This is a genomic window from Paenibacillus sp. MAEPY2 (assembly GCF_000499205.1).
Taxonomy (GTDB): domain Bacteria; phylum Bacillota; class Bacilli; order Paenibacillales; family Paenibacillaceae; genus Paenibacillus; species Paenibacillus vandeheii.
On the sequence record NZ_AWUK01000030.1, the window covers coordinates 115,344 to 230,686 of the forward strand.

107 protein-coding genes and 3 riboswitches (2 of these 110 cut by a window edge) are annotated in these 115,343 nt (G+C 47.9%); of the genes, 28 read left to right on the forward strand and 79 right to left on the reverse strand.

The window, feature by feature from the left end; genetic code table 11:
• Positions 1 to 725, forward strand: partial view of an L-lactate dehydrogenase gene (locus tag P364_RS0121950; protein WP_024632219.1) — the 3' portion only. The gene continues 229 nt to the left of window position 1, outside the view; 725 of the gene's 954 nt are visible here — the last part of the coding sequence; its start codon lies off the left edge, out of view; it ends in the stop codon at positions 723 to 725.
• Between the two features lie 130 nt (positions 726 to 855).
• On the opposite strand, the gene P364_RS0121955 is transcribed toward P364_RS0121950, so the two are convergent.
• From P364_RS0121955 to P364_RS0121980, 6 genes are all read right to left on the reverse strand, one after another.
• Complete coding sequence (locus P364_RS0121955; RefSeq protein ID WP_024632220.1) at positions 856 to 3,570, reverse strand: PAS domain S-box protein; 2,715 nt, start codon at positions 3,568 to 3,570, stop codon at positions 856 to 858.
• A gap of 281 nt (positions 3,571 to 3,851) precedes the next feature.
• A complete protein-coding gene (locus P364_RS0121960; RefSeq protein WP_024632221.1) occupies positions 3,852 to 4,586 on the reverse strand; it encodes an ABC transporter permease in 735 nt (244 codons plus the stop codon).
• Position 4,587: 1 nt separating this feature from the next.
• Positions 4,588 to 5,304 (reverse strand): ABC transporter permease, encoded by a 717-nt coding sequence (locus P364_RS0121965; protein ID WP_024632222.1) that lies wholly within the window; start codon positions 5,302 to 5,304, stop codon positions 4,588 to 4,590.
• Positions 5,301 to 6,215 (reverse strand): ABC transporter ATP-binding protein, encoded by a 915-nt coding sequence (locus tag P364_RS0121970; RefSeq protein WP_024632223.1) that lies wholly within the window; start codon positions 6,213 to 6,215, stop codon positions 5,301 to 5,303. The genes P364_RS0121965 and P364_RS0121970 overlap by 4 nt, the downstream gene beginning before the upstream one ends.
• Positions 6,216 to 6,297: 82 nt before the next feature.
• The gene (locus P364_RS0121975; RefSeq protein ID WP_024632224.1) at positions 6,298 to 7,827 is read right to left on the reverse strand and encodes a HAMP domain-containing sensor histidine kinase; all 1,530 of its coding nucleotides are present in this window, start codon (positions 7,825 to 7,827) and stop codon (positions 6,298 to 6,300) included.
• 14 nt (positions 7,828 to 7,841) lie between these two features.
• Entirely contained in the window at positions 7,842 to 8,525 is a 684-nt protein-coding gene (locus tag P364_RS0121980; protein WP_024632225.1) for a response regulator transcription factor, read from the reverse strand.
• A 276-nt stretch (positions 8,526 to 8,801) separates the two neighbouring features.
• Here P364_RS0121980 and P364_RS0121985 point away from each other — a divergent pair, with 276 nt between their 5' ends.
• Complete coding sequence (locus P364_RS0121985) at positions 8,802 to 10,556, forward strand: alpha-glycosidase (protein ID WP_024632226.1); 1,755 nt, start codon at positions 8,802 to 8,804, stop codon at positions 10,554 to 10,556.
• A 147-nt stretch (positions 10,557 to 10,703) separates the two neighbouring features.
• Here the strand turns inward: P364_RS0121985 and P364_RS0121990 are convergent, their stop codons facing one another.
• The 31 genes from P364_RS0121990 to serS all read right to left on the reverse strand — a co-directional run bounded on the left by P364_RS0121990 (position 10,704) and on the right by serS (position 44,657).
• Positions 10,704 to 11,216, reverse strand: coding sequence for a PadR family transcriptional regulator (locus P364_RS0121990; RefSeq protein ID WP_024632227.1), 513 nt, complete (start codon positions 11,214 to 11,216; stop codon positions 10,704 to 10,706).
• Positions 11,217 to 11,323: 107 nt separating this feature from the next.
• A complete protein-coding gene (locus P364_RS0121995; RefSeq protein WP_024632228.1) occupies positions 11,324 to 12,541 on the reverse strand; it encodes a YhgE/Pip domain-containing protein in 1,218 nt (405 codons plus the stop codon).
• Positions 12,542 to 12,798: 257 nt separating this feature from the next.
• On the reverse strand, positions 12,799 to 13,749 hold the full coding sequence (sdaAA, locus tag P364_RS0122000) for an L-serine ammonia-lyase, iron-sulfur-dependent, subunit alpha (RefSeq protein ID WP_024632229.1): 951 nt from the start codon (positions 13,747 to 13,749) through the stop codon (positions 12,799 to 12,801).
• Positions 13,739 to 14,428 (reverse strand): L-serine ammonia-lyase, iron-sulfur-dependent subunit beta, encoded by a 690-nt coding sequence (sdaAB, locus tag P364_RS0122005; protein ID WP_024632230.1) that lies wholly within the window; start codon positions 14,426 to 14,428, stop codon positions 13,739 to 13,741. Before sdaAB ends, sdaAA begins: the two co-directional genes overlap by 11 nt.
• A 112-nt stretch (positions 14,429 to 14,540) precedes the next feature.
• A riboswitch (glycine riboswitch) is annotated at positions 14,541 to 14,682 on the reverse strand.
• 4 nt (positions 14,683 to 14,686) lie between these two features.
• Positions 14,687 to 14,810: riboswitch (glycine riboswitch) on the reverse strand.
• Between the two features lie 338 nt (positions 14,811 to 15,148).
• A complete protein-coding gene (locus tag P364_RS0122010) occupies positions 15,149 to 16,426 on the reverse strand; it encodes an MFS transporter (protein ID WP_024632231.1) in 1,278 nt (425 codons plus the stop codon).
• Positions 16,427 to 16,455: 29 nt separating this feature from the next.
• Positions 16,456 to 17,586, reverse strand: a complete 1,131-nt coding sequence (locus P364_RS35545; RefSeq protein ID WP_024632232.1) for a phosphotransferase enzyme family protein — start codon at positions 17,584 to 17,586, stop codon at positions 16,456 to 16,458.
• A gap of 189 nt (positions 17,587 to 17,775) precedes the next feature.
• Positions 17,776 to 18,531, reverse strand: coding sequence for a phosphate ABC transporter ATP-binding protein PstB (gene pstB, locus P364_RS0122025; protein ID WP_024632233.1), 756 nt, complete (start codon positions 18,529 to 18,531; stop codon positions 17,776 to 17,778).
• Between the two features lie 12 nt (positions 18,532 to 18,543).
• Positions 18,544 to 19,431 carry a phosphate ABC transporter permease PstA gene (gene pstA / locus P364_RS0122030; RefSeq protein ID WP_024632234.1) on the reverse strand — a complete coding sequence of 296 codons (888 nt, stop codon included), beginning with the start codon at positions 19,429 to 19,431 and terminating at the stop codon, positions 18,544 to 18,546.
• A 2-nt stretch (positions 19,432 to 19,433) separates the two neighbouring features.
• Positions 19,434 to 20,342, reverse strand: a complete 909-nt coding sequence (gene pstC, locus P364_RS0122035; protein ID WP_143805458.1) for a phosphate ABC transporter permease subunit PstC — start codon at positions 20,340 to 20,342, stop codon at positions 19,434 to 19,436.
• A 142-nt stretch (positions 20,343 to 20,484) separates the two neighbouring features.
• Entirely contained in the window at positions 20,485 to 21,411 is a 927-nt protein-coding gene (locus P364_RS0122040) for a phosphate ABC transporter substrate-binding protein (RefSeq protein ID WP_024632236.1), read from the reverse strand.
• A gap of 656 nt (positions 21,412 to 22,067) precedes the next feature.
• Positions 22,068 to 23,360 (reverse strand): arsenic transporter, encoded by a 1,293-nt coding sequence (locus tag P364_RS0122045; protein WP_024632237.1) that lies wholly within the window; start codon positions 23,358 to 23,360, stop codon positions 22,068 to 22,070.
• 188 nt (positions 23,361 to 23,548) lie between these two features.
• Positions 23,549 to 25,645 (reverse strand): methyl-accepting chemotaxis protein, encoded by a 2,097-nt coding sequence (locus P364_RS0122050; protein WP_024632238.1) that lies wholly within the window; start codon positions 25,643 to 25,645, stop codon positions 23,549 to 23,551.
• Between the two features lie 226 nt (positions 25,646 to 25,871).
• Positions 25,872 to 26,915, reverse strand: coding sequence for an EAL domain-containing protein (locus P364_RS0122055; RefSeq protein ID WP_024632239.1), 1,044 nt, complete (start codon positions 26,913 to 26,915; stop codon positions 25,872 to 25,874).
• Between the two features lie 209 nt (positions 26,916 to 27,124).
• The gene (locus P364_RS0122060; RefSeq protein ID WP_024632240.1) at positions 27,125 to 29,383 is read right to left on the reverse strand and encodes a bifunctional 2',3'-cyclic-nucleotide 2'-phosphodiesterase/3'-nucleotidase; all 2,259 of its coding nucleotides are present in this window, start codon (positions 29,381 to 29,383) and stop codon (positions 27,125 to 27,127) included.
• 476 nt (positions 29,384 to 29,859) lie between these two features.
• Positions 29,860 to 30,276, reverse strand: coding sequence for a pyridoxamine 5'-phosphate oxidase family protein (locus P364_RS0122065; protein WP_024632241.1), 417 nt, complete (start codon positions 30,274 to 30,276; stop codon positions 29,860 to 29,862).
• A gap of 547 nt (positions 30,277 to 30,823) precedes the next feature.
• Complete coding sequence (locus P364_RS0122070) at positions 30,824 to 31,282, reverse strand: NUDIX domain-containing protein (RefSeq protein ID WP_024632242.1); 459 nt, start codon at positions 31,280 to 31,282, stop codon at positions 30,824 to 30,826.
• Positions 31,283 to 31,347: 65 nt separating this feature from the next.
• Complete coding sequence (locus tag P364_RS0122075) at positions 31,348 to 32,118, reverse strand: LamB/YcsF family protein (protein WP_024632243.1); 771 nt, start codon at positions 32,116 to 32,118, stop codon at positions 31,348 to 31,350.
• Entirely contained in the window at positions 32,115 to 33,143 is a 1,029-nt protein-coding gene (locus P364_RS0122080) for a biotin-dependent carboxyltransferase family protein (RefSeq protein ID WP_024632244.1), read from the reverse strand. Before P364_RS0122080 ends, P364_RS0122075 begins: the two co-directional genes overlap by 4 nt.
• A complete protein-coding gene (gene pxpB / locus P364_RS0122085; protein WP_081718080.1) occupies positions 33,140 to 33,850 on the reverse strand; it encodes a 5-oxoprolinase subunit PxpB in 711 nt (236 codons plus the stop codon). The genes P364_RS0122080 and pxpB overlap by 4 nt, the downstream gene beginning before the upstream one ends.
• A 108-nt stretch (positions 33,851 to 33,958) precedes the next feature.
• On the reverse strand, positions 33,959 to 34,549 hold the full coding sequence (locus tag P364_RS0122090) for a histidine phosphatase family protein (RefSeq protein WP_024632246.1): 591 nt from the start codon (positions 34,547 to 34,549) through the stop codon (positions 33,959 to 33,961).
• Positions 34,546 to 35,136, reverse strand: a complete 591-nt coding sequence (locus P364_RS0122095; RefSeq protein ID WP_024632247.1) for a DUF1572 family protein — start codon at positions 35,134 to 35,136, stop codon at positions 34,546 to 34,548. Before P364_RS0122095 ends, P364_RS0122090 begins: the two co-directional genes overlap by 4 nt.
• A 27-nt stretch (positions 35,137 to 35,163) precedes the next feature.
• Positions 35,164 to 35,493 (reverse strand): DUF952 domain-containing protein, encoded by a 330-nt coding sequence (locus tag P364_RS0122100; RefSeq protein WP_024632248.1) that lies wholly within the window; start codon positions 35,491 to 35,493, stop codon positions 35,164 to 35,166.
• Between the two features lie 51 nt (positions 35,494 to 35,544).
• Positions 35,545 to 36,102 carry a GNAT family N-acetyltransferase gene (locus P364_RS0122105; protein WP_024632249.1) on the reverse strand — a complete coding sequence of 186 codons (558 nt, stop codon included), beginning with the start codon at positions 36,100 to 36,102 and terminating at the stop codon, positions 35,545 to 35,547.
• Positions 36,103 to 36,122: 20 nt separating this feature from the next.
• The gene (locus P364_RS0122110) at positions 36,123 to 36,521 is read right to left on the reverse strand and encodes a ribosomal maturation YjgA family protein (RefSeq protein ID WP_024632250.1); all 399 of its coding nucleotides are present in this window, start codon (positions 36,519 to 36,521) and stop codon (positions 36,123 to 36,125) included.
• 6 nt (positions 36,522 to 36,527) lie between these two features.
• The gene (locus tag P364_RS0122115) at positions 36,528 to 37,079 is read right to left on the reverse strand and encodes a GrpB family protein (RefSeq protein ID WP_024632251.1); all 552 of its coding nucleotides are present in this window, start codon (positions 37,077 to 37,079) and stop codon (positions 36,528 to 36,530) included.
• Between the two features lie 352 nt (positions 37,080 to 37,431).
• On the reverse strand, positions 37,432 to 38,538 hold the full coding sequence (locus tag P364_RS0122125; protein ID WP_024632253.1) for an Ig-like domain-containing protein: 1,107 nt from the start codon (positions 38,536 to 38,538) through the stop codon (positions 37,432 to 37,434).
• Between the two features lie 321 nt (positions 38,539 to 38,859).
• Positions 38,860 to 39,966: an undecaprenyldiphospho-muramoylpentapeptide beta-N-acetylglucosaminyltransferase gene (locus P364_RS0122130; protein WP_024632254.1), complete on the reverse strand. Its 1,107-nt coding sequence runs from the start codon at positions 39,964 to 39,966 to the stop codon at positions 38,860 to 38,862.
• A complete protein-coding gene (locus P364_RS0122135; protein ID WP_024632255.1) occupies positions 39,915 to 40,940 on the reverse strand; it encodes a polysaccharide biosynthesis protein in 1,026 nt (341 codons plus the stop codon). The genes P364_RS0122130 and P364_RS0122135 overlap by 52 nt, the downstream gene beginning before the upstream one ends.
• A 174-nt stretch (positions 40,941 to 41,114) precedes the next feature.
• Positions 41,115 to 42,500, reverse strand: a complete 1,386-nt coding sequence (locus P364_RS0122140) for a sensor histidine kinase (protein WP_024632256.1) — start codon at positions 42,498 to 42,500, stop codon at positions 41,115 to 41,117.
• Positions 42,493 to 43,140 carry a response regulator transcription factor gene (locus P364_RS0122145; RefSeq protein ID WP_024632257.1) on the reverse strand — a complete coding sequence of 216 codons (648 nt, stop codon included), beginning with the start codon at positions 43,138 to 43,140 and terminating at the stop codon, positions 42,493 to 42,495. Before P364_RS0122145 ends, P364_RS0122140 begins: the two co-directional genes overlap by 8 nt.
• 218 nt (positions 43,141 to 43,358) lie before the next feature.
• Positions 43,359 to 44,657: a serine--tRNA ligase gene (serS, locus tag P364_RS0122150; protein WP_024632258.1), complete on the reverse strand. Its 1,299-nt coding sequence runs from the start codon at positions 44,655 to 44,657 to the stop codon at positions 43,359 to 43,361.
• Between the two features lie 381 nt (positions 44,658 to 45,038).
• On the opposite strand from serS, the gene P364_RS0122155 reads away from it, so the two are divergent.
• Positions 45,039 to 46,274: an MFS transporter gene (locus tag P364_RS0122155; RefSeq protein ID WP_024632259.1), complete on the forward strand. Its 1,236-nt coding sequence runs from the start codon at positions 45,039 to 45,041 to the stop codon at positions 46,272 to 46,274.
• 177 nt (positions 46,275 to 46,451) lie between these two features.
• On the opposite strand, the gene P364_RS0122160 is transcribed toward P364_RS0122155, so the two are convergent.
• Positions 46,452 to 46,958, reverse strand: coding sequence for a hypothetical protein (locus P364_RS0122160; RefSeq protein ID WP_024632260.1), 507 nt, complete (start codon positions 46,956 to 46,958; stop codon positions 46,452 to 46,454).
• 185 nt (positions 46,959 to 47,143) lie between these two features.
• Between P364_RS0122160 and P364_RS0122165 the strand changes: the two genes are divergently transcribed.
• From P364_RS0122165 to P364_RS0122200, 7 genes are all read left to right on the forward strand, one after another.
• Complete coding sequence (locus P364_RS0122165; protein WP_024632261.1) at positions 47,144 to 47,530, forward strand: VOC family protein; 387 nt, start codon at positions 47,144 to 47,146, stop codon at positions 47,528 to 47,530.
• Between the two features lie 17 nt (positions 47,531 to 47,547).
• Positions 47,548 to 48,324, forward strand: a complete 777-nt coding sequence (locus tag P364_RS0122170; RefSeq protein ID WP_024632262.1) for an NAD-dependent epimerase/dehydratase family protein — start codon at positions 47,548 to 47,550, stop codon at positions 48,322 to 48,324.
• 55 nt (positions 48,325 to 48,379) lie between these two features.
• Positions 48,380 to 48,492, forward strand: a riboswitch (TPP riboswitch).
• A 226-nt stretch (positions 48,493 to 48,718) separates the two neighbouring features.
• Positions 48,719 to 49,759, forward strand: a complete 1,041-nt coding sequence (locus P364_RS0122180) for an ABC transporter substrate-binding protein (protein ID WP_024632264.1) — start codon at positions 48,719 to 48,721, stop codon at positions 49,757 to 49,759.
• A gap of 222 nt (positions 49,760 to 49,981) precedes the next feature.
• Positions 49,982 to 50,272, forward strand: coding sequence for a thiamine-binding protein (locus tag P364_RS0122185; RefSeq protein WP_024632265.1), 291 nt, complete (start codon positions 49,982 to 49,984; stop codon positions 50,270 to 50,272).
• Complete coding sequence (locus P364_RS0122190) at positions 50,272 to 51,030, forward strand: ABC transporter permease (RefSeq protein WP_024632266.1); 759 nt, start codon at positions 50,272 to 50,274, stop codon at positions 51,028 to 51,030. Before P364_RS0122185 ends, P364_RS0122190 begins: the two co-directional genes overlap by 1 nt.
• A 43-nt stretch (positions 51,031 to 51,073) precedes the next feature.
• Positions 51,074 to 51,973: an ABC transporter ATP-binding protein gene (locus P364_RS0122195; RefSeq protein WP_024632267.1), complete on the forward strand. Its 900-nt coding sequence runs from the start codon at positions 51,074 to 51,076 to the stop codon at positions 51,971 to 51,973.
• A gap of 95 nt (positions 51,974 to 52,068) precedes the next feature.
• Entirely contained in the window at positions 52,069 to 52,875 is an 807-nt protein-coding gene (locus P364_RS0122200) for a TatD family hydrolase (protein WP_024632268.1), read from the forward strand.
• 70 nt (positions 52,876 to 52,945) lie between these two features.
• Here the strand turns inward: P364_RS0122200 and nfsA are convergent, their stop codons facing one another.
• From nfsA to P364_RS0122250, 10 genes are all read right to left on the reverse strand, one after another.
• Positions 52,946 to 53,689: an oxygen-insensitive NADPH nitroreductase gene (nfsA, locus tag P364_RS0122205; RefSeq protein WP_024632269.1), complete on the reverse strand. Its 744-nt coding sequence runs from the start codon at positions 53,687 to 53,689 to the stop codon at positions 52,946 to 52,948.
• The gene (locus P364_RS0122210; protein ID WP_024632270.1) at positions 53,673 to 54,281 is read right to left on the reverse strand and encodes a TetR family transcriptional regulator; all 609 of its coding nucleotides are present in this window, start codon (positions 54,279 to 54,281) and stop codon (positions 53,673 to 53,675) included. Before P364_RS0122210 ends, nfsA begins: the two co-directional genes overlap by 17 nt.
• A gap of 222 nt (positions 54,282 to 54,503) precedes the next feature.
• Complete coding sequence (locus P364_RS0122215) at positions 54,504 to 55,664, reverse strand: YhgE/Pip domain-containing protein (RefSeq protein WP_024632271.1); 1,161 nt, start codon at positions 55,662 to 55,664, stop codon at positions 54,504 to 54,506.
• Between the two features lie 332 nt (positions 55,665 to 55,996).
• Positions 55,997 to 58,504 (reverse strand): heavy metal translocating P-type ATPase, encoded by a 2,508-nt coding sequence (locus P364_RS0122220; RefSeq protein WP_024632272.1) that lies wholly within the window; start codon positions 58,502 to 58,504, stop codon positions 55,997 to 55,999.
• A gap of 179 nt (positions 58,505 to 58,683) precedes the next feature.
• Positions 58,684 to 58,884 carry a copper ion binding protein gene (locus P364_RS0122225; RefSeq protein WP_024632273.1) on the reverse strand — a complete coding sequence of 67 codons (201 nt, stop codon included), beginning with the start codon at positions 58,882 to 58,884 and terminating at the stop codon, positions 58,684 to 58,686.
• A gap of 48 nt (positions 58,885 to 58,932) precedes the next feature.
• On the reverse strand, positions 58,933 to 59,334 hold the full coding sequence (locus P364_RS0122230; protein WP_024632274.1) for a metal-sensitive transcriptional regulator: 402 nt from the start codon (positions 59,332 to 59,334) through the stop codon (positions 58,933 to 58,935).
• Positions 59,335 to 59,492: 158 nt separating this feature from the next.
• A complete protein-coding gene (locus tag P364_RS0122235) occupies positions 59,493 to 59,975 on the reverse strand; it encodes a GNAT family N-acetyltransferase (RefSeq protein ID WP_024632275.1) in 483 nt (160 codons plus the stop codon).
• A 96-nt stretch (positions 59,976 to 60,071) separates the two neighbouring features.
• The gene (locus P364_RS0122240) at positions 60,072 to 60,257 is read right to left on the reverse strand and encodes a hypothetical protein (RefSeq protein ID WP_024632276.1); all 186 of its coding nucleotides are present in this window, start codon (positions 60,255 to 60,257) and stop codon (positions 60,072 to 60,074) included.
• A gap of 200 nt (positions 60,258 to 60,457) precedes the next feature.
• Positions 60,458 to 61,069, reverse strand: coding sequence for a hypothetical protein (locus tag P364_RS0122245; RefSeq protein ID WP_024632277.1), 612 nt, complete (start codon positions 61,067 to 61,069; stop codon positions 60,458 to 60,460).
• A 156-nt stretch (positions 61,070 to 61,225) separates the two neighbouring features.
• Positions 61,226 to 62,116, reverse strand: a complete 891-nt coding sequence (locus P364_RS0122250; RefSeq protein ID WP_024632278.1) for a DMT family transporter — start codon at positions 62,114 to 62,116, stop codon at positions 61,226 to 61,228.
• 209 nt (positions 62,117 to 62,325) lie between these two features.
• Between P364_RS0122250 and P364_RS0122255 the strand changes: the two genes are divergently transcribed.
• Positions 62,326 to 63,213, forward strand: a complete 888-nt coding sequence (locus tag P364_RS0122255) for a LysR family transcriptional regulator (RefSeq protein WP_024632279.1) — start codon at positions 62,326 to 62,328, stop codon at positions 63,211 to 63,213.
• 189 nt (positions 63,214 to 63,402) lie between these two features.
• Here the strand turns inward: P364_RS0122255 and P364_RS0122260 are convergent, their stop codons facing one another.
• The 6 genes from P364_RS0122260 to P364_RS0122290 form a co-directional block, all read right to left on the reverse strand.
• Positions 63,403 to 64,161, reverse strand: a complete 759-nt coding sequence (locus tag P364_RS0122260) for a nucleoside phosphorylase (RefSeq protein ID WP_024632280.1) — start codon at positions 64,159 to 64,161, stop codon at positions 63,403 to 63,405.
• A 1-nt stretch (position 64,162) separates the two neighbouring features.
• Positions 64,163 to 64,834, reverse strand: a complete 672-nt coding sequence (locus P364_RS0122265; protein ID WP_024632281.1) for a sulfite oxidase-like oxidoreductase — start codon at positions 64,832 to 64,834, stop codon at positions 64,163 to 64,165.
• Between the two features lie 45 nt (positions 64,835 to 64,879).
• Complete coding sequence (locus P364_RS0122270) at positions 64,880 to 65,803, reverse strand: ABC transporter permease (protein WP_024632282.1); 924 nt, start codon at positions 65,801 to 65,803, stop codon at positions 64,880 to 64,882.
• Complete coding sequence (locus P364_RS0122275) at positions 65,787 to 66,854, reverse strand: ABC transporter permease (protein ID WP_024632283.1); 1,068 nt, start codon at positions 66,852 to 66,854, stop codon at positions 65,787 to 65,789. The genes P364_RS0122270 and P364_RS0122275 overlap by 17 nt, the downstream gene beginning before the upstream one ends.
• A complete protein-coding gene (locus P364_RS0122280; protein ID WP_024632284.1) occupies positions 66,851 to 68,350 on the reverse strand; it encodes an ABC transporter ATP-binding protein in 1,500 nt (499 codons plus the stop codon). Before P364_RS0122280 ends, P364_RS0122275 begins: the two co-directional genes overlap by 4 nt.
• Before the next feature lie 299 nt (positions 68,351 to 68,649).
• A complete protein-coding gene (locus P364_RS0122290) occupies positions 68,650 to 69,681 on the reverse strand; it encodes a BMP family lipoprotein (protein ID WP_024632286.1) in 1,032 nt (343 codons plus the stop codon).
• A gap of 276 nt (positions 69,682 to 69,957) precedes the next feature.
• On the opposite strand from P364_RS0122290, the gene P364_RS0122295 reads away from it, so the two are divergent.
• The 3 genes from P364_RS0122295 (at position 69,958) to P364_RS0122310 (ending at position 74,357) form a co-directional block, all read left to right on the forward strand.
• On the forward strand, positions 69,958 to 71,400 hold the full coding sequence (locus P364_RS0122295) for a hypothetical protein (RefSeq protein WP_024632287.1): 1,443 nt from the start codon (positions 69,958 to 69,960) through the stop codon (positions 71,398 to 71,400).
• 238 nt (positions 71,401 to 71,638) lie between these two features.
• On the forward strand, positions 71,639 to 72,271 hold the full coding sequence (locus P364_RS0122300) for a DUF5317 domain-containing protein (RefSeq protein WP_024632288.1): 633 nt from the start codon (positions 71,639 to 71,641) through the stop codon (positions 72,269 to 72,271).
• Between the two features lie 253 nt (positions 72,272 to 72,524).
• Complete coding sequence (locus tag P364_RS0122310; RefSeq protein ID WP_024632289.1) at positions 72,525 to 74,357, forward strand: bifunctional diguanylate cyclase/phosphohydrolase; 1,833 nt, start codon at positions 72,525 to 72,527, stop codon at positions 74,355 to 74,357.
• A gap of 129 nt (positions 74,358 to 74,486) precedes the next feature.
• Here P364_RS0122310 and P364_RS37870 read toward each other — a convergent pair whose 3' ends face one another.
• Complete coding sequence (locus tag P364_RS37870) at positions 74,487 to 74,654, reverse strand: hypothetical protein (protein ID WP_173405242.1); 168 nt, start codon at positions 74,652 to 74,654, stop codon at positions 74,487 to 74,489.
• 304 nt (positions 74,655 to 74,958) lie between these two features.
• On the opposite strand from P364_RS37870, the gene P364_RS0122320 reads away from it, so the two are divergent.
• From P364_RS0122320 to P364_RS0122335, 4 genes are all read left to right on the forward strand, one after another.
• On the forward strand, positions 74,959 to 75,789 hold the full coding sequence (locus P364_RS0122320) for a sensor histidine kinase (RefSeq protein WP_024632290.1): 831 nt from the start codon (positions 74,959 to 74,961) through the stop codon (positions 75,787 to 75,789).
• 1 nt (position 75,790) lies between these two features.
• The gene (locus tag P364_RS0122325) at positions 75,791 to 76,447 is read left to right on the forward strand and encodes a response regulator (RefSeq protein ID WP_024632291.1); all 657 of its coding nucleotides are present in this window, start codon (positions 75,791 to 75,793) and stop codon (positions 76,445 to 76,447) included.
• Between the two features lie 159 nt (positions 76,448 to 76,606).
• Positions 76,607 to 78,322, forward strand: coding sequence for a copper resistance CopC/CopD family protein (locus tag P364_RS0122330; protein ID WP_236642452.1), 1,716 nt, complete (start codon positions 76,607 to 76,609; stop codon positions 78,320 to 78,322).
• Positions 78,323 to 78,597: 275 nt separating this feature from the next.
• Positions 78,598 to 79,368, forward strand: a complete 771-nt coding sequence (locus P364_RS0122335; protein ID WP_024632293.1) for a YcnI family copper-binding membrane protein — start codon at positions 78,598 to 78,600, stop codon at positions 79,366 to 79,368.
• 192 nt (positions 79,369 to 79,560) lie between these two features.
• Here P364_RS0122335 and P364_RS0122340 read toward each other — a convergent pair whose 3' ends face one another.
• The 4 genes from P364_RS0122340 to P364_RS0122360 all read right to left on the reverse strand — a co-directional run bounded on the left by P364_RS0122340 (position 79,561) and on the right by P364_RS0122360 (position 83,169).
• Positions 79,561 to 79,833, reverse strand: a complete 273-nt coding sequence (locus tag P364_RS0122340; protein WP_024632294.1) for a hypothetical protein — start codon at positions 79,831 to 79,833, stop codon at positions 79,561 to 79,563.
• A gap of 56 nt (positions 79,834 to 79,889) precedes the next feature.
• Complete coding sequence (locus P364_RS0122345; protein WP_052016722.1) at positions 79,890 to 81,140, reverse strand: hypothetical protein; 1,251 nt, start codon at positions 81,138 to 81,140, stop codon at positions 79,890 to 79,892.
• Between the two features lie 75 nt (positions 81,141 to 81,215).
• A complete protein-coding gene (locus P364_RS0122350; protein WP_024632296.1) occupies positions 81,216 to 81,497 on the reverse strand; it encodes a hypothetical protein in 282 nt (93 codons plus the stop codon).
• Positions 81,498 to 81,912: 415 nt separating this feature from the next.
• Entirely contained in the window at positions 81,913 to 83,169 is a 1,257-nt protein-coding gene (locus P364_RS0122360) for a DUF445 domain-containing protein (protein ID WP_024632298.1), read from the reverse strand.
• 336 nt (positions 83,170 to 83,505) lie between these two features.
• Here P364_RS0122360 and P364_RS0122365 point away from each other — a divergent pair, with 336 nt between their 5' ends.
• The gene (locus P364_RS0122365) at positions 83,506 to 84,333 is read left to right on the forward strand and encodes an aldo/keto reductase (RefSeq protein ID WP_024632299.1); all 828 of its coding nucleotides are present in this window, start codon (positions 83,506 to 83,508) and stop codon (positions 84,331 to 84,333) included.
• Between the two features lie 88 nt (positions 84,334 to 84,421).
• Here the strand turns inward: P364_RS0122365 and P364_RS0122370 are convergent, their stop codons facing one another.
• Positions 84,422 to 84,880: a cupin domain-containing protein gene (locus P364_RS0122370; protein ID WP_024632300.1), complete on the reverse strand. Its 459-nt coding sequence runs from the start codon at positions 84,878 to 84,880 to the stop codon at positions 84,422 to 84,424.
• A 269-nt stretch (positions 84,881 to 85,149) separates the two neighbouring features.
• On the opposite strand from P364_RS0122370, the gene P364_RS0122375 reads away from it, so the two are divergent.
• Positions 85,150 to 86,001, forward strand: a complete 852-nt coding sequence (locus P364_RS0122375) for a helix-turn-helix transcriptional regulator (protein WP_029881210.1) — start codon at positions 85,150 to 85,152, stop codon at positions 85,999 to 86,001.
• A gap of 103 nt (positions 86,002 to 86,104) precedes the next feature.
• On the opposite strand, the gene P364_RS0122380 is transcribed toward P364_RS0122375, so the two are convergent.
• Positions 86,105 to 87,718, reverse strand: a complete 1,614-nt coding sequence (locus P364_RS0122380; protein ID WP_024632302.1) for a glycoside hydrolase family 28 protein — start codon at positions 87,716 to 87,718, stop codon at positions 86,105 to 86,107.
• A gap of 462 nt (positions 87,719 to 88,180) precedes the next feature.
• On the opposite strand from P364_RS0122380, the gene P364_RS0122385 reads away from it, so the two are divergent.
• The 4 genes from P364_RS0122385 (at position 88,181) to P364_RS0122400 (ending at position 91,379) form a co-directional block, all read left to right on the forward strand.
• On the forward strand, positions 88,181 to 88,909 hold the full coding sequence (locus P364_RS0122385; protein WP_024632303.1) for an amino acid ABC transporter ATP-binding protein: 729 nt from the start codon (positions 88,181 to 88,183) through the stop codon (positions 88,907 to 88,909).
• Between the two features lie 32 nt (positions 88,910 to 88,941).
• Positions 88,942 to 89,775: a transporter substrate-binding domain-containing protein gene (locus P364_RS0122390; protein WP_024632304.1), complete on the forward strand. Its 834-nt coding sequence runs from the start codon at positions 88,942 to 88,944 to the stop codon at positions 89,773 to 89,775.
• A gap of 103 nt (positions 89,776 to 89,878) precedes the next feature.
• Positions 89,879 to 90,601, forward strand: coding sequence for an amino acid ABC transporter permease (locus tag P364_RS0122395; protein ID WP_029881561.1), 723 nt, complete (start codon positions 89,879 to 89,881; stop codon positions 90,599 to 90,601).
• 127 nt (positions 90,602 to 90,728) lie between these two features.
• Complete coding sequence (locus tag P364_RS0122400; protein ID WP_024632306.1) at positions 90,729 to 91,379, forward strand: amino acid ABC transporter permease; 651 nt, start codon at positions 90,729 to 90,731, stop codon at positions 91,377 to 91,379.
• A gap of 491 nt (positions 91,380 to 91,870) precedes the next feature.
• On the opposite strand, the gene P364_RS0122405 is transcribed toward P364_RS0122400, so the two are convergent.
• The 12 genes from P364_RS0122405 to P364_RS0122460 all read right to left on the reverse strand — a co-directional run bounded on the left by P364_RS0122405 (position 91,871) and on the right by P364_RS0122460 (position 105,075).
• The gene (locus P364_RS0122405; RefSeq protein WP_029881213.1) at positions 91,871 to 93,214 is read right to left on the reverse strand and encodes an FAD-dependent oxidoreductase; all 1,344 of its coding nucleotides are present in this window, start codon (positions 93,212 to 93,214) and stop codon (positions 91,871 to 91,873) included.
• Positions 93,215 to 93,258: 44 nt separating this feature from the next.
• Entirely contained in the window at positions 93,259 to 94,104 is an 846-nt protein-coding gene (locus P364_RS0122410; RefSeq protein ID WP_024632308.1) for a carbohydrate ABC transporter permease, read from the reverse strand.
• Complete coding sequence (locus P364_RS0122415) at positions 94,097 to 95,011, reverse strand: carbohydrate ABC transporter permease (RefSeq protein WP_024632309.1); 915 nt, start codon at positions 95,009 to 95,011, stop codon at positions 94,097 to 94,099. Before P364_RS0122415 ends, P364_RS0122410 begins: the two co-directional genes overlap by 8 nt.
• 244 nt (positions 95,012 to 95,255) lie before the next feature.
• The gene (locus P364_RS0122420) at positions 95,256 to 95,957 is read right to left on the reverse strand and encodes a hypothetical protein (RefSeq protein WP_024632310.1); all 702 of its coding nucleotides are present in this window, start codon (positions 95,955 to 95,957) and stop codon (positions 95,256 to 95,258) included.
• Positions 95,958 to 95,988: 31 nt separating this feature from the next.
• Positions 95,989 to 97,284 carry an ABC transporter substrate-binding protein gene (locus tag P364_RS0122425; protein ID WP_024632311.1) on the reverse strand — a complete coding sequence of 432 codons (1,296 nt, stop codon included), beginning with the start codon at positions 97,282 to 97,284 and terminating at the stop codon, positions 95,989 to 95,991.
• A 134-nt stretch (positions 97,285 to 97,418) separates the two neighbouring features.
• On the reverse strand, positions 97,419 to 98,210 hold the full coding sequence (locus P364_RS0122430; protein ID WP_024632312.1) for a response regulator transcription factor: 792 nt from the start codon (positions 98,208 to 98,210) through the stop codon (positions 97,419 to 97,421).
• A gap of 5 nt (positions 98,211 to 98,215) precedes the next feature.
• On the reverse strand, positions 98,216 to 100,039 hold the full coding sequence (locus P364_RS0122435; protein ID WP_024632313.1) for a cache domain-containing sensor histidine kinase: 1,824 nt from the start codon (positions 100,037 to 100,039) through the stop codon (positions 98,216 to 98,218).
• Positions 100,040 to 100,650: 611 nt separating this feature from the next.
• Positions 100,651 to 100,839, reverse strand: coding sequence for an aspartyl-phosphate phosphatase Spo0E family protein (locus P364_RS0122440; RefSeq protein ID WP_024632314.1), 189 nt, complete (start codon positions 100,837 to 100,839; stop codon positions 100,651 to 100,653).
• Between the two features lie 237 nt (positions 100,840 to 101,076).
• On the reverse strand, positions 101,077 to 101,592 hold the full coding sequence (locus P364_RS0122445) for a hypothetical protein (protein WP_024632315.1): 516 nt from the start codon (positions 101,590 to 101,592) through the stop codon (positions 101,077 to 101,079).
• 144 nt (positions 101,593 to 101,736) lie between these two features.
• Positions 101,737 to 101,916, reverse strand: coding sequence for an aspartyl-phosphate phosphatase Spo0E family protein (locus tag P364_RS38785; protein WP_079348619.1), 180 nt, complete (start codon positions 101,914 to 101,916; stop codon positions 101,737 to 101,739).
• 119 nt (positions 101,917 to 102,035) lie between these two features.
• Positions 102,036 to 103,421 (reverse strand): hypothetical protein, encoded by a 1,386-nt coding sequence (locus P364_RS0122455; protein ID WP_024632316.1) that lies wholly within the window; start codon positions 103,419 to 103,421, stop codon positions 102,036 to 102,038.
• A gap of 262 nt (positions 103,422 to 103,683) precedes the next feature.
• The gene (locus P364_RS0122460) at positions 103,684 to 105,075 is read right to left on the reverse strand and encodes a hypothetical protein (protein WP_024632317.1); all 1,392 of its coding nucleotides are present in this window, start codon (positions 105,073 to 105,075) and stop codon (positions 103,684 to 103,686) included.
• 270 nt (positions 105,076 to 105,345) lie between these two features.
• Between P364_RS0122460 and P364_RS0122465 the strand changes: the two genes are divergently transcribed.
• Entirely contained in the window at positions 105,346 to 106,476 is a 1,131-nt protein-coding gene (locus P364_RS0122465) for an LLM class flavin-dependent oxidoreductase (RefSeq protein WP_024632318.1), read from the forward strand.
• A 102-nt stretch (positions 106,477 to 106,578) separates the two neighbouring features.
• Here the strand turns inward: P364_RS0122465 and P364_RS0122470 are convergent, their stop codons facing one another.
• Positions 106,579 to 107,154, reverse strand: a complete 576-nt coding sequence (locus P364_RS0122470) for a TetR/AcrR family transcriptional regulator (protein WP_024632319.1) — start codon at positions 107,152 to 107,154, stop codon at positions 106,579 to 106,581.
• A 262-nt stretch (positions 107,155 to 107,416) separates the two neighbouring features.
• On the opposite strand from P364_RS0122470, the gene P364_RS0122475 reads away from it, so the two are divergent.
• Positions 107,417 to 108,622, forward strand: coding sequence for an MFS transporter (locus P364_RS0122475; protein WP_029881215.1), 1,206 nt, complete (start codon positions 107,417 to 107,419; stop codon positions 108,620 to 108,622).
• Positions 108,623 to 108,742: 120 nt separating this feature from the next.
• On the opposite strand, the gene P364_RS0122480 is transcribed toward P364_RS0122475, so the two are convergent.
• Positions 108,743 to 109,786 (reverse strand): alkene reductase, encoded by a 1,044-nt coding sequence (locus P364_RS0122480; RefSeq protein WP_036663164.1) that lies wholly within the window; start codon positions 109,784 to 109,786, stop codon positions 108,743 to 108,745.
• A 204-nt stretch (positions 109,787 to 109,990) separates the two neighbouring features.
• On the opposite strand from P364_RS0122480, the gene P364_RS0122485 reads away from it, so the two are divergent.
• Complete coding sequence (locus P364_RS0122485; protein WP_024632322.1) at positions 109,991 to 110,854, forward strand: LysR family transcriptional regulator; 864 nt, start codon at positions 109,991 to 109,993, stop codon at positions 110,852 to 110,854.
• 101 nt (positions 110,855 to 110,955) lie between these two features.
• Here the strand turns inward: P364_RS0122485 and P364_RS37615 are convergent, their stop codons facing one another.
• A complete protein-coding gene (locus P364_RS37615; protein ID WP_161634206.1) occupies positions 110,956 to 111,132 on the reverse strand; it encodes a hypothetical protein in 177 nt (58 codons plus the stop codon).
• Between the two features lie 122 nt (positions 111,133 to 111,254).
• Here P364_RS37615 and P364_RS0122495 point away from each other — a divergent pair, with 122 nt between their 5' ends.
• Positions 111,255 to 111,866 (forward strand): esterase/lipase family protein, encoded by a 612-nt coding sequence (locus P364_RS0122495; protein ID WP_052016714.1) that lies wholly within the window; start codon positions 111,255 to 111,257, stop codon positions 111,864 to 111,866.
• A gap of 251 nt (positions 111,867 to 112,117) precedes the next feature.
• Here P364_RS0122495 and P364_RS0122500 read toward each other — a convergent pair whose 3' ends face one another.
• The 3 genes from P364_RS0122500 to P364_RS0122510 all read right to left on the reverse strand — a co-directional run.
• Positions 112,118 to 113,224 (reverse strand): Glu/Leu/Phe/Val family dehydrogenase, encoded by a 1,107-nt coding sequence (locus P364_RS0122500; RefSeq protein WP_024632323.1) that lies wholly within the window; start codon positions 113,222 to 113,224, stop codon positions 112,118 to 112,120.
• Between the two features lie 203 nt (positions 113,225 to 113,427).
• Complete coding sequence (gene cdaS / locus P364_RS0122505) at positions 113,428 to 114,057, reverse strand: sporulation-specific diadenylate cyclase CdaS (RefSeq protein WP_024632324.1); 630 nt, start codon at positions 114,055 to 114,057, stop codon at positions 113,428 to 113,430.
• A 146-nt stretch (positions 114,058 to 114,203) separates the two neighbouring features.
• Positions 114,204 to 115,343: the 3' portion of a DUF6359 domain-containing protein gene (locus P364_RS0122510; protein WP_052016727.1), read on the reverse strand. Its footprint extends 372 nt past the window's final position; the window shows 1,140 of its 1,512 coding nt (coding positions 373-1,512); its start codon lies beyond the right edge, outside the window; its stop codon occupies positions 114,204 to 114,206.

A 115,343-nucleotide genomic window follows, 5' to 3' on the forward strand; every position in this document is an offset into this window, starting at 1 on the left:
TTGTGCTGACTGCCGGAGCGAATCCGAAGCCAGGACAGACTCGTCTGGACATTCTGGAGGAAGCGGAGTCCATTGCCAAGGATATCGTTGTTCCCATTATGGACAGTGGATTCCGGGGGATTTTTGTCATCGCGGCCAATCCGGTTGACATAGTAACTTATATGGTATGGAAGTTGTCTGGCCTTCCGCGTGAACGAGTGATCGGTACAGGTACATCTATTGATTCATCCCGCCTCAAAACACTGCTGTCAGAGGTCTTCTCCATCGATCCACGCAGCGTGCACGGATATGCTCTCGGAGAGCATGGGGAATCCCAGTTCGTGGCATGGTCGCATGTCACCATTGGAGGCAAACCGATTATGCACATTATGGAACAGCACAAGGAACGCTTTAAACATCTGGATCTGGAGGATATCGCCCGCAAAACGAAAGATGCCGGGTGGGAAATTTTCACTCGCAAAGGGTCCACCCAATTCGGAATCGGTAACGCCCTCGCGCATATTACCCGTTCGATCCTCAATGATGAACACAAAATCATTGCAGTCTCCGCAATCCTTGAGGGAGAGTATGGACAGCGCAACGTCTGTGCAGGTGTCCCGGCCATTATTGGCGGGGATGGGATTCAGGAGATTATTGAATTGAATCTGGATGCATCTGAACGTGAGAAATTCGAGCGTTCCTGCGAGGTTTTGTCAGGCAGCATCAATCGCCTTACCCTGGTCTAACCCTTCCCTTCATTCGAAGAAGTTTATAACTAGGTAACCATACAATATAAATACGCCAATGACGCTCCTTGATAGGATAGGAGGTTATTGGCGTATTTTGTGTTCGTCGTTCATTGGATCAGACGACGGCTCAGCTTGGTGTAAGCTGAGGTTCATCTGCTGGCCCCCATTGCTGCAATACCCGCTTTAGTTCGCTCAGCATGATCGGCTTGCTTATAAAGTCACGCATGCCCAACTCCAGGCAAGCTTCCTTATCTTCCCGTTTGGCATTTCCGGTTACCGCTATAATAGCTGGAATCCGCTCCTGCGGGATTAAGCGGTGTACAAGGTCTGTCGCTTTCAGTCCATCCATGACAGGCATCTGAAGATCCATCAGGACAATATCATAGGCATTTTGCGAAATAGCTTCAATAGCCTCGACTCCATTTGCGCATACATCCGCCTGATAACCGAGCTTCTCCAGATACTCTGTTAAAATCTTTCGATTTACTGGATGATCCTCGGCAACCAGAATACGCATCGCCACTTTATCTCCCTGACGTGTGCGGTCATGACTAAATTGACGTGCAGATTGCTCTGCCTCTGCGGTCGCATCTACACTTGTGGCAGGCACAGCGAAGCGGAAGGTTGATCCCTCTCCATCTTTACTCTCCACACTGATACTGCCTCCCATAATCTCCACAAGCCGCTTCGAAATGACCAATCCAAGGCCTGTACCTCCATATTTGCGGTTAATCACAGGATGCAGTTGAGAGAAGGACTGGAACAGCTGATCCAGCTTATCTTCCGGAATACCGATTCCCGTATCCTTCACCGCAAAATCCAGTACACTCGCTTCCGGTCTATTGCCGCGAATAATATCCACCGTAACATCGATGCTCCCATGATCCGTAAACTTCAAGGCATTACTCACCAGATTAACGAGTATTTGCTGGATACGCATCGCATCCCCGACCATATATTCAGGAATATCGGGATTGAGGCGATATCGGATCTTCAGCTGCTTCTCTTCCGCTCTAGGGGAGAAAAGCTCCGCAACCTGTTCCAACATGATGCGCAGCGAGAACGGCTCGTAGGCCAGAGCCATTTTCCCAGACTCCAATTTACTGAAATCAAGGATGTCATTCAGAATATTTAATAGGGCATCGCCGCTCTCACGGATGATCTCGGCGTATTCCCGCTGTTCGTCCGATAAATCCGTGCCGATCAGCAATTCAGTCATGCCTACAATTCCATTCATCGGTGTACGAATTTCATGACTGACCATGGACAAGAATTCCGACTTCGCCTGAGCCGCAAGTTCAGCCGTTTCCTTGGCGCGCACAATTTCGCGATCACCAGTCACATCATTGAACACGATAACGGCACCACGAATCTGACCCTCATCGATAATCGGTGTAACCTGATATTCCACCAGAAAGCTGGTTCCGTCTTTGCGCCAGAACACATCCTCCTTCACTGTACGACACTTCCCGTCCATCACGGTCATATGAATGGGACATTCTTTTTTTGGAAAATAGCTACCGTCTGCACGTGAATGATGAATAATGGGATGCGAGCTTTTGCCGACAAACTCTTCCGCTTCGTAGCCGAACATGGAAGCAGCAGCTGGATTCATAAACCTGGTGATGCCATCTGCGTCCAATCCATAGATGCCCTCTGTAACCGAGTTGAGGATCAGGGCATGCTGTTTGCTAAGCTCCTGAATCTGTTCCGTATAGTCCTTACGCTCCGTAATATCCGACAGAATCCCGTAAACCCCCACGAGTTCCTGATCCACAATGATGGGAACATTAATGATGGATACATCCACCTTCCTGCCACTGGAATTCACGATTCGAGACTCATAGTGTTGGGGCTTGCCCTGCTTCACCAGTTCAAAATAAGCCTGTCCGCTGTGTACCTCACATGGGTCCAGGTTCGAAAGAAAAGACTGCCCGATCAGCTTGCTTCGGGGAATATTCAGCATTTTGACCAAATTGCGATTTACGGCAGTATACTTACCTTCGAGACTCAGCGAATACACCGCAGCCGGATTATGCTCGAACAGAGATTTGTAACGCTGACGACTCTCCCGCAGCCGTCTCTCCGCATCTTTATGCTGGGTAATATCCCGACTAATGCTCACGATCTGCGTACTCTCGCCCTCATCTCCAGCCACAGGCTTTGCCAGAGTCTCCATCCAGACATAGTGCCCTTTCTTGTGCAACACTCGCATTTTGCAACCATTACCGATCATGGACAGTTCCATAGGGTCAGGATAATCTCCAGGGTAACAATAATCCTTGAAGGATTTGCCTGTGACTTCCTCCGGTCTATACCCCAGTAACGTATACACGGATGGCGATACGTACAACAGCTTGCCATCTATTGAGCAGGTAGTGATCAGGTCTTGGGCATGATCAGCCAGCACCTGATATTTCTCCTGTGTCTCTTGCAGCTTCCGTTCAACTGCCACAACTTCAGTAACATCTTTGGCAATCCCGTATATTCCCACAACTTCTTCTCCCACAGTAATGGGAATATACGTAATCTCGGCATGTTTAACAGAACCATCTTTATGGTAAAAAGCCATTGAATCATTGACGGAACGTCCAGACAACACCTCGCCAATGTATTTATTCCTCAGGCGATCACTTTCCGGAGGACAGATTCGATCACGACTTATTCCGATCAGATCTTCAATTTTATATCCTGATATCCGCTCAAACGAGGGATTGGCGTCAATATGATTTCCATGGATGTCCATCACATATATGGCATCCGGGTGATTAAAAAACAGCGATTGGTAATAACTCCCATCAGAAATTACACGCTTTAGGGTTTCCGTTTTATTAATATCCAAGGCTTACCCCTCTTTTCTCAGCCTATATCTTCATCTAACAACCAAAAAATATAATTTTCGGCGAAATGGGCCTACCCTCGAATAACCATGAAAGCCTCCCTAGAAACAGCTTTTTTTATTTTACCAGATTCCAGTTCACATTTACTTACAATCTCATCATTTAAAAATTTGATATTTTAAAATTAAAATGAATAGATCCCCATTGACGCCATACGGTTTTTTCCGCGTACGGTGTTGATGGGGATCTTTATTTAACGACGATCAGCCTTGAAAAAGGTGGATCAAATTTCTTTTTTTCTAAAATACAAAACTCCGATTAAAATGAAGAGAACTGCACTGCCTCCAACGACCGCCAGCAGCGTCCCAAGCGGAACATTGTATGCTCCGAAGCCTCCGCCTTCTATCGGTGTCATGAGGATCATGGGCTGCGCCCAAGGATAATACGGGCCGAAGGTCTTCGAGTTGATGATCAGAATATTAGGTACGGTCAACGCAAAATTCAATGCCAGCGGAGCGGCAAAGCTGCTCCATACCAAGGAAACGAACATCTGGAGAGCTGCGAGTGGCACACAAGCAAATAACCCCAGCAGCAGCTTGCCTGTAAGGAATCCCCATGGAACAGGGTCCGTCATACCCTGGATCGTACCTGCCAGCAGAATAGAGCCCAGCAACAATAATTGTGTGCCTGCCAGAAGCAAAATCACGATGGTCAGCTTGCCAGCATATACGCCCGTTCGGGTAAGTGGCAGCACCAGCATTTGCTTCCATCCTCCCCCCGCATGCTCAAAACGACAGACGAAAGACGTAAATACACCAGTCAGGATTGGCAGCAATAACAAACCATGCAGAAAGACCATTGTACCCATAAGTACACTCCATTGGCCCGAAGGAGTGGACAGCAGCCCAATAAGCAAAGCAATTAACGGACTCAGCAGAACTAGAAGCCAGACAGGCGATTTACCCATTTTGAGGCGTTCAGAGGACAAGATTCGGAAATAGGTAGTCGCAAAACTCATCTTAGGCCACATCCTTCCGGCTAAAGTGCACCATACCCAGCAACATGATCAGAAGACCCGAACCCACACCCATACCTGCATATAGGAAAGGCTTTGAGCTGCTCCAAGCCATCTGTGCCCAAGCGAGCGGAAAGTTCGGTGAGATACTAAGTGCGAACATGCCCAATACAGCCAGTACAATACCAAGCGTGACAGGAAGAGCCTGATTTTTGTTTACCATGGTAAGCCACAGCTCCAGCGATAACACCGGAAGCGCACCAGCCAGTGGCAGCAAACCCAGCTTGATTGCCTGTGACCAGGGAATCGCTCCGGCGTCGAATCCAAGCAGCAGTCCCAGACCAATAATTCCCGTAGTTAATAACAAACAGGAGATGATCAGAAGCATACAAGCGAGCAGAAATTTAGCCAGGTATACCGCAGGTCTGGTGATCGGTATCGCCAGCAGCTGCTTCCATGAGCCCTGTTCATGTTCAACATTTGCGATCATCGAGCTGAGAATCGTCGCCCCCAGCATCAACGCAAGCGGTACAAACACAACTACATTCTCCAGCAAACTCTCCCACAGATTCCCCGCATACAGTTCTTTCAGGTAGTCCAAACGCAACCCGAAGTTCAGAGCCTGCATGACCGTAAGACCAATAGGCGCCAGAAAAACGAGAAACCAGATGCCTTTGCCACGAATTTTGAGCCAATCGGACGATAACGCACGGCCCGTCATACCGTTGCCCCCTCACCGATCACCCGCATGAACAAGTCCTCCAGGGATTGACGGTGCTCTTCCACACGATAGACTGCATGGTCCTGCTCAACCAATCGACGAACCAGCAGTGCAATCGCGCTATTGTCCATATACGGAAACGTGAGCGCCGCGCCTTCACGTTGACCGAATTGTCCCTGCTCTCTTGCCAGCTTCATCGCCTCTTCCGGCTCGGAGACCGTCAGCCGAATGGAGCTGCCCGTCTGGCTGTGCAGATTGGCGATCGTATCCTGAAGGACCATCTTCCCCTCACGGATAATACCGACCCGGCTGGCCATCTGTTCCACTTCACTCAGCAAATGGCTGGACACCAGTACGGTGATGCCGTGTTCCAGCGGCATGCGTTTGATTAACTCCCGGATCTCCTGAATGCCTGCCGGATCGAGTCCGTTCGTCGGCTCGTCCAAAATCAGCAGATCCGGCTGGCCCAACAGGGCACTCGCAATACCCAGGCGCTGTTTCATACCAAGCGAATAACCTTTTACGGAACGCTTGGCATCCCGGGTCAAGTCCACGATGGAGAGCACTTCGGCAATCCTCGATTTGGGTACATCCAGTATCCGGCGCAAGGTTTCCAGATTCTCCACCGCGTTCAGATGTCCATAATAAGACGGATATTCGACCAATGACCCAACACGTCGCAGAATGTCCATGCGATCCTTGCGGATATCCTTGTCGAATATACGGATGACACCTTTGGTCGGCTTGATTAACCCAAGTAGCATGCGAATGGTTGTTGTTTTACCAGCGCCGTTGGGACCAAGGAAGCCGTAGATGTCTCCCTTTTTAATATGCAGATCAAGTTCACGGACCGCCGCACGGTCCCGGTATGTTTTCCATAAGTTAGCGGTTTGAATAATATTATCACTCACTGTTAATCACCTCGGATATCATCGTAACCTTCCAAGGTTAAAGCTGAAGTCGGCTGAAGTTTAAGTTTAGTTTAAAAAAATGTTATTTCAATTCACTTCCCGTAACCGTTCCATTGTAAATATACACCCGCACACCTGCCTCGGAGCTATCCACCTTCTTGCGCAGTCCCATCTCACGAACGAGCAGATCCACAATCGACAGGCCAAGTCCTGTTCCTTTCGTTTCCGATTCATGCTGCATGCCCGGACCCTGATCCCGGATGACCAGAGCCGTTCGTCCCTGAATCTGCTCAGTGGATATACCAATGTATCTTCCTTCCGTCGCATAGCGGATCACGTTCTGGAACAGATTATCGAGAATCCGACGCATTCCCTGCTCATCTACCTGCCAGATCAGAGGTTCATCCGGCAAATCAATATCGATGTCGAATTGTTCTTTCTCCCAAACGGGATACCACGCTGCTGCCGCTTCCCTGACAATACGGAGTATATCCCTTTCTTCCAGATTCAAGGTGTACTTCCCGCTAGTAAGCAAATTGTACGATAACATGTTGTCGATGAGTCCACCCAGGTCTTCCATCTTTGCCTCCATGCGTCCCAATGAACTAACGCCCTTGTCGCTAAGCGCTTCTTTATGCAGAGCATGCATATGTCCACGAATGACAGTCAGGGGTGTACGCAGATCATGAGAGAGCCCGGCAATGAGACGTTTGCGCAGCTGCTCTTCCTCCTGTTCCCGGTGACGGCTGTCCGTTAGCTGATGCACCATCTGGTTGAATGATTCTTCCAGCTGTCCGATCTCATCAAATCTGCGAATATCAACCGGAAGTGGAATGCCCTCCTTGCCCGGGGTCATCATCGCGGTCTGCAACCGAATGAGCCGCTTGCGAATCCGCGCGAAGAACAGGATCGACATGACGATGAAGAACAAAAAGATGACCATCATCAATGCACCCAAATACAGAAGCTCCATAGGCCAGTTATTCTGCTGTTTCTGCAATAGCGTACGGGGCACCTCAATGACCATGAAACCCTGTCCCTTGTCCTTGCTGTTTCCTCCCACAAAAGCAATTACCGTCAGGGGATCGCGATAGAATGCCTCCTTCATAAATTGCAGCGTCTGGGACACATTCCATTGTGCAGGAATTTGCGTCTTTTCTGTTTTCAGATCGTCCAACGTCCATTTTAACGTCGTTATTGTCGTATTATTAGATGAAGACTCGGATACAACTACCCCTTCGCCAGGCAAAATAAAGACTGTTTTCCCGTTCTGATCCACACGGTACATGGAAGATAGAGGATACTTACGGTGCAGCTGCTCCATGCGTTTATCTATTGCTGCCGGAGTCGCCCCATCCAGCTTCTTCGCAGCCTGTGACCAGAGGTTACTAATATGGGTGGAGTCTCCATAAGGTGCTGCATTGCCTGTATTCGATTGGTTCACCACCACCACATAAATCACGGATACAATCGGAAGGACGACCGGAACAAACAAAACCGCACACAGAATGAGGATAATATAACGGGACATCAGGGACCGACCGAAACGAAGCTTGCGTTTTCCCGCGAAATGCCGTTCCTTTCCTCTTCGTTTCTCCTGTGTTCCTCGCATGCCGGACTTCCTCATCATGGTTTCTTCACGCGGTACCCTACACCACGAACGGTCTGGATGATCGTAGGGTTCGCCGGATCACGCTCCAGCTTCTCGCGCAGATGACGAATATGTACCATTAATGTCTTGTCCCCGTCCAAGTAAGGCTCGTTCCAAACGGCTTCGTAGATCTGCTCTTTGGTCCGAATCATACCCATATGCCTAAGCAGATAAGCGAAGATATGAAACTGTTTCCCCGATAAAATAATTTCTTCTCCCGTCTCCCCATTCACGATTCGGTTATCCTTCTCGTAGATGGACAGGTGATCCAACTTCACCACGGTATCGGCTGAGATCGCAGTCCCTGCCTTCCGAAGCTGGACTTCAATCCGCGCGGCGAGTTCATCCGGATGGAACGGCTTGGTTACATAATCATCAGCAAAATCAAGCCCATGCAGCTTGTCATCAATGGACGTTCTGGCTGAGAGCATCACAACGGGAACGGTAGGATGTTCCTTTTTGAGTCGCTGACCCACCGTAAATCCATCCAATCCCGGCAGCATGACATCCAGAATAATCAACGAGCAGCCTCCGGCTGCTTCAGCCGCGCCTTCGCCACTTGCGAGCCATACCACTTCATAACCTCGCTCCTCCAGGTCATCCCTGACCCATGTGGCAATCTCGGTATCGTCTTCAATATATAACAACTTCGTTTTCATGCGCGTATTCGTTTCCTTTCTGCACCCTTTGGGTTAATAATATTTGAAACATAATCAAGTATATTGTTTGTATAAAATGTACGAGCTGATTAGCATACAACTTTGGATGTCCTTTATTTTAAATTATACCTTAATCAACCGCTTCGCATAATTCATGCAAGGGGCCAAAGGTTGATTCAACAACATAAGCATGTTGCATACATCCCGGGATTGATCTGCATCGAATGCTGCGACTTGCTCACATACTACGTGTGTATACGACGGGAGGAGATTCAAATGCTGCTTGAAGCCATCTATCATCAACCTAAACGGAATTGGGCCTACGCCTACAATAAGGATACCATTCGTCTGCGTCTGCGTGCCAAAAAGAATGATCTCACCGAGGTACATGCCCTGACCGGGGACAAATACGCTTGGGAACGTACCAAAGAGTTGATTCCTTTAACCAAATTCACCTCCGATTCCATGTTCGATTACTATGAGGGGGAAGTAAAGCCTCCGTATCATCGGCTGAAGTATTCTTTTTTGCTGAAAAATGGTTCCGAACAGATTTGGATGACCGAAACGGATTTCCAGACACATGAACCCGACGATCCTGGTCACATGTTCCAGTTTCCGTACCTCCATCCCGGAGCTGTATTCACACCGCCTGCATGGGTAAAGGATGCCATTTTCTATCAGATCTTCCCTGAACGCTTTGCCAATGGCAACCCGGATCTCGATCCTGAACAAGTAGAGCCCTGGGGTGGTGAGCCAACTCCGTTTAACTTCTTCGGCGGTGATCTTCAGGGGGTCATCGACCATCTCGATTACCTTGAAGAGTTGGGCATTAACGCCATTTATTTCACACCCATCTTCGAGGCAACGACCAATCATAAGTACGATACCGAAGATTACCTGCGAGTAGATCGGCATTTTGGCGATGCAGATACGGTCAAAAGGCTGGTTGAACTATGCCATAAACGCGGAATCCGGGTGTTGCTGGACGCGGTGTTCAATCATTCCGGGAAGACGTTTGCGCCGTTTGTCGATGTGCAAAAGTACGGGGAGAAGTCCAAATATAAGGACTGGTTCCATGTGCATGAATTCCCGCTGGATGTGAAGGATGGCATTCCTACCTATGAAACATTTGGCTTCGAGGCTCATATGCCGAAGCTGAATACGGAAAATCCTGAAGTGAAGGCATATCTGCTGGAGGTCGCCGAGTACTGGATCAAGGAAGTAGGCACGGACGGCTGGCGGCTGGATGTCGCGGATGAAGTAGATAATGCATTCTGGCAAGATTTCCGCAAGGTGGTCAAGGCTGCGAATCCGGATGCCTATATCTTGGGTGAGGTATGGAATGAGTCTTCCTCCTGGCTGCAAGGCGACCAGTTCGATGCCTCGATGAACTATCCGTTTACGGAAGCGGTAAATCGTTTTTTCGTAAAAGATGCCATGCACGCTGACGAATTCGCGAACTCCATCGGTCGACAGCTGTCCCGCTATCCGCTGCAAGCCAGCGAAGTGGCTTTCAATCTGCTGGACAGTCATGATACACCACGACTGCTCACCTTATGTGAGGGCGACCAGCGGAAGATGAAACTGGCTGCGCTGTTCCAATTCAGTTATATGGGTGCCCCGTGCATCTATTATGGGGACGAGATTGGACTGGACGGCGATCATGATCCCGGTTGTCGGAAATGCATGGAGTGGGATGAGGCAAAGCAGGATCGCGAGCTGTTCACCTTTTATCAGAAGCTGATTGCACTTCGCCATGCCCATCCTGCCCTGCGTGCGGAAGGCAGCATACGTTTCCTGCAAGCCCGTGAAGGCGGAAGTCAGCTTGTAATGGAACGACAGGATGATAAGGAACGAATTCTGATCCTGTTCAATCGTTCGGAAGAAACAGCTATCGTCGAGCTGGAGGCGGGCACCGGGGATTGGACGGAGTTATTTGGGGAGAATTATCGTACAGCCAAGGAAAAGGGAATCCTGGCCGTTGAGCTGCCCGCATATGGATATGCTGTACTCAGCACAGATATCGTGTAGCAGCTTGATGTTGTTATGACCTTGGAATTTGCTACATTGAAAGCAACGCAAATAAGCGCTCGCAGACCTGTGATGGTTCTGTAGAGCGCTTGTTCTGGGTTATGGATGGATGATCCGATCGATTCATTTCACGATTACGACTGAAATTTACTGTGGCGTGGATAACTGCTGCTTGAGCAATTGAATCGTGGCCTCATATTGCACAAGCCCTACTTGCATACATAAACGCTGTGAAGGCGATATTTGTTCGCCAAGTTGCTTCATCTGGCGCTGCAGCTCGGCATACAACAATTCTTTACGATTCAGCTCCGCCCGGACCCACCCTGTGACGGTATCTTCATCTGCCAGCTCTCCGAAATACAGACGCATCAGAAAATCAGAACGGAACACTTCGGCTTCCAGGGGACTCATCAAATAGGTACTGAACTCCGCAGAACCTTCCGGTGTTAATGTATACACATTTTTGTCAGGTTTTCCTTCTTGTCTAACGGATTCCTTGGTCAATAACCCTGACTTTTCCATCTTGGCGAGTGTGGGATAAATGGTGCCGAAGCTCGCATCGAAGAAAAACGAAAAATATTGTTCAAAGTACTGCTTGATCTCATATCCGGAACATGGCTGATTGTGCAGTATTCCGAGGATGACATGCTGTGTGTTCATCGGTGTACCGCTCCTTTCCAATTCCTCTTAACGTATCACATCCTCCCTTATACGTTCAACATCAGCAGGCATCTGCGATTGAGTTCCCAAGGGATGAAAAATGTTTGTCATCCATGGTCAGGCGAAGTCAGGTTCCCAGCCAGAGCGGCAGGAGCAGCAGCAGCTTTGGATTCTAAAGGAATGCCGGATTGTGCAGGACTCGAGCGTTTGATCCACGTGCACACCACACCCAGAACCAACGTCGCCGCTCCAATCACCACCAGAAGCAGAACATCATGACTAATCCCGCTGCCGCCAAGCACCAGATTCATCATGCCCTCCACTGCATAGGTTGCCGGTAGATAATGACCGATCTGTTGATAGAAATCAGACATGACATCACGCGGAATGGTTGCGCCCGATGACAACATCAGCAGAGGCAGCAAAGCACTGTTTAACCAAGCCCCGGCATTTCCAAGCAGCAACAAGCTCAATTGCGCGACGAATAGAAAAGATAAGGTAATCAACAACTGAAATAGCCATAACATCCACCATCCATCCGCTGCTGATACACCCATAACATGCATCATCCCGGCTCCAACGAGCGATACGATAAATGCAGCACCCAGGTTGATGATATTGCGTGCCCAGAAACGTTCCCATTTCCCCGCCTTGCTACTTAGTTCTCCAGACACTTTTTGCAGATTCATGCCAAGCAGCATCGCACCTGTAAACGTAGCTGTCACAATCAGCATCGGCACCATCGAAAAGGCAAAGTTTTGAACTGGGTTCAGCCGTTCCACCTCGGCCTCCACCCGGGAAGATAATCCCAGCGCCAGCGCATTCGCCTGATCGGCAGCCATACCCGATTGATCCAGCACTCCACGAATGCCATTTTGCTGTACTTCACGGTTCAACGTCGCTGTAACTTGTGCGGATACGTTCTGCATCACACTTTTCACGGTAGCTACGTTGGATTCATTCATCACATACTTCACCTTCACCGGTTGCGATAAATCTCCCGCCTGCTGCATGAAACCCGATGGAATCTCAATAATCATGTATACATCCCTGTCGGTTAACAGCTGTCTGGCTTCTTCCATCGATGCGGATGGTTTGATCACAAAGCCAAGTCCCGCTGCAAGAGACTTTGCTACAGGCTCAGCTTCAGCCCCATCTTCATTCACAATGGTCACCGCAAGCTGAGTCATCCGTGCATTAACCTGATCATACCCACTAAGCCAAATGGTATTAAAAAAAACCTGGAATAATACGGCCGTAATCAACCCGACAATCGTAGCTCCATTTTTCATAAACAGAAGACTCGTTTGAAAAACACGTTTCATCTTATTCATCTCCTTAGGTTGTATTACGTTATTTAGCTTTTCTATATATCATATTGATATATGTCAGTTAATAATATATCTAATCGATATATAAACGTCAATACCCATTTATTTTTCTTTTTTGGAACAGCAAAAAAAAAGCCGATACGCCTCTTCATCAGGAAGAATTCGTATCGGCTTTCATATCAAGATGGGAGCAGCATCGACGTTTATGATCCAGACTCCGAGTTAATTCAGTTCATGTTTGTTCATGGTTGTCATGCCTTGGGTTCAGGTTTGTTTTCAGCAGGGGACTCAGACTCCGCTTCAACCTCAGGCTCTGCACGCTTTGCCTTCGGTTTGGCGAGCTTCTCCATCATTTTCCGTCCCGTTGGTGTTTGAGCCAGCCCACCTTGGGCCGTTTCACGGTGCCTGCTTGGCATGGCACTGCCTACTTCCAGCATGACATCAATGACTTCGTCAGACGGAATGGCACTTCGTACCCCGGCCAGCGCCATGTCGGCCGCAGCCAACGCGGTTACGGCACCCAGTCCGTTACGGATGATGCACGGAATTTCCACGAGGCCTGCGACGGGATCGCAGATAAGGCCCAATGTGTTTTTTAACGCAAGACCTACTGCATGAACCACTTGCTCCGGCGTCCCTCCACGCAGCTCCACCATAGCTCCAGCGGCCATGCCGATGGCAGAACCCACTTCAGCCTGACAGCCGCCCTCGGCACCGGAAATAAATGAATTGTTGGCAATGACATAACCGATTGCTCCCGCACAGAACAGACCGTTCACCAGATGCTCGTCACTCCAGCCAAAACGCTCCTGGGAGCTGATAAATACACCTGGAATGATACCGCAGGAACCAGCTGTCGGTGTCGCTACGATCCGGCCCATGGATGCATTCACTTCTGATACACATAGAGCATATGCCATGGCTAGTGCAGAAGCATCTCCAGAGCAAGTCTCGCCTTTACGAATGTACTCGGCCATTTTTTTGCCGTCTCCGCCAGTCAAGCCGCTGCGTGATGTCGTATCTTCTGTCAGCCCTTTGTGCACAGCTTCCTTCATCACCTGATAGTAATCCGACATCTGCCGCACAACATCCGCTTTCGGGATATTCGTCTCTTGAACCTGCTCTTCGATCATCAGCTCGGCAATGGTTTTGGACTCTGCTGTACAGATGGTATTCAGTTCATGTAGATGTTTAAACCGCATCCGGCTCGACCCCTCTCTTCAAATCAATCACGCGAATGTCCAGCATATGATCCAGCGACCGCAGACGGTTTAACATCTCAGGATTCGGCACACCATCCATCTCCATCGCTGTCAGCGCTTCACCGTCCCGGGCTTTCCGATCCACTTGCATGTACCCGATGTTCACACCTGACGAACTGATTGTGGAGGTTACGGAGGCGAGCACCCCTGCTTTGTCCGAATGGCGCAGCACAAGTGTCGGAAACTCTCCGCTGATCTGTACACGAAAATCATTCAATGCATGCACCGATACACTACCACCACCAATGGAAGCACCGATTAGTGAACATTCGCGGTCTCCGTGCCACAGCTCAATTTTAACCGTATTGGGATGAGGAGCAGGCAGACCACTTGTAAAAAACTCCACCTCCATACCCGCTTCCTCTGCATATTGCTCTGCATCCGGAATCCGTGGATCATCCGTCACATAATCAAGCAGGCCACCGATCAATGCGAGATCCGTACCATGCCCCTGATACGTATCGGCGAAGGAGCCATACAGCGTTAAACGGGCACGTTCAGGCGTGCACCCCAACCACTGACGGGCAATTCGACCCAATCTTGCTGCTCCAGCCGTATGTGAACTTGATGGACCTGTCATGGACGGACCAATAATTGAAAAAACGTCTTTAAAACGCATCGCAAACCCTCCATTTATAATCGTCATTTTCATCCAGACCTACACCCATAATGTTCCTTTATTACTGAATGATGACATAAGAAAAGGACAGAAGAAGGCCTTAAGGCCCTCTCTCTGTCCTCGATACCTGAGAGTTTCATGATAAGAAGCGCGGCGGATTGATGCATGCCCTGTATTCACAGGTAATGTCCCCTGCACACCGTGCTGCTTGACCATATACCCCTTGGGTGGCGCATATCGCGCACTCTCCAGAGTTGCGTCCAACGATGGTACATTTACCTGAGAGATTAACCACTGCGCCGGGTGCGTAGCAGCTTGCTCCTTCGGTGCCCGACAGCTGCCTTTTTACTCGGCATGCCCAGGACTCTCCCGCTCGCTATCATTCGCTTGTATGGAACCATTCTGATCGTGTACCAGAACGATAATTGAAGTTTTTATTACTTTCTCATTAAGATTAATCGACCGGAAGATCAGTGTCAACAAACTTAACGATTTCTTTGTGAATATTTACTTTTTTCCATTTTATAAACAGAATGAACCAACGATTTGTAAACTTTTATCACATGAATGTGTTAATGCGTTTCATTTAGAAAGCGTATACATTCGTTTGTTTTCTATGAGCAATATCCGTGGTTAGTACTATCTATGTTAAGATCCACAGAACGGTTCGGGTATTCAGGCAACCATTATTCTGTACTAGAATTGCCTTATTTCTACCTGTCACCCCACCATCGAGTTGGGCTTCGCCGGTTCATCATAAAACCTGCTTCGGGAAGGAAACATGCTCGTCACCCACAATCCCAACGCTGCAAGCACCATCACTCCAGATACAACCGTATATACCATACGAAGCGACAACTGCTCTGCCACCACGCCTGCAACCAAAATGGATACCACCTGCAGCACACTTAACCCCAGTCCAAGTATACTGCTCACTCGCCCCATCAGATCGACAGGGATATTATTTTGATAAAAGGTAACCAGGCCCGTATTCGCCAGTGCCGAGCACAGACCGAGCAGAATAAAAGCAAACGCCGCCAGTTCAAACGAGAACGAACGGGCGAACAGGAAATAACCCAGTGCGACCATAAGCACACCGCCACCCATCATGTGACGGATCGGCAAATGTTTGGCGAACAGCCAAACCAGCATGGAGCCTGCCAAATAACCAATCCCGGTGATACTCATCAAAGCTCCGTACTGCGATTCAGGCAGGTTCATCACCTGACGGATAAACACTACTTCCTGGGCATCGAGCGACATGCCGACCACCAGAATGATCTGAAACAGGGCATATATACCGACCACGTAGCTCGACTTCCGGCTAAAGCTCAGTACAGCCCTCCAATCCTGGGCAATCAACCGAGGTGTCAGCCTGTTTCCCGTCCCTTGATTCTGTTCTCCAATGCCCAATTTGGGAAGAAACAATAGAATCACAGCAGAAGCAGCAAAGGAAACCGCATTGGCATAAATGGCTGCAGCCGGAGATAAATATATCAGCATCACTCCTGCGACTGCCGGGCCAGTAATAAATGCACCTGAGCTGATTAGGGCTTGCAAGGAATTGAAGCGCTTGCGCCGTTCAGCAGGTACCAGCCGGGTGATGTACACCTGAGAGGAAGGGACAAATATGGAGGAAGACATACTGATCAGAAACATCACTGTATACATCATCCATAGGCTGGACATCAGGGGGAGCATCGCTACCAACAATGCCCGCAGCATGTCGGCACCAATCATCAACTGTCGCTGATCATAGCGATCAATCAGACTGCCTGACCATAACTTCGTGCACACCGACGCAATCGGCGAGATAATCCACAATCCTGCGACTGCCGCGGGGGATTGTGTCATATTCAACACCATCAGGTTAATCGCCACAATATATATGAAATCACCCAGATTGGATATGCCCACGCCGCCAAGCAGCAATCCGGCATGCTTCCAGCCACCAGACGGAATCTTCGAAGCAACTCTTTTTTCATGAATGTTATTCATAGCGCTTCCCACCCAACAGAAATCGCAAATTATAACTCATAGAAGATGCTCTCATTGTGTACATAGGGTCTGCAAAATTTGCTGCAAATAAGAGGCATTCGCTCTTTCATCCATTCGTACCTTGACTCATTCTCCATCTGAAATGCGAAATAGCCAAACGTAAAGATTAGCATGAATCCTTCCATTAACCGAATATCACGCTTCGTCAGTGGTTCTGCCTGCTCCGTATAACCCGATAGGAAGATATCCCGTTCCTCCCGATTGAAAATCGTAGCTGCCCCTCCGGCATCAAAGAGATAGTAGCCATAACCGTATAAACAAAAATCAATCATGGATATGCCCTGATCCGTCACCAGCAGATTGCCGCGGGTAATATCCGCGTGAATCACTCCCCAAGTCTCGGCAGTGTGAGGATACGTTTCGAGTTGCCGGTTAATGTTCTCAAACGTCTCACGGATCAGATCGAAATCTTCAGGAGTAAAGATGCCACGTCTAACGCCTTCCTCCAGCTGCTCCAACATGACCAGATTCTCTTTGATCGAGCCGTAGGCAGGTCGTACTCCCGTTTGATCCAAGGCGGGGCTATCGGTATATATCTCTGGGATGATCGCCTTATCAGCGTGCTGTTCACGGTCATTCACCTGCTGCCTTCTTTCAGACTTCTGTGAACCCACCTGCGGCTTGGGAGTTTCCTTTGGTCTTCGTCCAGATTGATGTAGCGTCTGCAACTGTACGCCCAAATCATGAATCTGTGCTGTCGTCAGACGTTCTCCCTGTTTGATATCCCTGCCCTCAATCCATTCCAGAACAGTACTACAGATCTCTTCTCCCGCTTCGTCCAACCAGACGGTGACCCACTCTCCCGAGGTATTGCGTACAGGTGTCTGCACTCGCAATGGGCTGGTAGCCCGTAATTCATGAAGGAGATTCATCTCCGCTTCAAGTGCAGGTCGTGTATGCTGGATGCCCGTCATGCTTGCAAAAGCGGCTTTATGTATACGCAATAAATACTTCTGTCCGGTTACATCATCCACCACCTGGTACGTTAGATTTTCATTATGTCGGATAAAGGAAACGGATGGCTTTTCTATAGAATAATGCGAAATAATTTCAATGGCCATAATGTCATGGGATATCTTATGGGTAGTTATGATCCACATCTCCTTCTCTTATCAAATTAAAGGTGGCGCTTACAAATATCGTAGCATGATTGTTTTTATTTTGGCAAACTATTCCATATGTACAATTACATAAAAAAAGCATAACCCCCGAACTGTCTCGCCCGGGTGTTATGCTTCCTTCTATCTCTATAGATCTATCTCTATCTCTTACTCCATCCAATATAACAATTAACCGAAACGTCCCATAATATATTCCTGCGTCAGACGGTTGTCCGGGTTGGTGAAAATATGCTCCGTATCTCCGTGCTCAATCATGCTTCCCAGATAAAAATAAGCCGTATAATCCGAGATGCGTGCCGCCTGCTGCATGTTATGGGTAACGATCACGATCCGCAGCTCTTTCTTGAGCTCCGAGATCAATTCCTCCACCTTGCCCGTAGATACCGGGTCAAGTGCAGATGCCGGCTCATCAAGCAGCAAAATCTGCGGATCCACCGACAACGCTCGAGCGATACAAAGACGCTGCTGTTGTCCACCTGATAGGGCCAGAGCAGACTCGTTCAGTCTGTCCTTCACTTCGTCCCAGAGCGCAGCGCGACGCAGGCTTTTTTCCACAATTTCATCCAATGCCTTCTTACTCTTGATACCACGGTAGCGGGGGCCAAACGCGATATTGTTGTAGATAGACTTGTGGAACGGGTTGGGCTTCTGCCACACCATGCCAATCTTTTGGCGAAGCTTGATCACATCCGTGCCCGGCTCATTCAGATCATTGCCGTCCATCCAGATATGTCCCTCCGTACGGGAACCGGCAATCTCGTCGTTCATCCGGTTCAACGACCGCAGGAACGTGGATTTACCACAGCCGGATGGGCCAATGAGGGCTGTTACACTGGCTTCAGGGAAAGTCAGGCTGATCTGCTTCACAGCCTGAAAATGCCCATAATATATGCTTAACTGTTCCGTACCGAAAGGTATGGCCATGTTGGTTCCTCCTTATTTCGAAGCTGTCATTCGGCGGTAGACTACCCGACCGATCCAGCGTGCACTCAGATTGAACGCCAGCACGAGAAGTACAAGCACGGCTGAAGCGCCAGCTGCTACTTCTTTGGAGTCTGGGCCAATGCCTTCACTGTTTACTTTCCAAATGTGCACCGCCAGCGTCTCTGCCGGACGCAATGGATTGATCGGCGATCTTGGACTCGTTGGATTCCAGTCCGTGAAGTCCAGCGGCGGACTACTCATACCCGCTGTGAACATCAGAGCTGCTGCTTCACCGAAGATCCGGCCCGATGCCAGGATCGTACCCGTGATTAAGCTGGGCAATGCAACAGGCAGCAGAATGGAAGTGATAATCTTCCATTTGGACAATCCGAGTGCAAGACCCGCTTCCTTCTGCTCTTTCGGAACGGCCCGGAACGCTTGCTCCGTTGTCCGTACCATAAGTGGAAGATTGAATATAGCCAAGGCCATGGCACCCGATAACAGGGAGAATCCGAGACCAAATGTATTAACAATTAGTAAGAGTCCGAACAAACCAATGACGATAGACGGGAATGAGGATAACACTTCGACAACCAGTCGAATAAAGCTTGTAATCCGGCCCGGCTTGGCGTACTCGGCCATATAAATACCGCCGCCCCAGCCAAGGGGAATGGTAATAATCAAGGTCAGAACAAGCAGGAAGATCGAGTTGAATAATTGCGGTCCAATCCCGCCTCCACCTTTGAGCAGCTGTGGTGCGCTGGTCAGGAAGTGCCAGTTAATCTGGCCAATCCCACGTACCAGAATGAAGCCAAGCAAACCGAGCAAGAGAACAACAATGAACAGAGCCAGAACAACGATAATGGAAGTGGCAACTTTATCTACCGTTTTAGCCTTCATTTTCATACCCGGTTCCTCCTTTCAAGCAGGCGAACCAGAATGACGAAGACAAAGGTCATCACCAGCAGGACAAGCGCCATACTCCACAGTGCATTATTATGAACAGATCCCATTGTGGTGTTACCCATACTCAGGGTGATTACACTCGTTAACGTTGAAGCCGATTCGAGCAGGGATGTCGGCACATGCGGTGCATTACCGATAACCATCTGTACGGCAAGAGCTTCACCAAATGCGCGAGCCATACCAAGTACAATACCTGTCAGCAAAGCTGGAAGAACCGTAGGGATAATGACACGATAGATCGTTTGCCAGCGAGTTGCACCCAGTGCGTAAGACGATTCACGCAGACCTTTTGGGAGTGAAGACAGTGCATCTGCCATAATACTTGTTACGGTAGGCAAAATCATAACGGACAGAACCAAACATCCGGCTGCAATTCCGACGCCGGCTCCGCCAAACATGCTGCGCAACAAAGGAACGATAACACTGAGACCGATAAATCCGTATACAACGGAAGGAATACCAGACAGCAGCTCAATCGCAGGTTGCAATATTTTTTTACCTTTACCCGGTACAATCTCGGTCATGAAGAGCGCTGCACACAAGCTAAGTGGACTTGCGATCAGAGCAGCAAGAAATGTTGTTATGAATGACCCTGTAATGAACGGTAAAGCTCCATAGGCAGCGGGTTCCCCCGTTGGATTCCACGTTTTGCCGGATAAAAATTCGCGCAAACTTACGCCATCCTGGAAAAAGGTCGATAAGCCTTTGGACGCTACAAAATAAACGATGGAAAACATGACAACGATCAGGAAAACGACACAAATCGACGTATAGATCCGTCCCGTCCACTCTTCCCAATAATGCTTTTCTCTCAAGGGCCGGCGCGGTTTCAACTTGTTGTTCATTACCGTTCCCCCTTCGGTCTGTTCCATAACAACCATCCTTCTATAGTAGAATTCATGCAAAATATGGGATAATTTCAGAGCAAACCGCGCAAAGAGGCAGGACCTGGGTCCGCCTCTCTCGCTGTATGCGCAAGTTCAAAGATTATTGAGTCACAGTACCTGCTGCGTCACGTTTTACTTTCATGCCGGATACTGGGATGTAACCAAGCTCTGTCACGTCGTTTTGTTGAATTTCGTCACTCAGGATGTAGTCGAGGAATGCTTGAGTTGCTGCATCCGGATCACCTTTAGTGTACATGTGCTCGTAAGCCCATACCGGATATTTCCCTGCTTCTACGTTCTCAACCGTCGCTTCTACACCTTCGTATTTCAAAACTTGCAGGCTGTCATCCAGGTAGGACAGAGCCAGATAACCAATTGCGCCTGGCGTTTCAGCTACGAGCTTTTTAACTGTACCGGAGGAATCTTCCTGAATAGAACCTTGGATATCTTCAACTTTTGTTCCCAGTGCAAAGTTCTCGAATGTTGCACGAGTACCGGAGCTGCTAGGACGGTTTACGATAACGATGGCTTGATCTTTACCGCCAACATCTTTCCAGTTTGTGATTTTACCAGAGAAAATGTCGATCAGTTGTTGCTTCGTCAAATCTTGTACACCTGCATCTTTGTTGCTTACTGGTGCAATTGCTACAACAGCTACTTGGTGATCTTTCAGTTCGCTTACTTTTGCTGCGTCATCGATTTTCTCTTCTGCAAATACGTCAGAGTTACCGATTGTAGCTTGTCCGTCGGATACTTGTGTCAAACCAGTACCACTACCGCCGCCTTGCACTTGTACCGTTACTTTCTTATATTCATCAACTGCCATAAATTTTTGTCCAGCTTGCTCTACCAGAGGTTGCAGTGCTGTAGATCCAACAGCCAGAATGTTTCCGCTAAGTTCAGTAGCAGTTTCTCCTGATCCATTGTCTGTGGCACCCTCTGTACCAGCGTCATTTTTCGATCCGCATGCTGCGAGAACCAGTACGAACGTTAAGGTCATCAAAATGAACGGCAACTTTTTAAACATGTTTTATTTTCCTCCCCCAATTTAGTGACGGTGATTTGCTTTTATTTTTGTTCACCATCAACTCTTTATTCATTGTAGTTTCGTTATGTCATCTCAAAATCAATGTTTTGTAAACGCAGTGTTAAAAATGTTGGACTGTGGATCGAAATACATCTGAGACAAATTGCTTGGCTGAAGTGGGTGCTTCGGGAACGGATGTTGCTTCAATCCGTATTGTGTCCAGATTTTTATCACTTAATGAATAAATCGCTAATATTTTCGGGTGGCCGTTCCGGTTACGGATCGTTCTTCCGATCGCTGCCGCTTCTTCAGAATCGATTCCGTCCCTCCACTACTCCGTTTTTTTTCATTAAGAAACAATACAATCTATAATTCTTTCAAATAAGCTTTTACACAATCCATCCGTTCCCTGCGCCGTATCAGCGCTGGTTGTGTCCCAGGCATTTTAATCCTCATCCTGGGGGATGGCAAAAAGAGAAGGCCAGCAATATTGATGCCTGCCTTTGTGTACATCCTTTAATGTAGAGAGAGAATTATTTCTTCTATAGAAGAAATAAAAAAACTGCTTCATAGCCAGTGTGGAGCACCAGCGCATGAGAGCAGCTTTTTACAATAAGTTGGATCATATGATGATTGCTAATGTAAATACGATTGTACTAACCCAAAATCCATAACCATAACGCCAATCCGGCCAAGGTAATTAATAGTGTGGGAATGGTTAAGATGATGCCTGCCTTGAAATAATATCCCCATGTGATCTTCACACCTTTGCGGGATAACACATGGAGCCACAGTAATGTGGCGAGTGAGCCGATTGGTGTCATTTTGGGGCCTAGATCAGATCCAATAACATTGGCATAGATCAGCGCCTCACGCACAATGCCTTCGGCATGTGCACCCTGAATCGCTAATAGGTTAATTAACACGGTGGGCAGATTGTTCATTACGGATGACAACACCGCTGCAATCATGCCCATGCCAATTGAAACAGCCAGCAGACCATGGTCTGCTATCGCGTCAAGCCAGCGGCTCAGGTAATCGGTTAATCCGGCATTGCGCAGTCCGTACACCACGATATACATGCCCACCGAGAACACCACAATGGACCATGGAGCCTCTTTGATTACGCGTTTCATGTTCACAGCTTCGCTCTTTCTGGCTAATATGGCGAACAAAAGAGCCACTGCACCGACGATAACCGATACCGGAATCGGCAAAAACTCACTGGATGCATAGGCAACTAGTAACAGCACCAGCATGAACCAGGCGATGCGGAACATCCGCGGATCACGAATGGCTTCCTGTGGATCACGTGCTGATGTGATATCGTAGCGAAGCGGGATGCTTTTGCGATAAAACAAGAACAGCATCCCTGTACTCGCCACGATGGAAAATAGATTCGGCACAACCATCCGCACCGCATATTCCACAAATGTAATACCGAAATAATCGGCAGAAACGATATTGACCAGATTGCTGACAACCAGCGGCAACGAAGTTGTATCCGCGATAAATCCACTAGCCATAACAAAGGCGAGCACCATACGCTCATCGAACTTCAATGCCCGTACCATCGCCAGCACAATCGGGGTAAGAATTAGCGCTGCACCATCATTGGCGAATAGAGCGGACACCGCCGCCCCGAGCAAAATGGAATAGATGAACAACCTGCGGCCATTTCCTCCTGCCAGCCTTGCCATATGAAGAGCAGCCCATTCGAAGAAACCTGTCTCATCGAGTATTAACGAGATCATGATGATACCAACAAAAGCCAGTGTTGCATTCCATACAATGGAAGCTACATCAGATGCATCGTTCAGACTGACAACACCACATATTAAGGCTAGCAAAGCCCCGCCCATGGCGGACCATCCGATGCCCAATCCACGAGGCTGCCAGATAACCAGCGTGATGGTCAGGACAAAAATCAGAATTGCAACATATGTCATAAAGCCTCCTGCGCCCGCTATATTCATCATGTTTGGAGCATGATATGTGACTGGTCTGCCAGATATGATTACACCGCAATTCATACGCGTAAACCACGATATAGTTATACAGGGCTGCAGGAGAAAAGTCTATCTTTATTTCCTTCTAATCTCTGTAGAAAATGCGGTGAAATATTATCGTCTAATGGTTAGGACTTGTCCCCATCTTTCGCTGTGTCCTCCACCATTTTGAACATACCCAGCAGCCCTTGTAATTGCTCCGCCATACTGTTCAGATGTGCTGAAGACGAAGCGATCTCCTCTACAGATGCCAGCTGTTCCTGAGAAGATGCCGAGACCGATTCCGTATTTGCAGCAGATTCTTGGGTCACGATGGAGATATCGTTCATTGCTTTGGCAACGTTGGAAGCGCCGCTCTCCAGTTGCTTTGTCGTTTCGGACAAATCATCCAGCGTATGAGCAGCATCCTCCACAGCCTCCCGAATCTGAGCAAAGGATTGTCCAGACGTGTTCACAGCCTGAAGTCCGTCTCCAACCCGAGTCTGAGCTGCTTCCATAGCGCTCAGAGCAGCATCCATATCCTGACGAATATTATGAACCAATTCTCCAATTTGTGCTGCCGAGCTTCCCGATTCTTCCGCAAGCTTGCGTACCTCTCCCGCTACGACAGCGAAGCCACGACCCGCGTCACCCGCTCTAGCCGCTTCAATGGAAGCGTTCAGCGCTAGCAGGTTGGTCTGCTTCGAGATTGTGGCAATCACATCTACCATGCTGCCAATCTCAACGGACCGTGCATTCAGTGATTGGATCACCGTTGCCAGTTGTTCCACCGTTTCCTGAATGCTATTCATCTGCTCCACCGCCTCACCTGCAGCTTCATTACCTGAATAGGCAGCTCCGGATGTATGCCGCATGTTCGTTGTAACGGATTGCACACGCTCGGACATCATCCGAACATCTTCCGCCATTTGGCTCATTTGTCCTGATCCATCTGTTACACTCTTCACTTGCTGCTCGGCACCCTCGGCAAGTTCCTGAATGGCCATCGTTGAGTGCTCAATAGCTTTGGTCGTTTGATCCGCACTAGCGGACAATTCCTGTGAGGAGGCAGAGACCTGCTCTGCCGTCTCCTGTACACCCAGAATCATCATGCGCAGATTGTCGACCATCCGTTCAAAATACTTCGCCAGCTCGCCAACTTCATCTTTGCGTCTGGTCTCCAATTTCACCGTCAAGTCGCCTTTACTTACGGCTCTCGCGGATTCCTGCAGACGCTTGATCGGACGCAACATGGAACGCGTTAGCCAAATAATGAAGACCAGCGTAAGTATTGTGGCAGACAGGATAACGATTATAGTAGACACCCGAATATCTTTACTTGCATTGGATACTTCACTTTGGAACATTGTGCCGCCAATCTTCCACCCGGTTTCTTCATTAGTAGAGAAAATCATGGTTTTGGCATCATCATTATAGATATAGCTGAACTCACCTTCCTTGCTCCCATACATTGGATCCAGAACGGTTGTCGGTTCTTGTGTACCGGCTTCCATGACTGGAGACACGATATAATTTTTGTCCGCATCCATGATGATGATATACCCTTCTTTGCCAACCTTAATGGATGCCTGTTCTCGCAGCTCTGTCAGATCCATGGACAAACCAACGACACCCGATTGATCATCAAGCGTTTTGGAGACAAAAACAACAGCAATGCCGTCCGTATTTTTGGATACAGGTGAAACTACTGTAGTACCTGGCTTCTCCATTGCTAGCTTGTACCATTCGCGTTCCCGGGGATCATAAGCGGACCCTTGTGAGCTTCCCGCAGATTCCTTACCACGGACCATGATTCCCTCTTTGGTTCCCACAAAAATATTTAAAGCATCTGGATGTAAACCCAGATACTGTTTCAACTTCATTTCAAGCTCAGGACTTTCATTTTGTCCTTTAATCATGTCTTTCTCAATCAAACCGGCAAAATAGTTGATATCATGAGTCTTCGCATCCACATGTGTGCCAATGATTGAATTCGTTGTGTCTACACTTTGTTTGGCACTGTCCATCAATTGGTCTTCCACCGTATGGTCCGCGATAAGGAGCGTGACCATTCCAATGGTTAGACTCGGCAAGAGCAGCACCGCCAGAAAGGATACCAATAATTTGTTCCTTATGCTCCAGACGAAGCCTTTTTTCTTTTTGTTTTTCTTTTTCGGTTTATTATCTTTTGGCTTGGCTAACTTGCTTGTTGCCTTTTCTTGCTCATTCCCCCGAATGTTATTCATCTTGCTTCTCCCCCTCCAAATCTAAATCTGCCCTTTTTCTTTTTATGTAGGACCTCTCCAACCTGATTAAATACGGTGTCCTATAGAGACCGCTGTAGTCTGAAGGCCTATCCTATATATCGGCTGAATGAGCATATTTATTTGATTGTAAAATGTACATGGCATGTCAAACAAGCCACTCCAATTATGCGAAGTGACTTTCTGGTACATCTATAATTTATTTCATTCAGGCAGAGGTTTTACCGTAGGGACCTTGTGGCGGGTATGCTGTTGGCTTACCAAAGTAATACCCTTGGGCCAAGTCGATACCCACGGATCGACAAAATTCAAATTCCTCGAATCGTTCGATCCCTTCCGCGAGTACCCGCCCGCCAAAACGGCGTGACATTTCAACTATATCGATAATTTGCTGCTGTTTCGTCAAATCCTGATCACAACGATCAATGAGACTCCGATCTATTTTGACAAAATCCGGCTCCAGCCGATTCATTACTTCGATCGTCGAGAATCCGGCCCCCACGTCATCCAAGGCAACCGACATTCCATGAGCACGATATACCTCAAAAATACGCTGCAAGATGGACATATGCTGAATCTGTTCCGTTTCCACCACTTCAAACACAAAATCCTTAGGGTCTAGCGAAAGGCGTTCAATCGTCTCAAACGTGTGCGTCAGGCAATATTCGGGGTTATAGATGGAGGAAGGCAAGAAATTCACGAAACGTTTGACACCATGCGGTAAAAGAACGGCACTCGTCTCAATAGCAGCAATACGTGCTGTCCGATCTAGAAAAGAATGCAGTCCGGTATCCCGTGCAACTTCGAATAATTCATATACACTGAAGGACCTGCCCCGTTCAGCAGGACGAAGTAAAAATTCAAATCCGATAATCTGCTCCGATGCATCTACGATCGGCTGCATATGACTGCTAAATTGATGTTCCAGGATAATGGAAACCAGATCAGCATGTCTGAGGCGAGCTTCCTGCATGGAAAGACTAATCCAGCTATCGTCATTTGCCTGGCCATACAGTGGAGTGACCTGAACCATTAACGTATCCGGCAGGGTCGCTTCAATCTTCAGGATATCCTCAATACAACGCTCTACAGATTCAAGGTTCAAAAAATGCATCCAGATGAATTCTTCTGAACATTCAACATGTCTTTCCTGCATTTGCAGTGCTTCCAGCAAAGCGGGGGAAATGGGACGCATATACAGGGTACCTTGATTCTCGATAGGATGAATTGGACTGCAGCCACTGCAATTCATGTAGAACCCCCTTGCCAGTTTGTGAGTCTATCTCATTAATGATTAATAGTATATACCCAAAGTTTGTAAATATTATAGCACGGGTCTACAAATTTATCTCTACTGTTTTGATGACTCCAACTATGATGGTTACTGATGCATCAACGGTTCCTAGCATGAAGAAGACCGACAGTCTAAGACTGTCGGTCTTCTTTTACCGCTAATTGATCTTAAGAAGCGGGAATTACGATTTTCTGTCCAACTTTCAGGTTGTGCACATTTGTAATTTTGTTAGCAGAGACAAGCTTGCGCCAGTCCACGCCATATTTCAAACCGATGCGATAGAGATTATCTCCTTTTTTCACTACATATACCACTTTGCCGCCTGCTGATTTCTCAGGTTGTGGCTTGGTTGTAGGTTTAGTTGGAGTTGGATCTGGCTTCGTAGGCGTTGGAGCAGGCTCCGTGCCTGTTTCTGGAGTCGTTGTTGCTTCTCCTGTCAATTTCAAGCCATATTCAGCAAAACCGTCTTTGTTCGTCCCGATGAAGGACATCGCCGGGTTCGCTTCCACCAATGCTTTGGCATCTGGGGAAGAAGCAAACACCACTTCAAGGTCGTTAAGAGCTGCTGCCGTTACACCTGCGGAAGGCTTAATTGGTGCAAGCGACCAGTTGCCGTCAGCCGTTGGGTTAATCGTTTTGTTCTCACGGATGTAATCAATGATAACCTGACGGTTCTCATCCGGTGCAGCCAAGACGATACGTTTACCGTCCGGGTTAGCCAGTTTGGACGAAGAAGCACGATAGTTATTCGTCGCTACGATGAATTTTTGAGCTGGATCAACCGGTTTGCCATTGAAGCTCAGATCTTTAATACGGCTAGCCGATGCATTGACAATTGTTGCTTTGCCATCGTATTTGGCTGGTTGAGTCACATCAATTTGGTACGTGACACCATCGATAACGTCGAAGTTATACGTCGGGAAGTCCATATTGACCAGCTGTTGCTGTCCGCCTTTAGCCGGATCGATCTGATTGAATTGACCAGCAGACCATTCCAACCATTCTTTCAGCTCTGCACCATTAACCATAACGGCATGTACTGTATTCGGATACACGTACAGGTCAGCTACGTTTTTGATAGCAATTGTGCCTTTAGGGATATTCGTGTAATACGAAGCACCTGAACGTCCGCCTGCTTTGAACGGAGCTCCTGCAGACAATACAGGGATATCTTCATATTCTGTTCCTTGCAAATGTTTTTCGACATACCATTTCTGTGCATTCGTTACAATCTGAATGGATGGATCATCCTGAACCAGTGCAAAGAAGCTGTTGATTGGAGCTGTTGTTTCGCCAACTGGGCCACGAACATACTCAAGCGTACCTTCATGTTCGTCATGAACAGCATCGACGATCTCTTGATCCGCATCTACCAGAGCTTTTTTGTTAGCTGTGTCATAGATAGGGCGTGCTTCCACCGCGGAGTCTACCACTTTCCATTTGCCGTCTACCTGTTCGAGGTCCAGATCGATAATCCCGAGGTGGTCGCCCCAGAAGCCTGGTTCAACGGAAGGAACACCATTGATTGTACCTTTTTCAAGGTCCACACCTTTTTTACCAGCAAAATCAGCGCTTGGGAATACTTTATGGGCATGTCCGAACAGAATGGCATTAATGCCTTCAACCTGGCTCAAATACAATACCGAGTTTTCCATCAGATCCGTTTGCGGAATATCTTCAAAACCGGAGTGAGGAATAGCCACAATAATGTCGGCACCTTCAGCCTTCATTTTAGGAATGAATTTTTTTGCAGTTGCGATAATGTCTTTGGCAATGACTTTGCCTTCCAGATTAGCGCTGTCCCACTGCATGACTTGTGGCGGTACAAATCCGATGACACCCACTTTGATGGTGTGCTCTTTGCCACTCTCGTCGGTCACTTTTTTGTCTAAAATTTTGTACGGGGTAAAATAGTTCTTGTCGTTCGTCTCATCGTCGTCACCGTCATCTACATATACGTTGGCATTGATGTAAGGGAAGTTCGCACCTTCCAGCGTCATGTCAAGGAAGTCCAAACCATAGTTAAATTCATGGTTACCGATGTTTCCTGCATCATAATCGAGCAGGTTCATCGCTTTATATACAGGGTGAGTCTCACCCTTTTTGAGTGGATCAATCTTCGCTACATAATCCCCAAGCGGGTTACCCTGAATCAGGTCACCGTTGTCGAACAGCAAGCTGTTCTTTGCTTCATCACGGGCTTTTTTGATCAGTGTAGCCGTCTTCGCCAGTCCATACTGGTCTGTCTCTTTGTCGGAATAGTAGTCATAGTTAACTAAGTTGTCGTGAATGTCTGTTGTTTCCATGATCCGCAATTTAACCTTAGTAGCGTCCGCAGCCGATACAGGTACCGGAAATACCGCAAGCACGTTTAATGCAACCAAAGCGGCAGTCAGGCTCGATAATACTTTTTTACTCTTTCTCAAAATAACCCCTCCCGGTTATGTACATTGAATCATGCATTAGTAAGCAAACGAATAAGCGCAGAAATGCGAAAGATCTCATGGGTTGTGCGTACTGATTTTCTGAACGTATGCATCAGAATTTCAGGTTAGTTTATCTCACATGAACATCTATTCATATCTTTGCGTATCGTTTACATTCCAAATCATAACGCAATGTTTAGCCATTGAAAAGCATTATTTTTTACGTTATCCGCATATACCTGACCAAGTTTACATTATCATGCGTGATTTCGACATATTTTGCATATTTTTGGATGAAAACAGTTTACACACTCTGTTAAAAACGTATATTACATGCGGCTTACATCTATATCCATATTAGCTGAATCCGTTCATACAAAAAACCGTGAAGCCTTCTGGCGTTCACGGTTGGCTATTTCTTTTCCGAGTAGTTGGCACTGCCTCCCACTATGAAAAGGTGATTTTCAACATTGAAATTACTTCTCCCACACCTGATGCTCATGATCTTTGCCAGTGTATTCAATCCGATTGGGGGTAATGTCCAGAATGACATAATTGGGATCGTTCGGGCCGTCAAACCATGCTTTTAATTCATCATTCCATACCTGTTCACGCAAACCTTCATTTTTCGTCACTTCACATGTTCCTTCGATCTCGACCACTTCCTTGGAGCCACCCGCTTCATAACCTAACAAAAGGCTGACGTTCGGATTATTCTCCAGCTCCTCTACCTTGTGCGTACGACGGTTTGTTGCCAGATGAATGTTCATTCCATCGTTAAAAAGCGCCATATAGCGGGATTTCGGTTTACCGTTCTCCACCGTGGAGAAACTGCAAAAAGGGTTATTTTCCAATGCTTTTACAATGTTTTGTTCCAATTCAGTCTGGTTCATGGGGATTGCTCCTTTCGGTTAGAGGGGATATTTGAAGAACTCCTGTAGGCGGCCGTTACGGGTACGGATCGTTCTTTGGATCGCTGTTGTCTCGCAATGATCCTGATCATTTCCTCGTATAAGTTGGACTAAAGACGATTTACACTGACACTACGAAGACAGAACAACCTTCCAATCGCTGTTATCCCCAGATTTTTTTAATTCCCTTTTCTCAAGGGAAAATCCGGTGATAAAGGCGAACGCTTCGCTTTTTCAGGTTTCTTCTGTCCTCTCCGTTATCGTGTAAATGTTTTATTCAACGGATATATAAGTGAAAATCTAGGATGCAGGCGAACACTTCGCTTCTTCAGAATCGATTCCGTCCCCTTCACTACTTCCACTGTTCTTCAACATTAGGGTAGATAAGCTAAAATCTCAAAGAGAAGCATACTTGATTGCCTATCTCTGATATCTTTGCTTATATCACGTTGGTGTAATAAGCCTGTACTTATAGTGTACCCACCTCACCTATGGTGAATCCATGAACCCGTTCATAAACGTGACAGTTTTAATTCAAATCTCCCAGGTAAATGCGTGACGAATTCTTATTTTGCAACAACTCACCAATTGTTTTCGGATATAAGCGAACCTTGGACAGCTCTTCAAGGGGAATCCATTCTACAGCTACCTGATGGTCGTCTGGACTGGAGCCTTCAAAGATCGTAGCTTTCGGATCTATTAACTTGCATTCAAAATAAAATTCAACCTGGTGCACATCGGCATCCCACTCGGCAAATTCGTGGTTTTTCCCAATGTACTCCCGGATATGCAGCAGTTCTCTCACGGTCACCGCCTGTCCAATCTCCTCCAGACATTCACGGGCAACCGCATCCTTGAGCTCCTCGCCCTTCTCCTGTCCTCCGCCGGGGAAAACATAAGCTGCACCATATTGATCCTCCAACCGGATCACCAGCAGACGTCCATCCTGTACGATAACGGCCTTCGCCGAATTACGTATCGGTTTCATGTTATAGTTTCACTCCTTACAAATTCGTATAGTTCGCCCCTACCAGCCCTCGGTTACTGTAGCAATTATCTAGCAACTCCAGGCGCAGACAACGTAACTCCCTCAGATTCAAGCAACGTACGAATCTCTTGAGCAAATGTAAGAGCATGCGCACCGTCACCGTGAATGCAAATCGTCTCGGCTTTAATGGGGACAAGTGTGCCCTCCGCTGACAGCACGATACCCTCTTTCACCATGCGCAGCACTTGAGCAAGGGCTTTTTCCGTCTGCTCGATGATTGCCCCGGGCTGACTGCGCGGTGTTAGTGTCCCATCAGGTGCGTAGGTCCGATCCGCAAAAACTTCACTCACGCTGCGCAGTCCAATGCGATCCGCTGCCTGTATCATTGCACTTCCGGCTAAGCCATATAGATACAGATCCGGTTGTACTTTATAAATAGCCTCGGCGATTCCCTCAGCGAGCCGATCATCTTCAGCAGCCATGTTATACAAGGCCCCATGAGGTTTCACATGATGCATGCGTCCTCCGGATGAGCGTACAAAAGCATCCAGCGCGCCAATTTGGTATACAACCATGTCATAGGCTTCCCGTGGCGTAATGTCCATACGTCTCCTACCGAAGCCTTGCAAATCCGGCAGACCGGGATGGGCACCGATCGCAACCTGATGCTCCAATGCTTGCTGCACCGTTTGCCGCATCGTTTCCGGGTCACCCGCATGAAATCCACAAGCGATGTTGGCTGAAGTAGTTAGCCTCAGAATCGCCACATCCGACTCCATTCGGTACACCCCGAAACTTTCACCCAGGTCACAATTGATATCCACCACCATGTTCATTGAAGGCCCCCCATTTCTGCCAATCTCCTGCGAACCAGCTGATCGGTCAGCTTCCAATTCAGCTCCTGTTCCAGGAATAGTTGCTGCGCTTCTTCATATGTAATCTCCTTAAAAGCAACTTTTGCCCCGGGCCGTGCCTGTGCCAATATTGGCAAATCCACGCGGGTCACCTGTGCGATTACAGGATAGCCTCCAATGGTCTGATGATCGGCCATCAATATAATGGGCTGACCGTCTGCTGGCACCTGCACCGTGCCATAGGTGACTGCTTCAGACAACCGATCCATTGGCTGACCGATTTCCAGCTTTGCACCTTCCAATCGATAACCCATCCGATCCGATTGGGGAGAGATCACATATCGTTCTTGATGGAATCGTTCAAGGCTATTTTTATCAAACTCTGCACTGTCCTTGCCCGCCATGACACGAATGACAGGATGAGCTTGGTAGGCGGGCCATTCCCTGCTAGACAAATACCAGACAGGTGCATGCATCCGTCGGTTGTTCTTTTCAGCGTAAAGGCTCAGACTATGCAACGTCGCTTGCGCTTCGCGAGAAGCTTCCCCCACAGGCAACCTGTCGCCCACCTGTAAGGCACGCCCTTTCAGCCCACCAATACCTGTTTTGAGATCCGTGCTTCGGCTGCCCATGACCTCAGGTACTGCGGTTCCACCAGCAACCGCCATATAGGCCCGCAAACCAGAGTGGCATCGACCAAATCTCAGCACACTTCCAGCAAGAATCACGGTCGGACGCCATAGGGGAACAGGCAGGCCATCCACCGTTGCCGTCAGATCCGCTCCACATAAAGAGATCAGCTGATTTTCATGGAAATGAAGCTCCGGTCCCGTCATCGTCATCTCCAGCACAGCTGCATCACGGGAATTTCCAACCAATACATTCGCTGCTCTGGCTGCAAAGGTATCCATAACCCCACCTGGATGTATCCCATACCGGCGAAATCCCGTTCTTCCTTCATCCTGCACGGTGGATAACAGACCTGGGCGAATGACCTCAATACTCATCGTTCGCCCTCCTTCTGTTCCAAATATTCCTGAAGTGATATTGACACAAAACGAACCCGATCACCCGCTGCAAGCAGGCTCGGGGGATCTTCCGTCGGACGAAATAGTGCCAGCGGCGTTCGACCAATACATTGCCATCCGCCGGGAGTCGATACCGGATAAACTCCGGTTTGTTTGCCACCAATGCCCACCGTTCCTGCTTCAACCCGAAGTCGAGGTGTGGGTCGTCTAGGCGTAGCAATCTTCTCCGATAATCCGCCCAGATAAGGAAAACCCGGTGCAAATCCAATCATGTGAACCAGGTAATCGCCAGATGTATGAATAGCTATGACCTCATCTGGCGTAAGCCCATGTTCAGTAGCGACGTATTCCAGGTCGGGACCGAGTTCACCACCATAACATACCGGAATAATAACTGTTCTGGTGTGATCCTCCGCTGCTTCTTCCATTCTATTCAAATGATGAAGCAGTACCCTGCATACCTCGTGGTACGGATTGATCAACGGATCATAGAACAGCGTGACCGAAGCAAACGAAGGTAACCATTCGAAGACACCCGGTATAAGGCTTTTTTCCAGTAAAGCACATACCGACATCACCCTCCGGTGCACCGCTTCAGATATGGCATCCCCACAACGGATGATAACCCCTGTTTCGCCCAGAGGAGACAGCAAATCCTCAGTCCATGAATACGGCATTTCGGCCATGCCATCCCCCTCCTTGTGCACAAGTTTATAATCCTTTGATCATTGTTTCTCCAAAGCCTGCAAAATAAGTGAACGGACAGCAGGGAAAGGCTCTGCTTCTTCCGTCTATCACAACTCCTTGGAGGAATCCAGATGCACGCTGCAATTGTATAGCCCACACTGCCAGGATTCCGCTTCCCAAGAAATCCGGGTGATCGACGTGTTGGACAGCTTTGCGCTCACATCAAGCTCAGGCACCAGACCTCGCAGAGTATTACGAAGAATGGCGCCATGACTGACAACGATGACTTTACCATTGGGATGCTGACGTACAATATCTTCTAACGCGGCACTACCTCGCGCCATGCCTGCATCCGCAAGCTCCCGGCCCAAATCGAGATTACTCCAATCCGCTCCCCACCGGGCTAGACGCTCAGCTTCGGTCGTACCTTCCACCTGTCCACCGCCCATCTCACGTAGTCTCGGGTCCAACTGAATCTCCTGAATTCCCAAGCGATCTCCGATGATGCTTGCCGTCTCACTTGCACGCTCCAGGTCACTTGCATAGATGGCATCCCATTTTTCCTCACTCAGTCTTGCGGCAAGCAATACTGCCTGTTCTCTTCCTTCCTGATCCAGCGGATTATCCGTTTGTCCCTGCGAACGTTTCTCTTTATTCCACGCCGTGCTTCCATGGCGAATCAATGCGATCTGTGTCATTGCTGTTCCTCACCTTTTTCTATACGTAATTCATCATCTGTAAAATGTTTTCGTGCCTTCGGTTTGGCAAATTTGCCACCATTATATTGACTAGAACCGTTTCTCGGAATGGAAAGACTGTTCCATGAGGTTTCTTTGAGCATTTTGGCTGCATAGATAATCTGTCCCACATGATAAGGATAGTGCGCCAATTGCCGGATGATTGCCTCCATAACGGTATGTCCTTCATTGCGAATATATATGATATGCGACAGTTGCTCCGGTGTAAAAGAACGAATGGCTCCAAGCAGACAGTTCCAGCCTTCCTCCCATTTGGCAAGCAGCTCTTCTCGGGTCGAGATATCATTCACGAATTCGGCATCTCGCTCACGCCACGGCTTCTCTCCATCAGTTGTCAGTACATCCGTCCAACGGGACAGCATATTGCCCCAGAGATGCTTCACAATAACCGCAATGCTGTTGGCATCTTCATTCCAGGATTGAAACAGCTGCTCAGACTCCAGTTGCTCCATAGCCTTCTCCCCAAGCTGCTTATAATACAGAAATTGCTTCTCGGCTGTATCCAGAAATACTTGATTCATGTCCACGCGTTCACAACCCTTCGCAAAAAGTCTTTATTCAGGAAAGGAAAACGTCCCGTCCTCATTCGGTTCAAAGGAAATAACTTTTCGTACAGCGTCTAAATTAAGTTCACCATAAATATGTGGAAAAAGTTCATTCAACTCATACAGGTCCTCATACACCAGTTCCGGCTTCAAGTCCCTCTCATCAATACCAAGCAATAACAAATCCGTACGCCCTTGATAAAATTGAGCCGCTACCCATGGAATTTGTTCTTTGGTGGAACAATGAATGAAACCATCCGTCTCCAGGCTATCCGGTGCATATACGCTCTGCTTGGATACCTGCTCCCATACCGCTCGGGAAATAATACTGTAGATCATTGTTCCGCCTCCTTCAATTTCTTCTATGTATCCTGCACGTCATTGGAAGTATTATAGATCATCCCGGATACGTGAGTACAATTTTTGATCTGTAAACACACCTTTGATCTTCAATTGTTTGCGCAGTAAACCTTCAACTGACATGCCCAGCTTCTCCATCACTCGTGCAGATCCGATATTGCCTGCATTACATTTCCCCTCCAGCCGATTGCAGTCCAATTCCTGAAAACAGTATTCAACAATTGGCTGCATCGCTTCTGCCGCGAGGCCTTTGCCCCAATAACTGCTGGCTATCGCGTATCCCAGTTCGGCACTCTGCATGGGTTCATTAAGATGGAAAATACCACCTCGACCGATCAGCTTCCCCGTTTCCTTCAGAATAAAGGCCCATATATAGACAGTTTTCTTCTCATAATTGTCCAACACTCTTTGAATATATTGAACGGAGTCGTCCAACGTCTCATGGCAGTTCCACAAACTTTGCTGACTCACCCTCGGATCGGAGGCAAACATAAAATAATCATCGAGGTCGTTAAGCGTAAGACGTCTCAGTACCAACCGCTCTGTCTCAAACTCGGGTGATTCTGCAAAAAGCTTCTCAATATTCACGTAAGCCCCACTCCCCATTATCAAGCCTTCTCATTTCTCAGGAAATAACGGTCAATCCCATACACAAACAGAATGCCGACAGCATACCTCAGCAGATCCATCGCCAGAAATCCATGTCCCAAAATAAGCGCACCCAGCACTGTTGAACGCACTTCGTTCAGCCAAGGGGTCTGAATTATTTGTGAACATTCGATAGCCCAGCTGAAAATCAGGCTAACTATCATCGCCCACTCTCTGCTGCGATTAATCCATAACATGCGTATCCCAAAATAGATCATCCCTGCCCACAAGGCGTCACCGAAATGCTCACGCACAAAAATCGGTAAAAGTGCACCAAAGTGCCTGGACGCCAACCCTGCCGCCATGGTTATGATCACTGCGGTGAAATAAATCAGCCTGTCTTTGCTAAATACGGTCATCACGAATTAAATGCCCTCATCAAGCACTTTTAGAATGAATTCCGTTTTGGCAGTGGTATAAGCTTCCCTATCATCCTTATTCTCATCAGCAAGCTTAACCTTTAGGGCTGCGTATACCTCAACCAGATCCGGGCGTTGTCTCAGCACGTCCCGAAACTGGATTTGGCGATCCCAACGTAACTCTTCTGGGCGCATCAGATGAAGATGTACAGCTCTCTTGCCATCTTTCACCCTGACCCAGAATCGTCTGTATTCCCGACCATCCAGTTCAGGTGGAACGTAGTTCCATCCTACCGGATTCAACTGATCAGCAATCGAGTCCATGTCCTCCCATGACTGCACCTCTGCCATCAAATCAATAATGGGCTTGGCGGGCAATCCCGGAATGGACGTGCTTCCGATATGTTCGAATTTATGAATATCGAACTGCTGCAACAGGTTTCTCAACACCCTGATTTCTTCCTGAGCCAATAGCTCCCACATGGGATTGGCCTCAACAATCTCTACCGACTCTGTCGCCCACGCAGGCCAATTTTCCGGTTGCAAGTGATTTGTCATTCAGATGCTCCTTCCTTTGCAGGACTGAATTTCAATCGGTATTCTTCCAGATACTTCGAATAGGCTCGTTTCTTATTGTCCTCAATTGTGGCAATCATCCCGAGTGTTAGTATCGAAAGTAGGATGAGAAGAAGATACTTCACGTAAGCCAAACCATAGATATTGTTATCTGAGCTTATAATTGAAGAATTCAGTTTCATCACGTCCAATGCCGTTTTTTGTTGGGTTTAAAACATAGGGCTTGTAAAAACTAATTTTTTTTATACCTAAAAGGGGCGTATGTCTACGCCCCATCTGTTTCTGTTCATGATGATGAAATGACCTCAATTGATTTACTTGATTCGATGAAACTTTATTTTACCGTTACCGGTATGGTCACTTTTTTATTGCCCCATTTGGCAGTGATGGATGTTTTGCCTTTACCTACGGCCACAATCTTGCCGCCCGTTACTGTGGCTACACTTGGTTTGGTGCTGCTCCACACGGCACTGCTCGTTACAATCGTGGTTTTGCCTGTATCATACTGTGCCATCACACTCAGTGTTGCACTTGCCTGTGGCGATAAGACGAGTGTTTTCTGGCCTGTGATCAGCTTTTTGAGCAAAGGAACAACGGTAACCTCTGCCTTTATTGTCTGATTTTGATAAGTTCCTGTCAAGGTGGCTTGTCCTTCCGTCAGTGTTTTGACTGTACCATTTTTGACGATGGCTACATTATTGTTGGAAGAGGTCCACGTTACCTGTTTCGAAAGATTAATCGTTTTCCCATTGGCATATGTACCGATGACCTTCAACGCTTTCGATTTCTTAATATTCAGCTGCATGACAGCAGGAGTCACTTCGACTTTGGTAATCTCGTCCGTGATCGCTACGGGAACTTTAACCGTCTCTGAACCATATTTGCCTTGTAACAGCACTCTACCAGGCGTAATACCTTTAATTTTCCCACTTTCCAGCACAGCCGAAGCACTGGATACCGTCCATACGATCTCGGACGTGACGTCTTCTTCCTTGCCATTTGCACGCACAATGCTTACTTTGGGAAGCGTACTTTCACTCCCTTTGACAAAGTTATAGGAACTAGGGGAAGCTTTGATGCTTTTAATTTTATCCTGAACCTTAACCAGCAATTGTGCTTTGGCACCATTTACCTGTGCGTATACCGTTGCTTCTCCTGCTGCTACAGCCTTTACCTTGCCTTTTGTTATGGTGACAACCGCATCGTTACTCGTGGACCATGTGACTCCGCCGGTAACATCCTGTTTGTTATCAAAACCTTCAATAACCGCCATGACTTGAAGCGTAGTTGTCTGGGACACACTCATCTGCTGCGGACTGCTGTTGGTAATTTCAATGGACGTCACATCACCCGTGGCTGCCAGGGCAAGCGATGGGGCCAGTACTGCCAATACTAAAATAAGGGCCAAGGTGCCTCGTATTGCTTTTTTGATTCCATTCATTATATTCTTCATCTCCTGTAATCCAATATTTTACTTCTATTATATTATATCGGAAACACATTACATAAAAGTGAATAATATTGGAGCAAAATCTCGGATATGAGGAACATTCGACATCTGTCCTCCGATGCAGCCCTCCCTATATTCCATAAATAAGCAGAGGCATTCTGCAAGTCATATGGAAGTGACTGAAGAATGCCTCACGGAGAGGATAGAAAAAACCTGGAAAAGCGAAGCGTTCGCCTTTATAAACGTTTTGAGATAATCAGGATAGATACGATGAGCAAAAAGAACATCACCAGCAACAGTTCGGGAAATATTTTATTCATGTTCCGCTTTTTTCACCGAGGAAACCGTTGTATGAATAAGCTCCAGCACCTTTTCAACGGCGTTCTCCGCGCCACTCGCCTTCATATGGTCTATCATACGCTCCCTCTCCATATATACGAGGTCAATATCTTGCAGGAATGTCTGAGCATTCAGCTCCTCCTCATGGAGAACCCTTGCATAACCTCGCTCCTGGAAATACTTCGCGTTCAGCGTCTGTCCAACACGAGATCCGCCATGGGCATGGGGAATCAGGAGCATCGGCTTGCGGAGTAATAGCCACTCATGGATCGCATTGGAGCCTGCACGTGACACAACCATATCTGCCATAGCCATTAAATCCGCAAGTTCTTCATGCACGTATTCGAATGACTTGTAGCCTGCAACCTTTGGGAAGGATGAGTTTAATTTACCTGTACCACATATATGAATGATTTGATAACGCTTGAGCAGTTCCGGCAATGTTTCAAGTACCATACGATTGAGCCTTTCCGATCCCTGGCTACCACCCATAATCAACAGAATGGGTCGATCGGAGACAAATCTGCAAAAATGAATCCCCCGCGCGCGGCTGCCAAGCTTCAACTCCTCCCTGATTACGGGGCCTACGTGCACCGTCTTTCCCGAAGCTTCCGTGGAGGCAAACGTTGTTGTATCCATAAACGTGGTACACATGATTTGTGCGTATCGCCGTGACAGCCTGTTGGCCAGACCTGGATGAAGATCCGGTTCCAGAATCAGAACAGGAACCCGGTTTAAGCTGGCACCCATTACAGCAGGAACAGCCACGAAGCCTCCTAACGAAAAACAAACATGAGGTTTAATTCGTAAAATGAGCAGATAAGCCTGCAGCACCCCAAGCATAATCTTGAACACATCGGAAACATTCGCCCATGCCCAATACCTTCTCAACTTGCCTGTTGCAACCGTATGATAGTGAACAGCCGGAATTTTTCCGATTAATTGGCGCTCTATTCCATGCTTCGAGCCAATATAATGAATCTCCCATTCCTCCTGAAGCAGTCTGGAGATCAAAATGAGATTGGCTGTCACATGACCGGCGGAGCCCCCTCCTGTAAATATGATCCTCCGCTTGAACACAGAAATCCCCCTCTCCACAGCATATCGCGTACCTCTGCCTTGGTCAGGATGACATCCTCCGAATGATACCCTCTGCCAGCAGAAGCAGATGCCCAACATCCCTCTTTTTCCACTATTTTGGATGAAGGGGAGGCAGTGACAACAAAGTAGGACTTCTCCTCGTCCACTTCACAAACGTTTTCCCAATCTGAAATCAATGTCTCATACAGCCGTTCTCCTGGCCGGGCTCCGATGAAATTGATCGGAGCATCCTTGTGCCCAGCATCCTCTGCCAAAACCTGCGCGATATCCGTTATTTTGCAGGATGGCATTCGAGGCACAATAATCTCGCCGCCCTCACATTGCTCCATGGCCGACAGGAGAATCTGCACACCCTCTCCAAGGGGAAGAAAAAAACGAGTCATTCTGGAATCAGTAACGCTGAGAGGCTGCTCCAACTCAAGCTGGCGTTTGAATAACGGTACTACGCTGCCCGTAGATCCAAGAACATTCCCGCTTCGTACACAAGCAAAGCTTGTAGCGGAACGGCTGTCAGCCAATAAAATCAATTTTTCCCCGATGGCTTTGGTCATGCCGTACATGCTGGAAGGATTCGCAGCCTTGTCCGTAGATACATATACAACCTTCCGCACGTTATTCTCGATTGCAGCATCAATGACGTTCTGCGTTCCGATAATATTGGTTTTGACTGCACAATCCGGTTGGTCCTCGCAGACCGGAACATGTTTAAGTGCCGCCAGATGAAAGACATAATCTATATCCTTGCAGGCACCCGCCAGCTCCCATCGGTCCCTGATATCCCCCAGTACAAACTTTACTCTCGGGTCAGAGACGGCTTGCCTCATTTGAGCCTGAAGCGATTCATTTCGTGAAAAAATACGTATCTCTTTGGGCTCCTTAACGAGCAATTGTTTGACCAACTCTTCCCCCCATGAGCCTGTGCCTCCCGTTATTAAAAAGGTTTTATTGAACATTGGATATCCCTCCATGAATTAAGTTCTGCTTTAGTGATAAGCCTATCCTAAGGCCATTGTGTTACATCAGTATGACGACAGGAAAACCATTGACTTCCCCCAAGTTATCTGTGCACATTCAGGCCGGCCGGATCACACGAAAAAAAACCACCATCTGCATGGCGGCATCCACAGTTAACGCTGTATTAAAGGTAAAGAAAAATAAAACATAACCTTCCCATCGGCTACTCCAAGGCCATAGTCAGCATGGTGGTTCTCCAGAATCGTTTTGGCAATAGACAAGCCCAGTCCCGTCCCACTAAACTTTTTGCTGCGCGAGCTATCCATTACATAGAAGGGCTCCCAAACCTGATCCCACTGCTCGTGTTCTTCTTTATCCGTTTCATTGGCTATGCCAAAATATGCCGCTTCCCCTTTTAGCTCAAGTGTAATGGTTATTCGGTCGCCACTTGTATATTTCACCGCGTTGGTCATCCAATTATGCAGAACAGACTCCAGCTTCCGTCGATCAGCCAGCACCCAGGTCTCGTCAGCCCAACCCTCCTTCACTTCCACATGCAAACCATGCTGCTGAAATACGGTTTCATAGGTATGAAGGGTCTCTGTGAGCAATTGACGAAGATCAACGGGTTCAAAATCGTATACTTCGGCCTGCAGACGGGATAACTCCAACAGTCGATCAATTAATCCAGCCAGCTCCTCGCTTTGTTGCTGAATTACCCCAGCATAGGTTCCGTCATCCAGGCCATCCTGAATACCAGAGGCATAGACTCGAATCAGGGAGAGCGGTGTTTTCAATTCATGTGAGATATCCGAGATGAACGTTCGCAGATTGGCATTTTTCATTTCCAACGAATGTTGCGCCTGCTGCAATTTGTCGCTCATCACATTGATGCTGCGCCCTAAAGACTCAATCTCATCACCTGTCTTTATATCAACCTTTGTAAACGATAAGTTGGAAATGGCCTCGGCCGTTTCACTTAGCTTCGCGAGCGGTTTAACGATCCGGGCGGTATACAGCACGGACAGCAGGATGAGCAGCAGCAGCATACCGAGCCATATATACGCATTGAACTGATTAATAATTCGAATCGTCTCCGCTGAATGAGAGATGGATTCGCCGACTGCGAACACGGAATCCCCCACCTTCACAAAGTTGACGAGGAAGCTTGATTTTAACTTGGTCTGATCATAGAATTTATTAACCCGTGCACCCTCACGCAGCGCAGTGATACTCTCCTCTGTCAGCCAAAATTTACTAAGGGCAATCCCCTTGCGGTTATATTGTAATAACAATTGATCGTTAATATCATTTACATTATCCTTCAACGAAGCGTAAGCGATAGCGACTTCGTATTGCGTTTCAAGGCTCTCAATCCGTTGTATTGGAACGCCATGTTCTGAAGCAGAGATTTCAGTCGTTAACTCGGCCAACTTCTGCTTTTTTTGATACAAAAAATAGGTTGGCAGAAAAAATGTATTGACGATAAAGGATAGGAAGAAGACCACACACAATGCACTGATAATACGCACGAGCAGCTTACGGGTCAGTTTACTCATCTTGATCCTCTAGGCAATAACCCATTCCCCGGTACGTTTTGATCGAATCTTCTCCAATTTTCTCACGTAGCCTGCGGATATGTGTGTCTACAGTGCGCTCCTCGCCGAAGTAATCAAAACCCCACACCTGATCCAGCAAAATTTTACGAGTTACGATCTGACCCTTATTCATTCCCAGAACCTTCATTAATTCGAATTCCTTATGGGTGGCCCCTACATCCACTCCACGACGGTAGATCTTCTGGCCATCCAGATCGACGGTCAGTTCTCCCACAATGATCTTGGAGGAAAGTTGCAGTAGCTTCTTAACACGCAGAAGCAGGATACGCGAATCAAAAGGCTTGCGCAGATAATCATCCGCCCCGGCCTTCAAGGCAAGAAATTCATCATCCGATTCCCCTTTGGCTGTCAGCAGCAGTACTTTCGCCCGGCTCGTACGCTTGATTTCCCGACACACCTCGACACCGCTGCAACCTGGCATCATCCAATCCAAAACCGCCAAATCGATCTGGTTATTATAAAAGAGCTCCAAGGCTGTTTCCCCATCCTCGGCCAAAAGCACCTGAAAGCCCTCTTTAACGAAATAGGCTTTCAAGATTTGCAGCATCAGCGGCTCATCATCTGCAAGTAGCAGGTTCACATCTGCGCCTCCTTTCCAAACTGGATTCTACTATACAATCTGTACGTTACAGCTGTGTGACATACCCGGCTTGTTTGCCATTTCCAACGATTCTGTACTGCAGCACCTATAACATAAAAGTGCGGCCCACTCTTCACTAGTCCGAAAATCATAGGCAAAACAAAAAGGAACCCCGGAATAGAGTTCCTTTTTGTTTCTCAACACAGCTTGTAATCCGCTTAATTCTCTTCCTCCTGGTGTGGCAAAATCAAATATTCGGCACCGCCCATATAGGGCTGAAGAGCGGCTGGGATGCGAATGCTTCCATCCGCCTGCTGATGATTCTCCAGCAATGGAATCAGAATGCGTGGCGAAGCGACAGCCGTATTGTTCAACGTATGGCAGTATGCAAGCTTGCCTTCGGCATCGCGACAGCGAATATTCGAGCGCCGAGCCTGGAAGTCATGCAGATTCGACGACGAATGTGTCTCTCCGTATGCATTGCGGCTTGGCATCCAGGTTTCAATATCGTACTGTTTGTACGTTTTCTGCGACATATCGCCTGTACACACAGCCACCACACGATACGGCAGTTCCAGCAATTGCAGTAATTCCTCAGCGTGTCCCGTAATTTCCTGCAGCATTCGCTCCGATTCTTCTGCATCCGGTGCACAGAGAATGACCTGTTCCACTTTGGCAAATTGATGCACCCGGTACAATCCGCGCACATCCCGCCCGCCTGAGCCAACCTCACTGCGGAAACATGTCGATACGGCAGCCAGCTTGATCGGCTCCTGCACATCCACAATCTCATCCGCATAATACGAGACCAGCGGCACTTCCGATGTTCCCACCAGCCACTTGTTCTCGCCTTGCAATTCATATACCTGATCCCGTCCTGTGGGGAAGAATCCGGTGTTCAAGAGCGTGTTCTCCCTCACCATCAACGGGACCTCCATTGGCGTAAATCCATGCTTCAGCAGCAGATCAAGCGCAAGTTGCTGTACAGCCCGGTGGAGGAGCAATCCTGCGCCTTTCAGTACATAGCTTCGTGTTCCACCGATTTTCACTCCACGTGGGATGTCGATTAGATCATGCCGTTCACCAAGTTCCACATGATCTTTAGCCTCATAATCGAACACCGGCAGCTCACCCACACGTCTTAGCTCCACATTATCCTCGTCCGATGCGCCCATTGGTGTATCTGGCGATACGACGTTGGGAACCAACCACTGAAGCCTTGTCACTTCCTCCTGCACAACGGTAAGCTTGGCCTCAACCTGCTCCAACTGATCATTCAGCTGTCGCACCCGAGCCCTTAAATCCTCGGCCTGTTCACGCTCCCCGGCTTGCATCAGCTTGCCGATATCCGCAGATAACGAATTACGTAATCTACGGCTCTCTTCCGTTACCTGTAAAAGAGCTCTGCGCTCTTCGTCCCGTTCCAACAATTCACGAATACTGATATTGATTCTCTTCCCGTCTGCCGCAGCTTGCACCTCTTCTGCATGCTCTCGAATCCACTTCATTTCCAACATGGTCACCGTCTCCTTTGGCTGTAAAAATACAAAGAGCGCCCTCATCCCTTGGGACGAGGAGCGCTCTGCTCGCGGTGCCACCCAACTTGCCAAACCAGAATATTCTGGTTCAGCCTCTTGGTCCGCGATAACGGGCGGTTCCGGTTAACTTGGGGATTGGTTCCCTCCCCTGGCGAAAACGCCTCCGAGTTGGATGCTCTTCAACGGCATGGTCCGATCTGTAATTGTTGTTTTTCAGTATATACGAACTTTAGCCTCCATTGCAAGTTATCCGTGCACGCCCTTACATGTCCTGTTATGATAAAGATTGTTTGTTTTTAGGAAATGCTCCTGAATGGCAGACTTACTACATAAACATCATATTAGAAGGAGTTTTCCCTCATGAAAAAATTGCTTTGGATTGGATGCTTGTCCTATTTCCTCATCGGGCTTGCCCATGTGGTTCTCGGCTCCATCCTGCCCGTTGCCCTCGAACATTATGGCAAGGATTACAGTCAGGGAGGCACTCTGATATTTGCCCAATTTGCCGGGTTCCTGGGTGGTGTTCTGTTATCTCCGTGGTTGAATAATCGCTTTGGCAAACGAGGTGGTCTATTAATTGCCGCGGCGCTGCTCTGCATTGCAGAGTTATCCTATATGTTGCTGCCTCCTTGGGGCTGGATGTTCGTCATTGCCCCAGCAGCGGGATTCGGATTCGGCATGATCGAGGCTGTTATCGGTACAATCATCATTGCTGCAATTAAAGACAATACCGCGGTTGCCATGAGCCGACTCGAAGTGTTATTTGGTATCGGGGCCATGGTCATGCCGCTCATTGCCAGCGGACTAATTTCTGCCGGATACTGGCGTATGTCATTTCTGGTGGTTGCAGTCTGTGCAGCGATGACCTTTATCTTCTGGGCCAAAAGTTCATTCGGCGAGCTGGACAGCGAGTTGAGCCGACGTAGCTCGGGCCAGACTTCTGGACACGCTCCAGCAGCTGAATCGCCAGATGGAACGAACTCCCCAGACATTAAGCCAACCCGTCCAACCTACCAAGGCCGTAATTTGGCTCTTCTGTCTTTATTTGTTCTATTTTTCTTTCTTTATGTCGGCACCGAGATGAGCCTGGCCAACTTCATGCCAGCCATTCTGATTGAGAAAATGAACATGAAGGAAGCAGGTGCCGCGCTTAGTGTTACCTGCTTCTGGATTGCCATGTCTGTTGGACGACTGTTTGCCGGATATATTGCGGAGAGATTCCAATATCGCGTCTACGTGCTGTACAGTTGTCTGGCAGCAGTTGTACTGCTGATGATCTTTCCGTTCACCAACCAGATCTGGTCTGCATTTCTGATCATTCTGTTACTCGGCCTTGCACTGTCGGGCGTGTTCTCCATTGCCCTCGTCTTCGCGAGCAAGATGCTGCCTGGAACAGAGGAATCGACGCCCAGTATACTGATTGCATCAGGTGGAGTCGGCGGTGCCATTCTGCCTTTGGTTACAGGCTGGAGTCTGGATCATCTGGAGGTGAACCAGTCCGCATGGATGCTTGCCATTTTTGCAGTCGGCCTGCTCATGATCAGCGTAATCGCCTATCAATGGCAGCGCAGGCATATTGTAAGTTCAGCATCGTAACATCTGTTGAAGGATGATAAATAAGATTCCAATTACACAGAACTGTAAAAAGATAGGTTTCGTAGCCGTGAATGCTATGGAGCCTTTTTTAATTTAAAATGAATGCCTCATGATTTTCGTGAAAATGTTCTTCGCTCTAAACTGATTATCGACTCTGTATCTTAGACCAATGGACGATTACCCAGGAAATACTTCATTAGATATTGGGGTTGCCACCCCTTTTCCCTTTATGAATTTACCAAATAGAAAGCGAACGAGTGGGCCTATGATAAGAATCTGTAGAGGCAGGGCCAGACTAAAGTTACGAAGAATGGTATGAAGATACGTCTCAAGCAGTGATTTCCCCTCTAATTGATTGGCAAAATAGGCTGTAACCATGCCATACAGAGACATGATCAGCACCATGCCTACGACCATGCAACATGAAATGGCCAAAATGCCATGTACCTTATTGGACTTGTCGAACGGTAACGAGAAAGCCACTTTCTGCGCTACAGGTCCGACAATGAAGGATTCCACCAGAAAAGCGATGATAAAACACAATATAAATTGAAACAGTATTTCTAACGGAGACATCGAGCCAATCAAGCCATTTTTAAATAAATTGAAGGTCATCATGACGACAACCATCCCTGTACACATCATCAACCCAAAATAAACATGTTCCTTTTTCGTTGTTGGCAATTCCCTCATCCTTTCTGTTTACCTTCGTAATTATAGAGATCACACCCCCCTCTTCATAAGTGAACATTCTGTGAACAATTCTAACTTTTCCAAATATAAATCGGATTTGACAACCCCGTAGTCCAGCCCTATGATATTCCTTAAAATGGAAGAATGATTCATCTACTTTAAGGAGGATTTTGGATATGAGTTTTCAAAAGCGCATTGACCACGTCGGCATCGCCGTTCGTGATCTGGAGACCACACTCCGCTTCTATACGGAAATTGTTGGTCTTGAATTGAAAGACCGGGTAACCCATACCAACGGCGTCATTCAGCTCGCCTTTCTCGGCTTCAACGGAAGCAACGAGACCGAGATTGAGTTGATTCAGGGATACAGTGACAAGCTGCCTGCCGAAGGAACGGTGCACCATTTTGCCATCCATGTCGATGATCTTGATTCTGAATACGAGCGCATTAAGGCAACGGAGGCCGAATTTATTGATGGAGAGATCATTACACTGCCCAACGGTTACCGTTATTTCTTCATCTATGGACCTGAAAAGGAATGGATTGAGTTCTTCCAGCGCTAAGAATTGGAGCTGATTTGATGAACATTTTAATTACCGGAGCAGCCGGAAAAATTGGACGCGACTTATCTCAACATTTATCAGAGGCATTTCACCTGCGACTTACGGATCTGAATATCGACAGATTGCATACGTATTCTGGGACAGGCCATGAGATCATGGCACTGGATGTGACGGATCCCGAAGCTTGTCAGCAAGCTTGTGAAGGTATGGATGTAGTTGTCCATTTGGCGGGAGATCCTTCCCCGCATGCCGGCTTCTATGAGTCCTTATTAGACATCAATATCAAAGGTACATTTAATGTATTCCGTGCGGCCAAGGATCAAGGCGTACGAAGAGTCATTTTGGCAAGCAGTGTACAGACGATCGAAGGGTATTCCATTGATGCCCAGATCTACCCGGACATGCCGACACGCCCACGGAATTTGTACGGGGTTAGCAAATGTTTTGGTGAATCGCTCGCCTCCTATTTTGCTTATACCGAGGGGTTACAAAGTGTTGCAATACGTATTGGGGCATATGATGATTTTCAACCGGATGGGCCGCCGCTGGAGGCTCGTGATATGAGCGCGTATATTAGTCCGGTTGACTTGTGTGATCTGGTGTTCAAATCGATTATAGCTACAGATCTGGAGCCCTTCACCATACTGCATGGGATCTCGAATAATCGGTTTAAACGATTGAATCTGGAAGCCACACAGAAACAGGTGGGATATGACCCGAAATCCGATGCTTTTGCACTCAGTCAGATTTCCCTCTACGATACGCCACGATTCGTCCCTCCATCCAGTTCCTGACTGGACATGCATCGGCCTCTGGCCTATAATTACACCTAGTAATGCCCGTAACTTCATAGTTTCCCAGGGGAGTCGGAATTGGCCGGCTGAGAGTGTATCCCACCAAGATACTGACCCTTAGACCTGATCTGGATCATGCCAGCGTAGGAATCGGAGTATATCGAATTGGCCCAGCCTAGCCTCTTTGCTGAGTGCCACATCTCTAACGCCTGCACGCGTCCCGGATTAACGGGGCGCTTTTTTAATGTTCTTTTATATAGCCAGAGAGCTAAAAAAAGTGACGTCATCCGGATCATAGCTGGTATAAATCTGTCGATTTATGCAAGAAGCTTGGATATGAAGCCAAGGAGTACCCCGCGCCACTGGCCGGACAATATGAAGGAGAGAAATGAAGATGAAATGGCGTAAAATGATGGGACTGCTGCTCTTGTGCGTGATACTGGTAACTGTGGCCGCTTGCGGCAGCAAAGAAGCTGCACCTTCAGGAGCGAACGGCAGCAGCAACACCGAAAACAGTAGCGAAGGTGACAATGCAGCCCTCAAGGACATTAAAGTGGTGCTGGACTGGACACCAAATACGAATCATACCGGCCTGTATGCGGCCGTAGATCAAGGTTTTTATAAAGCCGAAGGTTTAAATGTGGAGATTGTTCAGCCAGGTACCGGAGGCGCGGATACCATGGTTGCTTCGAACGAAGTGCCTTTTGGCGTAAGTTATCAGGAGAGTGTTACCCAGGCCCGCACACAAGGTGTACCGCTCGTATCCATCGCTGCTGTTATTCAGCATAATACATCCGGATTTGCTGCTCCGGTGGATCGAAACATCAAGTCTCCCAAAAATTTCGAAGGCAAAACCTATGGTGGCTGGGGCTCGCCAGTAGAAGAAGCCGTGATGCAGTCAATTATGGAGGGCGAAGGCGCGGATGTATCCAAAGTGAAAAATATTAACATGGGCGATGCAGACTTTTTCACCGCTGTGAAACGTGATATCGACTTTGCCTGGATTTTCTACGCATGGACGGGCATAGAAGCCGAACTGCGCGGCGAACCGATCGACATGCTGTATGTGAAGGATTATTCCGAAGCACTGGACTACTACACACCTGTGCTTGTGACGAATGAACAGACGATTCAGAATGATCCCGAGCTGGTTAAAGCGTTCTTGAAAGCGACCTCTGAAGGATATCAATATGCGATTGAACATCCCGAAGAAGCTGCCAACATTCTGATCAAGGCCGTACCGGATTTGGACAAGGATCTTGTACTCGCAAGCCAGAAATGGCTGAGTCCGAAATATCAGGATGACGCACCACGCTGGGGTGAGCAGAAGCAGGAAGTATGGCAGAACTACACGGATTGGATGTTTAGCAAAAAACTGCTCGACGAGCAGGTAGATGTGTCCAAAGCGTATACAAACGAATTTTTACCCCAATAAAATTATCCATATAAAACGAACTTAGTATTTACACGAGGACGAAGAGGACAGAAATAACGTGGAAAAGCGAAGCGTTCGCCTTTATCACCGGATTTTCCATTTGGAGAAGGGAATCAAAAAATCTGGGGATAACAGCGATTGGAAGGTTATTCTGTCATCGAAGTGGCAAGTGTAACAGTCATTAGTTCATTTTATATATTTCGAAAGGAAAAGTGATCTTTCATGGCAAGCACACTACTTAGCATTCAAGTCATTCCCAAAACGCCCAATGGCGAAAATTCCTATCCTTACGTTGATCGTGCGATTGAAGTTATTCAGCAGTCAGGCTTGAAATATCAGGTTAACCCACTCGATACCACGATGGAGGGAGAACTGGAGGAGCTGCTGGAGGTTGTCCGCAAAATGCATGAAGTTCTTGTGGAAGCCGGCAGCCCAAGCATCATCTCACAGATCAAGATCGCCCATAGCCCGAGCGGCTTCAGCATGGACACCCTGACGGAGAAATATCGCTAATGCCTGCCTATTGGAAAAGCGTATGGCCGCCCTTTGTGGCGGTTATTCTCTTTATAGCAGTATGGCAAGGAGCTGTCTCCCTGTTTCATATCGAGAAATGGATGCTGCCTGCGCCTTCTGACATCGCCCATGAAGCGGCCTCTCAGGCCGAGCGACTTGGCATGCACGCATGGGCAACCATCCAACTGACATTGATCGGGTTCGCAGCAGGTACACTTACGGGATTACTGATTGCGATGGTGCTGCATCTGATTCCATTTTTGAAATCTGCACTCTATCCGTTACTTATTCTTAGTCAAAATATACCGACCATTGCGCTGGCCCCGCTCTTGCTGATCTGGTTCGGATTTGGACTGCTACCCAAACTGATTACCATCATTCTGGTCTGCTTCTTCCCGGTGGCTGTAGCTGCCATGGACGGGTTGACCCGCACCGATGCGGCGATGATGAACTATATGCGCATGGCTGGCGCCAAACGCGGCTCAATTTTTTGGAAGCTTGAGCTTCCACATGCGCTGCCTTCGGTGTTCTCAGGGATCAAAATTGCCGCTACGTACAGCGTCATGGGTGCGATCATTGCGGAATGGATTGGAGCAGATAAGGGCATCGGGTATTATATGATGCTGCAAAAATCGGCCTATCGGACGGACCGTCTGTTCGTAGCAATCATGATTATTGTGGCACTGAGTCTGCTGCTCTTCCTGCTCATTGCACTACTGGAGAAGCTGCTCGTTCGCTGGCGACCGCAGAAGCGATAATTTTGAAATATGCTCTATATAAAGGTTAGGAAGTGATGACGAGATGACACCCGAACACAACGAGCGGGCAGCTGCTGCGCCGGATGCGAGTACAACCACTCCAACGGGTAGTGGAGATCCTGAACATGAAGCCGTGACCTTAACTGCTAATCATTCATCGCCAGCGTTGGAAGTTCAGAATGTACATGCCTCGTTCCGCGAGCGGCGTAGCACATTACCCGTTCTGGATGGCTTGACCCTTAACGTGGAACAAGGAGAATTCGTAGCCATCGTCGGTCCTTCCGGCTGCGGCAAAAGCACCCTTTTCCACATCATCGGCGGCTTGCTGAAACCACAGGAGGGCCAAATTCTGATGAATGGTCAGGATGTTACCGGACAGCGCGGCAAGATCAGTTATATGCCGCAGCAGCCTGCCCTCTTCCCATGGCGTACCATTGAAGACAATGTCCTGCTTGCAGGCGAGGTGTCTGCGGACACACCGTCACGGTCCGAAGCGCTTGCCAATGCCCGGAAGTGGTTGGGCAGTGTCGGACTGGCTGGATTTGAACGAGCCTATCCGCATATGTTATCGGGCGGCATGCAGCAGCGGGTTGCATTTCTGCGCGCCCTGCTCAGTCCACAGGAGCTGATGCTGCTGGACGAACCATTCAGCGCGCTGGATGCACTGACCCGCAGCGACATGCAGCGCTGGCTGCTCGATATCTGGGAACAGAATCGCCGCTCGGTGCTGTTCATTACGCATAATATCGAGGAAGCCTTGCTGCTTGCTGATCGCATCTATGTTTTATCGAACCGGCCTGCAGCCGTACTGCACGAGGTCGATGTTCCCTTTGAACGTCCACGGCGCGAAGCGATCACGGAGGAACCTGCTTTTCTTGAGCGTAAGCGGCAAATTTCCCAGTGGATGAGAGAAGAACAGCAGAAAACCCGCCTATCCAAATAGTGCGGGTTTTTGAGTTATTATTTTCCTGAAATGGGTGATCCAAGAGAGACTACGCTGCGTAACATTGGTAAAAGACAAAAAGGAGGGGTTTATCCATGCACTCAACCGCTTTTGCACCCTTGATCGATGCACATCTTCACTTGGACAAATATACACCTGAAGAACAACGCGAGATGCTGCATTCCTTCTCATCCCAGCAAGTTGAAGCCGTCATCGCCGTTTCCATGAATCTGGCATCTGCCCAAACCAATCTGGAACTAGCTTCACAATACCCTCGTACCGTATATCCGGCCTTTGGTTTCCACCCTGAACAGGCCCTGCCGTCCCTGGCAGAGCTGGATCTGTTCTTCCACTGGATCGAAAAGTATATCGGACAAGCTATAGCGATTGGGGAAGTTGGATTGCCTTATTACAACCGACAGGAAGTCGAAAAATCCGGACAACCCTTTGATCAGAGCGGCTATATCGATCTGTTGGAGCGATTTATCCAGCTGGCGAAGCGGCACAATAAACCGATTGTACTGCACGCTGTATACGAGGATGCCGATATCGCCTGTGACCTGCTGGAGCAATATCATCATCGCCGCGCTCATTTTCACTGGTTCAAAGGTTCCAAGCGGACCGTCCAGCGAATGGCTGACAACGGACACTTCATTTCATTCACACCCGATATCATCTATGAAGAGGAAATTCGCGAACTGGCCCGCCAGTATCCTTCAGAGCAAGTTATGGCAGAGACCGATGGACCTTGGCCTTTCGAGGGGCCTTTTCAGGGAAGAATGACACACCCTGCTATGACCAGACAAGTGATTCAGGCCTGGAGCGAAGTGAACGGTATGGGCACAGAGCGGGCTGCGCGCCTCTTTTATCAGAATACGAAACGCTTCTACGGTCTTCCTTAGACGCTATTCATAAGCACCAAAAAAAGAAGTCAGCCGGCATCCGCCGACTGACTTCTTTGGAATTCACTCTTTAACGCTTCAAGAACCCTTTACCTTCGAGAAAAGGCTTCATCTGTAGACGTACCGGCTCTGTGAGACGTTTCGCCATCATTTCGGACCATGGTGTCGAACGTTCCCCTTGGGTACGCTCCTTCATGTATGCAGCGGTCGTTTCGTCATAGCTCTCTACGCCCTTGAGCGTCTGTTCAGCATTATAGCGACCATGGTGAAGCACCGCATCAAGCGGCAGACGCGGACGAATGCCCGTCTCCTGATCCGCAACGCCAATGCACATGCCATAGACCGGATAGACACCTTCAGGCAAGCCTAACACTTCGTTGACTTCTTCAATGCGGTTACGCAACCCGCCAATATAGACAATACCGAAACCTAACGACTCTGCCGCAAGCGCCGCATTTTGTGAAGCAAGCGCAACATCAATTGTCGCTACCATAAAGTTCTCAGTGGAGTCCTCATAGGATTCCTTCTCCGGCAAGTGACGTTTAGCAGCATCACTCAGACGATAAAGATCAGCACACCACACAAGAAACACAGGACATTCGTTGACGTAAGACTGATTGCCCGCCAATTCAGACAATTTGGCCTTCTGCTCCTGTTCGGTAACAGCAATTACAGTATAGGCCTGTACACTACTTGAAGAGGAAGCCATCTGCCCGGCTGCCACGATTGCTGCCAGCTGTTCCTCGCTTACCGGGTCTGGCTTGAATTTCCGTACAGAGCGGTGTTTCATCATCAATTCAATGGTTTCGTTCATTGCCATTCACTCCCAATCCTCGTAGTACGAATTCAATGGTTTGCTCAGCCAGCTCATCTGTATTCATGTGCTGATAGTCAAAGCTAAACCGTGAATTCTTGGCCCGTTTGTGCGCCAAAGCTACACCCATGACCTGAAGCATCGCATAAGACACGGACTCTATTTGGAAAACGCCCTGCTCCTTGCCTTCACGCAGCAGTTCCCTCACTCGGGTCCAGACGGGGTCCAGAAAGCGAAACACGGTATCTGTGCGATGAGTACGAAGCGTAATTTCCAGCTGTACAATATCGCTCATCTCCCGGTCCGTCATCGTGAACTTTACGACTTCACCTATGATTCGTCGGATACCTTCCACGGGGGAGGACATGGACTCTTCAGCCAACTCGTTCATCATATGATCAGGAAAAAAGTGCTCAAATAATGCTTCGAACACCTTTTCTTTGCCGCCAAAATGATACGAGACCAGCGACACATTCGCACCCGCCTCATCACAGATTTGACGAACACTTGTCCCATCATACCCCTGCTGTGCAAAAAGTTTCTTGGCTGCAAGCAGAATCCTCGTCTTGATATCCAATTCCGGTTCCGTCATTCGTTCCGCTCCTCTTGTCCGTTCTATTCATATGCTCCAGCTCACCGGGCTGCAGCAAGACTGCTCTATCGTTTCATTATGAAAGTTTGTGCATCAAAGCGCAAGGTTTGCCGTCTGCAATCCTGCAAGCTAACTATCTCAACCTACTATTAAACCAAGCACCCCGGTGAAAATCACCGGGGTGCTTGATCATATTCTATGAAGACCATTACGTCTGGAATATTAGCTGTTCATTGGAGCCGGGCTTGGTACCCCGGCTGGCATGCGTTGTTTTTTCAACAATGTCACTACCAGGGAGAGGGCTACTGCAATGACCAGCACAACAGCAACCGATCCAGCTGCCGCTTGGACACCAGGTCCTCCGAGCTGAACGCTCAGAATACCTTGTACTGCATACGTTGCAGGCAGATATTGTCCAATGCCGCTGTAGAAGCTGTTCAGCAATTCACGTGGCACCATTGCACCGGAAGATACCAGTTGCAGAGACAATGAAATGATATTGAACAGGCTTCCCGCCGGTCCGAAGCAGATCAGGAAGAACTGGGAGAAGAACATGAACGTGCACAGGAACAACGCCTGGAACAACCAGAATGAGATAAAACCTTGCTCGATCTGTCCGCCCAGCGAAACGATCAACGAAGAACCGAGCAAAGATACGACCAAGGCAGACCCAATGTTAATAACCATTCTTGCACCGAACAAAGTCAGACGGGAGTAAGTAGTGGACAGCATACCCATCACTATCTGCAGGTTCATACCCATGATCATGGCTCCTACATAAGAAGCCAGCACCATCATCATCGGAACCATCTGGTTATTCATGCCGTTAACTGGATTGATTGAAGTGGTTGTACCTTCCACACGGGTAGTCAGGTTGGTAGCAGCTTCAGCAGCCTGATCGGCAGGCGCTCCTGAAGCCGTCAGCACGGTCTGTACACCCTGAGCTGTTGCTTGCTTGTTAATCGTGTTCGTCACGCTTTGCGACACGCCTTGCATCATGCTTTTAATCGTAACCGGGTTCGCCTCGTTAATGGTGTACTTAATTTCGGCGGTGGAACCGGCTGTCTGAATCAGCTCATTAAACCCTGCCGGAATATTCAGCACCATATGAATCTTGCGATGGTTTAACTCATCCAGCGCTTCAGCGGCACTCAGATTAGATACGGTATGAAAAGGAAGCGTCTCGGCCATGCGATCTGCGATCCCCTTGGACTGCTCTCCGTCCTCATTGACAACGGCAACCGTCAATTCATTCATCCGGTCATTCACTCCGGAATATGCTGTCATCCAGATCACGCTAAAGATCACTTGGAACATAAGTGCCGTCACGATCCCTACAATTACTGGTGGTTTTTTCAATAACACGCGTAAAGCCTGTAACATAAATAATATCCTCCATTACTAGATAGTTCTAATTTGATTTAAACGTTTGTTTGAATCAAACGATTGTTTTAAATTTTAAATCCATATGTCTATATTGTCAATTAATTTCTGAAAGGTTCAGAAAAGATAAAGATGTGTTTCGCAAACCATAGTCATTCTTTTCATAAAAGGACATCCCTTCATAAGCCCGCCTTCTACTAACAAGGAACGGACTTTTGCTTTAACCTGTTCAGGCCATTTTTTTCAACAAAAAAACACGATCCGTCGCAACGGACCGCGCTTTTATTTATTGGTTTGAAAGAAAGAAACGTGGAGCCCTTCCGTACAGGGAATTAATCATTCCGTTTCAGTTTCATTCGCTGCAAACGCAGCGAATTCAGTACAACCGACACAGAGCTGAACGCCATGGCCGCACCTGCCAACCAAGGAGCCAGGAAGCCTACTGCTGCAATTGGAATACCAATTACGTTATAACCAAGTGCCCAGAACAGATTCTGCTTAATATTGCCCATGGTGCGTCGGCTCATCTCGATCGCATCTGCAATACTGTTCAGATCGCCACGCATTAGTGTAATATCCGCTGCTTCCATCGCTACATCGGTCCCGGTTCCAATCGCCATACCGATATTGGCTGTAGCCAGAGCTGGAGCATCGTTGATTCCATCCCCAACCATGGCTACCTTGAGACCGCTCTCCTGAAGTTTCTTCACTTCCGCCGCTTTGCCCTCAGGCAATACCTCAGCCAGCACTTTACCGATTCCAGCCTGTTCTGCCACGGCGCGAGCTGTTCGCTCATTGTCTCCCGTAATCATGATGACATCAATTCCCATGGCTTGGAGCCGCTTAATGGCTTCTCGTGAAGTTTCCTTGATGGTGTCAGCCACAGCAACGATCCCTGCCCATTGACCGTCCACCGCGATCAGCATCGCAGTGCGCCCTTGTTCTTCAAGGTTGTTCATCTGCTGCATGGTTTCCTCAGAGACACTCACCTTCGCATCCGTAAGCAGTCGGCGTGTCCCGACCAGGATCTCTTGTCCTTGAACCCGGGCCCGCACACCATACCCCGGTATGTTCTCGAATTGCTCTGGCTGGGTCAGCAGTTCCAGCCCCTTACCTCGGATTCCTTCCACAATCGCTTCAGCCAAAGGATGCTCCGAACTCTGTTCTGCTGCTCCCACCCGCTGAAGCAGATCTGCTTCCGTCCAATGTGGAGCTGTCACTACATCTGTAAGCACGGGCTTCCCTTGGGTAACTGTACCTGTTTTGTCCAATACAACCGTCTGGATCTGCTGGGCCGATTCCAGATGTTCGCCGCCTTTGAACAACACACCGTATTCTGCCGCACGTCCTGATCCAGCCATAATGGACGTTGGCGTTGCAAGGCCAAGCGCACAAGGACAAGCGATCACCAGTACAGCAATCGCCTTCTCCAGCGAACCGGCAAAGTCGCCGGGACTCGCAAACAGATACCAGATCAGGAACGTCACTGCTGCAATGCCTACAACAATCGGAACAAAGATGCCGGAGATCACATCTGCAATCCGCTGAATGGGTGCTTTGGAGCCCTGCGCTTGCTCAACCACTTTAATAATCTGCGATAACGCCGTGTCTGAGCCTACTCTAGTCGCACGCAGTCTTAATACTCCATTTTTGTTCAGCGTAGCACCTGTAACGGTATCTCCCGGTTTTTTATCAACCGGCAGGCTCTCTCCGCTTAACATGGATTCATCGACAGAAGACTGTCCTTCCTCCACGACGCCGTCCACCGGAATACTATCTCCGGGTTTCACGAGAACCAGATCACCTACCGCGACATACGCCGACGGTACAACAACCTCCTGACCATCACGAATCACTCTGGCTTCACGTGGAGCCAGTTCGATGAGGCTTTTGATCGCCTGAGAGGAGCGCCCCTTGGCTACGGCCTCGAACCATTTTCCTAATAGAATCAGCGTAATCAGAATCGCACTCGTCTCATAATAAAGCTCTACTGTTGGCATGGTTGCTGTAGTCATTCCCGCCCCGCCATGATCCATCATGGTCGAAGCTGTACTGCCACTGGTCAGGGTCAGATACAGACTGTAAAAGAAAGCTGCACTTGTACCCAAAGCAACCAGTACATCCATGTTGGCACTGCCATTACGCAGCGCTTTATAGGCGCCCACATAGAACTGCCAGCCAATTACAAACTGTACCGGAGTTGCTAGTACCAGCTGGAACCATGGATTCATGAACAAGTCGGGTACCCATATCCAGGATGTGAACGAGAAATGGCCTACCATCGCCCACAACAGGGGCAAAGATAACAAGGCAGAGATCATCCACTTCCATTTTTTGCGCTGCAACTCACGTTCACGCACCGATTTCGTCTCTTCTTGCGTCTGTTGCAGCTCGGCTCCATAACCAAGTTGCTTGATCTTCGCCGTAATATCGGATGCCTTCAATGCTCCAGCAACGTATTCCACATGCCCTTTCTCAAGCGCCAGATTCACGTTCGTACGGGTTACACCCGGTAAACGTGAGAGGCCCTTTTCGATTCGAGCAGAACAAGCAGCACAGGTCATACCTGTAATATCCAGATCCACCGATTCCGTTACTGTACCGTAGCCAAGCGCCTCCACCTTATTCCGTAATGCATTGATGTTCGTTGTCTTCGGATCATAGGAAACCGTTGCTTGCTCTATGGCGAGGTTAACATTCGCCTGATTGACCCCTTCCATTCGGGACAACCCCTTCTCAATTCGAGTAGAGCAGGCAGCACAGGTCATCCCTGTAATTTGCAGTGTTGTCTGTGATCCCGCTGCTTCCGGTGATGGTTCTGAGGCTGATGTGTTTTCCATTGCCGATGACTTATCCATGTTGTTAGCTCCTTTCATTATGAAATATCACCACGTTCCCAATACCCCCAAGGGGTATATAAAAGACAGAAAATCAGGCTTAAACCATGAACTCATTCATTGGAAAAGATCTGTTGAAGTCCTTTCCATGCAAAGGGAAGTTCAGTTTAAGCCTGCAATGATTAGACTACGTCATATCCTTGATCTTCAATGGCTGCCTTGATCTGATCCACATTGACTTTTTGCTCGTCATATTCAACTGCGACAGTTCCTGCTGCCAGATCAACCTTACCATTCGCTCCCGCATTCTTCACGGCTTCTTCAACCGAATTCACACAGTGATTGCAAGACATTCCTGTAACGTTCAACGTAATATTAGACATGGATAGTTCCTCCTTGGATATATAAATGATGAGTTCATTCAAAAATAATTACTTCATTAACTTCCTTACCGTTACCAACAATTCATCCACGACCTCATGTTCTCCGGCTTGAATACGCTCAACAATACAGCTCTTCATGTGACCTTCCAGCAACAGCTTGCCAACCGAATTGAGAGCTGACTGAGCCGCAGCGATCTGCGTCAGCACATCATCACAATAGGTGTCCTTCTCAATCAATCCCTTAATCCCGCGAATCTGTCCTTCAACGCGGTTCAAACGGGAAATCAGGTTGCCCTTCATCTCCTGGGAGTGATGGCTCTTGCGCACATGCTTCCCGTCACTTCCTGCCGTATGACATGAATTGGCTTGCTGATCATCTGTCTGTGAAACTTCGTTCACCTCTGTTACGGATGACTCCAAAGGTTCCTTGGGATGGCTCTGATGTCCCATCACGAACACCCCTTTTCTTTCGTTCTGTTATAAGAGTAACATACCCCATGGGGGTATGCAAGATTATTTCATTATTTTATTCAAAATGGATGCTTACCATGCTTCCTACGATTGCAGTATTGCACCCAGACATCCCCATTAGTCTTCGTACAGGCGGATTATAATATGTATTCCATTCTGCTGCTGCGCACAGCCAGACCCAATTGCTCATAGAAAGCCTGAGCTCCGGTATTAAATGTAGACACCGTCAGTTCAACGCTGTCGACCTGAATTTCTTTGCCAAGTTCAATTAACTCCTGCATCAACCGTTTGCCTGTCCCATGTCCGCGATGCTTGCTGCCAACGATGATTTCATTGATGTACAGCATTTTTCGATCCTTTAACAAATCCACATTTTGAATAACATTCAGCTGTGCACTCGCATATCCAACAATCTCACCTTGATCCGACAATTCCGCAACATAGAGATAACGATGATCCGTCTCCATGAGTTGTTCATATTCCTTTTCGCTCATTCTCGTCTGCAGCTCTCTGTAAACGTCTGGCCTAGCTTCTACATGCAACTGATGAAGCTCATCCATTAATGCAGATACTCCTGTGTAATCTCCGATGACAGCCCGTCTAATGTTAATCTCACTCATCTTCACATTCTCCTCTCACAAACGTTTCCATGATTATACAATAAAAAGCAGATACCTTAACGGTACCCGCTTTATTTCAAGCTATATTTGGTTCTACTATTCTTCAGATGATTTACCTTCATCAAATGCTACAGGTGACGGTTTGGCAGACCATTCGTCCGCTTGCGGCTCAATATCTACACCATTCAAAATTTTCTTTTTCTCCATCAAGGAATCCCCGTCTTCATCCAGCTTGTTACGAATTGCCGCCTCATCCTGAGGTTGATTGTTCTGTTGTGTCATGTTGGAGTCCTCCTTCTATTATTTCATCGTTATTAAGATGTTCCTATATATAACTTACCCAATTTTTTCATTGTCATTCTGACAAGCAAGTATATCCTCTGATTTTTGTATTTTACTTTGATGAAAAGTGAAATTCGCGATGCAAATTGAATATTTGATTGAGCAGCATATTGAAGCCTATGAAAAGGAGAAAGGCGTTATTAATCGAAGTCCACCTGTTTATCCAAAGTGACTTCCTCCACTTTGTGTTCCAACTCTGGTATAGAAGGAATTAAAAAGAATTGAACGTTTTCCAGAGAAAAAGGCAGGGCAGGAACTACTCGGAAACTCAATTGTGTCTCCCCACCTCCTCCACGACTTCCGTGTCTCATAGTCATATGTCTCTGTCCGCTCAACACCTCAAGAGCCAAGTGTGGCACCAACTGTATACGTTCAGACTCATTTCCCTTATATTGAATTTCCACATACACGAGACTTTCGCCTTCATACTGCATCGAATGTGTAATGATGTACTCACACGAATCTTTAATCGTTTTCTTCATGATCGGCACAACACCCGTTAATTGAAGGGGCTCACGTGGAAAGTAATGCCGTTGTGGCATCGGCTGCACACTACGGAGAACATATCGAATATCTTCCTCCTTCATATCCAATAATTTTACCCATTGATCGATGGTATCTTGAGGGGGCTGATATTGGACAGCTCCGGTTATATTCTTTCTTGCCGCAACCAACTTCAGTAGTTGCCCATCAATCTGCTGTACTTCTTCATTATATTCATTAGGGATTTCACGAAATTCACTCCAGCCCATATTCAATCACCCTCCTAATTTAATGAAATACCACATGCAAATACAATTCGCTATGGCATCTGCATCCCCTCTTCTTTTCTAGGTTTAACCAAAAAAAAACGGTGAACCTTCCCTTTCAGCTGCAACAGCCGATTCGAGAAAGTTCACCGCATAGCTTTAGATTTTCGCCACCTTGCTGCCCTTTACTTTAACATTCACAAGCAGGATGCTGGCTATGATCATAACGAGACCTGCGATCAGATTGACCGTCACTGACTCTCCCAGGAACAGTACACTGCAAAACAGGGCAATCAGCGGAATCAGGAACGTGAACGATCCTACCTTGCTGGCTTCGCCGGAGCTGACCAGTTTGAAGAACGCGAGCCAGCCCAACGCAATGACAAACACCGAGATAAACAGCATATCCAGTATAAAAGGAAGCACCCACTGTACATCAGCCCAGCTCTCTGTGACCGTACCCGTTAAGGTCAGTACAACTCCACCGATTAGAATCGGAATGGCTGTCATCCAGATTCCATCGACCTTCATAGAAGTTCGTTTCATATATACGGTTCCGATCGCCCAGCTAATTGCACTAAACAGCCCAAGCATAACCCCTTCAGGTGAAACTTTGCCTGTCATGCCACCTATACTGATCGTAGCCACCCCTGCAAAACCGAGCACCAATCCGGCAATTTTCATTCCATACATGGACTCGCCCAGCCACAACCAGGCCCCGATCCCAAGCAGCACAGGCTGTAGGAACACAATGGATGAAAATAATCCTGCCGGCACTTCAGTCAGCCCCACGGTCTGAAAGCCGTAGAAGAAGATGATATTAAGCACCGCAGATATGGCATAGATATGCCAAGTTTGTTTCAGTCTCAGCGTTTTGTAGCGGGGAAAAGCATACAATCCCAGCACCAAGCCCCCAATTAACAGGCGCATGCCTGCGAATATAAGCGGCGGTGTAAAATTTAATGCGTATTTGGTCAGGGGCCAGTTTACTCCCCACATGAGTACCAGAAAAGCCAGGACCCAGCCTGCTTTTGCACGTGATAAAGCCATATGTCTATTCTCCTATCCGGCACACTTCTACAGGCGCAGTTTAATCAATCGTCACTTTATCCTGCGCTCTCTCGGTGCCTGCAAATCATTTGGAATCCGAACCAGACCCGTTATACATCTGTTCTTTGATCGTTCCGTTTCTCCATGATACAATAATGATTATAATAATTGAAATGCATGTTAATCATAAGGAGCATACCAAATCTGATATGAACAATTCACAGTTGCAGTTATTCGTGAAAATTGCAGAAACGGGAAGTTTCACCCGTGCGGGCCAAGAACTAAATATGACGCAGCCCGCAGTCAGTCGGGCCATTTCTTCGCTGGAGAATGAACTAGATGTCACTCTAATCATACGGGATCGCAGGAATGGCATCGTGCTTACGGATGTGGGACAGCGGATTTTGGTCATTTTCCGCCGGATTTTACAGCAATTTGATAAGGTGCAGCAGGTCGTTGCCGCTGAGAAAGGATTAGAGATTGGTACGATTCGCATTGGCTCTTTCCCCATGTCATCCGCCCATTTGCTGCCGAAAATTATCCGCTCCATTCGGGACCGCTATCCTCAGATTCAATTTGAGCTGCACGAGGGGAACATCCTTGAAATTCAGGAATGGCTAAGCTCACGGGCTATTGATGTGGCTCTCATTATTGCAACCGACAAAGAGCCCATAGATACCGCTTATGAGACACTCCCGCTGTATAGCGAAGAGATGCTGGCTGTGTTTCGGGACGATGAGCCCTTTGCAAATCAGGAAACCCTGCCCGTACAAATGCTGGACAAGCATCCCATGATCATCTGCAAAGGCGGTTACGAAGTGCCGATTGTGGATCTGTTCCATCGAGCAGATGCCGAATTACATTTCGGATTTGTGGTGTATAACGTAAACACTTGTCTGAGCATGATTGAGCAGGGTCTCGGAGCCGCCATGCTGCCTGCCATTTCTCTATCCTGGCTGCCTCCGGGTGTCAAAGCACTCCCGACGGAGCCGAAAGCTTACCGTAATATTGAAATTGCCGTTCCTTCACTTGTTGATGCTTCCCCTGCATCCCGGTTATTTATTGAGACGGCGCAGCAATTGTTTGGACAAGGTTAACGGATCGATTGGCCTTCCAATGTTGCGCCAGTCGCTCCTTGTTCCCAATCAAAAAGGGCGCCCCATCGGTCATGAACATGACCTTATGGGACGCCCTTTTTATATTGTCCACCTCAGATGGACATCATTGAAGTGTTTTGCTTTTTACCAGCAGCAGCAGCAGCACAAAATGTCCTGATGATCTTAGCTTTACGCCTGATCCTGGCGAGCAAGTGCAGCCAGCGCGCGCAGCGCCGCTTCGATCTCACGCTCAACCGCATCGGCTACCGCATTTGTATGCGGATCATACTCTGCCGCCAAGTCGCTATCTGCAAAACCGTCGATAGCGACAATCGCCCCGGCACGAGCACCGCGCAGTGTGCTTACGATGTAGAGCGCTGCAATCTCCATCTCAGCGGCAAGCGCACCCGCCTGCTTGTACTTGCGGTGAGGAATCTCTTCCACCCCAGTGAAGAATGCATCCAGCGTAACGGTAATGCCCACGCCAACTTTACCTGCACTCGAAGCATCCACTCCAATTGCATGCTCACGAGTCGCCTCAATTAACGCTTGTGTAACACCAAGGTCTGCTACCGCAGGAAAACCATCGGGTACGAGCTGACGTGTCAGCCCGTCCGTACGCACAGCGGCCGTGCTGACGATAACACTGCCCGCTGGATAATCAGCGGTATACGAGCCCGCTGTACCTACACGAATCAGGGTCGTTACCCCTGCACGGATTAGTTCCTCGAAGCAAACAGCCGCTCCGGGTGAACCTACGCCATGACTGACCACGGCCATGGGTACACCTTCGTACAATCCAACAAATGTGCGATACTCCCGGCTGAACGCCAGTTCTTTCGCCTGCTCCAGCTTACGGGAAATCTTCTCCGCACGTGCCGGATCCCCACAGACAATGGCGTATGCAGGCATATCTTCGGAATGAATTTGCAAAATAGGCATCAACATCTTAATCAAACTCCTTCTTCGTCCATTCGTCTTCCGGAATCGGAATATCTTCACCCGAGAAGCGCTGCTCCTTGAACGGATCGGCAAAATGGTGGAAACCATTAACTTCCCAGAAGCCATTGCGGTCTTCTTTCATGAATTCCAGACCCCGTATCCACTTCGCGCTCTTCCAGAAGTAGAGTTGAGGAACCACCAAGCGCAATGGATAACCATGCTTTGGTGTGAGCGGCTCACCGTTAAATTTAAAGGCAAGCAATACATCGTCATGCATCAGTTCTTCGAGCGGAACGTTCGTCTCGTAATCATGATCCGCATGGATCATGACGTATTTCGCTTCGGGTTTGACGCCAAGAAGCTTGATGAAATCCGAGAATCGGATGCCTTCCCACGGTGTATCAAACTTCGACCAGCGAGTTACACAATGAATGTCGCTCACCGTGTTCACTTGAGGCATCGCCTGAAGCTCGGCGAAGGAGAATACCTTCTCTTCTTCAACCTCGCCGAATACTTTCAAGTCCCAGGTCGTGAGGTCGTATTCCGGCACTTCACCTTCATGCAGAATCGGGAATTTCTCGGTCAGTACCTGCCCCGGCGGCAGCCGGTCTCCGTGCTCGGCACCCGCTTTGGGTGCCGGGCTTTTCGTTTTTTTCAGACGTTCAGCCTTATTATGCATGTGTGATCCTCCTTCTTTATATGCTTTCAGCATAACATTCAGGAATTAACGCGAGCTTCCGCCCGCTTTCAGTGCATCCTGTGCGTAGGTACGATCTTTGAAAAAGAACATCGCCACCAGTGTCACAATATACGGCAGCATCATGGTAAAGTGAGTTGGCAGCGCGAAGCCCTGCAGTCGGATACTGAGTGCTTCCATGAACCCGAACAGCACACTAGACCCCATAACGCCAAGCGGATTCGCTTGCCCCAGCATGGTCGCTACCAATGCGATGAAACCGCGACCTGCGGTCATACCTTCGGTAAACATCGTAACCTGACCAAGTGATAGCTGTGCACCCGCCAAGGCGCACAGTACACCGCACATCAGGACTGCACCATATTGAATGCCGCGCACCTTGATGCCGATGCTCTGTGCTGCTACCGGATTCTCGCCAACCGAGCGGAGACGGAACCCGGAGACACTTTTGAACAGATAAAATTGCAAGGCAATTACGATAATAATTCCAAGATACACGAGTGGGCTATGCCCTGAGATGACATCACCTACCCATGGAATGTCCTTAATAAGAGGGATATCCCATTTGGGGAGTCCCACCATATCTTTGTCGTAGTACGCACCCTTCACGTCAAAAATCGCCCGCAATGCAAAAGTCGTCAGTCCCGTCGCCAGAAAATTAAGCGAGATCCCGACTACTATCGCGTTTGCCTTCAGATTAATACTGATAAAGGCAAATAGCGCAGAGAACAACATAACGATCACAATCGAGAATATAACGGCCAGCAATACATTACCGAACAGATAGTTACCAACAATAGCGGAGAAAGCGCCGATCAGTACGAGTCCTTCCAGACCCACGTTGAACAGACCGACACGGGAGCACAAAGCCCCACCGAGCGCTGCAAGCAGAATCGGCGTCATAATCCGCAGAGTAGAGCCAAACATGGCTGCATCAAACAGTTGTTGCATTGGACTTTTTCTCCTTTCTCCGCTTCAGGAATGAATAACCGATCTGAGCCGATACAAATAACGTCAACACCGCTTGGATGACACTGCCGACTTCCAGCGGCACATCCGTATTCCGTTCCATCCCCATGGCTCCTGTCTGCAACGCTGCAAGCAGAATTGCCGCCACAGCTGTTCCTAGCGGATGCGAGCGGGCAAGCAAGGTTGCCATGATGCCGCTCCATGCATAACTTGCGGAGGACAACGAGCCATCAAGGAAACGGTACTGGGTACCCAACACTTCCCCTGCACCCGCAAGACCTGCAAGTCCGCCACTAATGATCATGGACAGCATCATCATGCGAATGCGGCGCACGCCGCCATAGGTTGCAAAGGAAGGGTTACTACCCAGCATGCGGATCTCATAACCCGTTACCGTCTTGTGTGTGAACCAGTAGATGAGAATAGCCGCTACGATAGCAATGATGAATCCGGCATGCAGTCCCATGCCCTGGAACAGCTTCGGCAGCCAGACACTCTGATCAATCATCGGCGTCTGTGCCATCGCCGCCGATCCGGTGCGGTCTTTGAACGGATAGGATACCATGTATCCTCCAAAATAAATCGCAATATAGTTGAGCAGCAGCGTTGTGATCAATAGATTCATGCCGAAACGAGCATCCAGCCAACCGGCAAACAGCGACCAAACTCCACCGGCAATGATTCCTGCCACAATGGCTGCAATACAGACAAACCAGCCTGGACCCGGCAGGTAGAGCGCCGTCAGCGCTGCACTAAGTCCACCGAGAACCATCTGTCCTTCGGCACCCATGTTGAAAAATCCGGCGCGGAACGCCAGTGCTACGCCCAGTCCCGCAAGAATAATTGGCGTCGAACGCGCTAATGTGTTGGTGAAGAAGTAGAAGTTGCCGAAGGCCCCTTTCCACATCTCCGCATACGTATCCACCACGGACCCGCCAACGACCAGAATGGCTACAGCACCTGCCAGCAAACCGATGAATACGGCAAGCAGCGGCTGTACGAGTCCGCGCAGTGTTTCTTTTACCCGATTCATATCCGCTCTTTCCCTCCTGCCATCAACAAGCTGATCTGTTCTTCTGTTGCTTCATCTGCCTTCAGTTCCCCAGCGATTCCGCCTTCATACATGACAATAATTCGATCGGATAATTGCAAAATCTCGGACAATTCGGATGAAACGAGCAGAATTCCTGCACCCTCATTCCGTTTGCGCAGCAATTCGGCATGAATGGTTTCCATTGCTCCAATATCTACACCCCGTGTAGGTTCAGCCGCAATGAGAAACGGTGTATCCTGGGCAAATTCACGAGCGGCAATCAGCTTCTGCAAGTTACCACCGGAAAGGAACTGTGCCTTCGTTTCCGCAGAACCCGTCTTGATGCTGAACTGCTTGATCCAGTTCTCCACCATGGTCCGTGCTGCCTTCGCTTTAATGATACCTCGTGATTGAAGCCGGTGATGATGGCCCATCAAGCCATTCTCACGAACGCTTGCATCCTTCGCCGCTCCCCACATATAACGGTCTTCCGGGATATGGGCAAGTCCAAGTTCCCGAATGCGACGCACCGGCCAGTTCGTCGTATCCTGCCCTGACAACAGGACGCGGCCGCTATCCGACTTACGCAGTCCGGCAATGATCTGAATTAATTCAGACTGACCGTTCCCGGAAATACCCGCGATCCCAACGACCTCACCTTTCCGAACTTCCAAATGAATATCCTTGAGTGCGGAACGGTCCTCTGCCCCTGACAAACTCACTGCTTCCACCTGAAGCACCGCTTCTCCCGGAACGGATGGCTGCTTGTCCATACGTACCAACTCACGTCCAACCATTAAGCGGGATAACTCCTCCACGTTCGTATCTTTCGCTTCCAGCGTACCTGTCACCTGACCATCACGAAGAACCGTGATCCGGTCTGCCACATCCATGACTTCCTGCAGCTTGTGCGTGATCAATACAAAGGTTTTGCCCAGCTTGGCTAGAGATTTCATATTCGCAAGCAATTCTTTCACTTCCAGCGGTGTCAGTACCGCTGAAGGTTCATCCAATATAATGATATCTGCACCCTGATGCAGCACCTTGAGAATTTCAACTCGCTGCTGCATGCCCAGAGGGCATTCAAATACTTTTTTCCACGGATCAACTGGCATGCCATACGTTCTGCCCAGCTCATTCACCTGGGCCGCTGCCTGTTTGCGGTCAAATACACCTGCAGCAGACGGTTCACGGCCGATCACGATGTTCTCAGCAACCGTAAAGGAAGGAAACAGCATGAAATGCTGGTGCACCATGCCGATACCGCTTGCCATGGCCTGAGACGGGGTAGCGAAGCTTACCTCACGTCCACGAACTTTGATTGTGCCTGATGTCGGTTGCTCCATTCCATACAACATGCGCATCAGGGTTGTTTTACCGGCTCCGTTCTCACCCACGAGGGCATGAATCTCTCCTTCTCGCAAATTAAAACGGATGTCCCGATTAGCGGTGAAGCCGCCGTATTTCTTCGTAATCTGCTCCATCTCCAACAGCATATCTCGCGTTCTCTCCTCTCGGTCTATATACGTTCAACTAAAGCATATTTACACTAGCCACTACGATGACAGAACAACCTTCCGATCGCTTATCCCCAGATTTTTTTATTTTTTTTCCAAAGGGGAAAATCCGGGGATAAAGGCGAACGCTTCGCTTCTCCAGGTTTTTTCTGTCCTCTCCGTTATCGGGTAAATGTTTAGTAGAACATATATAGTTCATTGTAATAGCAGCAAAACCGGCTGCCTGATCGGGCAGCCGGCTGATCAACTCAATTAATCCATCCTATGGAACAAGATTACTACTGTTGCAATGGATCTTTTACAACGATTTTGCCGGATACGATATCATCCTTGATCGCTTTAACCTTGTCGATTACTTCTTGTCCAACAAAAGCATTCAATGGAGATTCGCTATCACGTGTTACATAAGTCAGCCCTACGCCATCTTCTTTCAAGCCATAATTTACAGCACCCGCTTTGAAGTTTCCTTCTACGAAATCCTTCACGGTCTGATAAGCAACCGTATCGGTCGACTTCAATTGAGACAATACGATATGTTCTGGATCTTCAACAGTACGGTCCGTATCCTGACCGGAAGTATAGAAGCCTTTTTCCTTCGCGGCTTCGAACACACCCAGATCGCCTACAGCAGATGCTCCAGCAATGAAGTCAGCGCCTTTGCCGAATTGTACTAACGCCAGCTCTTTTGCTTTGGCCGGGTCATTGAATCCACCAACATAGTTCACGAGGAATTCCGCATCCGGGTTAACCGATTCCAGACCGGCTCTGAAACCTTCTGTATATTTCTTGATTAATGGAACGTCCATCGCAGCAATCATGCCGACTTTGTCTGTTTTCGTAGACAGTCCAGCAGCTGCACCAAGCAGGTACGCTCCTTCATATTCATGGAAACCAACGCTACGAACGTTAGGCAGGTCAACGGTTGTGTCTACAATGGCAAAGGACTTGTCCGGATTCTCGGCAGCAACCTTTTTCAATGCATCTTCTGCCTGGAAAGTTGCTGTAATAATCAGATCGTAGTTCTCAGCAACTGCAGCACGCAGATTTTGCTCAAATGCAGCCGGGTCAGTCGATTCGATCGTTTTGGTATCTACCTTGAATTCCTCGCCTGCTTTTTTGAAACCTTCATCCATCTGTACGAAGAACGGGTTGACCCCGATTTTTTCAGGAAGGACAAGTGCCATGCGCAGTGATTTTTCACTGTCGCCACCTTGAGCCGATTGTTCGTCTTTGGAACCGGAATTTCCACAAGCCGCCAGCAAAATAGCCACCATCATGATCGATAAGACGAACGATAAACCTCTTTTCATTTTGAACTTTCCCCTTTTCACAATTCTTTTTTATAATCCTAGCGGATACTGTCGATCCTTGTCAATAAATCTTTGAGCGTATACACTAAATGGAATAAAATAGCTGATTTACATTCTACCAAGCGTCGGAAGGCGCTCTAAACCAAGGTTTTTTCCGTTGACATCCGAAGCTGCTCCATGCTAAAGTCAATCCAATCATTATATTCAGATAGGTTTTGTCAGAATTATAACGCAAGCTTGTTTATTTTCCAATCCTATTTTGAGGAGGCTATTCATTTGAAAAAAATCACCCAGATTACATTGGCCGCTCTGCTCGCCGCTCCGGTTACACTCGGCAGTCTCAGCTTGCCCGCTTCGGTATCCGCAGCATCGGCTACTCCCGCCGGACAAACTACCTCACAGGCGGTTAAAGGACCGGTAACACAAGCTCCTTCAGTCTATACCGAGAGTGCAGCCGATTACGGCCAATTCCTGCAAGCCAAATACAATATCCAATTGCCGAAGAAGTTAACCAAGGGTGACTTCATCAAGGCGATTGCTGCCATCCTTGAAGTCGATCAAGCTGCACCTGCTACAGATGAAGCAAGTGACAGTGAAGTCAAGGCTCCGGCCTTCACTGATCTGAACTCAAATGATTCCGCGTATAAAGCTGCCGTTTCCTTATATAACAACGGTATCCTGTCCGGTACGGAAGTACGTGCCAATGACAAGCTGAGCACTTATGCTGCTGTCTTCATCGCAGTCAAAGCAGCCGGATTCAAAGAGTTAGCCTATACATACCCTGAAGACAAAACAGCGAAGGCACTTGCGAAACTGGGCATTAGCTCAAGCCGCGTTCAGGGACAAGCCGCGCAGGAGCTGGCCGCTGCCATTGATACCGGTTTGATCCCGGAAAGCCTGTACCCCGCTCTCCGTAAGGGCGGCGAAGCAAGTTCTGATTTTGCCAACATCTTGCTTGGACGGGTATTGACCAGTCAGGGCAAATACAAAAATGAAATTGGTCGTTCTGGCGATACTGACATTTACTCCAAATTGTACGCTGCCTATCGCACCGCTGATCTAATCGAAGCACCGGAACTTCGGACCATTGTGGATCAAGCACTGCGCGATGATCTTGTCACAGGTTACAACCTTAAGGACAGTCGCTTCGATTCCAACTTCATCGATGAACTGACCTTAACTTACGGACATGATGATATTAAACATGCAATACAGTTAATTGGATTGTTGCGCAGTGAAGGCATCGATGCGGACGTACAATTCCAGCCGAAGACTTCTGCCTTCATTTATTTGAAGGAATGGGGAGAGCCCAAAGAAACACCGGATTACAAGGTTACCCAGATCGAGAATGGCAACTACATTGCCTATGCCAAAGAATATGACATTCAGTTTGAATTCAATAACACAGCGGACAAAGCCCGCTTCAACGACATTATATTGAAGTATGCCAAAAAGAACAGCGATGACGCCTCTGCCTTAATTCACGCTTCTTGGTGGCAGCCACTGTATTACTCACCAACCGCTCTGGCGGAATATCCAGTCATCGCCAACAATAAAATTTCGCTTGGCAACTATTATGCACAATCTTTCTCCCTTAAGGAGAATTCCAAAGCAATTCAAGAAGGATTCACTAAGCTGGCCGCTGATTCGGACATTTCCAGTTACACCTTCTGGGTGGACCAGCCGTTCTTCAATTATCTGAACGGGGAATCGGAATAAACTGAACGTATACCAAGTGAATTAAAACTCGCAATTTGACATAATATAAAGCCGTCTTTACCGAACTTCCCCATGGATTCGACCCATTGGTTCGTAAAGGCGGTTTTTGTTTTATTTTTTTGCAAAATTCTTCTCAAAAAAATAATTTCATTGCAGGATTTACCAGTAAAAGGTCGAATAACATAGGTACATAAACACGCAATTACATTTACACATATCTGTAAGACAGGAGTTAATCATGGTATACGATGGCATTCTGCTCGGCTTGATCGTTGGACTGTTCCGGGGAGGTTTTCGGTATGGTCTCCACCAGTTTGCAGCTCTCAAGCTGCGAGGCGGCTGGATATTCCCGGTGCTGCTGCTGGCTCAGTTCTTCATCTTTTACTTGCAGGAAAGGCTTGATTGGGTTGCATCCATCAACGGATACCTGTTTGCTGCCGTTTATGTCACAGGCTTAGCATTTTTGTGGCTTAATCGACATTACAAGGGTTTTACGCTGATCTGGATTGGTGTTTTCCTCAATTTCATCGTCATGGCGGTAAATGGGGGGCGTATGCCGGTTTCCGTGGATGCTTCTGCTGTTCTTGGGCCCTATTATGTGGACATGCTGCGCGAAGGCGGAGCGGTATCCAAGCACTATATGATGGATGCTTCCACACATCTTTCGTTTCTAGGTGATATCATCCCGCTGTCCAGTCCTTATCCGAGGACACAGGTGATCAGCATCGGCGATGTGGTCATGAACATTGGCATATTCCTGTTTATCCAGTACATGATGGTGAATCGAACCGGAGAAGCTTTGAAGCCGGTGAATTCCATCAGGCCTGAAGAGATTCGGACAGACTCCAAGGAAGGGAGGTCTTTTCCATGAAAAAATTCGAAGGCATTAAATATTCTCGTCTCGTTATCAACGCAATCATCGTAGCTTCTGTCGTTGTTGCATTGACTTCGGGATACAAGCTGGGCGGCTAGTACATATACTCGCCAACCATGACAAACAGGCTGCCAGCGGCCTGTTTTTTCTTTCTGGATTTTTGGGAGGTAACTTGTTATGTTATACATCAATATAGTACAAGCCGATATATTCACATCAAGAGCAGACTAAACCAAGCAGGAGAATTTTTATGAACTTTATTCGTAACCTTATCCATAAAGCAGATCGGAGCAGCATGTATGTTGTGTTGCTTAGCTGCACGGGCATCGGTATTTTTCTGTATATGAACAAGTTGTCTTATCTCCATCTATCCTCTGACGAATGGGTAATGGTATACACGATGCTCGGTGCGGCGCTGATTTTGGATTACTTCACGTTTCAGATTCCGCCCAAAGGCAATCAGCAATCCATGGACTCTTCCGTGTACCTCGCCTGTATCTTCATGTTTGGTGGTGCATTCAGTCTGTCTGTACTGCTGCCCGTTTCCCTCATACTGTTAATCAAGGATCGCAAACTCGCCTGGTGGAAGCATATCGTTAATTTCAGCATCTACAGCCTCATGATTGCTGGAGCCGCTTACGTATTCACTTGGACTGGAGGAATTCCGGGAGCACTGGATGGATATAACCTGCTGCCCTATTTTGCGGCACTTGCAGCCTACTTCATCATTAATACGATCACGCTAGGGCTGTTCTTTCATTTCTCGACAAAGGATGCATTACAGCAGATGAAGCGTGTATTCGTCACCGAATCACTGCTCGTTTATTTATGTACATTGATTTTGGCGCTCGTGCTGACCATTCTCGTTGTGCACAACGGTGTTCTAGGCCTGCTGCTCTACCTCAGTCTTAGCATTCTGCTATCGCATGCGTTCAAACAGCTGTTCGTGATGTATCAGAGTATTGAGGAAAAGGCGAATACGGATCAACGCACAGGTTTGTTCAACCACAGTCATTTTGAAAGTATGCTGGAGAGCGAGCTTGGTAACGCCCGTTCCCAAGGAACCCCGCTTTCGCTGGGACTCATCGATATTGATGATTTCAAAAAGTATAACGACCGCTTTGGTCATCTCCAGGGCGACAGTCTGCTGGCCCTGCTCGGAGATTTCCTCATCCGGAAGACGGAGGGCACTCAGGTCACCGCCTTTCGTTATGGCGGCGAAGAGTTCACCCTGCTTATGCCAGGCATGGATCTGGACGAGGCCTATGCGTTCATGAACAAGTTGCGCAAGCAGCTGAACGACACACCTTTTGAAGGAGTTGAAGTGTTTCCGCACGGTTGCCTCTCCTTTTCGGCAGGTGTTGCACGTTATGAGGTTGATATGTACAACAAGTCACAACTCGTGGATCAGGCGGATAAAGCGCTGTATTATGCCAAGAAACAAGGCAAAAACAATGTACATCGACACGGCAGCAATGACGGCATGGAGCATGAGATTGATCTGGTGCAGGATGTGCGCGATATTGAGCAGCAGCTCAACTTGTTCAGATATAAGGATATGGATACATTCAAACATTCCAAACGCGTATATAAATATGCCCTCGATTTAAGTGAATTGCTGGAGCTCGATAATGTGGAAAAGCGAAATTTCGTGCTGGGTGCACTGATTCATGATATCGGAAAGCTCGAAATTCCATGGTCCATCCTGAATAAGAAAGAAAAGCTTACCGCTGAGGAATGGGAAACGATCAAGGGCCATGTCACCTGGGGCAAAAAGATGGCTTTGACCAACGAGCGTTTTGCCGATCTCATTCCCTATATCGAATTGCATCATGAACGGTATGACGGGGCAGGCTACCCTTATGGCCTGAAAGGCTCTGAGATTCCACGGTTGTGCCGGATGCTCACGGTGATTGATTCCTTCGATGCAATGACGACGGAGCGACCGTATCAGGAAACGAAAAATGTGGATGAAGCAATCAAGGAACTGCAGATGTGCTCCGGTTCACAGTTCGATCCTGAGCTAGCCGAGCTGTTCATCCGATATATTCAGAAACGAACCGTGCAACAGCAACTTTTGTAACGCTCACCGAATATCCCCTTATTAAAGCCAAAAGCGCTACCCCCGGTCTGATCGGGGATAGCGCCATTTTCATGTTCATCATGGAATGAATCATGCACGAGACTACTTCATTCTTGTGCAGATTCTGCGTTATCGAGCGGTATTCATTTCGTATGAAGTCTGATGCAGCTCTCTAATCATCTGCTGCAAAAACATGTTATCCTGACGACTGATTCCGTGCTGATTGTCTTGAAGAAGCATTTGATGAATGTTCTTCTTGAGCAACTCGCTGCGACGTTCCAATACCTCTTGATTCATGTTGTTGCGTTCACTCCTTAACATCTTTTGTAATGAATTTGTGTTCTATATAAGTATAGAGGACCTCCTCCAATAGGGAAAATGGATACAGCCCCGCTCATCTGTACTCATCAAGGCTCACCCTGCGTGACATAATTTCACCCCATGTTGTTCTTAGATATCCTTCTAAATGCTCCCTTATCCACCCGAGGTTCCACCCGAAGAAAGCCAGACTAGGGTCTGAAGCAAGCATGCGTTATAATGGTGCCAACCCTCGAAACGGATACATATAAAGTGGACCTTATATCAAAGGAGTTCTGTATTCATGTCATACAAACAGATTAAATGGATGATTCTGCTGGTCCCGACATTCACGGTTGGCCTCTGGGAATACATCCGTCATCAATTCCTGATGCCCTACCTTTCCATGGATGCGGGTAACTGGCTTACCCCCCTTATCCTTTACCTCATAAGCGTCACCTTGCTAAGTCGCTTATTCAACATGCTGGAAAGTGCCAGGGCTGCTCTGGAACAGGAGCGTGCTTCCAAAGCGGCACTCGAAGCTCGGGATCAACTGGCTCGCGAGCTTCACGACGGCATCTCACAGTCTCTTTTTCTCCTGTCGGTAAAAACAGACAAGGCCGAGCGCAGCTTGGCCGGCAGCGGTCATGAGAATGAAATTCAGGACATCCGCAAAACCGTACACGAGGTTAACGCCTATGTGCGGCAGGCCATCGCCCAGCTTCGCTACGTCCCTGGACAAGCGGCAGTACCAGAAGGAACTTCCCTGCTAGCACAGGTTGAATTGCTTGTAGAAGAGACGGTGCCTTCAGCGCGTCTGGAGTGGGATCTGGACAGCACCTTCTTCTCCCCAAAGGAGCAGGTGGAGCTGCTCGCCTGCATACGTGAAGCACTGCTCAATGTTCGCAAACATGCCCGGGCTACAGATACTCGGGTGATTGCAGAAGGAACTCCTTTTGTCTGGTCGATCTTCATCCAGGATAACGGTGTTGGTGTGAGCGGAGATCCGCTTCACTTGAAGGATCGGTATGGCCTGCGAATTACGAAGGAACGTGCAGCTCAGATGGGCTGGTCTTTCGCCCTCGATTCAAGGCCAGGCTACACACGAATAACGATTGGAAAGGGGCATGCTTAATATGGAACTTGTACGGGTATTGGTCGTCGATGATCACGCGCATGCGCGTGAAGCGATCTGCAGTATTTTATCCGAGGATAGCCTGTTTGAAGTGATTGGGACTGCTTCGAATGGAACGGAAGCGCTGGAACTTACCGGGCAATGGATGCCCGATCTTATCCTGATGGATGTACAGATGCCCGATATGGATGGACTCGAAGCCACCCGGCAGATCAAACTGCGCTTTCCGTATGTCATTATCGTCATGGTCACGGTATCGGATGATGTCACGTACCTGTTTGAAGCGTTGAAGCAGGGGGCTCAAGGATATTTGCTCAAAAATCTGGCTCCCTCCACCTGGCTCGAATACCTTCGCGCCATCGTCAGCGATGATGCACCCTTGAGTAAGGAGCTTGCCTATCGAATTCTCCAGGAGTTTCCTGCACCTCGCACTGAAGATGTACCCGATAATCCGCTGACTACGCGGGAGCTTGAGATTTTGCAATGGGTATCTGCAGGATATACCAATCGTGAGATCGCCGACCAACTCGGCATTTCGGACCAAACGGTGAAGAACCATTTGAAGAATATTTTACAGAAATTGCAGCTCGAAAATCGTGTACAGCTAACCCGCTATGCATTGGAAAGCGGACTGGCGGGTCGTAAGCTTCGGAAATAGCGGAGCATTCATGTTTTTGTCACAATTCTATGAATCATTTCGTTTTTTTATAGCCCAATGTAGTCATACGGTGTTATTTTGGACAAAGTTATAATGGTATAGATTGTGCTTGGTTGACAAAGAATGACTTACAATTCTAGACCTAAGGGTGATGATTTTTTGATTTTGAGTAGGTTCACCATGAAATTGGGCAAACGGCACTGGGCACTGATGGTCGCCCTGATGTTATTGTGTTGCCTTGTTATGCCACAATGGGCATCTGCCCATGCTTATATCGTGCAGGCCTCACCGGGTGAAAATGAACTGGTGGCGACTGCACCAGAACGCCTGACTCTGGAGTTTAACGAGTCTTTGCAAACGGCCTTTTTTGATATTAAAATCACCGGACCGGACGGAACACAGGCAGATGACGGGAACGTGCATGTCGATGAGGATCGTCCTCATATTCTGGAAACCGGCCTGCGGACCGGACTTGGAAACGGAACCTACGCTGTGAATTGGAAGGCCGTATCTGCCGATGGTCACCCGATTCAGGGAGCTTATGTGTTTCATATCGGGGAACCATCCGGCGCTCCTGCCGGTTTCGCCGATTTAGCCTCGGGTTCAGGCCAAGCTGGCGGACCGTTAAAATGGATTTTGTCGCTGACCGACTGGATTCAATATCTTGCGTTGTCTGTGATCCTGGGCACACTTGCTTTCCTGCTGTTCCGAATTGCCCCTCAGTCCATGGCGAGGGAGCCGCTGGAAGTCCCAGGAAGCTACAGGCTGTTATGGATCAGTTATGGCGCCGCTTCTGCTGCCGCTCTGATCAGCCTGCCCCTGAACACATTGTATGAATCAGGCGTTTCCATCGGAGAGTTCAGCTGGGCATTGATGGGCAGTGCACTCAAATTGACGTCATTTGGCCAGATCTGGATGGTACAAATGCTCATTGTGATGCTGCTGGCGGTTACCATCCTTTCCGGTTATGACCGGGATCGCTCACTGCGTACCCGCATCTGGTCCTCCTACGGATCACTCGTCCTCGTGCTTGGCTGGTTGTTCACCCATGCCATGACCGGACATCCGGCTGCGGCAGAACAACGCGCGCTCGCCATCGCAATGGACTTCGTTCATCTGATCGGAGCCGCTTTCTGGATCGGAGCATTAACCGCCATGGCCGTGTGCCTGCCTCCGCTCGCAGATAAACTGCCTTCCATCGTGCGAGGAGAGGTCTATTGGACAGCTATCCGGCGCTTTACAGCCTGGGGCATTGGTGCTGTTGCTGCTCTCGTCGCTACGGGAATATATAGCAGCCTGATTATTTTGCCAGCACCTATACTTACGTCCCTGTTTACAACGGCGTATGGTCTTGTGCTTATCGCCAAAGCTGTCTTGCTTGTTGTGATGCTTGTATTAGCCTGGCGTCATGCCAGAATGGCACGTGCAGGCAGCGGCAACCGACTCGCCGGCAGTCTGAAAGCCGAACTGATTGCCGGAGCCGTCGTTCTTGCGCTTGCTGCCGTGCTGACACATCTGTCTCCCGGACAACCGGCAGCCGTAGGGCCTTATAAAGAAGTGCAGACTATGGATGACGGAACTACGATTACGCTTCAGGTAAGTCCCAATCGTACCGGTGAGAACCAGTTCAAGGTTGACGTGAAGAAACCGGACGGCAGTACAGTCAACGATCTGGAACAGATCACACTGTCACTGACCCACTTGGACATGGATATGGGCATTTACGAGATTACGATTCCAAAAAATGATACTGGCGTATATGAGGCAGAAGAATATATCTCCATGCCAGGACGCTGGAACATCAAGGTGCATCTGCTGACCCGAACCCTGGATTCGCTGGATAGCGAATTTGAGATCGACACCGCTAATCCGTAGGTATACGCGATTCAGATTTGAAACGCTACTCAATCTAAAATCAGTGTCTCAACAAGCTGCAATTGTAGTGAAGGGGACGAAATCGATTCTGGAAAAGTGCAACGTTCGCCTTTATTCCCGGATTTTCACTTATAAAGTGAATCAAAAAAATCTGGGAATAACAGCGATTGAAAGAACGATTCGTAACCGGAACAATGACTTTGCAGCACATCAGGCACTTATTTTAGAAAATGGGCCGAAACATAAATGATAAGAATTGAGAGGGGTAAATTATTTTGAAAAAAACATCATGGACTTCCAAACTGACATCCAGCCTTACTGCTGGAGCCGCTGCGCTGATGCTGTTCGCCGGATTCGCCAGTGCACACGTTACCGTTAACCCAACCGTGGCACAGACAGGTGCATGGCAGACGTATAGCATCAAGATTCCATCCGAAAAAGAGCTGCCTACCACCAAAGTTACGCTAAAAGTACCGCAAGGCGTTGCATTCAAGCAATACCAACCACTGGCAGGCTGGAAAATCTCTACCGAAAAAAATGATTCCAATGAAGTAACGTCGATCACTTGGGAAGTGGAAGGAGATAACAAAGGAATTCTGGCTGGTCAATTCCAGCAATTCAACTTCGTAGCACAGAATCCGGATACCGAAACAGAAGTAGCCTGGGATGCATTCCAGTATTATAGCGATGGTAGCATCGTGGAGTGGACAGGCGAACCAAGTGACAGCAACCCGCACAGCATCACAGCCATCAGCCAAGATCCTGCGGCTACAGGTAATGCTGCTGCAGGCGGAGGTCATGATAGTGCAGGCACAGCTGGTAATGCGGGTCATGATGATAAAGCAGCAACAGGTGACGATACAAAAGCAAACGACGATACCACTTTGGGTGACGCGTTGAACGACACCGTTACGGGTGAGCCAAACAACACGGATTCAGACCCAGGCACATTGAAGCTGCAACAGGCAACACTGATCGTATCGATTCTGGCGTTGATCATGTCCTTCCTGGGTATCGCTCTGGCAACCCGCCGCAAAAAACGTTAAGAGTTAACCTGAAGTCTACTATGTAGATTGAAAAGAAAGGAGCCTTTGGCATACCGGGTCTATTCCCGATGTGCCAAGGCTCCTTTTTGGTTATCTGTTTGCAAACGCAAATTTCAATTCCAAATTCATACTTACGCCCACTGGCTAAAATTGCTTCATTACGCACTTACGGCACCCTTACGACTCTTTCCTTTACCGTTCCTGATCCGTCTGGATCATGATTTCAATATATTGCAGCAAGTTCTTCTTCTGTTGTTCAATGGACTGTATCCGTCCAGACAGACCCGCAAAGAACGCTTCAATCTGCTGCCTTGTATAATCAGCGGATTGGCCCTTCCAGTCGTCGAGACGATTGTATAGGCTTCTTGCCTCCTGCTCATCAGCCTGGAGACGGGCAAGCAGCTGGGTTAATTCCTTTTCAGCAATCCGAAGATCATTCAACTCAACCAGCAATTGACCGCTCACTCGCGTTCCTCCCTCCCTTATGTAATTTCTACTCGCCATACCCTTTGCGCAAAACTCTATTTAAAGCTGACCTGACTCTCATCCGCCTGACGGAATGCTTCGGCCTTCTCTTCAATAAAGTTCAAGAACTGGCTCGTATGCTTCATATGCCATGTGCTCAATTCGTTAATAGATGCATCCAGCTGGGTGACGATAGGTTCAAGCCTACGGCTTCGGCTGGAATGCAGGTATTGGGCCATCCGACTTCGCACCTTATTCAACTCTGCATTGCACTGCTGTGCATTCTGCTTCCATCGGCCTGCAACACTTTTGAGTTCTTCGGGCGTTACCTGAATCAGGCCAGATCCCCCTGCTGCTGCGCCCATGCTTCTTGTAAGGCTGCCTGCTTGCCCACCCAGATTCCGCATGAATACTGCCAGATCAGACAGGACATTGGACGGCTGACGTGGTGAATAACTGATTTGCTCGCCTGTAACCGGATCATATAGATCGTTGGAAATATAGCCGTTCTCGAACTTGTACTGTTTCAGACCATGATACTCTTCGCCACCAAAGGTGTTACTGATTTTATCCCACATGCCCATGTCATCATTCATATCCTTGTAGTTGGAATTGATGTAATACATGGAGCCCACATGACGATCGTATCCACCAAAAAATCCGCTGGTTACAAAATCTCCGGGATGCCCATAGTTGATGATTTGACTATCAAAACCACCCTCTTCAGCCTTTCGTTTCGCCTCTGGCGTGAGACTGGATATCACGGATGGCGCGCTGAACGTCACCGCGGATAGTCCTGTGTAAGCAGCTGCATACTGGGCATTCCCTCCGCCAAGCGAATGTCCTGTCAGCGAAAAATCCAAGTCCTTGTATTTTTTCTGCATGTCTTTGGCGTAGTCTTCCGCTTCATACATTTGATTGGGGCCCAGTCCAATTGTCTTATCCAGCTTTTTATCCAGTTCCCCCACAGCATTCTCTACCGTAGTGATCCCAGTAACATCTCTTACTTTCTGGATTCCATGAGCCAGCCAATCTGGCGTCAGGTTTGTACTTTGTTCGATTTTTCGGCCAAGCTCAGGCAAACCAATTTGAGCATCCGCATAATAATCAGGGGCACTGCGATCCAACGACGCACTTCCCTCTGTACCCCGATAAGCGATAACCGCCTGTTTGGTCTCCGGATTATAGAATGTCACCGCATCGAAACCGGATTTTTTGTTTCCGTGTGTGTCCTCCAGAACTTGCCATCCGGGAAGATTCTCGAACTCAATACCTGATTTTAGATTCTCGTAAGCTAATTCAGACATCTTGTTGTATGTTTCATCATCAATCTTCGGTGATTTACTCACAACCGCTGCACCTCCAAGAAAATCAATCCTGAATTATTTGTTAAACGGATCATACCCCTTAGCTATAATTGCTTCCTTAATTGCCGGACTCATGCCAAAGTTTTTGATTTTTTTATCCTCATAGTCATACGAGATCGTAAATTCTTGCTCTTCATGTTCAACCACATGTCCTTCCATAGCAATTGAATCAAGCGCCATTTCAGGTAACAACTCTTTATTCGTGATGACTACATCCAGTTCATATTTATTTTTCAGATATGTTACAGCTTCGGCTTCCGCTTCTTTAAAAAAGGCCTGTTTTTCACTTTCCTTCATATTCTGACACCCTCCCAAAATGAAAGTGGATAGTATGGTCAAAAAAAATACACATGCGAGTTGTCGCTTCAACCTCATATCAATCACCTTTTCTTTTCTATTCATGAATGTCCATATCGAACTTCTGGTCACATTTCTCGCAGAAGCTTCATCATGATGTAGCCTATGCAATAAGGAGCCAGCGTATATCTACCCTTTTCTTCTGTTATCTGCATCATAGTACAAAATCAACAGGATCACATCGGCTGTTGGCATCGTTTTTATGGACTTTGTTCCTAAATGATTCCAATAGGGCATTTCGGTGTACATTACCCATTTCCCTGGATTTTGTATCAGTTCCATGATTTTTTATTTTGCTTATACAAAAAAAGAGCCTGCTCCAGAGAGCGGCCCTAAACTTGTCATTATCCATGCTTTACTCCAATACCATCCGCAGCGCGGTCAGTGCAATCCCGATCACAAACCCGGTAACGGCCCCGTTAATCCGAATCCATTGCAGATCCTGCCCTACCTTATCCTCAATCAACGAGATCAATGAGGCATTATCCATTTTGTCGACATTTTCACGCACGAGATTGCCGATTTTGGAATGGTTTTTCTCCAGGAGCGTCGTTACGCCTTCCACAATCTTGGCATTCAACCCTGCCAACAATGCTTCATCGGAGCGCAGATCAGACAATACTCGCTCAATCGCAGGCAGCGCATACGTATCCACATACTGACCATCTTCCATCGCAGTAAGCGCCTTATCCCTCAATTCGACCAGTTTGTTCAGCACGGTTTCCTCTGCGTTCCATCCGTCCAGCATGTTGTTTTTCCAGCCGTTGACTCCATCCTGTACATTCTCACTCACCGCCAGCCGGACCACCTGGGTTCGCATTAGATCAAGCACTTTATAACGAAGGGCGCTGCCTTCCCGCTTCATGTCCTCTACCCGATCAAATAGATATCCTTGCAAAATGCTGCCCATACGCTCCTCGTTCAGATAGCCCATGAACGCATTCATCGCAAATTGCATTAATCCGTTCATCTGGATTCCGCTGATCGCCTTTAAGCCGCTTTCGCCTAAAAACATGATGGTCTCCGGTTTCACCAGCCACTCCTCTGCCTGTTTCAGACCGTAGTCCAGCGCTTTGGCATCATATCCACGCTCACTCATCTGGATCGAAGCCCGTTCCAGAATCGGACCCAGGTCGAAGGCACCCGCCTGTGATTTGATCTCTCCCGCAACCAGTGGAGCGATCTGCTCCAACGGCAGGCCTGCAAGGATACGTTTGCAGAGTGTATCGATCATGGTTTTGACTCCATCGTTGTGAAGTTCCCGTGTCATGGTATCCAGAACGATTTCTGCCGCTTTGAAACCCGCAATTTTCTCGGTAATACTATCCTTGTTCAACAAGTTATTTTCCACTGCGGAAACGAGGCCTTCCGTCAATTTGTCCCGATTTTTGGGCAGCAATGCCGTATGGGGAATCGGAATACCCAGTGGATGACGGAACAACGCTGTTACAGCGAACCAGTCCGCAAGTCCACCTACCAACCCCGCTTCAAATGAGCCTACCAGCAGTTTGCCTACAACACCGCCCTGAAAAGGCAACGATGCGGCAAACCCCGCCCCCATAACGACGAGAGACCAGGCTGCTGCTTTTTTGGTTTGTTTAGGTTTAGCCATTGTATTCTTACTCCTTTATCGTTAATCACACGGGTTCAATGACACCCTACGTTCCCGTGCTCCTCTGTTCTTTATGTGAACTCTTCAATAGGAAAGCTTCTGTTTCCATATTTCGTATACTTCATCTTATCACCCGTACGCGTCAAATCCAAACCTCTGGCTGGTGAAAAAGGATAAATGAGGGGTTTTTCCTATCGAAATGGTCGTATTCTTTTCCATTACCAAAAAGGTTTTAGTATAATCAATACAGACGGCCTTTCATTTAAGATTGGCTGGCGATCAGCAGGGTAATTACATAAGGAAATAATGAATGAATCAGAGGAGGAATTTCGGACCATGAAACACGTGCAGGACACAACGACACTTTACAACGGAGTCAAAATGCCTTGGCTGGGCTTTGGCGTATTCAAAGTTAAAGACGGAGAAGAAGTGGTTGAAGCCGTCAAAACGGCCATTCAGGCAGGTTATCGCAGTATCGATACAGCGAAAGCGTATAACAACGAAACGGGTGTAGCTCAGGGTATTCGTGAATCCGGAATCGCCCGTGAGGATCTGTTCATTACCACCAAAGTGTGGAACGGGGACCAAGGTTACGAATCCACACTGGCCGCTTTTGAAGCAAGCATGGAACGTCTCGAACTGGAATATCTGGATCTCTATTTGATCCACTGGCCTGTCAAAGGCAAGTACAAGGATACATGGAGAGCGCTGGAGAAGCTGCATAAGGAAGGACGCATCCGCGCCATTGGGGTGAGTAACTTCCAGATTCACCATCTGGAGGACCTGATGACCGATGCCACCATTAAACCTGCTGTGAATCAGGTGGAACTGCATCCGCTGTTGATCCAAACAGAGCTTCGGGAGTATTGCAGCAAACATCAGATCCAGATTGAAGCCTGGTCTCCACTGGGTCAGGGACATCTGCTGGAGCATCCGCTTCTTCAGGATATTGCTGCCAAGTACAGCAAGTCACCCGCACAAGTCATTCTGCGTTGGGATCTGCAAAATGGCATCGTGACCATACCTAAATCCATCACACCACAGCGCATTCGCGATAATGCGGACTTGTATGATTTCGAGTTGACCACGGAAGAAATGGAACGTATTAGTCAACTGAACGAGAACAAGCGCTTTGGTTCCGATCCGGACAACTTTAACTTTTAACCTATAATCAGGATTTCAACCATCTAAAAATCCCGATTCGGATGCACACGCACCTGATCGGGATTTTGCTTGTTCATTCATGGTTATATTAACCCTTGGAAACCAATTTGAAATCATCAAAATGGAAACCTGGCGCTACAACGCATGTTACCAGTACAGGCTCATCACCTAGCGGCCGTGCTGTTTGCCATACTCCGGCTGGAACGAGCACCTGCGGCGATTGCCCAGCAGCAATATCCATACCCAGCACGAGTACTTCTTCATTTTCCGGGTTTTCCCCGTTGCCGCCCAATTTCAATTCAATTGGACTGCCGCTATGCCACAACCAGAGTTCATCGGACAAAACGGTATGCCATTCCGAAACTTCATGCGAGTGCAGCAGGAAGTACGTCGAACTTGCCGAGAATCGAGGGCCTGAGTATGTATCCGGCAGTACGGATTGTGGAATCTGATACGATGCCTTCCATTCTTCCTTATACCAACCACCTTCAACATGTGGCTGCATATTCAGTGCAGCAACGAGTGGCGATAATTCATGTGTCGTCATATTCTGTTTCCTTCCTTCCAAATCAAATTGGAGACACTCCTATCCAGAGTTTAGCCCCACTCCCCCTACTGTAAAACATGAATAGACTTTTGTCACCTTTACAGCATATATAGGCTTGCCCAAAATCATTCCAATAGCAATCACAACCAGCTCTATTCATTTAGCCCGGGTGGCCCCTCATCCAAATGATAGCGTTTACAACAAACTGGATTTTCCGTTATGATATGGATATTAACCGTAGATCAGCTGGCGCAGAGGGGAGACGGGTTATGAGTGTTATAGAAGATCGGATTGGACCCAAATATCGGATTGGCGAGAATTCATTCACCATTGAACACATGAGCAGACACGATGGAAACGCTATGCCACAGCCTCACGCGCATCCTTTTTACGAACTGTATTATCTGCTTGAAGGAGAACGGGTTTATTCCATGAATGGTCAGCTTCTTACCGCCCGCAAAGGTGATTTGATCCTGATCAATCCCCATGATGAACATACAACATCCAAAGGAAACATTCCCGGCTTTGAACGAATTCTGATCGGATTCTCGCCTTCATTTGCCACCGGGATGGAGCTCGGAATATGTGGTCTGCTTCCTTTTGATCGTTCAAGGATGCTGCATTTTCCTGATGTGGAACAAGCCGAGATCGAACGAATGCTGTGGCAGATGCTGCAAGAATGCAAGGAGCGCCGACCTCATTACGAAATCGTGGTGAGAAGCCTGCTCGCCCAGATCCTAATCCTCATCCACCGGGTCGAAGAGCATACTCGGCAGTCCTCTCCGGTTTCGCCTCATCCCATGCAGGATAAAATCAGTGAAATCGTTACTTACGTGAACGAGCATTATACCGAGCCCCTTACATTGGAAGAGGCAGCAGCACGATTTTACATCAGTCCATCCTATTTGAGCCGGATGTTCAGCCGTTTTACCGGATTTCGCTTCAGCGAATATTTGCGTGTTACACGGGTTCGGGAGGCACAGAGACGTTTACTATCCACTCAGGAGCGGGTGCAAATGATTGCGGAGAAGGTTGGATTTGAGCATACAGCCCATTTTAATAAAACGTTTAAACAGGTGACCGGGACTACGCCGCTTCGCTATCGTAAAGAACATCGATAGGTCGTTCCAGTGACTGGCGAATCCGGACGACTGACATATGACAACCTATCATGACACCGCGCGCCAGAAAATGCCCGCGGTGATATGCTAATCCGAACCCTCTCTACCTGCGAATCAATACACCACTTCTGACTTCAGGACCCACGGAGATCTGGCGTCCCTCTGTATCTGCATCACTTTCCCGGCATACGATTCCTGCCGATTCATGCCCCGTCACCACCAGAAGTCGACCATCTGCGCCCACACCCTCAATCGCCTCCAGCTCCGCACCCTTACACTGATGCAAATGAATCAACGGTCCTTCAGTAATTTGAGCAGTCATTTCGGCGATTCGCAGATGCTTCGCATGAGCGCACTGCACCCCGTTACGGGCCGCCACCGTATATCCCTGGATGACCAGACCGTCCAAAGGCATCTCCGGCAGGCCACTCACCAACAACGCCGTCTCCGCCCCTGCACAGACCACATCCGAAATTCGAATATCCCGGAACACCGGGGTCTCTTCGCTGACTTCCTGGGACAGATCGCTACCGCGAGCCGAACCCTCCTGATTGGCATAGAAAAAGGAAAACGAGATAGCTTCCATGATGATATCCTTCATATAGATGCGCTCCACCTGAATATCTTCAACGACCCCGCCGCGCCCACGTGCGCTTTTGAAGCGAAGCCCAATATCCGTTCCAATAAATGTACAATCCGAGACCCGCACATGCCGCACGCCACCGGACATCTCACTTCCGATTACAAAGCCGCCATGACCGTGATACACGGTGCAATCCCGAATCGTAATATACTCCGAGGGCAGACCAAGCTCACGACCTTCTGCATCTTTGCCGGATTTCAGGCAGATCGCATCATCACCCACATCGAATATACTCTGCTCCACAATCACATGACGGCAGGATTCAATGTCCAATCCATCCCCATTCTGGGAAAACCATGGATTCCGCACATTAACATTACGAATCGTAACATGCTCGGATGCCCAAGGATGCAGATTCCATGCCGGCGAATTCTGGAACGTTGGGCCGTCCAATAACACCCGTTTACACTGGCGCAAACTAACCATGTTGGGACGCAAAAAGTCTCTGACTTCCTCATAAGCAGCCACATCATTCACTTGTTCCAGATGCAGACGATTTGCAATCACACCGCCTTCAAGGGCAGAAGACGAGGGCCACCAAATGGCTTCATCTCCGTCAGCATGCTCCACTACACCGCCCGAAGAAACCAGTCGACTCCACTGCGATGCGGTCATCTTGGAGCGTTTCACCGGACGCCATGCCTCTCCACCGCCATCCCAAATCCCCTCACCCGTGATCGCAATATCCTCCAGATGCTCACCATCAATGGGCGACTGACACCTCACCGCCTGCCAACCTTCGAAGCTGGACGCAATCAAGGGATATTGGTCAAAATTGCGGCTGAACGTAACCAGAGCACCCTCCTGAACATGAAGCTCAATCCGACTGCGCAGCACAATGGGACCTGTGAGCCAGACGCCCGCCGGGATGACAATTCGACCACCACCCGCTTCTGAACATGCTGCTATAGCCAACCGAAATACCTCCGTATTATCCGTCAAGCCATCCCCTACCGCTCCATAATCCGTAATCTGAAAATCTCGTGCAGGGATGACAGGTAAACTCACTTCATAAGCCTTCATATCGGATCCAATACCTTCTCCTGTACCGAGTGGGGAGTAATATGTATTCATCGTTCAAAACATCCTCTCTACCTATAATTGGATCGGACTGTCTTTACTATTGCACGACTTACTGGTAAGCGCATTCTCGCTCCATCATATCAATGGCGCAGATCGTAAGGTTGAGCTTTTTTGCCATGTACGATGAAGAATTTGATGTTATTTGTTTTATAACCAGAGTCATAAAGTAAACATCCCTTCCAGTATACTATATACATCTATTCCAATGGTTGTAAAATAACTAGGAGAATCGATTCATTTTTCTGTCAGGATTCGTCACAACGACATCAATAATATGACAAATATATAACACAATTACTGGCTATAGCCCTATGAAACCCATTACTTATGTCATGTTTTATCACAAACCAATTGCCTTTAGCAGGATGAGTATGTATGATTAAATAACTAGTTTCAATTTATTCCTTAATATTCCTTTTCAAACAGACGTTGCAGAAAGGATGGGGTGTACTCTTGATTGAATTTAGGGGTGTTCAGAAGCATTTTGGTCATTTTCATGTCCTCAAAGATATTCATCTTCACATTGAAGAAGGAGAGGTCGTTGTCATTATCGGCCCTTCCGGCTCAGGCAAAAGCACCTTGCTGCGCTGTATCAACCGTCTGGAAACGATTACCGAAGGTGAACTTGTCGTCAGTGGTGTCCCTTTACATCAGAAAAAGGTGGACATCAACCTCTTCCGCCGTGACATCGGCATGGTATTTCAACACTTCAATCTCTATCCTCACAAAAAAGTCATCGATAACATTACCCTTGCACCCATGAAGGTGCGTAAACAACCCAAAGCACAGGCAGCCTCTACGGCAATGAAGTATCTGACCCGGGTGGGCATTGCCGACAAAGCAGACAGTTATCCTTCCCAGTTGTCCGGTGGACAACAGCAGCGTGTAGCCATTGCAAGAGGTCTCGCCATGGAGCCCAAAATCATGCTTTTTGACGAACCTACCTCTGCGTTGGACCCCGAAATGATCGGGGAAGTTCTGGATGTCATGCGATCGCTCGCCCATAACGGAATGACGATGGTCGTCGTTACACATGAGATGGGATTTGCCCGCGAGGTCGCAGACCGGGTCATCTTCATGGATGAAGGCCGAATTGTGGAAGAAGCCGCCGCCGCTGAATTTTTCGACAACCCGAGAGAAGAACGGGCCAAGCAATTCCTGAGCCGTCTGATTCACCACTGAGAATAATCCATTTTGAAAGGGGTCTTTACCAAATGAAAAATGTATTGAAGTGGCCGTCGTTTATGCTTGTTTTGATTCTATCCCTTGTCTTGTCCGGTTGTAGCACCGGAGAGGAAAGCAGCAGCAGCGGGGGTTCTGGTGGGAGTACCGATGCCAAAGGCACGATTGAACAGATTAAAGAGCGCGGCAAGCTCATTGCCGGCGTGAAATATGATACCAAATTGTTCGGTTTGAAAGACCCGGCAAGTGGCGAAGTCGAAGGCTTCGATATTGATATTGCCAAAGCACTTGCCAAACAGATTCTTGGAGACGAAACGAAGGTAGAACTGAAGGAAGTAACGTCCAAAACGCGCATTCCGATGCTACAGAATGGCGACATTGATATCATCATAGCCACGATGACGATTACGGATGAACGCAAGGAACAAGTGGACTTCAGCGATGTTTATTTTGAAGCCGGGCAGTCCCTGCTTGTGAAAAACGATAGCGCGATTACCGGTCTGGAAAGTCTTGGCGGGGTGAAGGTACTTGCCGTTAAAGGCTCAACTTCTGCACAAAATATTCGCGAAAAGGCCCCGGATGCCGAAGTGCTCGAATACGATAACTATCAGGATGCCTTCACAGCCCTCAAAGCGGGTAAAGGTGAAGCACTGACGACCGATAACATCATCCTGATCGGCATGCAGCAGACCGATAACAACTACAAGCTGGTTGGTGGCAATTTCACCAGTGAACCTTACGGCATGGCGATTCGCAAAGGCGACACGGCCTTCGTCGAAGAAGTAAACAGCCTGCTCAAAAGCATGAAGGACAGCGGTGAATATGATACGTTGCACGAGAAATGGCTGGGCAGCAAGCCCGAGTAAGCCCGATTAATGATGATTAAGCGGCGACTTCGCCTGTGATATGCGATGCATGGGCAGGGCGCAATCGCCGTTGCTACATCTGGAGAACGGAGGCTTCGCCTACATGGGCAAATTGGACTTCAGTATACTGATCAAACACTCGGATCGATTTCTGGAAGGTTTCCTCAATACCATCCAGGTGAGCATCATGGCCCTGATTGGCAGCTTTATTCTTGGGGCAATTATGGCCATCTTTCGCATCTCGCCGATCAAACCACTCAACTGGATCGGCACGGCCTTTGTGGAGTTCATCCGTAACATCCCCCTGCTGCTTGTCGTGTTTTTCTTCTATCTCGGATTGCCTGCAATGGGCATTTCACTGGATGGATTTATCTCGGGTACACTCGGTCTGACGATCTATACAGCCGCTTTCATTGCCGAAGCAATCCGGGCAGGCATTCAGACGGTCCCTCGCGGGCAGCTGGAAGCCGCAAGATCTTCGGGTCTGTCCTACGTACAGGCCATGAACCTGGTCATTCTGCCGCAAGCGATCAAAATTGTACTGCCGACCATTGGCAATCAATTTATCAATCTGGTCAAAAATTCATCCATCCTTGCGGTCGTAGCTGGTATGGATCTGATGTATTTTGCCGATCTGATCAACTCGGATACGTTCCTGCCGCTGAGTGTTTACACCATTGTTGCCCTGTTCTATCTGGTGTTGACCTTACCGCTCAGCTTCCTGGTTCACTATATGGAGCGAAGGTTCGGACAAAGTGATGCTGACGCCAGCCGCACCAAAGGCAAACCGAAAAAGACCAAACCAACGGGTCAGGTCACCTTGTAACTCTCAAACTATTTCTCTCTGTGTTCAGCACACCCGTTCAAGGTGCATCTCTACTCTAATATATTATGCAATTTTTGTTCCAAATATTTACATTCTCTGTCTGCACACAGAAGGAGGCTGATGAATTATGGACTTTAGCGGGGCCTACGCCTGGCCCAACCTTCGTTTCCTGCTGCACGGATTCCTGATTACCCTGCAAGTGGCAGGGTTGTCGATTGTATTCAGCTTTGTACTCGGCACGGTGCTCGGTACCGTTCGATACACCCGGATTCCGGTCCTGTCACAGATTGTGGCCGTTATCGTGGATACGATCCGGAATCTGCCGCTGCTGCTGATCATTTTCTTCATCCATATCGTACTGCCCCAGCTGGGGATCAAAATGTCCGTCTTCTGGTCCACGGTTGTTGGACTGAGTCTGTTCGAAGGTGCCATGATCGCAGAGATTGTCCGCAGCGGCCTCAAATCGATTGAACGCGGTCAGGTCGAAGCGGCCCGTTCCTCCGGCCTGAGCTATATGCAGACACTCGGCGGCATCATCATGCCCCAGGCTTTGCGGCGTATGTCACCACCGATGGTGAGCCAGTTCATCTCCTTGTTGAAAGATACGTCACTGGCGATCATCATCTCCTTGCCAGAGCTTATGCATAATGTGCAGATCCTCGGAGGTCAGAGCTTCGATTACGTCATCCCTGCCCTGCTGCTTGCAGCCATATTGTACTTTGTTATTAACTACACGTTGTCTATTGTGGCACGGCGGCTTGAAGCACGAATGACTTAATGATCGGAAGGAATAAGGCATGAAGGAATATGAATCATGAAGGAACTGTGGCCTCATCGTTGATTAGATATGAAGGTAATAGTCATGAGGAAATAATCAAATGGATGAAAAGAAGGAAAGCACCAAAAAAACTCCCAATCCACGTATGCAGTGGATTGGGAGTTTTTTGGGGCCTACAGTTATGCTCATAAATTCACGAACTTCCCACCCATTTCTAACGAACTGAGGGAAGCTTATTTAGCGATTGTTCAGACAGTTTCTAATCTAACGAATCGTAGACGCTCTATTCCTCCGATTCCCCCCGCTATTACCCGCTAATTCAGTGTTTTGAGTAAAATAGCTTCACTGAGATTCGTTACATTTTTTAATTCTGCTTATATCCCCAAATTAGACGTCTCAGGTTCGTTAAAATTTTACGACCCAGTGATTAAATAAACACCCACACCACTCCCACTACTCCACTACTACTTCGCCCATAATCCGCTCATTCCTCAAATCGCTGCTCCGTTACGGCGTAGTTCCTTCTGTAGCACCGCTACCGGCAGCTCCAACGGATCTAGCTTCAACTGAACAGCTAAAGCGGCTGCTGTTCCCGCCGCCTGCCCCGTAGCCATGCAGCTTGGAGTCAGCCTTGTCGTTGCGTGAGCCTCGTGTGTGGTGGAAATACAGCGTCCTGCTGCCAGCAGATTGCGGATATTGCGGGATATTAGACAGCGGTATGGAATATCGTATGCTCCGTCTCCTTCGATAAAGGCCGCTACGACGCCCTGACCCGAGGGATCATGAATATCAATCGGGTAGCCACTTCTGGCAATTACATCGTCAAACTTTCGCCCTGCAACCACATCCGCCTTGGTCAACGCATAATGCCCGATGATTCGTCTGGATTCACGGATACCGATCTGCGGCGCTACCGCTGAGATAGAAGCCCGTTCGAATCCAGGCACATCGCGCTGCAAAAACTCAGCGATCATCAGCACCTGCTTCCTGCCTTCCTGTTCAGCAGAGGTCAGATCCTCAGCATCCGTCGCATCGAGTCCCTGCACCCGGGTACAGTTAATCAATACTTCATCTTCAGCTGGTCCGGTAAAAAACAATACCTGATCGCGATTAATCGGCACACCCGCTTTTTTCCATTGGGAATAGAAGCCGCTCACCCCGGTTAACGGAATGTTGTCCAGTTCTGCGAACGGGGTCTTGGCATAGAAATCTTCCGGATGCTCCTGCATGTATTGCTTCACTCGTCCAAGGTCCACGCCACGCATACGGAATTTCATGGTCATCGGCTGTGACTGGTTGTCCTCATCCCGTCCCTTTGCAACAGAAGCGCCTGCAAGATAAGCCGCATCCGCGTCACCGCTGGTATCCACGAATACGTTCGCTTGGAGCTCCATCCGGCCTGATTTGTTGGTCAGACGTACCGCCTCCACCCGATCATTCACAACAACCACTTCATCCACGAAGCTGTGCAATAACAACCGGACACCTGCCTCTTGCAGCATATCCGCTGCGACGACTTGATAAATAGCTGGGTGGTAAGGTGTGACGGTATGTACAAACCCAACCGTATCACGGAGATGGCCCGGGGAACCGCCACGAGCCTGCAGCCGGTCTACGATCTCCTGGGCGATGCCTCGAATCACCTGTTCACCACTCTCCGTATGGAAGGTCATCCAAGGGTAGACCATGGCGGCGGTCGACATCCCGCCAACGAAACCGTACCGTTCCACTAGCACCGTCCGCACACCCTGCCGTCCAGCAGCAATGGCTGCTGCTATGCCCGCCGGACCCCCCCCCACAATAACTACATCCGCTTCTTCCTTTTTCAACCTCATCCGTTCACTCAAGTGTTATCACTCCTTCCGTTCTATTGCGCGGGTTACTCTTTCAGTCCCGTCATTGCTACTCCCTCAATGAATCGCCGTTGTGCCAGGAAAAAGACAATTAGCAGTGGCAGGGTCGCCATGACGGTGGCGCTCATGAGATATTGCCAGGCGGTACCCACTTCATCCGTGAACAGGGATAACCCGAGCGGCAGCGTCATCAGTTCACGCGAGTTAATGAAAATCAACGGATCAAAAAACTCATTCCAGATGGTCACAAAAGTGAAGATCGTCAGCGTAGCCATACCGGGCTTGGCAATTGGCAGCATAATTCGCGCATAGATTCGGAATCGGTTGCAGCCGTCAATCATCGCCGCTTCCTCCAGCTCGGTCGGCACCGTAATGAAGAACTGCCGCATCACAAAGATGCCAAACACGCCGCCTGCGCCAAAGATCGGCAGTAAAATCAGCGGAAGATGTGTATCAATCCACCCCAGCTGTCGCATGAACAGAAACATGGGAATTGCCGTCACCTCATGAGGAATCATCATTGCACTCAGCAGGATAAGAAATACCACATTCCGTCCCTTGAACGGAATTTTGGCAAAGGCGTACCCGGCGAGAGATGCAAAGAATACCGTACCCACCACAACCACAGCAGCAATATATACACTGTTAAAATAAAAACGATGGAACGGAATCAACCGAAAGACATCGATGTAGTTCTGAAACCGGAACGTATCCGGTATCCACTGCGGTGGATAGGTGAATATGCTCTGAGGCTCCTTGAATGACGTCGATATCATCCAGATAAATGGAACAATCATGATCAGCGAGATCACTGTGAGCAATAAGTACGTACCAAGAGCACTACCTGTCTTGCGAAACGAAGAACTAGGCATCGCCTTCATTGAATACCCACCTCTTTCGAAGCTGCCATTGCAGCAGCGTCAGGATTAGCACGATAAAGAACAGCACATACGCAAGCGAAGAGGCGTAGCCGAACTGAAATAACTTGAATGCTTTTTCCCAGATATAATAGACCAATACCTTTGTGCTGTTGCTCGGCCCACCCTGTGTCATGACGTAGATCTGTCCAAACACCTTGAGCGACCCAATCACGGTCATTACCATGGTTAGAAACACCGTTGGCGTAATCATGGGCAACGTGACGTGAAATAAGGTCCCCCTTCTGCCCGCCCCGTCCAGTGTTGCCGCTTCGTACAGTGAACGTGGTACCTGCTGAATGGCTGCAATAAACAGCACCATATTCAGACCCACATTTTTCAGTACACTCGTTACGATAACGGCAGGCATCGCCAGATCCTGATTGTAAAGCCAGGCCGGACCTTTGATGCCCATCATCAACAGAAGCTGATTGATTAGTCCCGACTCTGTCGCATACATCAGCTTCCACACGATGGACCACACAATCAGCGAGGTCATGACCGGAACGAAGATGGCTGTGCGGAAAATCCCGATGCCGCGTAAACTTCTGGATAGCAGCAATGCGAGCAGAAGGGCGAGCACAATGTTGAGCGGCACAAGCCCTGCCGTAAAATAGACCGTATTCGCAAGTACCTTCCAGAACATGGCGTCTGTCATCACATTCCGGTAATTTTCCAGTCCAATAAAATGATGCTCCCCCAGCAGCGGCCAGTCGGTCAGGCTCATGTACAGCGCCAAACCCATGGGAAACAGCAGCAGCAGGGTAAACCCGAGCACCATTGGTGATACGAACAGCCACCCCGCGATCTGGGCCTCTCTGGCGAGCGGACCTCTTCCTGTACGCTTGCGTGAATGGGTCACAGTCAGGCCCCCTTTTTATCAAATTTCTTCCCTGAAACTGAACTCAGTGACGATTCTATATAAGTTGACCTATACATATACACAAGAACGTAGAGAACAGAAAAACCTGAAGAAGCGAAGTGTTCGCCTTTATCCCCGGATTTCCCCTTTATAAAAGGATTCAAAAAAATCTGGGGATAACAGCGATCGGAAGGTTGTTCTGGTATCGGAGTGGCAAGTGTAAATATTATTTAGTTCTACTTATCTAGTCCGGACGATTCAGGCTGTCCACCGCATTACGGAAGCCGTTAACTGCTCGTCGCAGCTGTTCCTCCGCTCTGCCTGTTACAACCGCTCCAAGCATGATTGCCTTGACCCCGGTATCATGTAGCACCCGAACATCCTCCGGCACGAGTTTACGCTGAGAAGGAACCAATACCGGAATCTGCGCCTGCAAGACCAGACGGCGATACTTGAGCACATCCGCGAAGCTTAGAGGTGTACCATACTCACTCCCGGGCACAATGGATGCCTCCAGGGCAGTGAAGCCGTAATGAGCCGCCAACGTGACGAGGGAAGGTTCATATTCGTCATTGATCGCAAACGTTGGGTCCAGTCCCAGATCATCCAGCATGAAGGACGGAAGGTGATGTGCATAGATGGAATAGAAGTCCAAACCCAGCCCCGAAAGGCGCTCCACATCCTCCCGTCGTGCTCCATCAATGCTGCCGGACGGTACAACGCCCAGCGGACAGCCAAACTCACTGCGGATCGCCCGGAATACCTCGGCATAATTATCCAGTGGACCAAATTGGTTTCCGCTGGCGCGATGACCGACATTATAATGCACCTTCAGTGCATCAGCTCCCTCTTCAATTGCTGCACGGGCCAAAGATAGATCGTTCTCGGGCAAGCTGACCACTAGTGACAGCGATTTCCGATCAAGCAATTCCTTGAATTTGCCCACCTTCCTCACCCTCCAGTTTCTATAAAAAATTTTATTGTTGCAGCACGCTTTGGACCTCTTCCTGCATTTGTTTCAGATTATCCTCGGGTTTCGCTGAACGGGCGAACAGGCGGTCAAATCCCTGCAACACCGCATTGTCGATATCCTGCCAACGGATATGACCGGGAATCAAGCGCGCTTTTGGCATTTCATCAATCACCGCCTGCACAATATGCTCCTTGCTTGGATTATTCGGCTGATTGATAAACGCATCGGAGTTCAGAACAGAGGTCCGCGGAGGCACAAAGTAGGTGGCTGTCGCCTGAATGCCCTGCTCACTGGCAAAATACTTCAACAGCTTCTTGGTTTCCTCTGGATGTTTGCTGTCGTTGAACATGGCATATCCAGCCTGCCCCAGCATCGGTACACTGCCCTGTGAGCCGGAAGGCATAGGAGCGATACTCCATTCAAAATCCGTAATCTCCCTTGCTTTGGAGACATAGCTGTAGTTATCGAAGAACATGCCCACATTGCCAGCATCGAAGCTGACCTGCTCGCCCGCTTTTGGATGCGATTCATCGGTGAACATCATTCGCTCCAGCAGTTCAAAGGTCTGTACGCCATAGGCGTCATTCCAGGTGAACTTCGTCATGCCTTCGTCGAATGGACCGCTGCCATTAGACCAGGAATAGGAGGAAAGCACAGCCCAGGTCTTCCAATCGCGAAAAAAATTGGCGCCATAGATTCGGTTAGTCGCCTCCTTGCTCGTGATCGCCTTGGCGGATTTCTCAAACTGTTCCCATGTCCATTGTCCTTGAGCGGCTAGTGTGTTGGGGTCGGTCAGGCCGGCTTGGTCGAACAGCGTTTTATTGTAGAACATGACTACCGGAGGTGTGGAAAAAGGCAGACCCAGCAGTTGATCGCCATCACGGAACAAATCCAGCGTGCTTGGAATATAATCATCCAGCTTAAACTGTGCATCATCCTTGAACTCGGATACATCAGCCAGAATGTGATTGGATTTGAATTGTGGCACCATCCGCTCCGACACCCAGGCAATATCCGGGAGGGAGCCCCCAGCGGCAAGCACAGATATTTTTTGTTGGTATTCCGCAAATGGCACGGATTCCATCGTTACCTTAATGCCTGGATTTTCCTTCGTGAAGCTATCGATCAGCTTGTTGTATACATCCATATGTGCCTGATTGCCCCACATCATGAACTTCAACTCAACTTCTCCATTCTCTGAGGCTCCATTACCAGGATCAGTGCCTGAACTGGAGCTTGTGCATCCGATCAACGCAAAAATCATGAACACGAGCATAAGCATCAGTGCTGCTTTTTTCATGAAAATCCCCCTTAAGGCTTAGTGGTATAGATGTGCAACCAAAGTATAACGAAGGTATCGACCGCCCATAAATCACGTCAATTACAGAAATGGTATGGTTTTTCAAGACGTTGGAATAAATACCCTACGCCCGGCTATTCCTTCTCTTTGCTTTCCCGTCCAGCCATGCTGAATCGGTCACGATATTCGCCTGCTGTCCATCCAACCTGCTGCTTGAATACCAGCATGAAGTGCTTGGGACTCTGATGCCCGGATAACCGCGCTACGTCATAGATTTTGAGTCCCGTGTTGATCAGCAGCCACTTGGCCCGCTCCATACGTGCCTGAACGATGTATTCGGAGTAATTGGTCCCTGTTTCATTCTTGAACAGCTGACTTAGATAGGTGGGGTTCAGATTAACAAGTGCTGCTATCGTCTGAAGTCGCAGATCCCCATCGGGATGCTGCTTGATGTACTCCTTCACATCTCGGATAATCTTCCGTGTATCTCCGCCAGCGTGCTCCTCTTTGCCAGATGACTCAGTGATTGGAAGGGTTGAAATCCCATACCTGCGATCCAGCAGTAATTGAATTTTTTGGATGGATAATGCCAGTTCATGACGTTCAATCGGCTTCAGCAGATAGTTCAACACCCCGTACTCCATCGCCCTGCGTGCATATTCAAACTCCCCGTAGCCGCTAATGATGATCATCAGCAGTTCAGGGTACATATCTCTCGCTTTGGATACCAATGTCAGCCCATCCATTTCACGCATGCGAATATCCGTGATTAACACATCCGGCACTTCACATCTCAGAAAATCCAGTGCCTCGGCTCCGTTCGAAGCTTCCCCTGTGACCTGAAACTGAGGAGCCGCCTGTACAATCAGCTCTCTCAGCCCCTGACGGATAACCGTCTCATCCTCCACCAGCAATACTTTATACATGCGCTTCATTCCCCTTTCGGTTGAAGTTGAATGGATATCGTAACCGCCAGCCCCTGCCCAGGGCTGCCATCGACGCTCAGGCTACTGCCTTCTCCATACATGAGTCGGAGCCTTTGGGCGATATTGTTAAGCCCCAGCCTGTCCCCGGCATGGCAGCGCAATGTCTCACTGGAAGGCTGTCGAGCAATGGATTCATTTAATTCATCAATCTCTGCTTGAGCCATGCCTTTGCCATTGTCACGCACAATAATCAGCAGCTCATCATCAAATCTCAATGCAGATACCCAGATCACCCCGCCATCCGCCAGCCCTTCAATGCCATGATAGACCGCGTTCTCCACCAGCGGTTGCAATACCAGCTTGGGAATCAGACACTCCGTCACAGCTTCATCGATGTCATAGATTACCTCTAACTTGCCGTCATAACGTACCTGTTGAATGCGCACATAGGATTGTACAAAAGCCAGTTCTTCCTGAAGCGGAACCCTCCGGTCCACCTTATCAATCGTATAGCGCAGCAGCTTGCCAAGTGCCGTCACCATATCAGACACCTCAGCGTGCTTCTGGCGCACCGCCATCATGTTGATGGACTCCAATGTGTTGTATATAAAATGGGGATTGATCTGGCTCTGCAATGCTGACAGCTCCGCCTCCCGCTCTTGAATGCCCAGCAGAAACACCTCGTTGAACAGTCGATTGATCTCTTCCATCATTCGGTTAAAGCCCCGGCTAATCTGCCCGAACTCATCATTGCTGAAATGTGCTACGCGCTGGCTAAAATCTCCCTGCTCCACCCGAATCATATTGTGCTTCAGTCGAATCAGGGGCCGAGTTATACGATAGGATAGAAGAACCGCGAGAATCGCTACGGCCGCCATACATAGCACAGCGAATCCAAACGTAAACGTAAGCATCTCGCCTGATTCCTTCTGAATAACGGCAATAGGTGTAAGGCTGATCAGCGAGAGTCCTGAATAACTGGAATGGTGTTGTACGTAGAGATAGGGCTTCCCATCAAGGACAACCTTTTGATTCCCAGCGTAGTCTTGAAACTGGCCATGCGTTAACAGTTGGTCGTATGCGGACAGACCTCCGGCTGAGGTCCGTTCGAACAGGAGACGCTGCTTGCTGTCGACAATCATCAGGCTCGCATTTTGCTCAAAGTTCAGATTGGATAAGAGCTGGCCGAAGGCATCCAGCCGGATGTCGATTAGAATGTAGCCCAGTCGCTGGAGTGTACCCGGATCACGAATCTCACGGGCAACTGATATATACGGCTCTTCCTGACTGCCTGTGTAATAACTGGGTTCGTGCGGAGGAAGCAGACGCCATTCCCCTTCCGAGCCGTCAAGCTCTGCAAACCAATGATCTGGTCTGCTGTCCCATACCGGCTTGACCACTAACGAATCGAGATTAGAGAACAGAATGCCGCTGTTGCTGATCAGATGGATGCCACGGATTTCCGGTCGGTCATAGGCTTGACCGGACGTGTAGAGCTTCATTTTCAAATAATCATCGGACCTAGCCCATGTACCCGATCCCATCGGAGCATTGTATTTGGCCAGTATGCTTAGCACCATCTGATCGTAGAGCGGTAAGAGCGACAACCTCTCGAAGTCCTTCAACAACCGATTCAGATTGGTATTAATCTGGCGAACGATATCAATGGTGAACTGCTCCGTCTTGCGATCAATTGTCTGCGAGAAGTGCAGGTAATTCACCACTCCCTGCAAACTTAGTGGCAGCAAGGTTAGCGCCAAGAACAACAGGAGCAGCTTGGTGCGCAGATTGATGCTTTTTCCCAAATAACCCTGTACCTTGTCCATCATTTCCGTTTATCCCTCCCTCTCCCGATCATTGTATGAGCTCCCCTCACAGATCAAACTGGATATAACTGGGGTTCATCATATCCAGTTTCAATGATCGTTGGCTATCCTGCCAACCATGGGATTGGTACGGAATTTCAAGATATATGAAACTTCGAAAGGGCATCCCCTAGGTCATGTGCATGACGGGAACACCCCTTCTTATCGTTATTTCAATCTAACGAACTGAGGACACGCTATTCGCTCCAATTTCAGCAAATCGGAGGTTTAACGAATCACAGAGATCTTATTTGGACAATTTGCAGGCCTCCCGCCATCTATCTACCTGAATAACGTCACTGAGATTCGTTAAATTTTACATTTCATCGTAATTTGCCCTATAAGGTGCGGTGGATTCGTTAGCGCTTGGGTTTGAGAGAAAACTACTTCCGCGACAGCTCCCTGTAACGATTTTGTTGCAAGTACATTCTTAGGAACAGGAATAGAAAAACGACAGCTAATAAACAGCTACCGTTTGTATGTATCAATTTTCCCAACGCCCAAGCGTTTAAGATTTGCTTACTTATTTGGTTGCTCCATTGATTGCTTTCCTAGAAATAAAAAAACCGATTGCATTAGGCAATCGGCTGTCTTTTCATAAAGTGTTTCTTATATTTGAAGCGATTATATTCATTAATAAGTTCGTCCAATACCATGGACTGTTGAAGGACTTTGTAGTCTTGCATGCCATGATGTTCCGCCAAACGACTTAACACTTGCCTGTTCTGTTCGATTTGGTCTCTGATCTGTTTTGGTTCTCTCACAGCATGCACCCCCTCTTTTTAAAACATTTTAGGATACATTGCCAAAAAATTCATATTTTATTGATTTGCAAAATAAAAAGCTCGTTTACATAACAATACTTTCATAACATATCATTTTGCATTAATCCGTGAAAAACATCACATCCACAACATGTAGACATATATTTAAATATCTGTCTACATATCGGGTTTACATGAAATTGAAGTTATATTATAGAATGAAGAAATTAAAATCTATTATAAATTTTGCTCCATCGGCTGCTGTATCTTGCTCGTTCTGGAGCGAATCAAAATCCCTGCCACTCGCACCATAACCATAGCAGCAGTCATGAATATAAATGCCGGACCAATGTTCTGAAGGTCAAGCTGATGCGCTACTGCGTATTGGTATGCTTGTTGCGGATGATGCGTGATCCATTCCACCGGAATGATACGCAGCAGGAATGCTGCTGCCCATACGACCACACTGCCTATCCCCACTCGGGTATACCACGTACCTGCCGTCGCATCGAATTCCACACGTGTTATTCCCAGCACAATTGCTCCGAACACTGCCCCTATAATCAAAGACGCCAACAAAAACAACAAATTATTGCCTGTAAAAGTCATATCTTTAACAAATCTGGCTGCATAATATCCCATAATAACGAAAGGCAACAGTAAGCGATAAAAACGTACTGGCTTTCGTCCAATGGAAGTGAATACTAATACCGCAAACATAATGATCATCTGAACCCACATGCTCGTCGTCATACGCTGTTCCCTGTAATTTGCTTGATTTAATACTATAAGCATAGCAGGGAGAACACCGCTCTAGCGTCCACAACCAGGTGGATGAAGAAGTCCACCTATAGGTGGATTATAGACAAGGAAACGAACCTTACTTCTCCAAAGTATTCAATTTATATTACCTTTCGTTTTAAGTTGAATATATTTATTAATCAGTTCATCCAGTACCATAGACTGCCTGAGGACTTTATCACTATGCATGCCATGCTTCTCCGCCAACCGACGCAAGTTTTGCCTATTCTGCTCGATCTGGTCTTTAATCTGTTGGATTTCTCTCACAGCATGCACCCCTTTTTCAAACTATTTTAGGGTACATTTATCTAAAAATTCATAATGGAATGCTTTGCAAAATTTTGTATTAGATCTTTTAGAAAAGTCGGTATTTCAAACACACTAGCTCTCATTGGTTATACACTTTTAATTTTACTCCCAAAATTTTGTGAGTTCAGGCCCTCTATCAACCTAGTGTACTGCTCGTCCTGCTGGTTCGTTACATGCATTCTGAATCTCCCGTACAAATCAATAGATTTAATAGACATTAGGTCATCGTTACTTGATGATGATAGCTCCAGGCTTGTGAGCAAAGTTTCAATCCCAGTTGCGTACCTTTGTTGGTTGAGCCTGTACTTCGCTAACTCATAATAAAAACGTATATATCTATAATTCAACATTTGCATATTGTACGTCCCTTTTAAATGCATATGCGTATTAAATTGTTTAATATAAGGATCGAACCTATCCAATGCAGAATCAATATCCAGTGAGTGCTGGTTAGCTGCCTGAACAATATTTACAAATGCGGTTAAAACCTCATGGGGATTCGCATTAAGGTAATTCAGATAAGGTTCAATTACCTCATGATTCCCATTCATCAAGTGGTATAAATACCGATTTCCCTCCGCCCATCCTTTGAAACGTTCTATTAATTCTTGCTCTTCTTCTGTTGGATTAGAGATTTCAATAACAGTCACGTAAACATCTGTATACTCCAGAGCTTTTTCATATTCCTTACGCACTTCACATACACTTGCCTTCAATAGATTCGCATATGCTTTGTATGTAAATATGGGGTAAAAGGCAATTCTTTTTTTATTTTTGCGCCTTCGAGATTGAAGTTCAAGTTGAAAGTCAACTTTTCGTTCCAGTTCCTCTGCCAAATCATAAACCTTATCCCAGAGATGTATTGTATTATAAACATTCGCCAAATCCTTAATAGCATCCAATTGTATTTCTTCATCTAATTTCTCAATATAGGGCTCCAATTGAACCGCTGCTGCTAAATTATCAAATTTGCTCATTGTTTTATGAAGCAAAAAAATACGGTACTGGCATAACGCCAACCGTTCCGAGTGCTGATATTTCTCACCTGCGGCTACGCATTCATATAAAATAAGCGCCGCTTCATTCATTTCTCTGGAATACAGATTCTCTGCCATTTCAAATAGTTCTGAAATATAGGAACGATCATCTGTAACCTGATAAACCACCGTTCTAATACAGCCTAGCTTGTTAAGTTCAGCACAGCGATACAGGAAAGGTTCCAAACGCCTCCAATGAGGTGCGGCTTCCACAAAACATTCGACACTGTACATTTCGTAGAAGTATCCCTTCTCCAAACCCATACCAGATGTGATCTGATCCAACTGGTTCATAGCTAGAGGCCTGCTGCCCTTAAGGATGGCACTTAATGTGCCAACGTTGACACCCGTGATATCTGAGAATTGCTGTAGTTTATATCCTCGTTCTCTTATGTGATTCTCTATATATGTGCGTATCGTAGGTGCAAGTTTCAATTCTCCCACCCCCATCAACCAAACTAACTTAAGGATTCATCAGCTCTTATTAAATGTAATTTTAATCCTGAATTTTACAATGGTCAATCTGCGCAAAAAAGGCTTATTTCCGATCTCGGAAATAAACCTTGTTTTTAAATATGGCTTTTTATAAGTTCATTGTGATTAATCTTACAACGTTCCATCACCATGAGATGATGGACCAAAGGATTGTATTGGTATGTCGATTGGATATTGATGTATGACAGAGAAAAAAATAATACTAAACAAAAGTATTGTTATAATTTTTTTTAATTTCATAGTTATATGCCTCCTTAATTATAGATCCGTACAAGTTCTGTATCTCCTGAGATGCAAAAGACCTGTATCTTTCAAAGAGAGCAACGCATTGTATAATATCTCTATAATTGTTAATATTGATTGCTGAATTCAAACAATTAATCAGCTTTTGCATTCCTTCAGCATATCGTTCCTGGCGAAAATAATAAATGGCCAATTCAGCCAAAAATTTAGTATACCTGTCATTTATAATCTGCTTATTGTATCTTTTATTTAACATAATATCTCTTGAAATAGTATTAATTTTACTATCAAATTTTAAAAGGACATGATTGATGTTCATATCATAAGTATTTGCTGCCTCCATAATTTTGACAAGAGCAGTAAGGAATTCTTCTTCATTTTGTTCAATCCATGACACATATGCTGGGAGCACTTCTTCATTTCCCATCATCAGATTATACAGATAGGTGTTTACTTCAGTCCAGCCACTGAACATATTGATATATAATTGGTCCTCTTCACTAGGGTTTGCAATATTAATTATCTCAGCATATTCTTGGGTATAGTCTAAAGCTTCCCTATATTTCCCACTCCACTCACAAGCTGAAGCCTTGAGGAGATTTGAATATGCTCTGTACACAAAAAGGGGATATGCAGTTACCCTGTTTACTTTATCGACTTTTTTCTTAGTAAATGATTGTATAAATTCAGCTTTACGCCCCAATTCATCTGCCAATGAAAACAGCTTGTCCCAATAACGTAGAGCTGAGTATGTATTCGCCAGATCCTTGATCGCATCCAGCTGCCGCTCTTCATCCAGCCGATTAATATATGGCTCAAAATGAACTGCCGCCCTGAGATTTTCATGCTGATCCTGACCCAGAGATAGTGTGAAAATACGATATTGGCACAATGCGAGACGTTCCGAGTGTTGGTATTTCTCACACTCCGCGACACATTCATATAACATGCGGGCCGCTTTCTTTTGTCCTCGTTCAAGCATGCCTTCTGCCATTTCAAACAATTCGGAGATATAGGAGCGGTCATCCGTCACTTGCTGGATTATCCGCTGAATACACTCGAGCTTGTCCAACTCGGCGCAACGTTGCAGAAAAGGCTCCAGTCTTCTCCAGTGCGGTGCAGATTCCACAAAACACTCAGCGCCATAAATTTCGTAGAAATGACCTTCCTCCAGCTTCATGCCCTGAGTAATCAGATCCAGTTGAGCCATGGCGATAGGCCGCGTCCCTTTGATGATCGCACTTAACGTTCCAGCGTTCACACCCGATATATCGGCAAAGTATTGCAGGGTATAGCCCTGTTTCCTGATGTAGTCCTCAATAAAGGAGCGTATCGTAGTTGTAGGTTCCATGTCTCCCACCTCCACAATGAAAATCCATAAATTTGAATTTATATGATATGCACAATTTTAATCCTAAATTTTACAGCGGTCAATAAAAATCGTGGCAACTTCCTGCCCATATGTTCAGGGGTTGAGAGGCTTTAATTCGCCTTATAGAAAAAATCCATTAGAAGAATGCATGACAACATGGTAAAGTTAGTTTCAGCTTAAATATCCTACTATTTCCATAGGATTAGACAACCCAGGTGCTTTTCCAATCCAATCCAAGGGGATGGTTAGATGAAATTTGCCTTATTTAGTCTCATGATGAATCTTCCAAATGTCGTAACCGGTGAATCACTAACGACACAACAGAAGTTCCACAATATTTTGGAACAAGCCAAACTGGCCGAACGACTGGGATTCGATGCATATGGGATCGGTGAGCGGCATGGTGCACCTTTTCTGTCTTCCTCACCTCCCGTCGTACTGACCGCCGTAGCTGCTGCGACTTCACGTATCCGGTTGCTAACAACGGTCACTGTTCTCAGTATACTTGATCCGGTACGGGTTGCCGAGGATTATGCCACGCTGGATCAATTATCGGGCGGACGGCTGGAGATGATCATCGGGAAAGGCAATGATCCTCGGCACTATCCCCTGTTTGGCATTAGTGAAGAGGAACAATGGGATTCACTCGGTGAGCGCTACGAACTGCTGAAACGGCTGTGGACTGAAGAGAATGTAACCTGGCAGGGAACGTATCGCCCTCCCCTTCAAGAGGTTACCACTCAGCCGAGACCGCTTCAGCAATCCATTCCGATCTGGCATGGCAGCGCATCGAGCACCCGTTCTACCGAGCTTGCAGCTAAGTATGGCGAACCAATATTTAGCTCGAACTCCTTCCACCCTCAGGCAAAATATAAAGAGTTAATTGACCATTACCGTGAACGTCTCGATTATTATGGTCATGATGCGAACCGAGCGGTGGTCGGCTCCGGAGCAGGCAGCCTGTATCTCGCGAATACACGTGAAGAGGCCATCCGTCGTTATACGCCTTATTATGAGGCGTTTCATGCTACGGCCGCTGCGCAGCACAACCAGTCACCCTTTAAGGACCTGGAGGATAACATCGCGCATGGGCCTGTACTGATTGGTAGTCCGGAGCAGGTCATTGAGAAAATCCTGAATTACCATGCCGCATATGGACATCAGGTGCTGAGCATTAGCGTGGATGGACTCAGCCATACGGAGCAGCTGGAGCAGGTAGAACGCTTTGCCCAGGATGTAGCGCCTGTGTTACGACGCGAAATCCCCAGTTTCATATGGAACGAACCCCCGCTCTTGAACCAGTCACTTCCCTTTTCCTCTTCCACTTCACATTCTTCCGATTCATGGCCCCCAGCCATCACACCGATCTTCCAGGTATAGTTCTCAGTTCTTCACGTACTCCCCATTCATCCACAAGTTTTTGCATCCAGGGTGATTCTTGCGAATCGCCCTATCCCTCCCCCAAGATGCCTTTCACTATGATTAAGACTTAATGCCTTCAAACAAGGAAATCAACGCACGCAGCACGAATTCAGTATCTAACGGTTGGCCAGTCACCAGCATGCGGTAGAACATCGCTCCATAGACGAGGTCTATGCACAGTCCGATGTCACAATCCTTTTTCAACTCTCCCCGTTCTACACCTTTTTCAAAAATTCCCCACGCTTCGCGCCGACGAGGCTGAATGTATCTGGTTCGGTATTCTTCTGCAAGCCCTGGATCAGACTGTCCCTCTCCGACAATCTGTGTGATCACTTTCCCTTCCCGGCTGATCAAAAAATCAACCAGATTGCTCGCATGAATGCGCACATCCTCAAATACCGATCCTGTATCCGGTACAGGCAATCTTGCCGTTGCCGCAGACATGTACCCATCCATAATGACAGCACCTTTGTTAGGCCACCATTTATATATTGTTGCTTTGCTCACCTTAGCACGTTCAGCAATTTTTTCGATTGTAACCGCACCGAAGCCGTGTTCCAGTAATAATTCATAGGAAGCTGCAAGAATCGCATTCTGGGTTTCCACATTGCGGGGACGCCCTCTTTTGGCAGTCATCATAAGCCCTCCTTGGCATAACAAAACCATCTGTGTTTCATAAAAACGATACGTTCATTATACTAAATCACAGATAAATTAAACAATTTCAAGCTCACTTTACTTTGATAATATAAAAAAAATGTCTGCGCCTATTTACAATACTGAACGTCTAGTATATTATATGTTTGTGATTAGTAAACGCATCGTTTAGTAATTAACATTTTGAATATACGTATACATTAATGAAAATGAATTTAAGAACATGTGGAGGTTGATGATTATGCATATGCCAAACGAAGTGAAGGCTAACCCGGTTCCAAGCTGGTTGATTTTACTTTTGGCTGCGGCGTGCGGGCTAGTTGCTGCAAACCTGTATTATGCTCAGACCGTCGTAGGACCAATCAGCGTTACAACAGGGCTTTCCTCTGCTGCTGCTGGATTGATTGTGACGTTAACACAGATCGGTTATGTCATTGGGCTGCTGTTTATCGTACCGCTTAGTGATATTGTGGAGAATAAACGACTGGTCACTTTTTTCCTCATCATATTGGTCGTTGGGTTGATCGCCGCCTCCTTCTCTTCCCATGCCGTATTATTTCTGATTGCTTCTCTCGTTATCGGTATCAGCTCAGTCGTTGCACAAATTCTGGTCCCTTATGCCACCTACCTCACTTCGGAGGAGCAGCGCGGACGGGTCGTCGGAAATGTGATGAGTGGTCTGCTGCTGGGCATCATGCTGGCTCGACCTGTCGCAAGTTTTATTACGAGCCTGCTCGGGTGGCAAGCGGTCTTTGTCTTCTCCGCAATCATTATCGTTTTGCTGACACTGCTTCTGTCCCGTGCGCTTCCTGCACGTCAGCCACAACCTGCGATGAAGTACGGACAATTAATCCTGTCATTAGGTACCCTGCTCAAAACATTTCCCTTGCTCCGCCGCCGAGCCCTCTATCAAGCCAGTTTGTTTGGCGCCTTCAGCCTGTTCTGGACTACAGTTCCTTTACAGCTCGCCAATGAATATGGCATGTCCCAGCAGGGAATTGCCTGGTTTGCACTGGCTGGTGTTGGGGGTGCTATCGCAGCACCTATTGCCGGAAGATGGGCGGATAAAGGGTTAACCCGCATATTAACCGGAGTCGCCATGATCATCGCGGTTGCATCTTTTGGGCTTGCCTATCTGTTCCAGGGCCACTCTACCGCTACCCTTATTCTGCTTGTGATCGTTGCCATCACGTTGGATATGGCAGTCTCGGGCAATCTGGTGCTGGGACAGCGCATCATCTATTCATTGAGTGAAGCAAGAGGACGGGTAAACGGGATCTTCATGTCGATCTTTTTTGTAGGGGGAGCGATTGGATCATCTCTTGGCAGCTGGTCGTATGCACACGGGGGTTGGAGTCTCACCACATTGATTGGTCTGATCATGCCTCTGCTGGCACTCGGATATTATTTAACGGAAAAGAAAGCTACCGTCGTCAGCACCTCATAACCTTCCTTCCACACGTAAACAAAGGGCAGAGCGATCTTTAGGATCAGCTTCTGCCCTTTTTCTTCAGCATCTTGCATCATTCGATTCAACTCGTTTCTGAGTATTTCGACGCTTATATGCTCACACCAAAACAGACAGATGTGCATTGGCATCGTACTCGACCAGCTGCTGCCCCGTGCGCAATTTTTGTACCAGATCGGGATTGGCGATAAACGGTCTGCCGAACGCTGCCAAATCAATACTCCGATCTTGCACAGCCTGCTCTGCTGTTATTGCCTCAAGATCCCCTACGCCAATGATGATGCCTTCCCACTGCTCCCGAATCGCCTCATGGAAATTCTGTTCCCCAGTCCAGACTGTGGTGTATCGATCTGTTGAAGGATGCAAGATTGTAATGCCTGTCTCGTGGAACAAATTCAGATAGGCGTTCAGCACGCCAGCCTTGTCTGCCCAGACATAGGAAGGGTCATCATCTTTTTTCTCGGAAAATCGTACCGATATGCGATCCGCGCTGATTTCTTGTTGGACTGCAATGATAATTTCCTTCAGAAAACGCAGTCGTCCCTGGATATCGCCTCCGTATTGGTCTGTTCTGTGGTTCGTCTTCTCATTAATAAACTGGTCGATCAGATAACCATGTGCTGCATGCAGCTCAATTCCGTCGAATCCAGCCAGTACCGCATTGCGGGCAGCCGTTTGAAATTGTTGAATGGTATCCCGGATATCCTGCACACTCATAGCTTGAGGTATCTGGTATGGCTTATGCAATTTATGGACTCTTCCTTGAGCCGGAATGCTTGAAGGTGCCTGCGGCGGAGTACCGATCAGATCTGAGTGAGACAGTCTGCCCACATGCCACAGCTGAGCGATGATGGTCCCTCCGTGTTTATGGACGGCATTCGTTACTTTCTTCCATGAAGCGGTCTGTTCAGCCGTATATAATCCGGGGATACCATAGGTTCCTTTGCCTGCCAACGAGGGATTAATGCCCTCTGTAATGATCAGTCCCACACCATCCCGGGCACGTCGCTCGTAATACGCCACCATCTCTTCCGTCACGGTTCCATCCTGATCATTAGCAAATCCTCGGGTAAGGGGTGCCATCACCAGTCTGTTTCTCAAATGCCATTCGTTTATCGTCACCGGGCTCAGTAATGTAGACATAGTATTCATCACAACTCCTTCTCCATTGTCAGCATTTTGCATGATTCCATTGCTCTGTAAAATGCGCTGTTGATAACGATATTGTAAGCCGGCATATATATATCGTAAAATGATTGAAATATATAGATGTATCTCTCATAGAGATACCTAACATCTCATTACAACTCTTATACAGAGTGAACCATATAACAGGAGGCCAGAGCCATGGAACTCTCGGATATCGATATTATTCTCGCAGTGGCACGGTCCGGCAAAATCTCACAGGCTGCCAAAGAACTGAATTACGCTCAATCCAATGTCACCACACGCATCAAAAAGCTGGAACAGGAATATCAGGTGCAGTTGTTCAACCGTTTCCCCAAAGGAGTGGTGCTGACTTCCAAAGGAGAACAGTTTGTCCAATATGCGACACGCATTCGAGACCTGTTAAACGATCTGGAGCAGGAAATGACTGATCCGGGAGAACCTTCGGGTACACTAAAAATCGGGATTGTAGAGACGGCGGCATCCAGCCGGTTTATGGAGATTCTCAATGAATACCAAGTGACATATCCCGAAGTCTCCATATCACTTGTTAATGCCACTTCACCCAAAGTGCTGCGCAAGAAAATACAGGAGTATGAGATTGATGGTGCTTTTATCAGTGGTGCTTGTGTGAAAGAGGGTTTGAAGGTGGAATATGAAATGCAGGACACAGTGCATATCATCTCCAAACGGATGGACGTACCACCCGAAAGCCTGTGTCAGGTTTCGTGGGTTGTTTTCCCAAAAGGCTGCCCATACCGTGAAATTACGGAGGAATTTTTGCAGGAAGAAGGTTTGTCTGCTCGCAATATGATTGAAGTCAGCACGATGGATAACTTGCTTAGCTGTGTGGAGTCAGGAGTTGCTTTTACCATTATGCCTTGCAGCGTTATTCACAAGAAACCGGATGAGTTCTCCGTATATGATCTGGTCGAACGATTCACACATACTACAACGACCTTTGTCCGTGGTGAAGATCGATATGTCAGCAGCGCGCTGGACCGATTTGTGAAGCTGCTTAACCAGAAGTGCATTACATTTTGAAATAAAATTTCGATTTTCCCTGTATCTGCTCATCGCTTATGTAGGGCCGGAGAACACAAAAAGAGAGATGCGATCTTTCGCATCTCTTCTTCTGGTATTATCTATAAAGGCTTTTTCTTACTTTTCACTAAAATGAACAGCAGGGATAGGAAAAACAGAAACTCTGAAATACTGACCAACAACCTCATGCCTTCCCCTAAATCCTTTAATCCAAATAGAATATGGATCAGCGAAATCATTCCCGTAATTACAGCGACCACTACAGCCAAAACCAGCATGCATTAATCCCCTCAAATTTATTTTAAATTATAATACTACCAAACTATTCCTTTAAATTACAAATAATGATAGATTAAGAGAAGTGTGATATGGATATACATTCCAAAGGAGGATATTAATATTGAGTAAATCTATTGTTCTACGTTGTGTCTTAACCTGTCTGTTCTTCCTTAGCTCGTTGTCTTTGCTGTCCATCCCTGCCGGTGCGGAGCAATCAGCGGCTGCCAATGGGCGCAATCCGATTGTTCTTGTACACGGTATTGGAGGCGCTGGATTTAACTTTGCCAGCATCGAAAGAGCGCTAATAAACGAAGGCTATTCCCGAAGTGACCTGTACGCCATCGATTTTCTGGACAAGTCGGGAAACAATGTCACCAATTCACGTCAGTTATCCGCCTATATTGATGATGTCCTGCGGAAGACCGGCGCCAGCCAGGTTGATATCATTGCCCATAGCATGGGCGGAGCCAACACCCTGTATTATATCAACAACCTCGGTGGTGGTAAAAATATAGGCAAAGTCGTTACGCTCGGTTCTCCCAATCGGCTTGTAGCCCGTTCCGCTCCAAACGGTATTGATTATACCTCCATCTACAGTACGTCGGACTTTGTTGTAAATAATACGTTATCTCCTCTGAACGGGGCGAACAATATTCGCATTTTCGGGGTAACCCATATCGGCCTGTTGACTGACCGTGGTGTTCAAAGCCATATCATGAACGCTTTAAAGTAAAAACAAAATATAAAGAAGGCGGGTATCCATACGGAAACCCGCCTTTTATTTGTACTTTCACTTTATCTGTGCTTTTCTCGGAGCACTCGGCAGTAAGGTTCAGGAGACGTTAGCATGCTCTTATTCTAAGGAACACAGAAAGTCTTATTTAGTCCCCAAGCCCTCTTTTTTAATCGTAAAGAACACCAGACGCGTTATTTCCTGGAATCTCTTAAAGAAAAGCTAAAAACAGCTTCAAAATTCGATAAAATTTACCCGCGCAGTCTCCGGGAACTTAGGGCGTGATGACCATTTTGCAGGAACGTGCTGCGTGTATTCTTCATCAGTTCAATCCGGCGTTCAGCCAGACGATCTGCGGCAATATACGTTGCGATGCCTTCGGTCCGTGACGTGTCGAAGATTTTCTCCAGATTATTGTAAATCTCCCCAACCTTGCTATACGCTCGATCCGCGTTATAGCCGTTCAACTCGTCCGCAATATTGATTACGCCGCCTGCATTTATCACGTAGTCTGGTGCGTATACAATCCCCATCTCATGCAGCTTGTCACCATGACGCGGCTCCAGCAGCTGATTGTTGGCACAGCCTGCCACAACCTTGGCCTTGAGCTGTTTCAACGTATCATCATTAATTGTCCCGCCCAAGGCACACGGAGCATAAATATCACAATCCACTCCAGTAATGTCGGCAGGGTCTACCGCCTTAGCACCGAATTGATCCACAGCCTGCTTCACGGAGTCCTTACGGATATCGGTCACAATCAGATGCGCACCTTCTTCGTACAAATGTTTGCACAGACGCATCGCCACGTTGCCCACACCTTGTACAGCCACGGTTTTGCCTTCCAGCAGATCTGTGCCGAAGGCTTCCTTCGCCGCGGCCTTCATGCCCTGATATACACCCCATGCTGTTGCCGGGGAAGGATTACCGGAGGAGCCGTAGCTTGGCGATATGCCTGTAACATAGTCGGTCTCCTGATAGATCAGATTCATATCTTCCTCAGTTGTTCCCACATCCTCTGCGGTGACATAACGTCCGTTCAGTCCCTGAATGTATCGGCCAAAGGCCCGGAACATCGCTTCATTTTTGTCACGGCGCGGATCTCCGATTATTACGGCTTTGCCTCCGCCCAGATTCAGTCCGGATACCGCATGTTTATATGTCATTCCCCGCGCAAGGCGCAAGGCATCTTCAATGGCAGCTTCCTCCGAAGCATAGGTCCACATCCGTGTGCCTCCCAGCGCAGGACCGAGTGTTGTATCGTGAATAGCAATAATTGCTTTTAATCCAGAGGCTCTATCCTGGCACAGTACCAGTTCCTCATAATCGTGATGTTCCATTGCTTCAAACCAGTTCATGTGTTAACCGTCTCCTCCAACCATTTTTGCGATCCATTCGCCTTCTTCAGTTCGTCTTCCACCCTCTATTGTACCCATGAATATCAAGTTTGTGCAAAATCACATCTGGATGTAACAAAAAGACCTTTCTCCCTCCACAGGGAAAAAGGTTCATATAATCCAGCTCAGCATGGCATTGTTAAAAGGGGTGTATCAACATGTAATCATGACAAGGTTTCAACCACGTTAATGGGATGCAAATCCCCACTCACGGCGAATGACGCTTGCCCGGTCTCTTCCGAGACCACCAGTACAACCGCATCCGTCAGTTCACTCAATCCGAGAGCAGCCCTGTGCCTTGTGCCAATCTTCCGTTCACGCGCAATCGCCTGTGACAAAGGCAGTACATTACCCGCAGATACAATCTGATTGCCTCGAATCAGTACAGCCCCATCATGCAGAGGCGCACCCGGTATAAATAAAGACTCCAGCAATGCATGAGTAACCCGGGCATCGACTGCAACTCCTGAATGGATAATCGGTTCAAGCGGCACTTCCCGTTCAATCACAATGAGAGCACCATATCTGCGATCAGACAAATGCTGTATACTGGTAGTCAGTTCGGCAAATTTCTCCGTGAAGGGTGACAGATAACAATCCAGATAAAAGGAAGACGCAAGCACCTCGATCTGCTTGATCTCGGCCCGAATCTCCGCAAATTGGCCCAGCAAACACACACTGTCATTATCAAAGGTGGATAACGTCAGATTCATTCGCTCTGCCACACGATGAAGATCTCCTTTGAGTTTCTGTCTCATGGACGAGCTGTCGCAGTCTGCTTGCCGTTTCATCATGGTCTACCTCCTCACCCTTGGCATCTCGCTCATCATTCATAATTACCCATACGTTTCCCTCAGCTCCGGGCATTTATGCAAAATAAAGCCTGTCCGCAATGATTGCGGACAGGCTGATTATCCGTATATTTACCTTACTGCTTATCTTATTGCGCTTTACCGTACGAACCTGCCTTGAACGTTGTAGGATCATACCATTTATATCCGGTAGCCGGTACAGCCCATGGCTCCGTTTGCGGCTCGGTGGATGAAGCTGGAGCTTCAATCGCAAGCAGACTGGTCGGTGTATCCAAGGTCAGTCCAGACACCTGAGCCAGACTCGTATAGCTTTCTTTTACAGCAAGCCATTTCACGGTATTCACAAGGAATACACCATCGTTCACTTCCTTGAAGCCGTTATACGTTGTTTTGGCAGCGCCTGTTTCTTCACGAAGATATTTTGGAGTGGCATCTTCAACAGGTGAGGAGTCACCAATAAATGCCGCTTTACCTGCTCCTACCTTGGCAATCGCTGCGTAGGCTCCTTCAGCCCGTCCGCCGCCATTGTATACGCCCTGATCGACCGCGTTGCCCCATTTGGATACACCGCTAGGCACATATACCAGACCTTTAGCTTTGTTTGGATCAATAATAGCAAGGGTAGAACCTGCATGCATGGCTACAGCGCTCACTCCGGTTGTAATGCCGAACGACTGCGAAGGTGCAACGATATCCGTTGTATTCACGTCACCCAGTGCATTGTAGCGGAAGCGAATGCCGAAGTTGGATGCCAACCAGTCGGAGCTGGTCACGCCTTGCATGGCTGGAGATTCGGCTTCTGCCGACGACATACCTTTGGCCGGATTCAGGAATGCACCACGGCGATAGCCGTTGAACACTTCGGAGGAATCCCAGCGGTTTTTGTTCCGGTCTGCATTATAATGATCGGCAATGAAGAAGACACTGCCACCATTCTGCACATATTGCAGCAGTGCTGCCTGCTCAGTAGCTTTGAACGGCACGTTCGCTTCGCCGATAACGAAGACATCATAATCTTTCAATTTATTAAAGGTGATGGCTTGCTCACCAAAGGTATACGGGATGCTGCGTTCCAGCTGATCCACGGTAAAGCCTGCGTTTCGCAAACCATTCGCAAAGTCCGAAAATGCCCCATCAATAACCCAGTCCGCAGCCCCGGCTGTCTGAGCATGCGCGTTGTCGAACAATACTTTCTTCCCAGTACCATCCGGCAGCGTTGTGCCTGGATCAGGATTAGGATTCGTTGTTCCAGAGGAGAGCGCGATTGA

Bases quoted from the DNA above. Each gene is read 5' to 3' on its own strand.
- P364_RS0121960 (WP_024632221.1), bottom strand. From the start codon at position 4,586: ATGAGTTTTGCGACTACCTATTTCCGAATCTTGTCCTCTGAACGCCTC.
- P364_RS0121965 (WP_024632222.1), bottom strand. From the start codon at position 5,304: ATGACGGGCCGTGCGTTATCGTCCGATTGGCTCAAAATTCGTGGCAAA.
- P364_RS0121975 (WP_024632224.1), bottom strand. From the start codon at position 7,827: ATGCGAGGAACACAGGAGAAACGAAGAGGAAAGGAACGGCATTTCGCG.
- P364_RS0121980 (WP_024632225.1), bottom strand. From the start codon at position 8,525: ATGAAAACGAAGTTGTTATATATTGAAGACGATACCGAGATTGCCACA.
- P364_RS0121985 (WP_024632226.1), top strand. From the start codon at position 8,802: ATGCTGCTTGAAGCCATCTATCATCAACCTAAACGGAATTGGGCCTAC.
- P364_RS0121990 (WP_024632227.1), bottom strand. From the start codon at position 11,216: ATGAACACACAGCATGTCATCCTCGGAATACTGCACAATCAGCCATGT.
- P364_RS0121995 (WP_024632228.1), bottom strand. From the start codon at position 12,541: ATGAAACGTGTTTTTCAAACGAGTCTTCTGTTTATGAAAAATGGAGCT.
- sdaAA (WP_024632229.1), bottom strand. From the start codon at position 13,749: ATGCGGTTTAAACATCTACATGAACTGAATACCATCTGTACAGCAGAG.
- sdaAB (WP_024632230.1), bottom strand. From the start codon at position 14,428: ATGCGTTTTAAAGACGTTTTTTCAATTATTGGTCCGTCCATGACAGGT.
- P364_RS0122010 (WP_024632231.1), bottom strand. From the start codon at position 16,426: ATGAATAACATTCATGAAAAAAGAGTTGCTTCGAAGATTCCGTCTGGT.
- P364_RS35545 (WP_024632232.1), bottom strand. From the start codon at position 17,586: ATGTGGATCATAACTACCCATAAGATATCCCATGACATTATGGCCATT.
- pstB (WP_024632233.1), bottom strand. From the start codon at position 18,531: ATGGCCATACCTTTCGGTACGGAACAGTTAAGCATATATTATGGGCAT.
- pstA (WP_024632234.1), bottom strand. From the start codon at position 19,431: ATGAAGGCTAAAACGGTAGATAAAGTTGCCACTTCCATTATCGTTGTT.
- pstC (WP_143805458.1), bottom strand. From the start codon at position 20,342: ATGAACAACAAGTTGAAACCGCGCCGGCCCTTGAGAGAAAAGCATTAT.
- P364_RS0122040 (WP_024632236.1), bottom strand. From the start codon at position 21,411: ATGTTTAAAAAGTTGCCGTTCATTTTGATGACCTTAACGTTCGTACTG.
- P364_RS0122045 (WP_024632237.1), bottom strand. From the start codon at position 23,360: ATGACATATGTTGCAATTCTGATTTTTGTCCTGACCATCACGCTGGTT.
- P364_RS0122050 (WP_024632238.1), bottom strand. From the start codon at position 25,645: ATGAATAACATTCGGGGGAATGAGCAAGAAAAGGCAACAAGCAAGTTA.
- P364_RS0122055 (WP_024632239.1), bottom strand. From the start codon at position 26,915: ATGAATTGCAGTGGCTGCAGTCCAATTCATCCTATCGAGAATCAAGGT.
- P364_RS0122065 (WP_024632241.1), bottom strand. From the start codon at position 30,276: ATGAACCAGACTGAATTGGAACAAAACATTGTAAAAGCATTGGAAAAT.
- P364_RS0122070 (WP_024632242.1), bottom strand. From the start codon at position 31,282: ATGAAACCGATACGTAATTCGGCGAAGGCCGTTATCGTACAGGATGGA.
- P364_RS0122075 (WP_024632243.1), bottom strand. From the start codon at position 32,118: ATGAACATGGTGGTGGATATCAATTGTGACCTGGGTGAAAGTTTCGGG.
- P364_RS0122080 (WP_024632244.1), bottom strand. From the start codon at position 33,143: ATGAGTATTGAGGTCATTCGCCCAGGTCTGTTATCCACCGTGCAGGAT.
- pxpB (WP_081718080.1), bottom strand. From the start codon at position 33,850: ATGGCCGAAATGCCGTATTCATGGACTGAGGATTTGCTGTCTCCTCTG.
- P364_RS0122090 (WP_024632246.1), bottom strand. From the start codon at position 34,549: ATGACACAGATCGCATTGATTCGCCATGGAAGCACGGCGTGGAATAAA.
- P364_RS0122100 (WP_024632248.1), bottom strand. From the start codon at position 35,493: ATGATCTACAGTATTATTTCCCGAGCGGTATGGGAGCAGGTATCCAAG.
- P364_RS0122110 (WP_024632250.1), bottom strand. From the start codon at position 36,521: ATGACCGTATTTAGCAAAGACAGGCTGATTTATTTCACCGCAGTGATC.
- P364_RS0122115 (WP_024632251.1), bottom strand. From the start codon at position 37,079: ATGACAAATCACTTGCAACCGGAAAATTGGCCTGCGTGGGCGACAGAG.
- P364_RS0122125 (WP_024632253.1), bottom strand. From the start codon at position 38,538: ATGAATGGAATCAAAAAAGCAATACGAGGCACCTTGGCCCTTATTTTA.
- P364_RS0122135 (WP_024632255.1), bottom strand. From the start codon at position 40,940: ATGTTCAATAAAACCTTTTTAATAACGGGAGGCACAGGCTCATGGGGG.
- P364_RS0122140 (WP_024632256.1), bottom strand. From the start codon at position 42,500: ATGAGTAAACTGACCCGTAAGCTGCTCGTGCGTATTATCAGTGCATTG.
- serS (WP_024632258.1), bottom strand. From the start codon at position 44,657: ATGTTGGAAATGAAGTGGATTCGAGAGCATGCAGAAGAGGTGCAAGCT.
- P364_RS0122155 (WP_024632259.1), top strand. From the start codon at position 45,039: ATGAAAAAATTGCTTTGGATTGGATGCTTGTCCTATTTCCTCATCGGG.
- P364_RS0122165 (WP_024632261.1), top strand. From the start codon at position 47,144: ATGAGTTTTCAAAAGCGCATTGACCACGTCGGCATCGCCGTTCGTGAT.
- P364_RS0122170 (WP_024632262.1), top strand. From the start codon at position 47,548: ATGAACATTTTAATTACCGGAGCAGCCGGAAAAATTGGACGCGACTTA.
- P364_RS0122180 (WP_024632264.1), top strand. From the start codon at position 48,719: ATGAAATGGCGTAAAATGATGGGACTGCTGCTCTTGTGCGTGATACTG.
- P364_RS0122185 (WP_024632265.1), top strand. From the start codon at position 49,982: ATGGCAAGCACACTACTTAGCATTCAAGTCATTCCCAAAACGCCCAAT.
- P364_RS0122190 (WP_024632266.1), top strand. From the start codon at position 50,272: ATGCCTGCCTATTGGAAAAGCGTATGGCCGCCCTTTGTGGCGGTTATT.
- P364_RS0122195 (WP_024632267.1), top strand. From the start codon at position 51,074: ATGACACCCGAACACAACGAGCGGGCAGCTGCTGCGCCGGATGCGAGT.
- P364_RS0122200 (WP_024632268.1), top strand. From the start codon at position 52,069: ATGCACTCAACCGCTTTTGCACCCTTGATCGATGCACATCTTCACTTG.
- nfsA (WP_024632269.1), bottom strand. From the start codon at position 53,689: ATGAACGAAACCATTGAATTGATGATGAAACACCGCTCTGTACGGAAA.
- P364_RS0122210 (WP_024632270.1), bottom strand. From the start codon at position 54,281: ATGACGGAACCGGAATTGGATATCAAGACGAGGATTCTGCTTGCAGCC.
- P364_RS0122215 (WP_024632271.1), bottom strand. From the start codon at position 55,664: ATGTTACAGGCTTTACGCGTGTTATTGAAAAAACCACCAGTAATTGTA.
- P364_RS0122220 (WP_024632272.1), bottom strand. From the start codon at position 58,504: ATGGAAAACACATCAGCCTCAGAACCATCACCGGAAGCAGCGGGATCA.
- P364_RS0122225 (WP_024632273.1), bottom strand. From the start codon at position 58,884: ATGTCTAATATTACGTTGAACGTTACAGGAATGTCTTGCAATCACTGT.
- P364_RS0122230 (WP_024632274.1), bottom strand. From the start codon at position 59,334: ATGGGACATCAGAGCCATCCCAAGGAACCTTTGGAGTCATCCGTAACA.
- P364_RS0122235 (WP_024632275.1), bottom strand. From the start codon at position 59,975: ATGAGTGAGATTAACATTAGACGGGCTGTCATCGGAGATTACACAGGA.
- P364_RS0122240 (WP_024632276.1), bottom strand. From the start codon at position 60,257: ATGACACAACAGAACAATCAACCTCAGGATGAGGCGGCAATTCGTAAC.
- P364_RS0122245 (WP_024632277.1), bottom strand. From the start codon at position 61,069: ATGGGCTGGAGTGAATTTCGTGAAATCCCTAATGAATATAATGAAGAA.
- P364_RS0122250 (WP_024632278.1), bottom strand. From the start codon at position 62,116: ATGGCTTTATCACGTGCAAAAGCAGGCTGGGTCCTGGCTTTTCTGGTA.
- P364_RS0122255 (WP_024632279.1), top strand. From the start codon at position 62,326: ATGAACAATTCACAGTTGCAGTTATTCGTGAAAATTGCAGAAACGGGA.
- P364_RS0122260 (WP_024632280.1), bottom strand. From the start codon at position 64,161: ATGTTGATGCCTATTTTGCAAATTCATTCCGAAGATATGCCTGCATAC.
- P364_RS0122265 (WP_024632281.1), bottom strand. From the start codon at position 64,834: ATGCATAATAAGGCTGAACGTCTGAAAAAAACGAAAAGCCCGGCACCC.
- P364_RS0122270 (WP_024632282.1), bottom strand. From the start codon at position 65,803: ATGCAACAACTGTTTGATGCAGCCATGTTTGGCTCTACTCTGCGGATT.
- P364_RS0122275 (WP_024632283.1), bottom strand. From the start codon at position 66,854: ATGAATCGGGTAAAAGAAACACTGCGCGGACTCGTACAGCCGCTGCTT.
- P364_RS0122280 (WP_024632284.1), bottom strand. From the start codon at position 68,350: ATGCTGTTGGAGATGGAGCAGATTACGAAGAAATACGGCGGCTTCACC.
- P364_RS0122290 (WP_024632286.1), bottom strand. From the start codon at position 69,681: ATGAAAAGAGGTTTATCGTTCGTCTTATCGATCATGATGGTGGCTATT.
- P364_RS0122300 (WP_024632288.1), top strand. From the start codon at position 71,639: ATGGTATACGATGGCATTCTGCTCGGCTTGATCGTTGGACTGTTCCGG.
- P364_RS0122310 (WP_024632289.1), top strand. From the start codon at position 72,525: ATGAACTTTATTCGTAACCTTATCCATAAAGCAGATCGGAGCAGCATG.
- P364_RS37870 (WP_173405242.1), bottom strand. From the start codon at position 74,654: ATGAATCAAGAGGTATTGGAACGTCGCAGCGAGTTGCTCAAGAAGAAC.
- P364_RS0122320 (WP_024632290.1), top strand. From the start codon at position 74,959: ATGTCATACAAACAGATTAAATGGATGATTCTGCTGGTCCCGACATTC.
- P364_RS0122325 (WP_024632291.1), top strand. From the start codon at position 75,791: ATGGAACTTGTACGGGTATTGGTCGTCGATGATCACGCGCATGCGCGT.
- P364_RS0122345 (WP_052016722.1), bottom strand. From the start codon at position 81,140: ATGTCTGAATTAGCTTACGAGAATCTAAAATCAGGTATTGAGTTCGAG.
- P364_RS0122350 (WP_024632296.1), bottom strand. From the start codon at position 81,497: ATGAAGGAAAGTGAAAAACAGGCCTTTTTTAAAGAAGCGGAAGCCGAA.
- P364_RS0122360 (WP_024632298.1), bottom strand. From the start codon at position 83,169: ATGGCTAAACCTAAACAAACCAAAAAAGCAGCAGCCTGGTCTCTCGTC.
- P364_RS0122365 (WP_024632299.1), top strand. From the start codon at position 83,506: ATGAAACACGTGCAGGACACAACGACACTTTACAACGGAGTCAAAATG.
- P364_RS0122370 (WP_024632300.1), bottom strand. From the start codon at position 84,880: ATGACGACACATGAATTATCGCCACTCGTTGCTGCACTGAATATGCAG.
- P364_RS0122375 (WP_029881210.1), top strand. From the start codon at position 85,150: ATGAGTGTTATAGAAGATCGGATTGGACCCAAATATCGGATTGGCGAG.
- P364_RS0122380 (WP_024632302.1), bottom strand. From the start codon at position 87,718: ATGAATACATATTACTCCCCACTCGGTACAGGAGAAGGTATTGGATCC.
- P364_RS0122390 (WP_024632304.1), top strand. From the start codon at position 88,942: ATGAAAAATGTATTGAAGTGGCCGTCGTTTATGCTTGTTTTGATTCTA.
- P364_RS0122395 (WP_029881561.1), top strand. From the start codon at position 89,879: ATGGGCAAATTGGACTTCAGTATACTGATCAAACACTCGGATCGATTT.
- P364_RS0122400 (WP_024632306.1), top strand. From the start codon at position 90,729: ATGGACTTTAGCGGGGCCTACGCCTGGCCCAACCTTCGTTTCCTGCTG.
- P364_RS0122405 (WP_029881213.1), bottom strand. From the start codon at position 93,214: ATGAGGTTGAAAAAGGAAGAAGCGGATGTAGTTATTGTGGGGGGGGGT.
- P364_RS0122410 (WP_024632308.1), bottom strand. From the start codon at position 94,104: ATGCCTAGTTCTTCGTTTCGCAAGACAGGTAGTGCTCTTGGTACGTAC.
- P364_RS0122425 (WP_024632311.1), bottom strand. From the start codon at position 97,284: ATGAAAAAAGCAGCACTGATGCTTATGCTCGTGTTCATGATTTTTGCG.
- P364_RS0122430 (WP_024632312.1), bottom strand. From the start codon at position 98,210: ATGTATAAAGTATTGCTGGTGGAGGATGAGACGGTTATCCGTCAGGGG.
- P364_RS0122435 (WP_024632313.1), bottom strand. From the start codon at position 100,039: ATGATGGACAAGGTACAGGGTTATTTGGGAAAAAGCATCAATCTGCGC.
- P364_RS0122445 (WP_024632315.1), bottom strand. From the start codon at position 101,592: ATGACGACGAGCATGTGGGTTCAGATGATCATTATGTTTGCGGTATTA.
- P364_RS0122460 (WP_024632317.1), bottom strand. From the start codon at position 105,075: ATGGAACCTACAACTACGATACGCTCCTTTATTGAGGACTACATCAGG.
- P364_RS0122465 (WP_024632318.1), top strand. From the start codon at position 105,346: ATGAAATTTGCCTTATTTAGTCTCATGATGAATCTTCCAAATGTCGTA.
- P364_RS0122470 (WP_024632319.1), bottom strand. From the start codon at position 107,154: ATGACTGCCAAAAGAGGGCGTCCCCGCAATGTGGAAACCCAGAATGCG.
- P364_RS0122475 (WP_029881215.1), top strand. From the start codon at position 107,417: ATGCATATGCCAAACGAAGTGAAGGCTAACCCGGTTCCAAGCTGGTTG.
- P364_RS0122480 (WP_036663164.1), bottom strand. From the start codon at position 109,786: ATGTCTACATTACTGAGCCCGGTGACGATAAACGAATGGCATTTGAGA.
- P364_RS0122485 (WP_024632322.1), top strand. From the start codon at position 109,991: ATGGAACTCTCGGATATCGATATTATTCTCGCAGTGGCACGGTCCGGC.
- P364_RS37615 (WP_161634206.1), bottom strand. From the start codon at position 111,132: ATGCTGGTTTTGGCTGTAGTGGTCGCTGTAATTACGGGAATGATTTCG.
- P364_RS0122500 (WP_024632323.1), bottom strand. From the start codon at position 113,224: ATGAACTGGTTTGAAGCAATGGAACATCACGATTATGAGGAACTGGTA.
- cdaS (WP_024632324.1), bottom strand. From the start codon at position 114,057: ATGATGAAACGGCAAGCAGACTGCGACAGCTCGTCCATGAGACAGAAA.